This is a genomic window from Paenibacillus sp. FSL W8-0439, assembly GCF_038008995.1.
In the GTDB taxonomy this organism is placed as follows: domain Bacteria; phylum Bacillota; class Bacilli; order Paenibacillales; family Paenibacillaceae; genus Paenibacillus; species Paenibacillus polymyxa.
In genome coordinates, this window is sequence record NZ_JBBPAK010000001.1 from 5,492,552 (window position 1) to 5,607,894 (window position 115,343).

General features: G+C 46.8%; 101 protein-coding genes, 2 pseudogenes and 1 riboswitch (1 of these 104 cut by a window edge). Of the genes and pseudogenes, 36 read left to right on the forward strand and 67 right to left on the reverse strand.

Annotated elements, in window-relative coordinates:
• The first annotated feature begins 73 nt into the window (after positions 1-73).
• A complete protein-coding gene (locus tag MKX36_RS23685) occupies positions 74-667 on the forward strand; it encodes a hypothetical protein (RefSeq protein WP_017428635.1) in 594 nt (197 codons plus the stop codon).
• 76 nt (positions 668-743) lie between these two features.
• Here MKX36_RS23685 and MKX36_RS23690 read toward each other — a convergent pair whose 3' ends face one another.
• From MKX36_RS23690 to MKX36_RS23700, 3 genes are read right to left on the reverse strand one after another with little or no spacing between them, the layout of a single operon-like run.
• Positions 744-1,352 (reverse strand): pentapeptide repeat-containing protein, encoded by a 609-nt coding sequence (locus MKX36_RS23690; protein ID WP_123797767.1) that lies wholly within the window; start codon positions 1,350-1,352, stop codon positions 744-746.
• Between the two features lie 38 nt (positions 1,353-1,390).
• The gene (locus MKX36_RS23695) at positions 1,391-1,900 is read right to left on the reverse strand and encodes a MarR family winged helix-turn-helix transcriptional regulator (protein ID WP_016822737.1); all 510 of its coding nucleotides are present in this window, start codon (positions 1,898-1,900) and stop codon (positions 1,391-1,393) included.
• The gene (locus MKX36_RS23700; protein WP_123797768.1) at positions 1,890-4,262 is read right to left on the reverse strand and encodes an ATP-dependent DNA helicase; all 2,373 of its coding nucleotides are present in this window, start codon (positions 4,260-4,262) and stop codon (positions 1,890-1,892) included. Before MKX36_RS23700 ends, MKX36_RS23695 begins: the two co-directional genes overlap by 11 nt.
• 297 nt (positions 4,263-4,559) lie before the next feature.
• Here MKX36_RS23700 and MKX36_RS23705 point away from each other — a divergent pair.
• Positions 4,560-5,506, forward strand: a pseudogene (locus MKX36_RS23705) (GGDEF domain-containing protein).
• Positions 5,507-5,640: 134 nt separating this feature from the next.
• Positions 5,641-5,814, forward strand: a complete 174-nt coding sequence (locus MKX36_RS23710) for an aspartyl-phosphate phosphatase Spo0E family protein (protein ID WP_013373596.1) — start codon at positions 5,641-5,643, stop codon at positions 5,812-5,814.
• A 63-nt stretch (positions 5,815-5,877) separates the two neighbouring features.
• On the opposite strand, the gene cidR is transcribed toward MKX36_RS23710, so the two are convergent.
• On the reverse strand, positions 5,878-6,783 hold the full coding sequence (gene cidR / locus MKX36_RS23715; RefSeq protein ID WP_025366094.1) for a cidABC operon transcriptional activator CidR: 906 nt from the start codon (positions 6,781-6,783) through the stop codon (positions 5,878-5,880).
• Between the two features lie 131 nt (positions 6,784-6,914).
• Here cidR and MKX36_RS23720 point away from each other — a divergent pair, with 131 nt between their 5' ends.
• Entirely contained in the window at positions 6,915-7,286 is a 372-nt protein-coding gene (locus tag MKX36_RS23720; protein ID WP_016822733.1) for a CidA/LrgA family protein, read from the forward strand.
• On the forward strand, positions 7,283-7,960 hold the full coding sequence (locus MKX36_RS23725; RefSeq protein WP_340865876.1) for a CidB/LrgB family autolysis modulator: 678 nt from the start codon (positions 7,283-7,285) through the stop codon (positions 7,958-7,960). The genes MKX36_RS23720 and MKX36_RS23725 overlap by 4 nt, the downstream gene beginning before the upstream one ends.
• Positions 7,961-8,111: 151 nt before the next feature.
• On the opposite strand, the gene MKX36_RS23730 is transcribed toward MKX36_RS23725, so the two are convergent.
• The 3 genes from MKX36_RS23730 to MKX36_RS23740 all read right to left on the reverse strand — a co-directional run bounded on the left by MKX36_RS23730 (position 8,112) and on the right by MKX36_RS23740 (position 12,144).
• Positions 8,112-9,815, reverse strand: a complete 1,704-nt coding sequence (locus MKX36_RS23730) for a glycerol-3-phosphate dehydrogenase/oxidase (protein WP_340866140.1) — start codon at positions 9,813-9,815, stop codon at positions 8,112-8,114.
• Between the two features lie 227 nt (positions 9,816-10,042).
• Complete coding sequence (glpK, locus tag MKX36_RS23735; RefSeq protein WP_029514464.1) at positions 10,043-11,533, reverse strand: glycerol kinase GlpK; 1,491 nt, start codon at positions 11,531-11,533, stop codon at positions 10,043-10,045.
• Positions 11,534-11,586: 53 nt separating this feature from the next.
• Positions 11,587-12,144 (reverse strand): glycerol-3-phosphate responsive antiterminator, encoded by a 558-nt coding sequence (locus MKX36_RS23740; protein WP_016822729.1) that lies wholly within the window; start codon positions 12,142-12,144, stop codon positions 11,587-11,589.
• A gap of 247 nt (positions 12,145-12,391) precedes the next feature.
• Between MKX36_RS23740 and MKX36_RS23745 the strand changes: the two genes are divergently transcribed.
• Positions 12,392-12,889, forward strand: coding sequence for a DUF1036 domain-containing protein (locus MKX36_RS23745; RefSeq protein ID WP_340865877.1), 498 nt, complete (start codon positions 12,392-12,394; stop codon positions 12,887-12,889).
• Between the two features lie 96 nt (positions 12,890-12,985).
• On the opposite strand, the gene MKX36_RS23750 is transcribed toward MKX36_RS23745, so the two are convergent.
• Positions 12,986-13,939: an alpha/beta hydrolase gene (locus MKX36_RS23750; RefSeq protein ID WP_167440880.1), complete on the reverse strand. Its 954-nt coding sequence runs from the start codon at positions 13,937-13,939 to the stop codon at positions 12,986-12,988.
• A 259-nt stretch (positions 13,940-14,198) separates the two neighbouring features.
• Here MKX36_RS23750 and MKX36_RS23755 point away from each other — a divergent pair, with 259 nt between their 5' ends.
• Positions 14,199-14,834 (forward strand): NAD(P)-dependent oxidoreductase, encoded by a 636-nt coding sequence (locus MKX36_RS23755; RefSeq protein ID WP_016822726.1) that lies wholly within the window; start codon positions 14,199-14,201, stop codon positions 14,832-14,834.
• A 111-nt stretch (positions 14,835-14,945) separates the two neighbouring features.
• On the opposite strand, the gene MKX36_RS23760 is transcribed toward MKX36_RS23755, so the two are convergent.
• The 8 genes from MKX36_RS23760 to kduI all read right to left on the reverse strand — a co-directional run bounded on the left by MKX36_RS23760 (position 14,946) and on the right by kduI (position 23,532).
• Positions 14,946-16,106, reverse strand: coding sequence for a cation:proton antiporter (locus tag MKX36_RS23760; protein ID WP_019688912.1), 1,161 nt, complete (start codon positions 16,104-16,106; stop codon positions 14,946-14,948).
• Between the two features lie 315 nt (positions 16,107-16,421).
• Positions 16,422-17,012: a GNAT family N-acetyltransferase gene (locus MKX36_RS23765; protein ID WP_340865879.1), complete on the reverse strand. Its 591-nt coding sequence runs from the start codon at positions 17,010-17,012 to the stop codon at positions 16,422-16,424.
• 65 nt (positions 17,013-17,077) lie between these two features.
• On the reverse strand, positions 17,078-18,445 hold the full coding sequence (locus MKX36_RS23770; protein WP_340865880.1) for an MFS transporter: 1,368 nt from the start codon (positions 18,443-18,445) through the stop codon (positions 17,078-17,080).
• A gap of 91 nt (positions 18,446-18,536) precedes the next feature.
• Positions 18,537-19,688, reverse strand: a complete 1,152-nt coding sequence (locus tag MKX36_RS23775; RefSeq protein ID WP_340865882.1) for a winged helix-turn-helix domain-containing protein — start codon at positions 19,686-19,688, stop codon at positions 18,537-18,539.
• Positions 19,669-20,907: a CynX/NimT family MFS transporter gene (locus MKX36_RS23780; protein ID WP_340865883.1), complete on the reverse strand. Its 1,239-nt coding sequence runs from the start codon at positions 20,905-20,907 to the stop codon at positions 19,669-19,671. The genes MKX36_RS23775 and MKX36_RS23780 overlap by 20 nt, the downstream gene beginning before the upstream one ends.
• 249 nt (positions 20,908-21,156) lie before the next feature.
• Positions 21,157-21,933 (reverse strand): 2-dehydro-3-deoxy-D-gluconate 5-dehydrogenase KduD, encoded by a 777-nt coding sequence (kduD, locus tag MKX36_RS23785; protein ID WP_340865884.1) that lies wholly within the window; start codon positions 21,931-21,933, stop codon positions 21,157-21,159.
• Between the two features lie 49 nt (positions 21,934-21,982).
• Entirely contained in the window at positions 21,983-22,627 is a 645-nt protein-coding gene (locus MKX36_RS23790; RefSeq protein WP_013373614.1) for a bifunctional 2-keto-4-hydroxyglutarate aldolase/2-keto-3-deoxy-6-phosphogluconate aldolase, read from the reverse strand.
• Positions 22,628-22,701: 74 nt separating this feature from the next.
• Positions 22,702-23,532 (reverse strand): 5-dehydro-4-deoxy-D-glucuronate isomerase, encoded by an 831-nt coding sequence (gene kduI / locus MKX36_RS23795; protein ID WP_017428648.1) that lies wholly within the window; start codon positions 23,530-23,532, stop codon positions 22,702-22,704.
• 340 nt (positions 23,533-23,872) lie between these two features.
• On the opposite strand from kduI, the gene MKX36_RS23800 reads away from it, so the two are divergent.
• A complete protein-coding gene (locus MKX36_RS23800; protein WP_025366106.1) occupies positions 23,873-24,829 on the forward strand; it encodes a sugar kinase in 957 nt (318 codons plus the stop codon).
• Between the two features lie 182 nt (positions 24,830-25,011).
• On the opposite strand, the gene MKX36_RS23805 is transcribed toward MKX36_RS23800, so the two are convergent.
• Positions 25,012-26,025 (reverse strand): LacI family DNA-binding transcriptional regulator, encoded by a 1,014-nt coding sequence (locus MKX36_RS23805; RefSeq protein WP_016822717.1) that lies wholly within the window; start codon positions 26,023-26,025, stop codon positions 25,012-25,014.
• A gap of 285 nt (positions 26,026-26,310) precedes the next feature.
• Positions 26,311-27,720 carry an MATE family efflux transporter gene (locus tag MKX36_RS23810; protein WP_016822716.1) on the reverse strand — a complete coding sequence of 470 codons (1,410 nt, stop codon included), beginning with the start codon at positions 27,718-27,720 and terminating at the stop codon, positions 26,311-26,313.
• Between the two features lie 356 nt (positions 27,721-28,076).
• On the opposite strand from MKX36_RS23810, the gene MKX36_RS23815 reads away from it, so the two are divergent.
• The 3 genes and pseudogenes from MKX36_RS23815 (at position 28,077) to MKX36_RS23825 (ending at position 31,547) form a co-directional block, all read left to right on the forward strand.
• Positions 28,077-29,084, forward strand: coding sequence for an acrylyl-CoA reductase family protein (locus tag MKX36_RS23815; RefSeq protein ID WP_340865886.1), 1,008 nt, complete (start codon positions 28,077-28,079; stop codon positions 29,082-29,084).
• Positions 29,085-29,341: 257 nt separating this feature from the next.
• Positions 29,342-29,893 (forward strand): annotated as a pseudogene (locus MKX36_RS23820) (RNA polymerase sigma factor).
• On the forward strand, positions 29,862-31,547 hold the full coding sequence (locus tag MKX36_RS23825) for a DUF4179 domain-containing protein (RefSeq protein WP_340865887.1): 1,686 nt from the start codon (positions 29,862-29,864) through the stop codon (positions 31,545-31,547). Before MKX36_RS23820 ends, MKX36_RS23825 begins: the two are co-directional and overlap by 32 nt.
• A 111-nt stretch (positions 31,548-31,658) precedes the next feature.
• On the opposite strand, the gene MKX36_RS23830 is transcribed toward MKX36_RS23825, so the two are convergent.
• The 14 genes from MKX36_RS23830 to MKX36_RS23895 all read right to left on the reverse strand — a co-directional run bounded on the left by MKX36_RS23830 (position 31,659) and on the right by MKX36_RS23895 (position 46,421).
• The gene (locus MKX36_RS23830) at positions 31,659-32,483 is read right to left on the reverse strand and encodes a carbohydrate ABC transporter permease (RefSeq protein WP_340865888.1); all 825 of its coding nucleotides are present in this window, start codon (positions 32,481-32,483) and stop codon (positions 31,659-31,661) included.
• On the reverse strand, positions 32,483-33,349 hold the full coding sequence (locus MKX36_RS23835; RefSeq protein ID WP_016822711.1) for a carbohydrate ABC transporter permease: 867 nt from the start codon (positions 33,347-33,349) through the stop codon (positions 32,483-32,485). The genes MKX36_RS23830 and MKX36_RS23835 overlap by 1 nt, the downstream gene beginning before the upstream one ends.
• A 16-nt stretch (positions 33,350-33,365) precedes the next feature.
• Complete coding sequence (locus tag MKX36_RS23840; RefSeq protein ID WP_340866143.1) at positions 33,366-34,598, reverse strand: ABC transporter substrate-binding protein; 1,233 nt, start codon at positions 34,596-34,598, stop codon at positions 33,366-33,368.
• A gap of 202 nt (positions 34,599-34,800) precedes the next feature.
• The gene (locus MKX36_RS23845) at positions 34,801-35,568 is read right to left on the reverse strand and encodes an ABC transporter permease (protein ID WP_019688923.1); all 768 of its coding nucleotides are present in this window, start codon (positions 35,566-35,568) and stop codon (positions 34,801-34,803) included.
• Positions 35,569-35,580: 12 nt separating this feature from the next.
• Entirely contained in the window at positions 35,581-36,381 is an 801-nt protein-coding gene (locus MKX36_RS23850; RefSeq protein WP_026065365.1) for an ABC transporter permease, read from the reverse strand.
• Positions 36,378-37,106, reverse strand: coding sequence for an ABC transporter ATP-binding protein (locus MKX36_RS23855; protein ID WP_017426158.1), 729 nt, complete (start codon positions 37,104-37,106; stop codon positions 36,378-36,380). Before MKX36_RS23855 ends, MKX36_RS23850 begins: the two co-directional genes overlap by 4 nt.
• 331 nt (positions 37,107-37,437) lie before the next feature.
• Positions 37,438-39,522 (reverse strand): ribosomal protection-like ABC-F family protein, encoded by a 2,085-nt coding sequence (gene abc-f / locus MKX36_RS23860; protein WP_340865890.1) that lies wholly within the window; start codon positions 39,520-39,522, stop codon positions 37,438-37,440.
• Positions 39,523-39,625: 103 nt separating this feature from the next.
• The gene (locus MKX36_RS23865; protein ID WP_016822706.1) at positions 39,626-39,769 is read right to left on the reverse strand and encodes an RAxF-45 family protein; all 144 of its coding nucleotides are present in this window, start codon (positions 39,767-39,769) and stop codon (positions 39,626-39,628) included.
• A 79-nt stretch (positions 39,770-39,848) separates the two neighbouring features.
• Positions 39,849-41,027: an MFS transporter gene (locus MKX36_RS23870; RefSeq protein ID WP_285693558.1), complete on the reverse strand. Its 1,179-nt coding sequence runs from the start codon at positions 41,025-41,027 to the stop codon at positions 39,849-39,851.
• Between the two features lie 67 nt (positions 41,028-41,094).
• A riboswitch (purine riboswitch) is annotated at positions 41,095-41,194 on the reverse strand.
• A gap of 55 nt (positions 41,195-41,249) precedes the next feature.
• Complete coding sequence (locus MKX36_RS23875) at positions 41,250-42,209, reverse strand: acetylxylan esterase (RefSeq protein WP_340865895.1); 960 nt, start codon at positions 42,207-42,209, stop codon at positions 41,250-41,252.
• Positions 42,210-42,221: 12 nt separating this feature from the next.
• On the reverse strand, positions 42,222-43,271 hold the full coding sequence (locus MKX36_RS23880) for a glycoside hydrolase family 130 protein (RefSeq protein WP_045244715.1): 1,050 nt from the start codon (positions 43,269-43,271) through the stop codon (positions 42,222-42,224).
• Positions 43,272-43,313: 42 nt separating this feature from the next.
• Positions 43,314-44,147, reverse strand: coding sequence for a carbohydrate ABC transporter permease (locus tag MKX36_RS23885; RefSeq protein ID WP_164964397.1), 834 nt, complete (start codon positions 44,145-44,147; stop codon positions 43,314-43,316).
• A gap of 2 nt (positions 44,148-44,149) precedes the next feature.
• Positions 44,150-45,034 (reverse strand): carbohydrate ABC transporter permease, encoded by an 885-nt coding sequence (locus MKX36_RS23890; RefSeq protein ID WP_016822701.1) that lies wholly within the window; start codon positions 45,032-45,034, stop codon positions 44,150-44,152.
• A gap of 67 nt (positions 45,035-45,101) precedes the next feature.
• Positions 45,102-46,421, reverse strand: coding sequence for an ABC transporter substrate-binding protein (locus MKX36_RS23895; protein WP_340865899.1), 1,320 nt, complete (start codon positions 46,419-46,421; stop codon positions 45,102-45,104).
• A gap of 232 nt (positions 46,422-46,653) precedes the next feature.
• On the opposite strand from MKX36_RS23895, the gene MKX36_RS23900 reads away from it, so the two are divergent.
• The 3 genes from MKX36_RS23900 (at position 46,654) to MKX36_RS23910 (ending at position 50,287) form a co-directional block, all read left to right on the forward strand.
• Positions 46,654-47,829 carry an AGE family epimerase/isomerase gene (locus tag MKX36_RS23900; RefSeq protein WP_340865900.1) on the forward strand — a complete coding sequence of 392 codons (1,176 nt, stop codon included), beginning with the start codon at positions 46,654-46,656 and terminating at the stop codon, positions 47,827-47,829.
• Positions 47,826-49,025, forward strand: a complete 1,200-nt coding sequence (locus tag MKX36_RS23905; protein ID WP_290402491.1) for a glycoside hydrolase family 130 protein — start codon at positions 47,826-47,828, stop codon at positions 49,023-49,025. The genes MKX36_RS23900 and MKX36_RS23905 overlap by 4 nt, the downstream gene beginning before the upstream one ends.
• 248 nt (positions 49,026-49,273) lie before the next feature.
• Positions 49,274-50,287 carry a substrate-binding domain-containing protein gene (locus MKX36_RS23910; RefSeq protein ID WP_045244819.1) on the forward strand — a complete coding sequence of 338 codons (1,014 nt, stop codon included), beginning with the start codon at positions 49,274-49,276 and terminating at the stop codon, positions 50,285-50,287.
• A gap of 98 nt (positions 50,288-50,385) precedes the next feature.
• Here the strand turns inward: MKX36_RS23910 and MKX36_RS23915 are convergent, their stop codons facing one another.
• A complete protein-coding gene (locus MKX36_RS23915; protein WP_016822696.1) occupies positions 50,386-50,598 on the reverse strand; it encodes a cold-shock protein in 213 nt (70 codons plus the stop codon).
• Between the two features lie 119 nt (positions 50,599-50,717).
• Positions 50,718-51,233 (reverse strand): DUF2179 domain-containing protein, encoded by a 516-nt coding sequence (locus tag MKX36_RS23920; protein ID WP_013373641.1) that lies wholly within the window; start codon positions 51,231-51,233, stop codon positions 50,718-50,720.
• Between the two features lie 156 nt (positions 51,234-51,389).
• Here MKX36_RS23920 and MKX36_RS23925 point away from each other — a divergent pair, with 156 nt between their 5' ends.
• Both MKX36_RS23925 and MKX36_RS23930 read left to right on the forward strand, forming a co-directional pair.
• The gene (locus tag MKX36_RS23925; RefSeq protein WP_013373642.1) at positions 51,390-51,566 is read left to right on the forward strand and encodes a CsbD family protein; all 177 of its coding nucleotides are present in this window, start codon (positions 51,390-51,392) and stop codon (positions 51,564-51,566) included.
• A gap of 256 nt (positions 51,567-51,822) precedes the next feature.
• On the forward strand, positions 51,823-52,872 hold the full coding sequence (locus MKX36_RS23930) for a stalk domain-containing protein (protein WP_025676705.1): 1,050 nt from the start codon (positions 51,823-51,825) through the stop codon (positions 52,870-52,872).
• Between the two features lie 102 nt (positions 52,873-52,974).
• Here MKX36_RS23930 and MKX36_RS23935 read toward each other — a convergent pair whose 3' ends face one another.
• Both MKX36_RS23935 and MKX36_RS23940 read right to left on the reverse strand, forming a co-directional pair.
• A complete protein-coding gene (locus tag MKX36_RS23935) occupies positions 52,975-53,772 on the reverse strand; it encodes a copper amine oxidase N-terminal domain-containing protein (RefSeq protein WP_257126438.1) in 798 nt (265 codons plus the stop codon).
• Positions 53,773-53,956: 184 nt separating this feature from the next.
• Positions 53,957-55,063 (reverse strand): hypothetical protein, encoded by a 1,107-nt coding sequence (locus tag MKX36_RS23940; RefSeq protein ID WP_340865907.1) that lies wholly within the window; start codon positions 55,061-55,063, stop codon positions 53,957-53,959.
• 303 nt (positions 55,064-55,366) lie between these two features.
• On the opposite strand from MKX36_RS23940, the gene MKX36_RS23945 reads away from it, so the two are divergent.
• Positions 55,367-57,913 carry a LamG-like jellyroll fold domain-containing protein gene (locus MKX36_RS23945; RefSeq protein WP_340865908.1) on the forward strand — a complete coding sequence of 849 codons (2,547 nt, stop codon included), beginning with the start codon at positions 55,367-55,369 and terminating at the stop codon, positions 57,911-57,913.
• Between the two features lie 98 nt (positions 57,914-58,011).
• Here the strand turns inward: MKX36_RS23945 and MKX36_RS23950 are convergent, their stop codons facing one another.
• Both MKX36_RS23950 and MKX36_RS23955 read right to left on the reverse strand, forming a co-directional pair.
• Positions 58,012-59,193 (reverse strand): NAD(P)/FAD-dependent oxidoreductase, encoded by a 1,182-nt coding sequence (locus MKX36_RS23950; protein ID WP_013373647.1) that lies wholly within the window; start codon positions 59,191-59,193, stop codon positions 58,012-58,014.
• Positions 59,194-59,220: 27 nt separating this feature from the next.
• Positions 59,221-59,652, reverse strand: a complete 432-nt coding sequence (locus MKX36_RS23955) for a DUF1641 domain-containing protein (protein WP_017426146.1) — start codon at positions 59,650-59,652, stop codon at positions 59,221-59,223.
• A 500-nt stretch (positions 59,653-60,152) separates the two neighbouring features.
• Here MKX36_RS23955 and MKX36_RS23960 point away from each other — a divergent pair, with 500 nt between their 5' ends.
• A complete protein-coding gene (locus MKX36_RS23960) occupies positions 60,153-60,548 on the forward strand; it encodes a rhodanese-like domain-containing protein (RefSeq protein WP_290409728.1) in 396 nt (131 codons plus the stop codon).
• Between the two features lie 31 nt (positions 60,549-60,579).
• Here MKX36_RS23960 and MKX36_RS23965 read toward each other — a convergent pair whose 3' ends face one another.
• Complete coding sequence (locus tag MKX36_RS23965) at positions 60,580-61,413, reverse strand: HNH endonuclease (protein WP_340865911.1); 834 nt, start codon at positions 61,411-61,413, stop codon at positions 60,580-60,582.
• Between the two features lie 261 nt (positions 61,414-61,674).
• Here MKX36_RS23965 and MKX36_RS23970 point away from each other — a divergent pair, with 261 nt between their 5' ends.
• Entirely contained in the window at positions 61,675-63,168 is a 1,494-nt protein-coding gene (locus MKX36_RS23970) for an alpha-amylase (RefSeq protein WP_340865912.1), read from the forward strand.
• A 63-nt stretch (positions 63,169-63,231) separates the two neighbouring features.
• On the opposite strand, the gene gpmA is transcribed toward MKX36_RS23970, so the two are convergent.
• The 3 genes from gpmA to MKX36_RS23985 all read right to left on the reverse strand — a co-directional run bounded on the left by gpmA (position 63,232) and on the right by MKX36_RS23985 (position 65,319).
• Entirely contained in the window at positions 63,232-63,981 is a 750-nt protein-coding gene (gene gpmA / locus MKX36_RS23975) for a 2,3-diphosphoglycerate-dependent phosphoglycerate mutase (RefSeq protein ID WP_016822688.1), read from the reverse strand.
• 160 nt (positions 63,982-64,141) lie between these two features.
• Positions 64,142-64,882: a Bax inhibitor-1/YccA family protein gene (locus tag MKX36_RS23980; protein ID WP_019688938.1), complete on the reverse strand. Its 741-nt coding sequence runs from the start codon at positions 64,880-64,882 to the stop codon at positions 64,142-64,144.
• A 149-nt stretch (positions 64,883-65,031) separates the two neighbouring features.
• Positions 65,032-65,319: a hypothetical protein gene (locus MKX36_RS23985; protein WP_013312533.1), complete on the reverse strand. Its 288-nt coding sequence runs from the start codon at positions 65,317-65,319 to the stop codon at positions 65,032-65,034.
• 266 nt (positions 65,320-65,585) lie between these two features.
• Here MKX36_RS23985 and pepT point away from each other — a divergent pair, with 266 nt between their 5' ends.
• Both pepT and MKX36_RS23995 read left to right on the forward strand, forming a co-directional pair.
• Positions 65,586-66,821 carry a peptidase T gene (gene pepT, locus MKX36_RS23990; RefSeq protein WP_016822686.1) on the forward strand — a complete coding sequence of 412 codons (1,236 nt, stop codon included), beginning with the start codon at positions 65,586-65,588 and terminating at the stop codon, positions 66,819-66,821.
• 196 nt (positions 66,822-67,017) lie between these two features.
• Positions 67,018-67,854 (forward strand): methyl-accepting chemotaxis protein, encoded by an 837-nt coding sequence (locus tag MKX36_RS23995; RefSeq protein WP_016822685.1) that lies wholly within the window; start codon positions 67,018-67,020, stop codon positions 67,852-67,854.
• A 198-nt stretch (positions 67,855-68,052) separates the two neighbouring features.
• On the opposite strand, the gene MKX36_RS24000 is transcribed toward MKX36_RS23995, so the two are convergent.
• Positions 68,053-68,928: a DNA-binding protein gene (locus MKX36_RS24000; RefSeq protein WP_340865915.1), complete on the reverse strand. Its 876-nt coding sequence runs from the start codon at positions 68,926-68,928 to the stop codon at positions 68,053-68,055.
• A gap of 442 nt (positions 68,929-69,370) precedes the next feature.
• Here MKX36_RS24000 and hxlA point away from each other — a divergent pair, with 442 nt between their 5' ends.
• Together hxlA and hxlB are read left to right on the forward strand one after the other, a co-directional pair.
• Complete coding sequence (hxlA, locus tag MKX36_RS24005; RefSeq protein ID WP_013312540.1) at positions 69,371-70,006, forward strand: 3-hexulose-6-phosphate synthase; 636 nt, start codon at positions 69,371-69,373, stop codon at positions 70,004-70,006.
• Between the two features lie 5 nt (positions 70,007-70,011).
• Positions 70,012-70,569 carry a 6-phospho-3-hexuloisomerase gene (hxlB, locus tag MKX36_RS24010; protein WP_340865916.1) on the forward strand — a complete coding sequence of 186 codons (558 nt, stop codon included), beginning with the start codon at positions 70,012-70,014 and terminating at the stop codon, positions 70,567-70,569.
• 231 nt (positions 70,570-70,800) lie between these two features.
• Here the strand turns inward: hxlB and MKX36_RS24015 are convergent, their stop codons facing one another.
• From MKX36_RS24015 to MKX36_RS24045, 7 genes are all read right to left on the reverse strand, one after another.
• The gene (locus tag MKX36_RS24015; protein ID WP_340865917.1) at positions 70,801-72,924 is read right to left on the reverse strand and encodes an endo-1,4-beta-xylanase; all 2,124 of its coding nucleotides are present in this window, start codon (positions 72,922-72,924) and stop codon (positions 70,801-70,803) included.
• A 104-nt stretch (positions 72,925-73,028) separates the two neighbouring features.
• Positions 73,029-73,952, reverse strand: a complete 924-nt coding sequence (locus MKX36_RS24020; protein WP_044786959.1) for a carbohydrate ABC transporter permease — start codon at positions 73,950-73,952, stop codon at positions 73,029-73,031.
• 437 nt (positions 73,953-74,389) lie between these two features.
• A complete protein-coding gene (locus tag MKX36_RS24025; RefSeq protein ID WP_016822679.1) occupies positions 74,390-75,370 on the reverse strand; it encodes an ABC transporter permease in 981 nt (326 codons plus the stop codon).
• A 14-nt stretch (positions 75,371-75,384) separates the two neighbouring features.
• Complete coding sequence (locus MKX36_RS24030; protein ID WP_340865918.1) at positions 75,385-77,052, reverse strand: ABC transporter substrate-binding protein; 1,668 nt, start codon at positions 77,050-77,052, stop codon at positions 75,385-75,387.
• 124 nt (positions 77,053-77,176) lie between these two features.
• Complete coding sequence (locus tag MKX36_RS24035; RefSeq protein WP_016822677.1) at positions 77,177-78,943, reverse strand: sensor histidine kinase; 1,767 nt, start codon at positions 78,941-78,943, stop codon at positions 77,177-77,179.
• Positions 78,940-80,571: a response regulator transcription factor gene (locus tag MKX36_RS24040; protein ID WP_340865919.1), complete on the reverse strand. Its 1,632-nt coding sequence runs from the start codon at positions 80,569-80,571 to the stop codon at positions 78,940-78,942. The genes MKX36_RS24035 and MKX36_RS24040 overlap by 4 nt, the downstream gene beginning before the upstream one ends.
• 391 nt (positions 80,572-80,962) lie before the next feature.
• A complete protein-coding gene (locus MKX36_RS24045) occupies positions 80,963-81,304 on the reverse strand; it encodes a cupin domain-containing protein (RefSeq protein ID WP_019688945.1) in 342 nt (113 codons plus the stop codon).
• A gap of 215 nt (positions 81,305-81,519) precedes the next feature.
• Here MKX36_RS24045 and MKX36_RS24050 point away from each other — a divergent pair, with 215 nt between their 5' ends.
• The 4 genes from MKX36_RS24050 (at position 81,520) to MKX36_RS24065 (ending at position 84,922) form a co-directional block, all read left to right on the forward strand.
• A complete protein-coding gene (locus tag MKX36_RS24050; protein ID WP_025366136.1) occupies positions 81,520-82,755 on the forward strand; it encodes an FprA family A-type flavoprotein in 1,236 nt (411 codons plus the stop codon).
• Between the two features lie 34 nt (positions 82,756-82,789).
• Positions 82,790-83,983 carry an NAD(P)/FAD-dependent oxidoreductase gene (locus MKX36_RS24055; RefSeq protein WP_340865920.1) on the forward strand — a complete coding sequence of 398 codons (1,194 nt, stop codon included), beginning with the start codon at positions 82,790-82,792 and terminating at the stop codon, positions 83,981-83,983.
• 2 nt (positions 83,984-83,985) lie between these two features.
• Positions 83,986-84,156, forward strand: a complete 171-nt coding sequence (rd, locus tag MKX36_RS24060) for a rubredoxin (RefSeq protein WP_016822672.1) — start codon at positions 83,986-83,988, stop codon at positions 84,154-84,156.
• Between the two features lie 61 nt (positions 84,157-84,217).
• Positions 84,218-84,922 (forward strand): Crp/Fnr family transcriptional regulator, encoded by a 705-nt coding sequence (locus MKX36_RS24065; protein ID WP_044786998.1) that lies wholly within the window; start codon positions 84,218-84,220, stop codon positions 84,920-84,922.
• 98 nt (positions 84,923-85,020) lie between these two features.
• Here MKX36_RS24065 and MKX36_RS24070 read toward each other — a convergent pair whose 3' ends face one another.
• From MKX36_RS24070 to MKX36_RS24085, 4 genes are all read right to left on the reverse strand, one after another.
• Positions 85,021-86,748 (reverse strand): glycosyltransferase 87 family protein, encoded by a 1,728-nt coding sequence (locus MKX36_RS24070; protein WP_340866146.1) that lies wholly within the window; start codon positions 86,746-86,748, stop codon positions 85,021-85,023.
• A gap of 271 nt (positions 86,749-87,019) precedes the next feature.
• The gene (locus MKX36_RS24075) at positions 87,020-87,730 is read right to left on the reverse strand and encodes an MBL fold metallo-hydrolase (protein ID WP_340865921.1); all 711 of its coding nucleotides are present in this window, start codon (positions 87,728-87,730) and stop codon (positions 87,020-87,022) included.
• 225 nt (positions 87,731-87,955) lie between these two features.
• Positions 87,956-88,594 carry an SDR family oxidoreductase gene (locus MKX36_RS24080; protein ID WP_016822668.1) on the reverse strand — a complete coding sequence of 213 codons (639 nt, stop codon included), beginning with the start codon at positions 88,592-88,594 and terminating at the stop codon, positions 87,956-87,958.
• Positions 88,595-88,694: 100 nt separating this feature from the next.
• Positions 88,695-89,297 carry a TetR/AcrR family transcriptional regulator gene (locus tag MKX36_RS24085; protein ID WP_031462458.1) on the reverse strand — a complete coding sequence of 201 codons (603 nt, stop codon included), beginning with the start codon at positions 89,295-89,297 and terminating at the stop codon, positions 88,695-88,697.
• Positions 89,298-89,541: 244 nt separating this feature from the next.
• On the opposite strand from MKX36_RS24085, the gene MKX36_RS24090 reads away from it, so the two are divergent.
• The 4 genes from MKX36_RS24090 to MKX36_RS24105 all read left to right on the forward strand — a co-directional run bounded on the left by MKX36_RS24090 (position 89,542) and on the right by MKX36_RS24105 (position 92,986).
• A complete protein-coding gene (locus tag MKX36_RS24090) occupies positions 89,542-90,282 on the forward strand; it encodes an ABC transporter ATP-binding protein (protein WP_340865922.1) in 741 nt (246 codons plus the stop codon).
• Entirely contained in the window at positions 90,279-91,040 is a 762-nt protein-coding gene (locus MKX36_RS24095; protein WP_340865923.1) for an ABC transporter permease, read from the forward strand. Before MKX36_RS24090 ends, MKX36_RS24095 begins: the two co-directional genes overlap by 4 nt.
• 135 nt (positions 91,041-91,175) lie before the next feature.
• A complete protein-coding gene (locus MKX36_RS24100) occupies positions 91,176-91,523 on the forward strand; it encodes a KGG domain-containing protein (RefSeq protein WP_013373683.1) in 348 nt (115 codons plus the stop codon).
• Positions 91,524-92,083: 560 nt separating this feature from the next.
• On the forward strand, positions 92,084-92,986 hold the full coding sequence (locus MKX36_RS24105; RefSeq protein WP_340865924.1) for an AraC family transcriptional regulator: 903 nt from the start codon (positions 92,084-92,086) through the stop codon (positions 92,984-92,986).
• A 331-nt stretch (positions 92,987-93,317) separates the two neighbouring features.
• Here MKX36_RS24105 and MKX36_RS24110 read toward each other — a convergent pair whose 3' ends face one another.
• The 5 genes from MKX36_RS24110 to MKX36_RS24125 all read right to left on the reverse strand — a co-directional run bounded on the left by MKX36_RS24110 (position 93,318) and on the right by MKX36_RS24125 (position 96,417).
• Positions 93,318-93,821: a hypothetical protein gene (locus tag MKX36_RS24110; protein WP_340865925.1), complete on the reverse strand. Its 504-nt coding sequence runs from the start codon at positions 93,819-93,821 to the stop codon at positions 93,318-93,320.
• A 74-nt stretch (positions 93,822-93,895) separates the two neighbouring features.
• Entirely contained in the window at positions 93,896-94,372 is a 477-nt protein-coding gene (locus MKX36_RS24115) for a copper amine oxidase N-terminal domain-containing protein (protein ID WP_017426127.1), read from the reverse strand.
• 108 nt (positions 94,373-94,480) lie between these two features.
• Entirely contained in the window at positions 94,481-94,585 is a 105-nt protein-coding gene (locus MKX36_RS25440) for an AsnC family protein (RefSeq protein ID WP_016822657.1), read from the reverse strand.
• Between the two features lie 120 nt (positions 94,586-94,705).
• On the reverse strand, positions 94,706-95,413 hold the full coding sequence (locus MKX36_RS24120; protein ID WP_340865926.1) for an SDR family oxidoreductase: 708 nt from the start codon (positions 95,411-95,413) through the stop codon (positions 94,706-94,708).
• 59 nt (positions 95,414-95,472) lie between these two features.
• Entirely contained in the window at positions 95,473-96,417 is a 945-nt protein-coding gene (locus MKX36_RS24125; RefSeq protein ID WP_340865927.1) for an AraC family transcriptional regulator, read from the reverse strand.
• Positions 96,418-96,583: 166 nt separating this feature from the next.
• On the opposite strand from MKX36_RS24125, the gene MKX36_RS24130 reads away from it, so the two are divergent.
• The 3 genes from MKX36_RS24130 to MKX36_RS24140 all read left to right on the forward strand — a co-directional run bounded on the left by MKX36_RS24130 (position 96,584) and on the right by MKX36_RS24140 (position 104,956).
• Positions 96,584-98,782 (forward strand): glycoside hydrolase family 52 protein, encoded by a 2,199-nt coding sequence (locus MKX36_RS24130; RefSeq protein ID WP_340865928.1) that lies wholly within the window; start codon positions 96,584-96,586, stop codon positions 98,780-98,782.
• Positions 98,783-98,823: 41 nt separating this feature from the next.
• Positions 98,824-101,082: an alpha-glucuronidase family glycosyl hydrolase gene (locus MKX36_RS24135; protein ID WP_340865929.1), complete on the forward strand. Its 2,259-nt coding sequence runs from the start codon at positions 98,824-98,826 to the stop codon at positions 101,080-101,082.
• 283 nt (positions 101,083-101,365) lie between these two features.
• Positions 101,366-104,956, forward strand: a complete 3,591-nt coding sequence (locus tag MKX36_RS24140; protein ID WP_340865930.1) for a family 14 glycosylhydrolase — start codon at positions 101,366-101,368, stop codon at positions 104,954-104,956.
• Positions 104,957-105,135: 179 nt separating this feature from the next.
• Here the strand turns inward: MKX36_RS24140 and MKX36_RS24145 are convergent, their stop codons facing one another.
• The 8 genes from MKX36_RS24145 to MKX36_RS24180 form a co-directional block, all read right to left on the reverse strand.
• Positions 105,136-105,249 (reverse strand): putative holin-like toxin, encoded by a 114-nt coding sequence (locus MKX36_RS24145; protein ID WP_016822651.1) that lies wholly within the window; start codon positions 105,247-105,249, stop codon positions 105,136-105,138.
• Positions 105,250-105,411: 162 nt separating this feature from the next.
• Positions 105,412-106,149 (reverse strand): ABC transporter permease, encoded by a 738-nt coding sequence (locus tag MKX36_RS24150; protein WP_153794173.1) that lies wholly within the window; start codon positions 106,147-106,149, stop codon positions 105,412-105,414.
• A 30-nt stretch (positions 106,150-106,179) separates the two neighbouring features.
• A complete protein-coding gene (locus MKX36_RS24155) occupies positions 106,180-106,899 on the reverse strand; it encodes an ABC transporter permease (RefSeq protein ID WP_044786981.1) in 720 nt (239 codons plus the stop codon).
• Positions 106,883-107,809 (reverse strand): ABC transporter ATP-binding protein, encoded by a 927-nt coding sequence (locus MKX36_RS24160; protein ID WP_290409714.1) that lies wholly within the window; start codon positions 107,807-107,809, stop codon positions 106,883-106,885. The genes MKX36_RS24155 and MKX36_RS24160 overlap by 17 nt, the downstream gene beginning before the upstream one ends.
• Before the next feature lie 188 nt (positions 107,810-107,997).
• Positions 107,998-109,026, reverse strand: coding sequence for an NADH:flavin oxidoreductase/NADH oxidase (locus tag MKX36_RS24165; protein ID WP_340865931.1), 1,029 nt, complete (start codon positions 109,024-109,026; stop codon positions 107,998-108,000).
• 320 nt (positions 109,027-109,346) lie between these two features.
• Complete coding sequence (locus MKX36_RS24170) at positions 109,347-110,651, reverse strand: ABC transporter substrate-binding protein (protein ID WP_016822648.1); 1,305 nt, start codon at positions 110,649-110,651, stop codon at positions 109,347-109,349.
• A gap of 106 nt (positions 110,652-110,757) precedes the next feature.
• Positions 110,758-112,404 carry a response regulator transcription factor gene (locus MKX36_RS24175; RefSeq protein ID WP_340865933.1) on the reverse strand — a complete coding sequence of 549 codons (1,647 nt, stop codon included), beginning with the start codon at positions 112,402-112,404 and terminating at the stop codon, positions 110,758-110,760.
• Positions 112,397-114,256 carry a cache domain-containing sensor histidine kinase gene (locus tag MKX36_RS24180; protein WP_045244737.1) on the reverse strand — a complete coding sequence of 620 codons (1,860 nt, stop codon included), beginning with the start codon at positions 114,254-114,256 and terminating at the stop codon, positions 112,397-112,399. Before MKX36_RS24180 ends, MKX36_RS24175 begins: the two co-directional genes overlap by 8 nt.
• Before the next feature lie 122 nt (positions 114,257-114,378).
• Between MKX36_RS24180 and MKX36_RS24185 the strand changes: the two genes are divergently transcribed.
• The gene (locus MKX36_RS24185; protein WP_016822645.1) at positions 114,379-115,275 is read left to right on the forward strand and encodes a carbohydrate ABC transporter permease; all 897 of its coding nucleotides are present in this window, start codon (positions 114,379-114,381) and stop codon (positions 115,273-115,275) included.
• Positions 115,275-115,343, forward strand: partial view of a carbohydrate ABC transporter permease gene (locus MKX36_RS24190; protein ID WP_013373701.1) — the start only. The gene runs 762 nt beyond the window's last position; only the first 69 of its 831 coding nucleotides appear in the window; its start codon is at positions 115,275-115,277; its stop codon lies off the right edge, out of view. The genes MKX36_RS24185 and MKX36_RS24190 overlap by 1 nt, the downstream gene beginning before the upstream one ends.

Genomic DNA, 115,343 nt, shown 5'->3' on the forward strand with positions numbered 1-115,343 from the left:
AAAGGTAGAAATGTGTGTAATAACAGGGTAGAGGCATGGGTCCTAATCGGAAGCGTAGGAAGGAGAGATGCATATGACAGTCCGAACAATAGAAGAGTTGGAGCAGATCCGCAAAGAGTGTAAATCCATGGTGACGAAAAGGGCCGCAGCTTCAGGGGGAGCTGTATTGGTCCCCATTCCAGGGGCTGACGTTCTTGCTGATGTCGGCATTTTGATGCAGCTACTACCTGCCATTAATGAAAAATTCGGATTATCTGAGCAGCAGTTGGAGGGTCTGGATGCAGAAACAAAGTCGATGGTGTATGGCTTTATCACTTCAATTGGCAGCAAGCTAATCGGACGACTCATCACCCGAGAAGCCATCGTGAAGATTTTGCAGAAAATGGGCATTCGCATCGCCACCAAGCAGGTTAGCAAGTTTGTCCCTCTACTGGGGCAAGGACTAGCCGCAGCGATTGGCTTTACTGCAATGCGGACCATTGGCAACCGGCATATTGATGAGTGCTACGAAGTGGCCAAACGCCTGCTGGAGCAGCAAACTGCCGCAGATACGGCACGCAACTGGACAGTACCACAACAGCCTCTAGATCCCGTGGGAGTTGATCAGTTGCCAAATCAAAATCCGGCAGCAGCGATTCCGCTACTGCCGGCATCCCATAAAGAATAATTTTTCAGACTTAGTATTCTCCAATTCTCCAGCACGGGGTAACACAGGTCGAGACAGCCCCTGTATCTCCGTGCTTTTAACCATCTACCTTGGCTCCGTAGGAGCGCGCCACTGCTACGGCCTGCTCGATATCCAGCTTGGCTCCAGTTATGTCCAGATCTTTAAAATTCACGCCATCCATCTTCGCACCGCGCAGGTCTGTTCCTTGAAGGTGGGCTTTGTGCAGCCTTACCCGAGTAAGATCCGCCTCCCGCAAATCTGCCTTTTCCAGATGGCATTCGGATAAATCAGCTTCCTTGAAGCGTATTTTTCGCAAATCCTGTTTTCTTAAATCTGCATGACGTAAGTTCGTATAGGACCAGTCTCCGCCCGTAATCGTGATCCCATCCATATTTGCCCCTGCAAAGTCTGAACCTACCAGCTTACAGTTATCAAACCGGACTACAAACAGATTCGCGCTGGTGAATAGACAATTGGTAAAAGCGGACTCCTTGTAGTGAGATGCATTCAGGATGGCTCCGGTAAAATCACAGTCCACAAAGGTACAACCTTCTACAAGAGACTCACTCATCTCTACACCCCGAAAGCGACAACGGGTAAACTCGCAATTTCTCCACTCGCCTTCTCTGGCATCCATTGAGCCAAAATCACGGCCTTCATAGACCTCATCTGTATAAAAGAACATATTTCCCTCTCCTATTCCTTATCCCCGACATCAGGGATTCAGCTTTTCGGCAACGACCGCTCAAAACCGTTTTTCATTTTTCCAAGCAAACCCTTCATCATCTTATGATCCTGTGGCGTAAACTCAGACATGCATGACCGAATCAGCTTCGTATAATAAGGGACTATCTTACTTAATAGCTCTCGTCCTGCCTCTTTTAAGCCGACAGTCACCATCCGTCCGTCACTCTCATGAGCCACACGTTCAATCATGCCATCTCGCTCTAATCCGTCGATCAACCCCGTCATGGTTCCACGCGTGACATCCGCTTTTTCCGCTAACTCCGATGGTGTCATGCGATGCGGCGCATGACAATGCAACAGACTAAGAACAATAATCCGGCCCTGAGAAGCCCCCAACTTGGTCAAATCTGTATCCATTTCCCTGAAAATACCGTTAGCCAAGCGCGCAAATGTCACAAAAGTCTCTATATTATCTACTTCGGCATCCTCATGTCCAAAGCTACGCAGCACCCCGCGTATGGAGTCATTATGAAAATTAAAATTCATAGTCCATCCATTCCTTCCTTAAATCCGCTTGTTCCGTCAAACGGTAGCTTTTCCATTCGTCTGGCAGCAAAGAAGCATATGGCTCCTTGGCAAAACGATCATCTACCAGGACCAGCAGCCCTTCGTCATGCTCTGTGCGAATAAGTCTGCCACCTGCCTGAAGAACCTTGTTCATCCCTGGATATACATACGCATAGTTGAAACCATTTCGTCCCTGTTCCGAAAAATAATCCCGCAGCACATCCCGCTCCGCTCCAATTTGCGGCAAGCCGACGCCGACGACCACTACCCCGTTTAAGCGATCACCCGGTAAATCGACGCCTTCAGCAAACACCCCCCCCAGTACGGCAAACCCAAGCAGGGTACGCTCTTGCCCAGGCTGGAAGGTGTCCAGAAACCGATCACGCTCCGGTTCGGTCATACCTGGACTTTGTACCAACGTATCTGCAGACACGTCCCGAAGCATGAACTCCTCGTATACCTCACGCAGATACGGATAAGACGGGAAAAACACAAGGACGTTCTCTTTCCGCTCCGCAACTAATCCAGCCAGCATATCGGCAATCGCCCCTTTGGAACGCTCACGATCCCGATAACGGATGGAGAGCGGCAGCAGGCGTACATCCCATTGCTCCTGACGGAAAGGGGAAGGGACCTGTAACGTATAGTCTTCCTCGCTTGCTCCAAGCATGTCCCGGTAATAAGCAAGCGGTGTCAATGTCGCCGAAAAATATATAGTTGAGCGGTAGTTCTTTACAGCCTGTCCCAGCAAATGCGAAGGATCGAGGCAGAACAGCTTGATCCTCACCTCACTGCGCCCCGCTTCAATATAAGTAACGTAACGTTCATCGTATAGAGCAGCGATTCGCAGCATATTTTGAGCGGTAAAATACGTATCCAGAAGCAATGCGTAGGCCGTCCCCTCACTGCTTGCGCGGCTTGTACTGCTCCCCGTCACCAGTTCACGTTCAGCAGCTTCCACAAAAGGCACTAACAGCTCTAGCACCCCTTGCGGTGCTGATGTTTCCACTGCTTTTCCTGTATCTGCATGCAGCTTGCGCAGCGTAATCATATGTGCGTTCACTGCACTCGCAGCCGCAGCAATCTCAGGGCTAAGCAACTTAAATTCTCTCTTCAGTTCCAGAAAAGAAGATTTCAGGATTTCCGCCGAAAACATGTCCCGACCGCGTTCCACCAGATTATGCGCCTCATCCACCAGCACAACACCTTTTCGCTTGTGCTCCTCCAGCAATCTTTTCAGAGAAATCCGTGGATCAAAAACATAATTATAATCACTGATTATACCATCCGAGGCATACGCCACATCTAGCGAAAATTCAAAGGGACATACCTTATGCTTGCGCGCATAATGCTCAATCACCGCCCGCGTCATTAACGTCTCATTCGCCAAAATATCGGACACCGCACCGTTAATCCGGTCGTAATAGCCCTCGCACATGCTGCATGCTCCTGCATCGCAATCATTTTCATCCTTGAAGCAAATTTTATCCTTCGCCGTCAACGTTACCACATGCATGTGCAGCCCTCGGGCCTGCATTCGGGCATATGCCTCTTCAGCTGCTGCCCGAGTGGTGGTACGAGCCGTTACATAATATACTCGCCTAGCCAGTCCTTCGCCAATCGCCTTAATCGCAGGATACAAAGTGGATACCGTTTTACCAATACCTGTGGGTGCTTTGGCAAACAGGTTAACCCCTTCGGCAATCGTCTTATACACCGAACCCGCTAGAGTTCGTTGACCTGAGCGATACGTGTCAAAAGGAAACTCCAACATAGCAATACTGGTATCCCTCTTCTCCGCATGTGCTCTCAGCAGGAATGCATACGGTGCATAACCAGCAATCATTTCCTGAGCGAAAGCCTCCAGCTCTGCAAAAGCTAGCATCCGTCTGAAGCGGCGAATATTTTCACTGTGTGCTTGTACATAAGTAAGTTGAACTTGCATGGAATGATGCTGTTCCTCACGAGCAATCATATAGGCATACAGAAATGCTTGTGCCCAGTGCACCGGCTGGCCGTCCCCCTGAATATCTTCGAGGGGCTGAGAGATTGATTTAATTTCATCAACCGTCCATACGCCATCCAGCTCAATCAATCCGTCACAGCGGCCTTCAATGATAAACAATTCGCCCTCATACAAAATTTCTGTACGTAAATGCACCTCTTTGCGGTCATGCTCCTTGTAACCTTTCTGGATAACCTGATGCACGCGAGTTCCTTCCTGCATACTGCTATTCGAACGAAAGCCGCTCTGAATGCTGCCACTTCGATGCACATATTCCACAAGTGGACGCACCGAAATGTGAATTGGTTCCTTCATACGATCACCCGTTCCGGTCATAGTCCTTACACTGTACCACGTAGATCAACGAAACGTAAGGGACATAAGAATCGTTTGTGGTCGATTGGTATTCATTCATATCTACTTTTTACCGAAATATAGAAACGAGGCCTTTTACTTTATTCCCAACGATACTACAACTCACATTACAGCATAAAGGACAGGGATATGTTAAAAGAATTAATTAACAATTTTGCGTTATTAACGAGCTTCTTATTCTTTGGAAATTTATTTTCCCGGAAATATGAACGTTACCTGAAAAATCACGCACTCATTCATCGGGTAATGAACGGTTTAATGCTGGGTCTGTTTGGCATTCTGTTAATGATGACCGGTTTATGGATTCGTGGGCACTTTGTGGTTGATCTGCGCCAACTGGCGATTATCATATCTGTTTATATGGGGGGATCGGTATCTGGTCTGCTGACCACCCTGATCATAAGCCTGTACCGTATTTACATCACTGGAGGTTGGACGGATATTTCTTTGACTGCTACTGTCAATTGCTTCATGACATTAGTCGTTTCACTTATCTTTATTCGAGAAAAAAGACTAACACTCAGCAAATGGATGTCAGCCGTGCTTGGAGCTGTTGTTGTGTCGCTGTTATCTACTTTCTTTGTGGCTAATCCTCCGAATTCGGAAACTATTATAATAATCACAACCGTTAAGATGCTTGGCGGCTTGTTCACTTATTTTATGATGTCCCATATCAAAAAAACAGAACGGGCTATTCATCTGCTGGAAGAAGCTGCAAACCGGGATCATTTAACCGGGTTATACAGTCCGCGTGCTTTTGATGCGCTGTTCGAAGAGGTACTTCATGCTTCCAAGACTACAAAAAAACCCTTTGGACTCGTGATGCTAGATATTGACCACTTTAAAAAAATTAATGATACGTATGGCCATTTGAACGGAGACACCGTCTTAAGCCAACTGGGAATTCTGTTAAACCGGAATCTACAACAAGAGCATATCCCTCCCGTAAAGGCGGAGAGGAATTTGCAATTTTACTCGGAGATTGTGATACCGAAAAGGCGGCAAGCTTTGCTGAGAAGATTCGGAAAGCTGTGGAAAATGAATGTTTTCTCTTGAATGACGGAACCATAATCTCTTTAACCGTATCCATCGGAGCAGGCAGTTCTCCTGTCATTGCATCAAGGCACTTACTCGAAAAAGCAGACGAAGCATTATATGAAGCTAAACGTTCAGGGCGCAATCGGGTAAAGTTGGCAAAACCATAATTATTAGTCGCTAAATGTCAGGAAAGCTGGATTAATGTTAATAAAAAGTGGTAAAATGGAAATAACATCGTTATCAAAAAAACTTCTGCCGCTAGTGGAGACATGCCTTACAATCGACATGGGGGGTGGGCTTTGTGAACCTCGAACAATTGGAAAAACTCATGGAAAAAGAACGCCGTGAACTGAATCGCATGGCTGACTTACACGGATTAAGAGATGAACGTGTATTGGACAAATCCTCCAGGCTTGACCGTATTATGGACAAGTACCTTCACACCAAGCGCGCAATCAACCAAACACACTCATAAAAGCAAGCTACTTCGCTGCCCCTCAGGGCAGCTTTTTTATGATGTAATCCACTTCCGTCCTTCTCACCGACGACTTCCACCATATTCTGTCCGCAACAATCGCTGTGTGAAGGATATCCACTCTCTGGCAGCAAAGGACAGATACCGATCGTTCCGCCAAATCATCCCCAAATGCCAAGGAATGACAGGGTCCACCAGCGGAAGAACACGCAAACGTTCGGAATCCAAATCCCGGCATATCGCCTCCGGCAATAACGCTACTCCCAGGTTGGCAGCAACCATTTCGCTAATCAAATCCCATTGAGAGCTTTCGTAGACTACACGCGGCTGAAAGCCGGCACGAACACATTCGGCAATGATACGGTCATGCAGCGTAAAATCCTCACGGAACAGCACAAACGCCTCCTCTGCTAACGCAGATAGCGGCACCTCCTTGCACTCAGCCAATGCATGCGTAGGATGAACGAGCAGATTCAGCTTTTCCTCCACAAATAGAAATGTCTCGAACATATCGCCAACCGGTGGCAGCACAATCACCCCGATGTCCAGCGCGCCAGCTTCTACGTCCTGCTCCACTTTCTTCGCTCCATCCTCGAACAATTGAATCGTCACATCGGGAAAGGCCTTGTGAAATTCTCCAATGACACGCGGAAAAAAGCTCGATCCGACCATAGGAGGCAGACCAATGCGGATATGTCCTTTTTTCAGGTTCATCAAATCACTCAGTTCCGAGGACAGGCTCTGAAAGGACTTCACAATCGCTTGGGCCTGAAGCTCAATGACCTTGCCCGCATCCGTCAGTTCGATTTTTTTGCCAATCCGATCGAACAGAGTAACTCCCAATTCTTCTTCCAGGCTTTTAATCGTCTTACTGATCGTCGGCTGGGTAATAAACATGCTCTGTGCTGCCTTCGTAAAGCTGCGCAACCGCGCGACTTCCAGAAAATATTGCAAATGTCGGATATCCAAAGCTACACCTTCTTCCATAGACAAACGGAATGGACTTCATTCTTTATATGCATTTTACTCATGAAAGCTTGTGATGTAAAATTTCATTACAGTTTGAAAATAACGGATCTCGAAGATAGGAGACTTTATATATGAAAAGCTTCATACGCGGTGTCCTTCAGATCGCCGTCCTGATGGCCTTTTCGCTCATCCTGAACGCGGTGGTCTCCTGGCTCCACCTGCCTGTACCCGGTAGTATCATCGGTATGCTGATTCTCTTTATTCTGCTGCAAACGGGCGTGGTTCGACTAAGCTGGATCGAGGTTGGCGCTAACTGGTTGCTGGCCGAGCTGCTATTATTCTTTATTCCCTCCGCTGTTGGCGTTATGAATTATTGGCCGATGCTGGAACACGACGGCATGAGCATTATGCTGGTCGTGCTGCTCGGCACCTTCCTGGTGATGGCCTGCACAGGTATGATCGCCAGTCTGCTTGGCAAACGAAAGGAGCATAAATCATCATGACCGGTCTTCTATGTATTATATTAACACTTGCTATTTACTGGATGGCCAAACGCATGTACCGCGCATTGCCCAAGGTGTATTTGTCCCCATTGCTCATTACACCTGTGGTTATCATTTTGATTTTGACGCTGACGGGTGTGAACTACCGTTCTTATAATTCAGGCGCTCATTTTCTATCCATGCTGCTACAGCCAGCTACGATTGCATTTGCTGTCCCTTTGTACCGATATTTCCCTGTGTTAAAAAAACACGCGGCTCAAATCGTGCTTAGCGTGTTATCTGGATCTGTCGTAGCCGTGCTGTCCTCCATGGCGCTCGCCAAGTGGATGCACCTGGACTCCTCGCTGCTGAGCAGCCTGATTCCTCGCTCCATTACGACACCTATTGCGATGAATGTATCGCAAACGATTGGCGGTAATCCGACGGTCACGGCTGTATTCGTTATTCTGACCGGATTGAGCGGTCTTATTATCGGCCCGATGATTGTCAAACTATTTCGGATTGAAAATGAAGTTTCACGCGGGGTATTGCTTGGTACCGGTGCTCATGGTACGGGTACTTCCAAAGCGTTCGAGTTCAGTTCGTTGACAGGTACGATTTCCAGCATCTCGATGGTGCTCGCCGCTCTCTTTACCTTGGCGGCTGCCCCATTCCTGTTCCACCTGATGCTGTAAGCCATCTGTATACAATGAAGCAGCGATTCTCTTATGAATAGAGAATCGCTGCTTTTGTTTTGTAAGACCCTTTTTCGCTTAAAGTAGTGGTGAGAAACGAAACGATTGTAGAGAAGCGGAGCGGTAAAGGATACGCATCCCTCACGCTGTATCAGATAGCTTTAACAGCGCTGGCTTCCGCCTCTACCTCTACAGGTGTCACAGCTTCATACAGATAAGCATCCAGCTCAGTCGTATATTGGCGTTCTTGCTCGGCGCTCCAGCCTGCGTACTCGGACATCCATGCAATGACAGCCTGCTTCCAGCGCTTCACCTCGTCAATCTGAAAGAACAGTGCTCCAGTGCGACGTATGAAAAAATCAGACGGTGTCACCGTCATTTCCTGTTCCATCGCGTACAATAGCGGAACACGCACTTCTATAGGCAACGCCGCTTCCGTCTCGGTGGCGTTCTTCATGCTCCGTGTCGCTATGGCGAACAGTCGCTCCACATTTGAGCCATAGCGAGCAGCCCATGCTCTGGCGGTTTCTGGCGACAGACCGAGCGCGGCACCCGCTGCGGCTTGCTTGCTCACGAAAGCGTCCCAGCCCGCCGAGCCGCCTACATTGCCGCCCGAAATCGGGATATGCCTTGTGCGGCATGCCCGAAAGCTTTGCCCATGCAAGCGGCCCAGCTCCCGTACCGCGCGATCCACGACGAGTTCGGACATTTTCCGGTAGCCTGTCAGCTTGCCGCCTGCAATCGTGATCAGACCTGAACGGGATTCCCAAATTTCGTCCTTACGTGAAATTTCCGAAGGGCTTTTACCGTCTTCATAAATGAGCGGGCGTACTCCTGCCCAACTGGATTCCACATCTGCAACCGTCAGCTTCACATCCGGGAACATCCCGTTGATCGCTTGAAGCACATACGCCCGGTCTTCGGCGGTCATCCGGGGATGCGACGTATCCCCCTCATATACCGTATCGGTCGTACCTGCATAGGTTTTGCCATCACGCGGGATCGCGAATACCATGCGTCCATCCGGTGTATCGAAGTACACTGCCTGTTGAAGCGGGAAGCGCTCAGCATCGAATACCAGGTGGATACCCTTCGTCAGGCGAAGCACCTTTCCCTCTTTGGAGCGATCCATTTCCCGCAACGTATCTACCCATGGCCCGGCAGCGTTAATGACCAGCGAAGCCCTGATCTCGTATGGCTTTCCCGTTACCCGATCGGTTACACTGGCGCCGCTTATTCGTCCGCTGTCATACAGCAGCTTGTCAGCCTTGGCATAGTTCACGGCCAGCGCCCCTCGTGTAACGGCTTCCTTCATCACCTCAATCGTCAGGCGAGCATCGTCTGTGCGGTACTCCACATAACTCCCGCTTCCCTTCAGTCCTTCTCTCTTCAGCAAAGGCTCGCGCTCCAGCGTAGCCTGGATGTCCAGCATGCGGCGGCGCTCACTACGCTTCACGCCAGCGAGGAAGTCATACACCAGCAGACCAATCGAGGTGGTGAACGCATTAAATGTGCCACCCTGGTGAAAAGGAAGCAGCATACGCTCCGGAATGGTCACATGAGGGCCATTTTCAAATACGATAGCTCGTTCCTTCCCGACCTCGGCTACCATCTTAACCTCAAATTGCTTCAAATAACGAAGACCGCCATGCACCAGCTTGGTAGAACGACTGGATGTGCCTGCTGCAAAATCCTGCATTTCCACCAGAGCCGTCTTCAAACCACGATCCGCAGCGTCCAGCGCAATTCCCGCCCCTGTAATGCCGCCACCAATAATTAAAATATCAAAATGCTCACGCCCCATACGTTCCAAAACAGCCGTTCTCTCCTGTGCAGCAAATCCCTGTTCTCCCATCATCTATCCCTCCAATTTCGTACATGTCTGCTTTGCCATCTGACACCGAATCACCAAAAGATACAAAAAAAGACCACGAACATCGCTGCGGCGGATGCCGAGCGGTTCATGGTCTCTCCAAGTCTCCTGACGAGTATTAACTTATCTATATCGTAGCATACACAGTACACGATGAAAAGGGGAATCTGCCTGTTGTCAGCTGACTGCCTACTGTCGTAAAACCACCTTTACTTGAACGCCATCGCGGCATGGACCGCCTTTTTCCAGCCGCCATATCGTTCAGCCCGCACTTCTTCACTCATGGTCGGAGTGAAGGTTCGGTCACTCTGAGCATATCCCCGGACTTCATCCAAACTGTCCCAGAAGCCGACTGCCAGCCCTGCCAAATACGCCGCCCCCAGTGCCGTTGTCTCGTTCACAGCAGGTCGTTCCACAGGCAGATCGAGAATATCGCTCTGGAACTGCATCAGGAACTCGTTCATCACTGCGCCCCCATCTACACGCAATGAGCGCACAGGTACACCCGAGTCGCTCGCCATGGCGGTTAGAACATCTTTGGTCTGGTAGGCCAGCGATTCCAGTACCGCTCGTATAAAATGCTCCTTGGATGTTCCCCGTGTTAAGCCAAAGGTCGCGCCGCGCACATCACTGTCCCAATACGGGCTGCCAAGACCCACAAAGGCTGGGACAAAATATACACCCTCCGTTGAGGTCACCCGCGCCGCATACGCTTCACTGTCTTTGGCCTCGCGGAACATACGCAGCCCGTCACGCAGCCACTGAATAGCAGACCCGGCTACAAAAATGCTGCCCTCCAACGCATACTTCACCTGACCGTTCAACCCCCATGCAATGGTCGTAATCAGTCCATGCTTTGATTCACAGGGTTCATCTCCGGTATTCATCAGCATAAAGCAGCCCGTACCGTATGTATTTTTAATCATGCCTTTGTCAAAGCAGCCCTGACCGAACAAAGCTGCTTGCTGATCGCCCGCCGCTCCGGCAATGGGAATTTCCTGTCCAAAAAAATGATAATCCACCGTATTCGCATATATTTCGGAGGATGACCTCACCTCCGGCAGCATAGACGCAGGAACGCCGAGAATATCCAGCAGCTCCTCATCCCATTTCAGCTCATAAATGTTGTACATTAGCGTACGAGCAGCGTTGGAATAGTCCGTTACATGCGCTTTACCGCCAGACAGTCTCCAGATCAGCCAGGTATCGATTGTACCGAACAACAGCTCTCCGCGTTCCGCCTGGGCTCGCGCTCCTTCAACGTTGTCGAGTATCCATTTGACTTTGGTACCCGAAAAGTAGGGATCAATGAGCAGCCCTGTTTTGCTATGAAAAGTTTGATCAAGTCCACGGCCTTTCAAGTCCTCGCAAATCCCGGCCGTTTGCCGTGACTGCCATACCAGCGCATGATATACCGGCAGGCCTGTATGTTTATCCCACACCACCACAGTTTCCCGTTGATTGGTAATGCCAATTCCAGCAATTTGACCGGCTTTCACACCTGATTCCGACAGACAAGAGGCGATGACGGCCAAAATAGAGCTCCATATTTCATTCGCGTTGTGCTCTACCCATCCCGGCTGGGGAAAATACTGCGGAAACTCCCGTTGTGCCTTGTACACCACTTTCCCCTGCCGATCAAACAAGATGGCCCGCGAACTAGTTGTGCCCTGATCCAAGGCAAGAATGTACTGTTCCATCATTTTTCAGTCTCCTTGCTTTATGTATGTTGCCTACTTGATTCAAATAGAAGCTATCGCTTATAGTGCTCAAACAGTTGTTTATTGGAGGTGGTAACTGCTGTAGCTCCCGCTGCCAACGCCGCCTCCACATCCTCAGGGGTACGAATAAGTCCGCCAGCCAAAATGGGAATCCCTGTACGTTCACTGACCTCCGCAATCATCGGTGGCACAACACCAGGCAGCACCTCAATATAATCGGGGCGCGTTTTTTCCACCAGTGCGTAGCTTTTTTCCAGCGCAATCGTATCCAGCAGGAACACTCGCTGTACAGCAAAAATTCCCTTTTTTTTGGCGGTTGCAATCACCCCGGAACGGGTCGAGATAATCCCAAATGGCTTAATCTCCTGACACAAATACTCAGCGGCATACTCGTCATTCTTCAAACCCTGCACCAGGTCGGCATGCAGAAGCATCTGCTTGTTGCGGCTCCTTGCCATCTGGTACAAGTTGCGCAGCTGCGCTACATGCGTATCCAGAAAAACAGCATACTCATAAGAGCTGTCCAAAATATCCTCCAACTGCTTCATGTGCTTAGCTGCAGGTAAAATGCGTTGTCCCTGAAATGGCATGGATATCCTCCTTAGGCCGAATGGCGGTCAAATTCGTTCAAATTTTATATTATCACTCTGGTCGACGAACGTGAAGCGGTTCCATAAGAATATCCCTTTACACTCCATATATTCCTTTATTTACAAACCACATCCATGGATCATCTCATGTTCTTTTTTTGTACTTTTTGGTTGTCCGTATGTCTATTACTTTTTCAGAGAATTCGCATAGATTGATATTAATCTTTCAAAGAATGGAGTGAATAGAATGGGTTTTTATGTTCGTAACAGTACGTCTAACCCTATTTCAGTTGCCGTTGGATACTATGATTCTGGTTGTAGTCCTATCACCTATGCTAAGAGAGGGTGGTACCGTATAGAACCCGGTAGACGCGCATTTCTTGTAGCTGGATCAGCCGCAAACCAAACGTTTTATGTCTACGGACATGACAGTTTTGGTAATTCGTGGGGTGGTGATTTCTACACAGATGTTCCTAGAGAGGCTTTCACAAGATGCTGGATAGCAAGTTGCCAGGGCCAGGGCTGTAGAAGCGTGGGGTTCGAGGAGATCAATGTTGGCAATTTTGAAAACTACACTCTAAACCTTGTAGATAGTACCCAAAGTGCATCTAAGTCAAGACGTACTCTAGTGGCGAAAAAAAGAAAAACCAATTTTAGATTAGGGAAGTTCAGCTTTATAAAATCACCTGGAAAATTAGGTAAGTTAGGCAAGAATAGAAAACCGCTATATGGTAAACGCAAATAGAATTATATAAACAGAACCAAAAGAAGCACCTCCCGCCATGAGCTGGGAGGCGCTTCCTTACATACTAACTGTGTATTCCTTCACTCGTCTATACAATTAGCCCCCAAACCCTTGGCGCAGCCACGAGGTAGCAAGCGTGATCGCACCGCGCTTGGCCGCGGTTTCCGACAATGGGTTCAGCATCACAAAATCGTGTATGATGCCCTGAAAGCGTACAGCGGTTACATCTACCCCAGCTTCACGCAGCTTGTTCGCATAGGCCTCCCCTTCATCACGCAACACATCGGCCTCGCCTGTAATAACCAGCGCACGCGGTAGCCCTTTGAGCTGATCCGTGGTGGCACGTAACGGGGACGCCGTGATCTGCGCTCGTTCGTTAGGATCTGTCGTATATTGATCCCAGAACCATTGCATCCCTTCACGGCTCAGGAAATACCCTGTGGCGAACTCATGGTACGATTCCGTATCAAAAGAAGCGTCCGTCACCGGATAGAACAGCAACTGTTGCCGAATGGCAGGGCCACTGCGTTCTTTGGCCAGCAGAGTTACAGCTGCAGTCATGTTACCACCGACACTATCTCCAGCAATCGTCAGCGTATCGGGCTTCAGCCCATGCTCGCGCCCATGCTGTGCCACCCATTGAACGACCGCGTAAATTTCCTCAATCGCCGTCGGATATTTAGCTTCAGGTGACAAGCTGTATTCAGGGAATACAACAGCTGCCTGTGAGCCTACTGCCAATTCACGAATCAGACGGTCATGCGTATGAGCATTACCGAATACCCAGCCTGCTCCGTGGATATATACAATGACCGGGAGATCACCTGACACCTGTTGTGGACGAACAATTCTGACCTTCACCTCACCGCCAGGGCCACCTGGAATCGACAGATCCTCCAGATCTGCGGCAGGTTTATCTGCTGGACCGGATTGAACCTCATTGACCGTTTCACGTCCTTTTTCAGGACCCAAATCATACAGAAACGGAGGCTTGGCATTATCGTCTGCGAATTTTTGCGCTGCGGGCTCCAGCTGTACTTTTTTACTCATATCGTTTCACTCTTCCTTTCTTATTTGCGGTCTACATGTATTCAATATGGTTTACATTTATTCATTCAGTATCACCTTATATTTAAACGAGTTCCTCTCTTTCCAATCGGAGGACTCTATTTTGCCCAAAGAAGAGCTTGACTTTTATTTTATGTTGTAACTATAATGGTTACATATTAAAGTTCAAGTATGAACATCATACAACGCATGAATTAAGCCAATAAATCATCCAAATTATTTTTTAGGAGGCTATTCTATTATGAAAATTGCAGTTATTGGTGCAGGCGGTAAAGCAGGAAGTAATATCGTAAAAGAAGCATTAGACAGAGGGCATGAAGTAACCGCCATCGTCCGTGACCCAGCTAAAGTAACGGATAATCGTGCAGCTGTAGTACAAAAAGACGTTTTTGACCTGAAAACAGATGATCTGAAAGGTTTTGACGCCGTTGTTAATGCTTTTGCCGCTCCGTTCGGACAAGAGCATCTGCATGTAGATGCAGGTAACGTGCTAATTGAGGCTCTCCGCAATGTATCCGGTACTCGCCTGATTGTCGTAGGTGGTGCAGGCAGCTTGTTTACGGATGAATCCCAGACACTCTTGGTCAAGGATACTCCCGACTTCCCTGATTTTGTATATCCAACAGCTCATAACCAAGGAAAGAACCTGGACATTCTACGCGGTACCAGCGACCTGAACTGGACGTTTATTAGTCCTTCCGCGGAATTTGCTCTCGGCCAACGTACAGGCTCTTACCAAGTGGGCAAAGACACACTACTGGTTAATTCCAAAGGTGCAAGCTATGTCAGCTATGAAGATTATGCAGTTGCCGTAGTAGACGAAATTGAAAAACCACAACATTTGAATCAACGTTTCACCGTCGTATCCGAGTCCTAATTCTACGACCGAACCGAACATTCCAACATAAAAAGACCCTTCGATCACTTTCCATCCTGCTTGGAAAATGAATCAGAAGGGTCTTACTGTATGTCTGGTTCGTCCAATCTTCTACTGTTTAACTCGGCTTACAGTCTTCCTGTCACTAAAACTTAGCTTAAGAATTGGAGGTGCAGCCAAAGTCGTCAAAATAACGGCAATGATGACTGATGTAAAATACTGTTGTGCCAGCAGGCCTGTTTGCAGCCCGGTGGCTGCGATAATAAGCGCAACTTCTCCGCGAGATATCATGCCAGAACCAATCGCAAGCGAGGAACGGGTATTAAAACCTGTCAGCCGCGCGCCGATGCCTCCTCCGACCAACTTCGTCACCAGTGCTATCAGGGTCAAAACAACAACAAACCCAAGCTGCTGCCCCACTCCCTCAAAAGATACATTTAAGCCAATGCTGACAAAAAATACTGGCACAAAGATGGAATAAGCGATGGGCTCCACCTTTTCTTCTACGACAGCCTTAAAGCTTGTTTGCGAAATGGCAATCCCGGCAGCAAAAGCTCCGATAATGCCCGCCATACCCATCAAATCTGCAAAATACGCAAAACCGAAGCAAATGACCAACGCAGCAGTAATCACAGCTTCGGTCACTTTGAGGGGGGCAAGTATTTTCATAATCCATGGAACAACGAACCAGCCACCCAAAATAGCTACTACGAAGAAAACTAGCTTTTTGCCAACAAGAAGTCCCAGCGAAGTTTCTCCGCCCATACCGAATATACTCATCATGACCGCAAGCAGCACCACGACAAGCACATCATCCAGCACTGCCGCACCCAAAATGGTCGAGCCTTCTCGGGTATTCAGCTTGTTCATATCCTTGAGCACTTGCACTGTAATGCTTACGGAAGTAGCACTCAAGACAATCCCCAAAAACCATCCTTCATGCACGGAAAATCCAAAGGCTTCACCAACTCCAAAACCACAGAGTAACGGCAAAATAATACCCCCGACCGCCACTGCTACCGCAGGTTTCCAGTTGCGCCGAAGCTGATCCAGATCCGTCTCCAGCCCGGCAATGAACATCAACAGCAACACGCCGATTTCAGACATATCATGAATCAGCGAATCATTTTGTACCCATCCCAAAACTGCCGGGCCCAGCACGATACCAGCGATCAGCTTCCCCAATACCGCAGGTTGACCGAGCTTAACCGATAAATGGCCGGCTACTTTTGTAAACAATAGAATCAAAAGAAGATACAATATAAATTGCATAGGTTAATAACCTCCTTTTATTTAATCCTTGAACTCATTTGCGCATCATCTACAATTGAAGAAAACGGATAATCATAAAATGCAGAACAATCGTCCAAAATATGTGTCTGACCTTCAACAGACCACAACTCGCAAAATAAAAAGGGAAACCCTACATACAGCACAGGTTCCCCTAAAAAGACATAAAGGAGCCTTGGTGACAGGCTCCTCCGATAATTCATATATTCATTTGATGTTGTCGGTCATCCTTGCGCAAACAAGTAACTTTATCATTTAATTATATCTCTTCTTTAAACCCCTGTAAACGTCATTGAGTCAACTTTTTGTTTTTTCCACATACCGGGCACAGTATTCATGCTGCAGCATACTCATCAAAATCGAATCATGGTATTCATAATTGTAAAATAAAGCATCCCGCTGCACACCTTCACGTTGAAAGCCTACTTTTTCATAGCAACGGATGGCCTGTTCATTAAAATCAAATACATTCAGCTCAATCCGATGCAGGTTACAAATACCGAATCCATAGCCTAGCATGAGCACAAGCGCTTCGGTGCCGTAGCCTTTACCTTGATCCCCATGCTCATTGATCGCAATACGGATGTTGGCGATGCGATTCAGGCTATCCATATCCTGTAGCGCAATATCCCCGATGACACGATCATCTTCCTGAAGTGCAATGAGCAGCAGCAGGCTTGAGGAATCCTGTCCTTTAGCTTCTATATAACGAGCAATTTGCTCTTTGGTAAAGCTTCGCTGTGTGCCCGTCAGCCTCCGCACTTCCTGATGAAACAACGTATTATAATACAGCTCGGTGTCCTCCACGTTAATGGGACGCAAGTACACTCGTGATCCTTCAAGCAGTCGTGCCACTGGCGTTGCGGACGAATAATTTTCAGTCAACATGATCTCTCCTATGCTAAAAATATTGATGCTACAATAATATAAATTTCTTAAATGGAAGCAAACGATTACGCTAGATCGACATTTTGTTCAGTCGAAGGGGGAGGATCAGCAAGAGACTCGCGCCAAATTACAGATTGAAGCAGAAGTCCTGCCAAACCCAGGATTCCAACAGACATCCCGATCCAGACAAAAGCCGTTCCTGCCCCTGCTATTCGGATCAATACTCCCCCGGTAAGCGGCGAAATGACCATGATCGCTCCAATCACGGTACTTTGAATACCGAAGACACGCCCCACCATATCAGCAGGGGTTTTGGCTTGTAATATGTAATTCTGGGTGATAATGTACAGACCATTCCCTACACCTAGCATGGCCCCGATCGTAAGCAGTACGGGTAGTCCTGTCCCGGGCTGCGCCCAGCCTAAAGTGGCAATCGCTCCGCCAATCAGCACATAGCCTCCACCGAGTCCCCAGCCTGCGCTTATACGATTCAAGCGATTAAGCACAAGCATACAACCAACAGCGCCAGCACCTATGGCGGAAACCAGCCAGCCAAGCAGCGATTCGTTGCCCGGAGCGAGCACTCTCAGCAACGTAGGGAACTGGTAGTCGATCATAAGAATGGCGATCAAGCCGAACAGCCCGAATATGAGCGTATGCAAAAGCATTCGACTGCGCCAGAGGAACGCCCAACCCTCCCGCCACTGGCTGAAAAAACGGGATACATAAGCAGGCTCTCCCTGCATCTTGGCATCATCAGCCCCATGCGCTGTAACCGATGTCGACTTTCCGAGCTGCTCGTCAGCACCAGCAACCGCTTGCTGGTCTGTGCTGGCCAGCGCCGGACCGATTCCGCGCAGCGGCCATAGCAAGAGGCCGGAGCAGAGGCGCAGCAGTGCATTCAGGATAATGCATGCTTGCGGGGACAGCACAGTCAAGGTCATGGCGCCCAGCAATGGTCCCGCCACTTTGGAGGCCTGATTGACCAGGCCATTCAGTGAGGTTGCACGGAATAGGTCGCCACTGGCGACTACTGTACGAGTCAAACCTTGCTGTGACGGCATTTGGAATACGCCAGCCGCCGCGCGCAAGCCGAGCAAAGGCAACAGCCACACCGGACCAGGGACGGCGAGAATCGTCAGCGTCAATAAGGCGACAGCTACATCGCAGCCGATCATCAGTCGGGCCTTATGTACCCGGTCGGCTAACGTGCCTGCAATGGAACCGAGCAGCAGACCCGGTAGCGCCATAACTACCGGAATCAGCGCAATCAGCATCGGGTCAGCTTCCCAGCGGTAAGCAACAAGCACCTGAATGGCGATAGCATCAAACCAATCACCAAAGGAAGCAGCCGTATGTGCCGCAAACATCCGCCGAAAATGGCCATTACGCCAAATGCTAGGCGTGGACTGCAATTCTTTCTTTTCCTTCATTTCTACTCACCCTGCTCTCATTATCTGCTTCTTTAGCAATAAGAACATTCTAGCGGGCCTATATCAGAGGAAAATCAGACAGCTAAAAAAATCAGGCCACAAAAAGGATCTGCTCCAGCCAGCACCTCAGCGCCGAACGACGCAGTGTTAAGCTATTGTCCCGATCAAGTTGATCGTATTGAGCCGCATACTTCTCTTCCAGCATGGGATACGGGCCGCACAACTTTAAGAAACTGCGAATTTGACTAACCGCTTTGATCTTTAGCAGTTCCTGTTTTGCCATATCAAGGGTGACCAGCCCCTCATCCATGAGCCTCTCGGCCTGGTCCACATCTCCAGTACGCAACAGCATAAGTCCGCGCAGCAAGCGATAACGGCCCAGTTCGCGCAAATACGGAGCCTCTGACAGCATGCCTTCCAGACGATCAGACAGTTCGGCAGCCTTTTCCATATGATTGGCGACCAGATGCATGTACATTTCCATAAGCGCAACCGGCATCTCAAATTTATCAAGATCATCCCGCTCCATAACCTTGAAGGTCAGTGGTAGACCTTCCTGTGCGCGTTCAGGTTGTCCATTCTCCACGTAAGCCTCCAGAATATTGAGGATACGTAATTCCCGCTCCTGATCACTGGACAGCAATCCGCTGGCAAGCGCACGCTCACATAGGGCAAGCCCTTGATCCGTTACCCCTGCGGTGCACGTATAAAGCAGCAACATCCAATACAAACGGTCTGCGGGTGCAAAATCCTCTTGCTTCAAAAACCAAGCTACATCCGCCTGTACAAAACGGGTATACATTTGATAATAGGCAGACATTTGGAAACCCATCTGCTCCTGCTGTTCAGCCAGCGCTACGATGGAATCGCCTTGCCCCAGCAGGTGATACTTTCGAAAAAGTCCATGAACGGCGTCCTGTACTTCCTGATCGTGCAAAGAAGGATGATTTCGTGGTTGTATGCCAGTCAGGGTCAAGCTGTAGCCATATCCTCTGACCGTATGAATACGGAGTCCATTCCATGACTTAAGTTTTTTGCGCAATCTATAGATATGATCATCCACTGTACGCTCCACTGGATATTCCAGTGGCCACACACGATCCAGCAGTTGTTCCCGGGTGAACACCTGATTCCGGTTATCGTATAAAAAGCGCAACAATGCAAACTCTTTAGCCAACAACATAACACGATCTGCATTATAGACCACACTGTAGCCATCTGCATCAAATTGCAGCCTGATCATCCACCTCGCCTCCGACATATCGTTTCTTAGCTGCACCCAGCCCTGTAAACATAAGCAGAACACTCAGGCACAAGAGTAAAAGCAGCGGAATTGTCCAGCCTTGTGTCGCATCATGCAAATAGCCGAACAGCGTCGGCCCAGTCGCTGCTAGCAAATAACCAAAGGATTGCGCCATACCTGACAGCTCTGCTGCCTGCTGCGGTGTTCGCGTCCGCAAATTAAAGAACATCATAACTAGCGGAAAAGCAAAACCACCCGCTATACCCATACAAATGACCCAAATCACACTCCACTGTGTAGCCCCGAGCAGAAATCCACCCAGACCTATAAAATAGAGCGCAGCCATAATCAGAACCAATATCCGCTGATTCTTCACTCGCGCCGCCCAAATAGGCACAATAAAAGTAAATGGCATTTGCGAAAATTGCATCACAGACAGCATCCATCCCGCAGTCTCTGAATCCATTCCCTGTCCGCTCATCATTTCGGGAAACCAGGCAGCAGGAACATAGAACAGGGCAGATTGCAGCCCCATAAACAGCGTTACCTTCCAAGCCAAAGACGATTTATACACATTCACCGTTCGGGCAGATACTACCGCTTGACTAGCCGTTCGGCGCGCCTTAAGGAGCTGCGGCACCCAGAGTAAAATACCTAGGACACCGACAATCGCCCAAATCCCCAAAGCACCGCGCCAGCCCATTCCTCCATTCAGAGCCAGCGGTATACTCAGACCGGATGCTGTTGCAGCGACCACATTCATGGATACGGAATATACGCCGGTCATTAGTCCGCTGTTGCGTGGAAATTCCTCTTTGATCAAACTGGGCAGCAAAACATTGCACACAGCAATAGCCAGTCCCAGCATCGCAGTCCCGACAAATAATGCAGTCACCCCCAGCGTCGAGCGCACTACAATACCTGCGGTCAACAGCAGCAAGGCCGCAAAAATAATAAGGGAAGATCCGAAGCGCCGCGACAGTTTGGCTACAAAAGGCGACAACAGTGCAAAAGCAAGCAGTGGGAACGTCGTTAACAGACCACTTAGTGTATTCGAAATATGCAAAGAATCCTTAATCAAACCGATAAGAGGTCCTACCGAAGTAATCGAGGCGCGCAGATTGGCACCTACCAGGATGATCCCTGCGGCAAGCAGCCAAGGACCTGCATGCCACAACGATTTGTATACCAAAGCTCGTTGGTGTTGCTGTGAACTCATCTCTCCATTCTCCAATCCATTCTGTATTATGCTCAAAGGCTCCAACCAAGTGTAACGGCTGGAGCCTAGGCAATTTTTATCTCATTAAATTATAAAGGCATTCGTGCCATATGCATAGGATAGATCGGCGCAGCGCCCCAAATCTTCATATTCAGCTTACAGGTTCATCAAACAAATAAAAGCTGCCTGAAAGGACAAGTTCCTTTTGAGGCAGCTTTCAGTTCATAGCTTCGATGTGATTGGCGCTGATTAACGTACCAGCCAGCCGCCATCCACCGCCAAGATATGACCATTCATGTAGTCCGAACCCTGACTGGCGAGGAAAACAACAACCCCCATCAGGTCAGACGGATCACCCCAACGACCCGCAGGAATACGTGACAAAATCTCTTGATTGCGATTCTCATCCGCACGAATTGGAGCCGTGTTCGCCGTAGCAATATAACCAGGGGCAATCGCATTAATCTGAACGTTATGAACCGCCAGTTCGTTCGCAAATGCCTTGGTTATACCAGCTACTGCGTGCTTGCTTGCTGTATATGGCGGAACGAACTTGCCGCCCTGGAAAGCAAGCATAGAAGCGACATTAATAATCTTCCCGCTTTTTTGCTCTACCATTATCTTCGCCACTTCCTGGCTCAAATGGTATACAGCATTCAGGTTGATTTCCATAACAGCGTCCCAATCTTCATCTTTATACTCCAGCAAAGGAGCGCGGCGGATCGTACCCGCGTTATTGACAAGGATATCAATTTTGCCAAATTCCTTGACACACTCTTCTACAAGTTTTTTAATGGATTCTTTCTCAGTCAGGTCAGCCTGGTGAAAAGCAAACTTCACACCCGTTGGCTCCAGCAGACGTCTTGTTTCTTCATAATCATCATTGTTAGCTACAATGAACAGGTTTGCGCCTGCTTTGGCCAAAGCTACGGAATATCCTTGACCTAATCCACTGTTGCCCCCTGTTACAATCGCCGTTTTACCTTTTAGACTAAAAAAATCCAATGAAAAATCGTCCAGTCCCATGCCTACGCCTCCATCACAAATTAGTATAAAAACCTATATTTTCTGAAGCCTACAACGCTGCACGTACTTCTTTGTATTTAGCCACATAACGCGCTGCATTTTCTGTGATCAAGTCGTAGCGACCTTCCTTGGCTGGAGCCGTCAAATTGCCTCCAATTCCCACGGCAACACAGCCGTTACGCAGCCAGGTTTCCATATTATCCAGGTCAACGCCACCGGTTGGCATAATCTGCACGTGAGGCATTGGCCCTCTCACGGCCTTAACAAAGTCCGCCCCCATCGTATTGCCCGGGAACAACTTCACGACATCACTACCCAATTTCATGGCTTCCTTGATCTCATTCAGCGTCATGCAGCCAGGCATATAAGGAATAGCGTACAAATTGCATAGCTTCGCTGTTTCTTCTTCAAAAGAAGGACTCACAACAAACTCTGCTCCAGCCAGAATAGCGATTCTCGCCGTCAGTGACTCCAGTACAGTTCCTGCACCAATAACGGCCCGATCCTTAAATTCGTCTCTCAATCTTCGAATGACCTGATCCGCATCTGGCGTGGTAAACGTAAGCTCAATATTATCCAAGCCGCCTTCAATACAGGCTTTGGACATTTGATACGCTTCCTCCGCTGTGTTTCCCCGAATGACTGCGACAACACCAACCGAAGTAATATGTTCCAAAACTTTCTTTTTCGTCATGTTCCTGATCCTTTCCACGAATGGGATGACCATGGTTCCTCAGCCGCTTGCAGGTCTACGTTCCAATGCAATGATTAACGCAACTCGCTCATGGCTACCTGATCCATGTCCTTGTATGTTTTATTTTCACCGGCCATGCCCCAAATGAAGGTATAGCTGCCTGTAGCTGCACCGCAATGGATAGACCAAGGCGGAGAAATAACGGCTTCATCATTTTTCATGACCAGATGGCGTGTTTCGTTCGGCTCACCCATCAGGTGGAACATTCTGGCGTTTTCGTCCAGTTCAAAATAGAAATACACTTCCATGCGACGGTCATGAACATGTGTCGGCATGGAGTTCCACACACTGCCGTTCTCCAACGTGGTCATCCCCATAACCAGCTGGCAGCTTTGAATGCCTTCGTCATGGATAAAGCGACGTAACGTACGGTTATTGGCTGTTTCTTGCGAACCCAGACTTTCAGACGGCACATCGGCAAAAGACTGCTTCGTCGTTGGATACGTGGTATGAGCCAAGGCTGAAACGATATAAAATTTCGCAGGCTTTTCGCTGGAATCGCTTTCAAAGATCAACTTCTTAGCACCTTTACCTACGTAGAGACAGTCTTTTGTGGCCAGCTCGTAAGTTTCACCATCCACCTTGACCGTACCGCTGCCGCCGACATTAAAAACACCCAGTTCACGGCGTTCCAGGAAAGTTTCCGCTTTGATTTGATCGCTACCTTCCAGTGCAACAGATTTATTCACGGGATGAATGCCCCCGATAATGACACGATCTTCATGCGTATAGACCAGCTTTACTTCCTCAGGTACAAAAAGCTCCTGGATCAGATAGTGCTGACGCAACTCTTCAGTCGTAAAATGCTTGGCATGTTCGGGATGAGTTGAATAACGCATTTCCATAAAAACATTCCTCCTGTTTAGATAAACTTTTTTATCAACGGAATTGTTATAAAAGCGGTTTCTAACTCTACTTCTTAGCTAGAATTGTAATAATTATCTAAGAGTGTGTCAACCCAAAACTTCATCATTCCTAGAAAAAGCCTTAATATTCGCGGATTTTTATACGATTTTTACCTTTTGATAAACAAAATCATATTTTTTTATCTACATTGCCCAAAAAGTTTTTAGCAAATATATCAACTTACTCATTGTGAAAAACCGATTTATGTGATAATTTCATTTTATTCAAGCGGTGCATACGCTTACAGATTTAGTTTACTAAACACAAGGAGGAATTCAAATGACCGCAACATTGGATGCTGTTACCTTTGGAGAACCCATGGCTATGTTTTACGCCAATGAAGCAGGCTCTCTGGATGAGGTGCGTTCATTTACCAAAGCGCTGGCCGGGGCGGAGACGAATGTTTCGGCCGGTTTGTCGCGTTTGGGGCTACGAGCTGGACTCGTGACCAAGCTCGGCGAGGATACGTTCGGCAAGTTCATTGCCGATGCACTGCGTCAGGAGAAGATTGACACCCAAAATGTTATGTTTACCAAAGACCACTCTACTGGGATGCTGATTAAATCCAAAGTTACTAGCGGCGACCCTGAGGTCGAATATTTTCGCAGGCATTCCGCCGCTTCCACACTGAGCATTGCTGATTTTAACGAAGCTTACTTTGCTGGGGCTCGCCACCTGCACTTTACAGGTATTTCTGTCGCACTTTCCCCTGAATGCCGCGACTTCGCCCGACATGCGAAGCAGTTTATGAAAAAGGCAGGCAAAACCGTATCCTTCGATCCTAACCTCAGACCCAAGTTATGGCCTGACACACAAACGATGGTGGAGGCGATTAACGAAGCATCCGAGGGTTGCGATTGGCTGCTGCCAGGCATCCATGAGGGTAAAATACTAACAGGCTATACTTCGCCTGAAGACATCGCTTCGTTCTACCTCGATCGCGGCACCTCGCTGGTGATCATCAAGCTGGGAACCGAAGGCGCCTATTACAAATCCGCAGATGCAGAGGGATATGTCAAGCGTTTCCGCGTAGATCATGTCGTGGATACTGTCGGCGCAGGTGACGGCTTTGCCGCAGGTGTGATCAGCGCGCTGCTGGAGGGATTACCCCTGGCTGAAGCGGTCAAGCGTGGTAATGCACTTGGTGCGCTGGCTGTCATGTCCGCTGGAGACATGGACGGCTATCCGACACGAGCCGAATTGGAAGCTTTTTTGCTCAGCGCCAGCACGAATTAGTCTGGGCTCATTCCCCGCATAACCTTCATCGCTATGAGCGCAAGCTCAACAAGGCCGCATCCAAAGTCAGCCTTAACTTCCAATAGCCCGTATTCGCATTTGTGTGACCTGAGCAGCATGCGCATACTCAGGTCACACAAAGGAATACGGGCTATTTTTATAATATGTGGCATGGTGCTCATCTACAGCGTTTTGACGGATTCTCCTCGATTGATATCCGGCACAAATCGGTAAATAATCGGAACCGACTCGCCGCCTTCCTCAATGCTGGACAGCAACGTTTTTGCCGCCTGCTTCCCCATATCCGCAATCGGTTGTGTAATGGTCGTAATCGGCGGATTGTAAATATGAGCAAACTCCGCATCGTCAATCCCGATAATGGACAGCTCTGCCGGAATGCGTATACGGCGAGCATTCACATACTTTAACACCTCAGCCAACACGATATCATTCCCGGCCAACAGTGCAGTCGGCGGCTCCGGCAGTTGGAACAGCTCCTTCAGCGTCTGCTGGATTTCTTCTCTCGGCACGCTGTGCATATATTCTTCACGAAATGGCAAGCCATGCTCCTCCAGCGCCTTCTTATATCCGCTGAGCCGCTCCACTCGTGGAGTAATCCGATTCAAGCCAAGGGGCAAGGTAATCAGCGCAATTCGTTCATGCTTGTGAGCCACAAGTTCCTGAATCGCCAGCTTAATCGCCATTTCGTTATCCAACAGCAGGCTACGTGTATTGACACCGTCCACCAAGCGGTCCAAAAACACCAATGGATATTTTTCACGAATGAGCTGGTTGTAAATGTCTGCATGCTTTCCTGTCGGGAAGATGATTAGGCCGTCCACTTGACGGGCCTTGAGCATCTCAATATACTGACTTTCCTTGTCAGGGTTTTCATCGGCGTTGCAAATGATCACCTGAATGCCAAAGCGCTGCAATTCCTCCTCAATCGCACGGATAGACTGAATCGACAGCGTATAATCAATGTTGGCTACAATGACTCCCACCATAAACGTCCGGTTTTGCTTCAAGCTGCGGGCTAGCCCGTTAGGCTGATAGTTCAGCTCTTGAATAACCTCAGCGATCCGGTCTTTGGTTTGGTCGCTCATATATTTATATCGTTTGTTCAGAAATTGCGAGACTGTGCTTTTAGACACTCCCGCCTTCTGGGCAACATCTTCAATCGTCGGCTTCTTCATCGGTACACTCCTTGTCTTTCATGTACTGCGTTAGTGCAACAAAAGTATATCTTTCTTTTAGTAAATTTACCATACTTCTATTTATGAATGCCATTATGATATATTCTGAGCTTAAAACTTACCTGTGGCGCCACTGCGCGTTTTTTTCATATACAGTTCCTGGTTCTCTGCTATTTCCTCTCTATGCAGCAAAAAGAGGCAGCTCAAGATGTTCTCTTGAACTACCTCCACGTATACAACTCTATCGAAAAGCTAGATTCTAGCTAACCCGAATTATTACTTGGATTAGTGCGCCGGAACAGGCGTTGCAGGCTGATCTGGTGTATCGTGCTCGACCAGCGAATGCTTCTCCCATAACCGGCTTCTCCAGCGGGCATACATGATGACAGCACGAGTCCATTCATCAGCAGCAATCGCCAGCCACACACCAGCCAGTCCCATATCCAGCTTGAATACCAGCAGATAACCCAGCGGCAAGCTCATGCAGACCATGGAGATCAGGCCCATAAAGACCGGGAACTTGGCATCTCCAGCAGCACGCAACGAGTTAATAATGACGATATTCGTCGTCCGGCCAGTTTCCAGCAGAATGCTAAGTAAAATAACCTGTGCACCCAAACGAATAATTTCAGGGTTTTCCGTAAACAAACCGAGCAAGGGTACACGGAAAAAGATAACTATCGCATCAATGATCACAGTCACGAGCAGCGCCCATTTCACACTGCTCAATACACGTTTATAAGCCGTATCCTTCTCTCTGGCTCCCACGAGTCTTCCCACTACGATAGCTGTTCCCATACCAACTGCCATACTGAACAAATAAATATAGCTCGAAATATTATTGGCATATTGACGTGTCGCCATTGCTTCTGCGCCCAGATAGGTCACGTACAGTGTGAATATGAGCTGACACGACTGATACATGATGGACTCCAGCGCGGATGGTACACCAATACGCAATATTTTTGAGATAAATTTTTTGGATAAATGGACGTAATATTTCCACTCGACACGGACCTCAGTTACCCGGTACATCAGCCAGAAGAAGATCAAGAGACAAATAAAGCGGCTACCTACTGTAGAAATAGCAGCACCCTCTACACCGAGTGCAGGCATTCCCCAATGTCCCAAAATCAAAACATAGTTGCCGACCACGTGGATCACGTTCATAAAAACCGATACATACATCGTTTCTTTGGTAAAACCGTGCGTACGAATGGTCGCCGCCAGCGAGTTAATCAATGCCTGAAGGAAAATGGCCCCCCCGACGATACTCATATAGGATTCCGCGTAAGTCAGAATATCACCCTGGACATTCAGCCATTGCAACATATGAGTACCAAACACAAGAAAAATGACGCTTAGCAAAAGACCTACCATTAAATTCAGAGTAATGGCCGTACCCGTCACCTGGGCCGCTTCGACTAGTTTCTTAGAACCGATATATTGAGCTACGACGATAGCAGCGCCGTTGCCGATAACCTCCAGTACAAGGATAGCGATTGAAATAATTTGATTGGATGCGCCCACACCCGACACTGCATTATCAGATACAGAGCTGAGCATGAATGTATCGACGCTTCCCATTAGCATAAACAGGAACAATTCAAGGAAAATAGGCCATGTCAAACGGAACAAATTCAGTTCCTTGGCTTCGGACAATACCGAACCATTTTTTAGTGCTCTGGTTGTCATTCATTCACCTTTCTTCATAGAATATTTAACGATCAAAGGGTATGTTAGCACAGTCATTCTGAAAATACATCCCGTTTACGTAAAATGATTTGAAAAATGCGTAAGAATTCATTTATCACTCTCTTTATAATTGATTATCGAACTTTATTGAAATAGATTGTTGCAAGAATATATCCATAATCCGGTATTTTCGACGTAATTATAAGCTAAAGGGTATAATAGATTAAGAGCTTGTGAGCATTGCCGCTGACAGGCTGTGCAGATTGTTGTATGCTGCATAAGCATAATTTGTATATTAGAGATGGAATATATAGACCAATCATAAGCTTAAACGGTAATAAAGGAGGCTTTTACAGATGGCTCAGTCATTTCATGCCCTTGTCGTCGATCAGACGCAGGACGGTGAAGTTCAAGCAGAAGTGCGTTCTTTGGAAACTGACAGTTTACCTGCTGGAGAGGTATTGATTCGTGTCGCTTATTCCAGTATCAACTATAAAGACGGGCTTGCCGCCCGCAAGGATGGCAATATTGTCAAAGCCTATCCATTCGTACCCGGCATAGATTGCTCGGGAACTGTCGTCTCCTCGGAGGATAGCCGCTTTAGCGAGGGACAAGCGGTACTCGTTACAGGCTACGGGCTGGGTGTGTCTCAATTCGGAGGATTCAGCCAATACGCGCGTGTGCCTGCGGACTGGGTAGTTCCGCTTCCAGACAGACTCACGCTGAGAGAGGCGATGATTTTCGGGACAGCCGGATTTACCGCAGCCCTGTCGTTATATCGGCTAGAGCAAAACGGCGTTGCACCGGAGAAGGGCAAGGTACTCGTCACCGGAGCAACGGGTGGCGTAGGCGGTGCAGCCATTGCCTTGCTGCACAAGAGGGGCTACCATGTCGTAGCCAGCAGCGGCAAAGCCGAATCGCATGATTACCTCAAGGCGCTCGGAGCAGCCGAGGTTATTTCGCGTGAGGAGGTCTACGACGGTGCCGAGAGCATCCGACCGCTAGGCAAGCAGCTTTGGCAAGCGGCTGTAGACCCTGTAGGCGGAAAGCCGCTCGCTTCGCTGCTTAGCCAGATCGCCTACAACGGCTCTGTTGCCGTGAGCGGCCTGACAGCAGGCACCAAGCTGCCTACGACGGTGCTGCCGTTTATTTTGCGCGGTGTAAATCTGCTGGGCATAGACTCTGTCTTTTGCCCCTATGACACCCGCGTAGCGATCTGGAAGCAGCTCGGCAATGACTGGAAACCGGAGCAGCTGGAGCAGCTCGTTGAGCGCGAAATTGGCTTGGCTGACCTGCCAAGCGCGCTCGAAGACATCCTGGCAGCCCGCTCACAGGGTAGAACGATTGTACGGCTAGCTGATTAAGCGGGATTATGCCCGCAAGCTATCCGTTAGCGTGTTTTTGCCCCGAAGGAGTGCTCATCCCGTAGGGGCTAGCAATGAAACATATAAGAAGCCTGTAAATCTGCAGTTTTGAGATTTACAGGCTTCTTTTTTTGTGTGGTACATTGGAGAAAAAGTGGACACATCCGAAGCGGACGATCTATTTTTCACAACCAAATGAACCTTTTGAGGACTCCAGTTGTTATATAGGTAAATTGTACGAGAAAGGAGAGCCATCATTGCAAAGTAATCGAGAGTTGTTTGATCTATATCAACGGGATGTATACCGAACCTGCTATTACATGGTCCATAATGCCTCGGATGCAGAGGATTTAACGCAGGAAGTGTTTATTACTCTGTTTCGCAGTAATCGCGAGCACATCGAGCAACTAAAAGCCTGGATCATGAAAGTTACGGTCAATCATTGTCTGAACCATCTTAAACGCCAAAAAAGCCTGCATTTGAAGGTAGCGGCTAATCCCCATCTCTTTACTGGAACATAAGGCAAGCCTGTGGACAGGCAGGTGGAGGAACGCGAGTCGGCTGAGGAATGGGCCATTTACATGAACCGCCTTCCGGCCAAAATCCGTGCTGTGCTGACACTTCGCTATATGCATGATTTCACGCTAGCGGAAATATCGAAACTGCTGGAAATCCCGCTGGGAACCGTCAAATCCAGGACACACAAAGGACTAAAGTTAATGGAGCAAATACTGCGGGAGGCTGGTGCACAGATTCCCAAGCTGGAAGGAGAGAACTATGAACAACGTAGAAAAGGTATTGAAGCGTAAGCTAAATGAAGATTCGGAAATAGCCTATCCTGACTTCGATGAGATGTGGAACCGGATGGAACAGGCAGGATATACTGCCCCTACGCTAACCGATGCTTCCGATTCATTCACTCCACACCAACATAGAAATTGGCGCAAAATAGCCATCGCTGCCTCCCTGAGCGCACTTCTCGTTGCCGTTCCCGTCTATGCCGCCATTCATTATAATTGGGGCAATCTGCTGCACGGAAGAAGTGGAATTGAGACAGCATTAGCTCAAGACCTGGGACAGCCATTAGAACAGTCTGTAACCAAAGACGGAATAAAGCTGACGTTGCATACCGCTATTGTCGATGAGAACCGGACTGTAATTCTGTACAGCCTGGAGGTTGGAAAACGCGCAGACAACGAGTTTTGGAATGTCAAAGGGGTATCGCTTAAAAATGCTGCGGGAAAAAGTAGTGAAGGGGAATATAGCTTCCAACAATGGGATGAGAAAAACCAACGCTATAACGGCTACTTTGAAAGCGATTGGACACCGCAGCAAGAAACAGAAAACGTGCGGCTGACCGTGGATCATATTGAGCTTACCAGCGTTCAGGAATTGGATTTGCCGCTCGATATCACATCGCCTCAGAAACAGACTTTCAGGCTAGATCGTAACGGTCTACAAGATATGAAGGTACAGGTATTCGAACAAGGTAAGGACAAGCTGATGCTGTCATCAGCAATTACCTTCGATTCCTCCATACCAAAAGAATGGGACAATCCGCAAATTATTGCCTACAAAGATGGGAAGCCTGTGAACCCCCAATCTGGAGGGACATTTGGTACACCCGGTGAGAACGGAGAATACACAGCCCAGCAGTATTTTACTAAAGGGGATATACCAGAAGGGCAGACTACTTTTAAACTGCAATATGCACAAACGGAGAAAAGTATACATGAACCCCTAAACTTTGACCTGCAGCTAAGCAAGAAGAAAATGGAGAGCGGGACGATTAAAAGTGTGCTGAATACCCCCTTGGAGAACGGTAATCCGAATTTCATGCTGGAACAAATGATTGTCACACCGACACAAATCCGTGTCACGATCAGAAGCGAAAAGAAATTCGCCATGTTGCCTTATCAAAAATATTTTCTTTCTGTGAACGGCACAACGTTAGAGGGTAATCGTTGGTCTTCACCAGATCAGGACCACGATCTGAATACGATCCGTTTTGAACGGCCGGCCCATCTTGCGATTACCCGAGATACTCCCATTACTTTTACAGGCAAATACAAGGTTACGACTCATTCGGATGACAAAACGCCGCAGCATTTGACTGATATTTCTGAGCAAAAGCAGACGATAACGACGCAAATCGGCGGCTATCCTGTGAAGTGGACCTACTACAAACAAGGAGTAGATTTATTCGTAGAAACCGAAAGTGAGGATACTCACTTTGGAGGGATCAACCAGACGCATATGGGTCTGGGGAAAGAACGGATGATTGGCAAGCCGATCACAGCCAACTTCGCCGGAGACGGCAATAATAAGGCAGTCGATGTCTACAAGAACTTCAAGGGAAAGGAAGCTTCTATTTATATGTTCTACTATACAACAGACGACCCGAAAGCCGAGACGACCGTACCCTTGCAGCCTTTGACTAACAATAGCAAAACATCCAAATAGACAAAGCTATAAAAAGAAGGTTCTCTATACCTGTGTGATTAACGGTATAGGGAACCCCTTTTTATTGGTCTAATGAACCCCTGTCTGCGGCGAAGCTGTGATATCCCCACCTTACTTTACAGAGCCTTGCGTAACACCATTGATAATCCATTTTTGTGCAATCAGGTAGACAATAATCATTGGCAGCAAAGCCATCAGGTACGAGGCAAAGGCCAGATTAAAGTCAGTATTGAACTGTCCCTGGAACACATACTGGACGAGCGGTAATGTATATTGCTCCGCATCGCTGATAATAATGAGCGGCAGCAAAAAGTCATTATATGTGGACAAACAAGTGAGAATCCCCACTGTAGCACTAATCGGCGCCATCAGCGGAAATATAATACGCCAAAATGTCCCCCATGTCGTCGCACCATCTACCGTGGCTGCCTCTTCCAATGCCACTGGAATCGACCGAATATAACCGACATACACGAAGACATTAAACGCCAAGCCATACACCGTATGCAGCACAATGAGGCCCAACAGATTGGTCATATGTAGCCCCGAGGCCAGCTTTACAATCGGCAGCATGATGATCGGGAACGGAATAAACATGGCGCTGACAAAGTAAAAATATAATCCTTTGAAAAAACGCCGCTGCATATTGCGAGCAATGGCATAAGCAACCATCGAGTTGGTGAGCAAAGTGAGTATGACCGTCGATGTTGTCACCATCACACTATTCTGAAAAGCACTGAAAAAATGGGTCATTTCCACTGCACGACTAAAATTTTCCCAATGCAGCTCCGTCGGAAAGGCAAAGGCGGAATGCGCCATCTGCTCGGGATTTTTGAGTGCAATCGTCACCGTCATATAGAGGGGAAACAGGATAAATATTGTCCCCAACGCTACCAGAATCAGCACAGGCCAGTTGGTACGTCTGCTTGCTTTCATCAGTTATCCATCTCCCTTCTTTGGAGGAATCGCAGCTGTAAGATGGAAATGATCGCGATCACAATAAAGTAAATCACAGAGTTAGCTGACTGATAGGCAAATTCTCCTCCTCTAAAGCCTCCGGTGTATATCAGATGAGAAATCGACTGCGTGGCCCGTCCCGGTCCGCCGTTCGTCAAGGCCACGATCTGATCGAATACCATTAGGGAATTTTTCATCGCCAATACCATATTGATGGTAAAAAACGGAGCAATCAATGGAAAGGTAATGCTCCAGAATTCACGCCATTTACCTGCACCGTCCAGGTTGGATGCCTCATACAGACTGGTCGGAATCGTTTGTAATCCTGCCAGATAGAGAATTGTATTAAAGGCAATGCCCTGCCATACGGCTACAATGACCACCCCCACCCAAGCCAACTGCTCGCTACCCAGGATGTTGGTCGATAGTGAACTGATGCCCAGATTTTGTCCCCAAATCGTAAACACGTTCGAGAACAGGTAATTGAATATGTAACCTACGATCAACACGCTCAAAATATTAGGCAAAAAATAAATCCCACGAAAAAAGTTGCGAAACCGTATTTTAGCGTTCAGCCCCATGGCAATCAGCAAGCTGAGAATATTAATCGCAATGGTAACCACAATCGCAAATTTGAAAGTAAACCAGTAAGCATTGCCCACATTGTCGTCCTGAAACAAATTAATATAGTTCTTAAATCCGACAAAGTGATACTGATGCCCGAATCCGTTCCAATTGGTAAGCGAATAATAAAATCCCTGCAAGGCAGGTAAGGTCAAAAATACAAAAAACAATAGCACCGCCGGCACCGTCATCCAGTAAAAAGTCGTCAGTCGCTTATTCATGTCTCATCCTCCTCCCCTATCGGCGGTTAGCTACCTTATTCCACTCCCGATCGAGCTTGGCTAGATAGGCGTCGATATCTCCATTTTGCAGGAAAGCCTGCACAATAGAATTCAATTGGACTGCTTTGGGAATATAATGATCGGCAAAATCAATGACACGGCCTGATTTAAAATACGGCAACAACTCTGCCACACTCGGGTCATCCTGTGTGACTCCCTTCACCGCTGAAAACAACGTTTGTTCCGTAATGTATTGATTGCTGTTCTCTGGCTTCAATAGGAAGGCAATGAACTCTTCAGCTTCCTTTTTATGCGGGGTGCTTTCCGAAACAGCTAATAGCGTATCTATTCCAGACACTAGCTTGACCGCCTTTGCGTCATTCCCTGTAGGGAACGGGAAAAATCCGAGTTCCACTTCCGGGTTGGCTTTGCGAATTTCAGATATAGCCCACGAGCCCTGAATGTACATCAGTCCCTGCCCGTTAGCGAAAGCACGGTTCCCGTCAGCATAGTTTTTGCCGAAGTTATCACTATGTCCGTATTTCAGCAGCTCCAGCTGCTTTTCCGCAACCTCGCGGTACTTGTCCTGAAAGGTGACCTGATTCTCACGCCGTTGCAGGAAAAAATCAATACCCACCAGGTTCGGACCCAGTGCATTAAAAGGGAGGTTCGTCTGCCAATCATCTTTATATGTAAAATAGAATGGGATCTTGCCAGCGGCCTTGATTTTTTGCGCTGTTGCAATCAGTTCATCCCATGTTTTGGGCACCTGTAATCCCATTTCCTTAAAAAGCGTCTTGTTATACATCACACCATTCGCATTCGCAGCATAAGGAATTCCATACACAGGATCGACCCCGGTCACATCCTTAAGCATTTTGAGGTAAATCGGGTCCACCGTACGTGGTAATTCTGTATTTGCCAGATCCGTAAAAATACCGCTTTGCGCCAAAATGGAGTAGGTATCTGTGGCCCCAAGCCCCACAATGTCAGGTACATCGTTTTTGACAACCCGTGTCAATAGCACCGTTTCTGCCTCTGGCGGGTTAACCTGTGTCACTTCAATACCAGGATGCTCCTGATTGAATTGAGCGATCAGCTTATCGAATGAACCCTTAGCCTCCGGCTTATTTTGGAAAAACTCAATTTGCACCTTGCCTGAAGCGTCGCCCTTATTGCATGCGCTTACAACGATCGTTAGCAGCAGGATCGCCGCTAGTGCAGACAGCCTTTTGACCCCATTCCACATGCTCATACCTCCTTTTCCCCTATGTCAATCTATGCGGGACTAGACAATTAATACCCGTCCCTGGCGAAAAAGAAACGATACCGTAGAGGCAATCACCTTCCCGAAGTCCAACACCGTTCGTATTAAAAAAAGATCCAGCTAACCTTCAAACGGTCGCGTGGATCCCTTTCGCTTTTATAATGTTCGGGTTACAAACTTATTTCTAAACAATCTTCTTTTGCCATCGTGTAAAACTAATAATCATGCAGGCTATAATCATTCCTCCTGCACACATCCAAAATTCAAATGAGTTGTCAATCCTTAGAGCAAGCAATATTTCTCGAAATGGGTCCATTAACATAATGAGTGGCCTAAACAACTCGAAGAGAAATACGGATAAGATAAGAATCACTATATAAGCAAATAACGGCCGTGACACAAACAAACACACAACGCTACTCAACATGAGCTTTACCAGACAAACCAGCGTTAATACCAAATAAAACCCAAGTATGTAGGGTATAGCGTCCGACCGGAAAGAGGCAACGGATGACCCATATTTAAAAAAAGTAGAGCTGTGCGGAAAAAACAACCATCCAGCGATTACACCTATAAGCAAGCTTGTCCCCATAAAAATGACCGTTATGGCTGATAGTGCTAGCAACTTGGCAAGCCAAAACTGAAAACGTCGATACGGTCGTAACACATATAGCCTATAGGCTCCAGAATAGAGATCTCCGCTTAATTGGTCCACATACAGAATGGGCAGGATTGCTGTAATGAGAAATAAAGCAACCTCACTCATCATCAGCCACGGCAGATTGAGATTATTTACGACCACAGTTCCTTCACCAAAACGTAAGACCTTCGTACCCGTTACTTTATGGCTCCATATAATTGCGATCACGATTAATATATAGGCTATATATAATAAAAGACTGGATTTGCGATTCCAAATTCGTTCCATTTCACTTCGCCATATTCCTAGCACGAGGAAATCCCCCTAATACAGATAATCATCGGTCACAAACCGGCGGTAAGCCCCCCAAGTAAAAAAGATAAGATATAGACTAACAACGGTGATAATCGCTCCATTCACAGACAAATTCCCCATTAAGGACCTATCTAGTCCTGTATGCTGCATATATGGAACAATCATAAATGCAATCACATTGTATAAGTAGGGGATATGAGAAACCAAAGCGGCCAATTTTAAATACAATGAATCAAACAACAGTGAGCCCAGATTGTATACCATACAAAAACCGATTGCATACGTTACACTCTTACTGTACATCGCGACAAAGCAGTAAAAGGAGCTTATTGCCAATAATGAGGCAAGTGCCCAACCATAGTATTCAAGCATCTGTAGTCCCTGAGATCCAGACAGTCCCGCATCACTTATATCATATGAAAGAGTCCATACTTCAACGATCACCTGCGAGGATACTGCAAATGCCATGAGAAGAAGCAAGATAGAAGTATTCAAAACCAACAGCTTACCCCAGAAAATCTGACCGCGGGTAAATCGGCGCATAAACAACAAACGCAGTTGCCCGCTTCGAAATTCCTCTGTGTATACAGCAGCCGCTAAAACAGCCACAGCTATATTACATGCTAAAAACAAATTCTCACGCAGACCCGTAACGACAAAGTTTAGGGATAATACCTCTACAGGAATCTTCATCGTGCGCAAGAAGTATACTCCTGTCGAACAGGCTAGCATTGGTGTACATAATACCATGAGCCAGAACCACTTTCGTCTCCATAATCTCTCGAACTCGCTGTATACTAATAACTTCATAGTCCCATTAATCCCATAAAGGCATCCTCCAGACGTTGGCCTTCCTTTATCAGCTGATCAGCGGGCCCCTGCCAAACTAGCCTACCCTCTTTAATTACAATGAGTTCATCGCACATCTGTTGCAATTCATCCAGTAGATGACTGGAGATAAAAAAGGCATAATTCGCAGAATCACGCAGCTGAAGCACAATATCTCTCAGCTCTCTCATCCCCATGGGATCAAGACCGTTGGACGGTTCATCCAGCAGCAGAAGCTCAGGAGCGCCCAGCATGGACTGCGCAATACCTAGTCTTTGCTTCATTCCCAGCGAGTAGGTTTTCACCTTGTCATCCCCCCGCTTTTCCAGCCTCACCTTTGTAAGCAACTCTTCGATATGTATCTCCCGATCTGAGGGCGCAATTTCAGAATGTAGCCGTGACAAGTTGCGCAAAACCTGCCTACCTGTCATGTAATCAAAAAAGACTGGAGATTCAACAATGGCCCCTACCTTGCATAACGCCTTTTCCCGATCAGTGTGCACATCATATGAAGCTATCTTTACAGAACCGCTGGTTGGCTGCATTAATCCGGTCATGATTCGCATCATTGTAGTTTTACCGGCCCCATTAGGCCCAATAAATCCATATATCTTTCCTTTTTGAAGCTTAAAGGAAACACGATCTAACAAATACCTTTTTCCCATTTTTTTCGTCACCTGGCTGACCTCCAGCAAGGAGTCCGACATACTATTTCCCCCATTCATAACGAATCGTAAAATAGTTTCAACGCGGGCATTGGATATATAAGATTTCTATTGACGACACAAACTTCAGTTAACAATGATCCACATTAACCATACAGTTTAAAAAATACCACATGTTGCGAAATGTAAAAGGTTCGCTTTATATGTAAAATAAAATATAAATAATTTATAAATGTCATTTAATATAATAGATGGTTATTAATTTTGGTGATAATGTCTTCACCATACAAAATAGCCCTTCGGCAGACGCGCTACCTCAGGGCTATTCTTTATGCAAATATACGTTGCCTATCTTCAGCAACCAGCCTGTTGCCTACTCCAGTTCAACCCACTCGCCGAGCAACGTGTCCAGCTCCGCTTGCAGTCGCTCACGCACGTCCCACAGCTCCGCCATGCGTGCTGTGTCGCTGCTTGTGCCGAGCAGTTCCAGCTCGGCATCTGTTGCCGCCAATTCTGCTTCCTTGGCGGCAATCGCCCGCTCCAACCGCTCGCGGGACACAGCGGGTGAGCGGGATGGCTTCGCGACCTTCGCTCCGCGTGCCCCACTCCGGGCATCGGGCGCCCCCAATTGACCTGCCGCCCCGGAGCGAGCACGGCTCGCATCGGCTCCGGTGGTCGCCCCTGTCCGCGCAGCCGTTCCCGCATCATTGCTCGCTGCACTGGCGGGCGTAGCTAGGCCCGCGCCCGAGCCGCCACCAGATGCGGCTCTACCTGCAGATGCCGAGCGTACTCCTGCATCCGCTCCACGCTGCGAGTGGGCGTTTTCCAGCTCCCGCTTCTTCGCGCGGTATTCATCAAAGCCGCCCAGATAAAAGGACAGCTTTCCGTTTTCCAGCTCCCACACGCGTCCAGCCAGCTTATTCACAAAGTAGCGGTCATGGGAAATGGCTAGCACCGTTCCCGTGTAGGTGCCCAGCGCTTCTTCCAAGGCCTCGCGGGAATCGATGTCCAGATGGTTGGTCGGCTCATCCAGCACCAGTAAATTCGGCTTTTTCATAACCAGCAACGCCAGCCGCAGGCGAGACCACTCCCCACCGGACAGCATACTCACAGGTTTAAACACATCCGCACCATAAAATAAATACTTCGCCAGCTGCCCGCGTGCTTCGCCTTCTTCCAGCCCTGCTTCCTCCTTGAAGTAAGCAAGCACCGTCGCCCGGCTATCCCGTTCTCTCTCTTGCTGCGCCAAATATCCGTACTCGACGCGTGCGCCCCATTGGACCGTGCCTGCATCTACGCTTTCCTGACCAAGCAACAGCTTGAGCAGCGTCGTTTTGCCTGCACCGTTATCGCCTAGCAAGGCTACCTTTTCACCAAATTCCAGGCTGCCTGTTGCCCCGTTTAATATTTGACGTTCTCCATAGGCTTTGGTGATGTCCTCGAATTGAAGCACCCTGCGACCGGAACGATCCTCCAACTTTAGGTGAAACTCCGCACCTTGAGGGTCCAGTACAGGTCGCTTCACCAGCTCCATTCGTTCCAGCGCCTTGCGGATTGAGGCTGCTTTTTTGAAAAACTTTTCATTATCGCCATTGCGTCCCCACTCTTCCAAACGGCGAATGGTCTCTTTCATCTTTTTGATCCGCTTTTGCTGCTCCTTATAATCCTCAAATTGCAGCAGCAGACGTTCTTCCTTCTCCTTAACGTAGCCGCTGTAATTCGTATAGTACGTAAAGGCCTCGCCATCCTCCAGTTCGATCATCTTGCCGGCAACTCGATCCAGAAAATAGCGATCATGGGATACAACCACACACGCACCTGTGTATCCCTGCAAAAATTGCTCCAGCCATTCCAATCCTTTCAAATCCAAATGGTTGGTCGGCTCATCCAGCAACAGCAGATCTGGTCGTCCAATGAGCTGTGATGCCAGCGCTATTTTGGTTTTTTCTCCGCCTGAAAGTGACCCGAAGTTACGCGTATACATAGCTTTGGGAATACCTAGCCCATCCGCTATCTGATCCATACTGGCATCCATTTCATAGCCGCCGTTACGCTCAAACCGCTCTTGTAGAGAAGCATACGTTTGCAACAGCTTCTCTAACAGCTCGGGATTCGCTGCCACAACCGGATCTGACATTTCCCGTTCCAGTGTGGCCATCTGATTGCGGCAATCCTTCAGTTCACGATAGGCGTAAGCCAGCGTTTCGTATACGGTGAAGTTTTCAAACTCTGCCGGGATTTGCGGCAAGTAGCCGATTCTCGTATCTTTGGCGATGACGAGCTGCCCTTCATCTGGGCGGGACAAACGTGCAATTAGGCGTAATAGGGTGGTTTTGCCACTTCCGTTGCGACCGATAAGCCCCACCTTTTCTCCCTTATGGATATCAAACGTTGCACCATCTAAAATCAGATTGGCAGCGTGGTATTTTTTCAATTGTTGACCGTTTACAATATACATGTTCAGGCTCTCCTTTATATAGGAAGACCCTTACCCAGGTAACACAAAAAGAGCCGCAGGAGCAACCCCGCGACTCTTCGGAAGGTACAGCAATCCGTTCGAGTTAAGGTAGGCGTCTTCTCGCGATGTTTACAACCGTATGATTAAAATTGGACAGACTTCTCCCGTTGTATGGAAAAGCATGAACAATGCCAGCCATAGCAATCGGCAGCTGGCTAATACGGTTGTTCAGCATCTCGTGATTCACCTACCTCACCCCCTTCTTCATAATTAGAAGTAGTATAACATGTTTTCTCGTTTTATAAAAGAGGACAATGACCTCCCACCTAAGAAACAGAGTGGTGTCCTCTGACTGTCTGCGATGCCCCTGCTCTGGTAATCGAAAAAACGCCGCAGACAAAAGCAACAATCACAAATGCCCCGCCTACCCAAGCGTTTGTGGCAACAGACTCGCTATTCTCAATCACTACCCCTCCCAAGGCAGAACCGAGAGCGATCCCGACCTGGAGTGCGGAGAAATTAAAGCTTTGCTGAATACTACCCGATTCGGGTGCATTTTCAATAAGATAACTTTGCATCGGGGGCGACAAGGCCCAACTCAGAATCCCCCAGATGATCAGAAGCGGCGCAAACATATACACCGAGTGAATCGAGAACGGCAGCAGGAACATCACGGCGATAAACACACCCACGACGATGAGAATGCTTTTCGCTGTGCCGAATCGGTCTGCCAAAGAACCGCCAATAAAACCGCCACTCACTGCTGCTAGCCCAAAGACGAAATAGGCCACACTCACCCACGAGGCGTTCAACCCCATCAGGTTTTCCAAAAACGGAGTGAAATAAGCATATAACGTGTAGTGTCCCGCCAGTGTCAGCGTTGTTACCAGATGGGCGCTGATTACTTTAACATTTTTCAAGGACTTCAACTGCTCACGCATAGGCACAACATGCTCTGTTGGAATCCGCTCCATAAACAAGTGCATAATGATCATAGAAACTACGGTCAACAAGGCAATGATCAGGAATAGCACCCGCCAGCCAAACGCATTTCCAATCAGTACCCCGGCTGGAATGCCTAGCACAATGGAGGAACTGACCCCCATGGAGATTACACCGAGAACGCGGGCTTGATAAGCTTTGGACACCACTTTGACTGCAATGGTTAGCGACAATGTCACGATCAATGATCCACTGGCAGCAGTAATGATACGAGATATAAACAACACAGCATAGTTCGGACTCCAGAAAGCCAGCAGACTTCCCAGAATAAAGATAAACATCGACCACAAATACAGTCGCTTTCGTTCGATTTTGGCGGTCAACGCCAACAAAGTCGGCCCGGCAATAGCGTACACGAGCGCATAGATCATGATAAGCTGTCCTGCCGTGCTTACAGAGACATTCAAATCCTGTGCAATCTGGGGCAGCACGCCACCGATAATCAACTCCACCAGACCTACCGTAAAGGTCGCAATGGTTAAAATAACTACTTTGAAGTTCATTACATTAGCTCCTTTGCTGTCATGTAAATCCCTCGTATCACGCAAAAAAATCCTGACCACAAGAAATGTACAAGACGTACATTTTTGTAATCAGGATTTATCGGTTCCTGGTAGAGACCCTCAAACCATATTATTGAGGTTATACAAATGGGGCATTCATTTATTACGCTTCACGAAGGTTATAGCTATTACTATAAAGGAGCCTCTGGTTAAGTTCAACCCCTACAGCCGCAAAAATTCGCTCATGGCACGATCTGACAGATAGGGTAAATACTCATGACCGTATTCGTGATACACAAGCAATTCCTTGTTCGATACGATTTTATTGTACACCGCAAACTGTGTGGAAGGTGGACAGATGATGTCCGATAGTCCTGTCACGAATAGCACCCGTCCTCGAATACGGTCTGCTAAATGTTGAATGTCAATGTAGCCTAGACGGTGAAATACTTCGCTCTCCCGTACATGATTGGGATCAAACCAGCGAAAATAATAAACCAGTTCCTCATAGGCCGATGTCGTTGCATCCAACGCCCAGGCTCTTTTATAATCCGACAGGAACGGATATACCGGTACCGCCACACGGACACGAGGCTCCAATGCAGCGCAAGCAACCGTCAGCGCCCCGCCTTGGGAGCAGCCAAATGCACCGATCCGTTCAGGGTCAACCTGCTCCATAGACATTAGAATGCGCACCGTCTGTACCGTATCCAAAAATACGTTGCGGTAATACAACCGATCCGGGTCCGGGTCGTCAATTCCGCGAATAATATGGCCGCGAACCGTCGTTCCCTGAACCTGCAAATTGTCCTCAGACAGCCCACCTTGCCCTCGGCAGTCCATAGCTAGCACAGTGAATCCGTGTGCTGCATAACTCACCTTGTCGAACCAGTCGCCACTGTCGCAGGAATACCCATGAAACATAGCCAGGGCTGGACCTTGTTCCGTAAGATGCTTGGGACGAGCCAGCTTCCCATGAACCCTCGCTCCGCCCACTCCAGTAAAATACAGATGGTAACACTCCACCAGCGGAGAGACAAAATCGGCAGGCTCCAGTGTATATTCTAGCGACTGTCGTTCCAGCTCCTGTAGCGCCCGTTCCCAGTATATGTCAAAATCCTGCGGCTTTGGATTACTTCCAATGTATGACTGTAGCTGCTGTAAAGACATATCCTCCGGCATGTAAAATTCCTCCTACATCCGGCCTGACTCACGGTCATCTGCGACTACTTCATCCGTTGCGATGACATACTTTATAATGTCAGATACTGTCGTGTATGCGATACCTACATACGTATCAGCAGCTCCATAATAAATCGCAATTCTTCCGGTGTCCGCATCATGCAGTGTAGCACACGGGAACACCACATTTGGCACAAATCCCCGCTCTTCGTACCATTCCTCTGGGGTCAACACGAAGTTGGAGGAACGATATTTAACTTTGGAAGGATCATCCAGATCAAGAACAGCTACTCCCATGCTGTATACCAGTCCATTGCATGTGCCTGTCACCCCGTGATAGAACATCAGCCAGCCCTCTGTCGTCTCAATCGGTGCTGGTCCGCCACCAATCTTCACCGATTGCCACCAGCCCTGACCACCCTTGCTCATTACATGACGGTGCTTACCCCAATATACCAAGTCAGGGCTTTCACTCAGGAAAATATCACCAAACGGCGTATGACCACTGTCGCTCGGACGGGATAGCAACATAAAGTTTCCATTTAGCTTGCGAGGCAACAGCACTCCATTGCGATTAAACGGCAAGAACGGATTTTCCAAGCGCACAAAGCTTTTGAAATCCTTCGTTTGTGCGATTCCCAGCGCTGCACCATAGAAATCTGTACACCAGATGATATAATACGTGTCTTCCACTCGAACCAGACGCGGATCGTAAGCATAATTAGGCTGATATTCATTTCCTTCCTCATCGACCATATGCAGACGCTCTGTCTCAATGTCCCAAGCCAGCCCGTCGTCACTCCAGCCGAGATGCAAATGCGGGCGTCCATTAATCGTTTCAGCACGGAATATCCCTACAAACCGTCCTTCATACGGAGCTACGGCACTGTTGAAAATACGGGCAATGCCAGGCACCGGATTTCGTCCAATGACCGGATTCTCAGTATGCCTCCATACTGGAGCCTCACTGCCTTCCGGCTTATCCTGCCAAGGCATTTTCGACAAGCTGTCTCCTACAATTCGTACGTTACCTACATCCAAATCCACATTCAATTTACTCATACTTAACTCTCCTCTCACCTAGACACTTCATTTTATTTTTTTCTATTTCACTGAACCCTGTGCAAATCCGTTATAGATATATTTTTGTAATGATAAAAATGCAACCAGCGTCGGAATAATCGCAATGATGATGCCTGCGCTAATGACTTCCCATTGCGAACCGTATGGCCCTTTAAACTTAAACAGTGCCGTCGATATCACCTGAAGGCTTGTTTTGGGCATATACAGGAACGGGGTGTAAAAATCGTTGTAAATATTAACACCCTTGATGATAATTACCGTCACAATAGCAGGCTTCAGCAGCGGCAAAATAATGCGCCAGTAGATGGTCAGATAGGAGGCCCCATCCAACATGGCTGACTCATCCAGCGCCACCGCGATGGAATCCAGAAACTGAAGGAAAATATACACCGCGATAATATCGGTTCCCAAATACAGTAAAATGGCTGCCCAAGGTGTGTTAAACAGTTCCAGCTTGTTAATGATCTGGAATGTCGATACCTGTGTTGTCACCCCCGGAATGAGCGTGGCGAGCAAGAACGCACCCAGCATGAGACTTTTACCTTTAAATTTAAAGCGATTCAAAATATACGCGATCATGGAACCGGTCAACGTAGCCCCGATGATGGAAATCAGCAAAATAAAGGCTGTGTTCAAAAATCCGGTTAGCATATTTCCATCCACAAAGGCCTTGGCGTAGTTCGCCCAGTTCAGCCAGTTCACCGGGGGAGTCAGAGGACTGGTTGCCGCATATTCAGCCTTTGTCTTCAAAGATGCAAACAAAATCACAACAATCGGTAGTAGAGCAATGAATGCACCCAGTAATAGCGCGGCGTATTTGATGCTGTTTGCCAGTATTCTTTTCAGCTTATACATAGTTAGTCCTCCTCCCCCCGAATCAGCAACCGCTGAAGCAGCGTAACAGCAACTACGATCAGTAGCAGAACAACCGCCATCGCTGAGGCTAAACCAACCTTGCTGTATTTGAATGCGACATCAATCGTTTGAATGACGAACGTCTTACTGCCGTTGGAGCCACCAGTCATAATGTAAGGAATATCGAAGGCACTGATCGCGCCACTAATCGCCAAGATCAGATTCAGCTGCAAAATTCGCTTAATGGTCGGCAAAATGATAGAGCGGAACTGATGCCAGCGGTTGGCTCCGTCGATATCGGCTGCTTCGTACAGATCACTGGATATGGAAGAAATCGCACCTAGAAACACAATAAAGTTAAAGCCCATGTATCTCCAGATCGACGTACCCGCCAGCGAAATATTAATAATCTCCGGGTTGCCCAGCCACAGCTTGACATACGAACCCAATCCCATTGCCTGAAGCAGTGTATCAAGGGTACCGTCTGGCTTAAAAAAGAATAGAAAAATAAAACCAATCGCCACCCCGTTCATCAGGGAGGGAAAGAACAAAATGCCTTTAAAGAAATTTTTAAACCAGGTTTGAAAGCTGAGAATGGTTGCAAAATAAAGGGCCAAACCCATCTGTACAAACGTAGCTACAAAGTAATACAAACTGACCTTAAACACCGAGAAATACTCGGGGTCGGTAAAGATTTTGATATAGTTTTCAAAGCCCACATATTCCAGACGCTTACTATAACCATTCCAGTCCGAAAAGCTGTATTTAAACATATTGATCACCGGCAAGTACGCAAAAGTGACCAGCAGCGCCAGCGGAATAAATGAAAAGGCAACAATAATCGCTAATCTTTGTTTGGAGTAGCTGAGATTCGAAAATTTAAACATGCTGCACCTCCTGGCTATCCGTCCATCAACTGCCACTTCAATCTCTTCTTATGGTCAGTTCAGATGGCTATTTGGCTTCTTTGGCTGCCACTTCAGCACGCGCCTTCACCCATGCATCGTTCAGATCCTTCATAATGGTGTCATACGATTCCGGGCGGTTACCCACCGCTGCCTCAATAATGCGTTTCTTGAAATCAGGTTGCCACAAGCCGATTTCTCCCATCTTGTCGATTTTATCGACAATTCCTTCCTGCCCCTTCGGTGACGGAGTGAGCGCTTCAAAAACAACTCCCTCTTTCTCATACTGCTTCAAAATGGTAGGCATTGCGGCACCCTTCAGCGGACTAATGCTGCCTGCCTGCTCTACGGCATAGTTGGATTTTTCGGTAAACCAGTCCACCCAGGCACGGGCCGCCTCTTTATTTTCACTGTTTACGTTAATAGCGAGGTTAAAGTCACCTGCCAGCGGTACAAGTACCTTGGAGGCATTCGTCGGGAAAGGCATAAAACCGATATCATCCTTGTTAGAAGCTACGCTTTTGATCTGATCAATCGCCCAAGAGCCAAGCACCATCGTACCGATTTTGCCTTGCGCAAGATCCGCCTTGGAAGTCTCCCAATCGGTAGTCGTTGGATCTTTTTCAATCAGACCATTTTTAGCCGCATCGTACAGGACTTTGTACAGCTCATAGTGAGGCTGACCCTTCGTGAAATTGTCATCTGAATTCGGTTGTGTGACATTCACGTATTCCTTCGTACCCGCTACTGTTGCCAGGCTAGACTCCCACTGGGTCAATGCCCAACCAGAGGCATAGTTCGTAAACAGCGGCACTGCCTTGGTTTTGTCCTTAATTTGCTGTAACGCTTTCAGGAATTGATCCGGTGTTTTAGGAATTTGTGTGATTCCTGCTTCCTTGAACACCTTTTTGTTATAAATCACACCCGAGTAAACCATCGCAATCGGAATACCATAGCTGTTACCATCCACTGTACGTTCTTCAATGCCGGTATACTTGTTTTTCATCTCTTCATAAGTACCTAGAGGCTCGAAAAAATTGGGTAACTCTTCAATTGGAATGCTGCCAGGAATTAGCAAGACATCTCCGTAATCCCGAGTCCCCATCCGAATTTTAATTTGACCATCATAATCGGCCAATGCCTGAAAATTGACCTTCACGTTCGGATAAATTTTGTTAAATTCCTTGGCGTAATCCTGAAATACGGTATCCACAATATCTGTCCGCTGTGTGATCACCGTAATTTCCCCTTCCGGTCCCTTCGGATCAGAGCTGGTAGCTGGCGCATCCTTCTTTGAGGTACAGCCAGTAAACAGTCCCGCTAACAAAAGCACGGATAGTAATGACATTAAAACCTTGGACAACTTCATGAGACGACCCCTCCTGTTGTTTTGAATAAGGTTATCGTTAAACTAACAAAATCATTTTATTATGTTAGCGCTTACCGTGTCAATTACTATATTTTTTTGTAATAACAACACCCGAATGTTATGCAGAAACACAAATTAAGTATAGTTGACAGTTTATAAATACATAGATAAGATACCTTTTGTAAGGTTAACGATAAGCTAATAATTCATTTTCCGAAGGAGGCTTTGTCTCTTGGAAACACTAGTACACGAAATTAGACAGGAATGGGAGGAACATATACTCCCATTCTGGCTAGGCTTGAAAGATGAAGCGCATGGCGGATTTTATGGCGAGGTAGACGCGGATCTGCACATCCATAAACAAGCGGACAAAGGTGGCATCGCCACTGCGCGGCTACTCTGGTCTTTCTCAGCAGCAGCCCGTGTAACAGGGGAACGTGCCTATGCAGATGCGGCACGACATGCTTTCATATTCCTGCGAGATCACCTGCTTGACCCATTACATGGAGGAATGTACTGGATGGTGGACTACACCGGGCAACCTGTGGATACGTGCAAGCACGTATATGCGCAGGCATTTGCCATCTATGCGTTGGCAGAATATGCACGAGCTACGGGTGACCCAAATGCATTGCCACTGGCAATGAAACTGTTTCACCTCGTGGAGCAAAAAGGGTATGATCCTGCTCTCCAAGCATACGGAGAACAATATGATCGATCGTGGAACGAGCAGCCTAATGAGCTACTCAGCGAAAATGGAGTTACCGCGCATATTACCATGAATACGCATATTCATGTTTTGGAAGCGTATACCCAATTGCTGCGCGCCTACCCAAACGAAGAGGTTCGGGACGCACTGAAGAACGTGCTGGACATTTTATACCAGCGTGTTTACGATGCTTCCGCCCGGCGGTTGGGAGTATTCTTCGACCGCGAATGGCACTCTCTGCTTGATTTGACCTCATATGGTCACGATATCGAAGCCAGCTGGTTGATGGAGGACGCCATGAATGTGCTGGGTTATCATCCATCCGAGTATGTGAATATGGTGATGGATATTGCCAGCGCGGTAGCTGAGCGGGCTATTCAGCCAGACGGATCGCTCATCAACGAGCGGGAGGGAGAGCGGGTAGATACTTCACGTATCTGGTGGGTACAGGCCGAGGCAATGGTTGGTTTTTACAATGCGTTTCAGCGGACACAGGATGAACGATTTTTGAAAATTGTGCGAAATCTATGGACCTATACCCGGCAGTACATCATCGATCCGCGCACCGGAGGCGAATGGTTCTGGTCGGTTCAAGCGGACGGTAAGCCTGACGCGAGAGAGATTGCAGGCCCTTGGAAGTGCCCATATCATAACAGCCGATTTTGCATTGAAATGCTGGAAAGGATGGATAAACAATGATTCATAACAAATACGATGAGCTGCTAGCGCAGCAAGAAGAACTGATTACGCGCCCCAATGAGGTTAAAACCTCCTTTTACAATGGTATCTATGAACGCTACCTCTATCCGGTGCTCACACGCCATCATGTTCCCATTCACTGGCGGTTTGATCTGGATGCACAAACCAATCCCTTTTTCATGGAACGACTGGGTGTCAATGCAGCACTGAATCCTGGAGCGATCTATCATGAAGGAAAATACATTCTTGTTTCGCGCACCGAGGGACTGGACCGAAAGTCATTTTTTGCCTTAGCAGAGAGCGATAACGGCATTGATCAGTTTCGATTCGTTGACGCTCCCTTAGTATGGGATGATATCGACCCGGAAGAAACCAATATGTACGATATGCGGCTGGTGAAGCATGAGGACGGCTGGATTTACGGTATTTATTGCTCGGAGAAAAAGGACCCTGACGCGCCATCCCACGATACCTCCAGCGCTGTCGCTCAGGCTGGACTGGTCCGCACTCGTGATCTCCGCACATGGACCCGGCTCCCCAACATCACTACCCAGTCCCCGCAGCAACGTAACGTTGTCCTGCACCCCGAACTTGTGGACGGCCAATATGCCTTCTATACTCGTCCCCAAGATGGGTTTATTTCGACCGGCTCAGGCGGAGGCATCGCGTTCGGTCTCTGCAAAGATATTACACAGCCCGTGATTGAACATGAGACAGTCATTGACGAGCGCTACTATCATACGGTATACGAAGTTAAGAACGGCCAAGGTCCTGCTCCGATCAAAACGAGTCGAGGCTGGATTCATATCGCTCACGGGGTACGCAATACAGCCGCCGGGCTGCGATATGTGCTGTATACCTTTGCCACCAGTCTGGAAGACCCTACGCGCGTCATCGCCAAGCCCGGTGGGCATTTTCTGGCTCCTTATGATGAGGAACGCGTGGGTGATGTTTCGAATGTTATTTTCTGCAATGGAGCAGTCGTTAATGAACGGGATGAAGTCTTCATATACTATGCGTCCAGTGATACCCGTATCCACGTGGCGACGACCACGATTGCCCGTCTGGAGGACTACACCTTCAATACACCATCCGATCCATTGCGTTCTCTCGGCAGCGCCGCTGTCCGCCGTGAGCTGATCCATCGCAATGAAGCGCTATTGCAAGCAAGCAACCGTCCTTCCCAGCGGATCTAAGCCGTAAGCTTTATCATGCTTGCGGAACCATGTATACTATCCATAGAACAATTGTTACCCGCAGGCTAATCGTTGTTCTATGGGCAGCTATGCTGCCAATCCTTGTATCTTTACAGAGCAGCTGCACCGCTAAGCTAATTGAATTTCTACAAGCGGATAAGCTATTCATATTCACCCCAGCATTTTGCAATCGTTATCTGAATGTAGGCAAAATGCTTATCTTTTTAAAATTGGAAGGCGGAACAGGAATGAAGAGCAACGTAACGATGCGGGATATTGCAGATAAGCTGGGAATAAGCAGCGTGACCGTGTCGAAGGCGCTCAATGACAAGGATGGGGTTAGCGAGGAACTCAAAGAACGTATTAAAACACTCGCGGGCGAAATGGGTTATCGTTTTAATACCGTTGCCAAGTCCATGAAAGAGGGGCTCACCTATAACATTGGTGTTGTCATCCCTGAACGTTTTACTGGTCCTGGCCAATCGTTTTATTTGCATATTTACCAGCAAATTTCACGGGCACTGGAGCCATACGGCTACTACGGTATCCTTCACATCCTCCATCGCGAGGACGAAGAGCAGCTTAATCTGCCACGTATCTATTACGACCGTAAGGTGGACGGCTTCATTCTTCTGGGCCAAGTGAGCAAGCCATATATTGAGCTGGTACAAACCATGGACCAACCTAAAATGTTTCTCGACTTTTATGATGAGCATGCCGATATCGACTCTGTGGTGACGGATAATTTTTACGGAGCCTACGAGCTAACCAATTATTTGATCGCCCAGGGGCACCGGGATATTGCTTATGTGGGAAATATCTATTCCACCAGTAGTATTCAGGATCGTTTCCTCGGCTACTATAAATCCTTGCTGGAGCACAGGTTGCCCCTCCGTAACGAGTGGGTACTCAGCGACCGGGACGACGAAGGGTCCTATGTTGAAATGGATCTGCCTCAGCCACTACCGACCGCCTTTGTATGCAACTGCGATCAGGTCGCTCACAATCTGGTGCACCAGCTGATTGGTCTGGGATACCGCGTACCCGAGGACTGCTCTGTGGTCGGCTTTGATAACGATGTATACGCCACGCTTATTGTTCCGCAACTGACCACGGTCGGAGTAGACATAGAGCAAATGGCACGTACGGCGGTGGATTCAATAATGAAAAAAATAAGCCATCCCGGCAGTCGTTTTGGTCGAGTCCTTGTACAGGGTCATATTGTATATCGTGATTCCGTGCAGCCCCTTGAGAGGTCATGATCCGTGAATATTCCACAACCAAAAGCCGCTCAGCATGTCGCTGGAGCGGCCTTTGACGTTTATAAACTTTGCAGCGTAATCATGGGCTTACCCCTCAATTAAGAGCGCTGGGCGACAAAGGAATTGCCCGTCCGATTGAGAATCGGCAGCATTCGCATTTCCTGTCCCATCGTGGCTTGGCAAAGTGGACAAGCCGGCTCGCTCAAAAAGGTAAAATCCGTTCTCATCCATCCGTTGCAACCCTCGTTGGTACACGACCAAATAGCCGTATTTTCCTCTGGAATGATTTCCGGGGCCTGGCGTCTGTACATCTATATCCCCCCTTGGTTGTTATAGGGGAACATCCCCTGTCGGCATACTGTTAATTCCGTCCTGTGCGGGTATTAATATGCTCCAACCTACGGAAAATATGCGTATTTTACCAAAATTCTTATTTGCGGATAGCCTTGGTCCAGAAACCACCATGAAATTGCTTTGGCTCCACCGTAATGACAAAAGCCTTGGGATCCAGCTCCAGGATAGACTGATACAGCTTATTCTGGTTTTTACGCTTGGCCAAAATCTCCATTACGAGGCGTTCTCCATCACGTCCACTGCCCAGCCAGGCTGTAACGCCGTACCCTTTGTCTCGCAGCGCATTGGCAATTCCTCCATTGATCTCATTGCTGATCACCTTCACGGTGACATAACCGAGCGCTATTTTTTCCTCAATCCACGCTCCAATAAGAATCCCCACTGCGTAGCCTATAGCGTATACCGCAAGACTTGCCACTTGATCCAGATACTTAAGCACGACATTCAAACCCAACACATAAACTGTAACTTCCACGGTGCTGATGAGTGCAGCAATGTACTTCTGTCCTTTCAGCGTCAAAATCATGCGCAGTGTGTACGCCGATACATAAATAAGTTGAATAACGAGAATAAACAATAAAATTTTGAGCATACGCTCACCCCTTATTTCACGATCTAGTTGACCCCGTCCCCAACATTATGCCCCTGTCTGTGAACTACAGCCTCACGTTTCGTATTACCCTCGCTCGGGTAATGACTAACTACAGCATGCTGAATGAAAGTTTGATTATATGAGGAGGGCTATACCATGAAGGATAACGGAATTAGCGATAAAATCAAAGGTAATGTAAATAAAGCTAAAGGTGAAATCAAGGACCAAATCGGGAACGCCACGGATAATAAGTCCCTTCAAGCTGAAGGTAAATTGGATAAAGCCAAAGGTCACCTTCAGGAAACAGCAGGAAAACTGAAGGATCACAAATAGTCCAACTTTTGATACCCTAACGCACTGTACTCCAAACAAGTCTTGCTGTCTTGTACAGCGGACTTGTTTTATTTTGTTCGGTTACTTTTGGAAAAATATTTACGCAAACAGGGCAACTTTTACAGTCGCTTTTGCGTCTAACTAATATAAGCACAACCAATAACAACCCTTCCAACCTGTTGGATTTTGTATGTATTAATGTTACTCTAGTCTATGTATCAAGCTATAATTCTTAAATAAAGGGGTAGACCAACGAATGAAATCATTGAAGTCCATGAAGAAACCTGTCATCATCACTGCCGTGTCGGCCTTGGCCATCTCCGGGGCTCTGTTCAGCCAATCTACATATGCTGCACAAGTAACTAAGCCGATCCAAGCAGTATATAACAATATTAAAATTATCTATAACGGAACCGAAGTTGCCTCGGATGCTAAAACAGAACCATTTCTGCTGGATGGCGTGACGTATATCCCGCTGAAGCTGGCAGGTACAGCTTTGGATAAAAAAGTAACATGGGATGGCACAAACAAACGCGTAGTCATTGCTGATAACGGCGTTCCTATTGATCAGTCTACGGTTACAGCACTGAACAACCAGATTACGACGCTGACTCAGGAACTGAACACAGCCAAAGCAGCGAACACGACGAAAGACGCTACCATTGCTCAGTTGCAAAAAGACAATCAGACGCTGAAAGATACAGCTAGCAAAAGTAGCACCGATACTTTGAAAGATCTTGAACGTCAATTGAACAGAGACTATCGCGACACAAATAACGCCAATGCAGATATTACTCTGAAAGGTGATAAAAACGATATTACTGTGACTATTGAGTTGACAGAAAGTAGATGGAACGATATTTCGAGTAGCAGACAAAAATCCTACCTAGAAGATATTTCGGAGGATATTTTAAAGACCTTTAAAGATGCTGATATTGAAGGAACCGTTAAAAACTCAAGTAACGGAAACAAACTTGCAACCTTTGACTCCGATAGTAAAGGGAATGTGGATATAGAAAAACTATCCTCCAAAATTGATCTGAGCGAGATCAAAAGGGTCTTGCTCAACGACTTTGATCGTAAATATAACAATGTTTCCATAGACTTTAGCGTAAAGGGCGACTCTAGTGAAGTCACAGTGGATGCGTATGTTAAAACAGATGATTGGAACAGTCTAACCTACTACCAAAAGAATAGAATCCAAGAAGATATTATTTCAGACATTAGAAATAAAAATGTATCACGTGTAAAAGGTGTTGTTCATTCAAACGAAAACAATAGCACACTGGCGACATTCAATTACTAAGTTGAATAAATACTAGAAAATAAGAGATCTTCTAAAAAATAAGACAGGGAAAATAACTCCCCTGTCTTATTTTCATTGTTTCATCTTTAAAAATCTGAACAATTATTGAATCAGCCTGCCCACAGAAGTAATGTATTTTATATAATCACTATCTGCATTAGTTGTACCGATATTTTTTGTATAAATCAAATGACCTGCACTGGTTATTTTGACTTTGTGAAATGAACCGGGTTTAGAATAAGGATCTACACTATAAGTCCCTTTGCTATACACAATCATAGGATTAAAGTCAATTTGTTTGAAGACAGGCGATAAGTCACTCTTATAAGTAGCATAAATATTCAATACACCCTGCTTTTGATCCCAGTCAAAGGAAGTAAGGTCAAACGCATTCGCGTCAATGACTCGGGCTAAGTCTTGTCCCATAAATCGCATAAGAACTGGACTTTCCGTAAAGCTATCATGTCTTAGCTTCAATAAACCACGCTTCGAGTCCCACTCCATCTGCGCATCTGTATCTTTCAACAAAATGGAAACCGGCAAAAACATCGCGTTGCTTTTCATGATGGGGACTGTGTCCATTGTCACCGGCTCACCGTTAACCGATATTTCGGGTGAGCCGATCGTAGCCGTTACATTACGCCCCAACAAATCAACAGCAGCGGTTTTGCTCGCTGCGTTGTAAGTTACTTTACCACCCAGTATATCCCCAGCTACTTGGAGCGGTATAAGCAGTCTCCCCTTTGTATCCACAAAAGGCGAGGCAGGATAGGTGTATAAAACGTAATGATCATTGACCTTCAGGTGTATGGGGGTCTTGGCCTGAGCCGATGTTGAATTGGAGAATGCGGTAGCAAAACTTAGTGCAATCATAATACTGATTAATAACCTGATTTTCATAACGCCCTCCTAGTGATTTTGTTTAGGTTCAAAACCAAAATTACAGCGAAGGAGTCCAGTTGAGTAAGCATAACATGGAAAAATATCTGCCAAACCACATTGTTGTAAGTTCCACCCAACAATAAAGGAAATGACAGATGCTATTCAACATATTTTAGCCTGAGCCATCGTTTAACTATTGTTCTTATCGGTTTGGATTCCTGATCCACACACTTGTATCAAAATGAGTAATATAATCGGTAGGCCAATCAATCGTACCTAACCACTGACTTCCATCCCAAAAAGAGTAATCACTATAATTATCCCATGGATAATAATAATCCGAATTGAATTTCGAGACTACCAAATCTGAAAACTCTCCACCGATAGCACTTCCATAGATATTGCTGCCATCAAAGTTATCTTTCGCTATTGCTGTCACTCTCTTGACAGACATAGATGAGAGGTCCGAGGAGTTAAAAGAGGTTTGCATAACGACGATTTGATTGTAGTAGGCTAACAGATAAGCGTTATAGGTACTATTATCAATATAAAATTTAACTGAATTATACCCCTCCCCATTTACCCACGTCTCTATAGAATATTCATAGCCTCCATTTTTAATGAAGCCTTTGTATCTTTTTTGGCCCGTTTGAAAGGAAAATCCCCCCTCAACCTTTTTCCCATTCTTCGCATCAAAACCATAATATACCCATGGCTGTTCGTTTACTCCTAGATCCCTAACCGTTGGCAAGATCACACGTGCATTAACCCCATCAAAACCGTCATAATCCAATTGAACCCTTGAAAAAGCTCCAGTCGTTCCTCCACTCACTTCCCATGGATTGGGGTTTCTTTTACTTGATATGGATATATCATGTTTGTTCCCTGATTCGCTTATAGAACTTGCTTCTGTATAAGTAGCATCCGTTACACTATCCTCTTTTGATTCAACTTTATCCGCCATACCTACATAACCTTTTTCTGAGCTGTATACTTCTCCATCGAGCGTAAGATATATGTATTCCGATTTGTTAAGCTTCTCCAGATTTTGTTGTAGATCACTATTACTTTTACTCTTTAGTGATGTACTATCCGCTGTATTCAGTAGTTCAGCAATAGATGCTTTTGGATTAACGGCAATCTGGTGTTCTTGAAGTTCATGGACAATGGCCCGCTGTTTGAGATTTTCAAAAAATGCAGCATCGTACTTAGTTGCCTTAGGCTCCGCATAGGCGAGGCTTCCCGAGAATGCGGAACACATGAGGATAGTTGCTAACCCCACGCCAAAAAACTTATTTTTCCTAAACATACACAAACCTCCTAGTTATTTTTCGAAACTAGCATACTCCCACAAATATATAACGTCAACCATAATTTATAATTTTTTCCTAAAAAGATAACATGTCATTTTACATATCATAGTGTATAGAAGATCAACTACGTATCAAAAAAGAAAGTGTGAAATAGCGCAACTGCTTTTGGATGCCGAGACCTTTCCTACAGCTATGTAATTCATAAATACATTAATAATATTTATAAATATAAAGGAATTTTAGCGATGAAAGCAGAATATATCACTGTATTCCACTTTAGAAAGGTGTAAATGTATACGATGAAAAGATTGCTTAAACGTAGAGCCAGGTCGAGCATTGCATTAACAATGACTTTATTATTGGCAATTGCAGCCGTACCATTAGGTACACTGGACGCCGCAGCAGCGGAGCCGAACCAAAACAAGAAGCAGGATGTGCCGACCTTCTCTAATGTATCGGTTCACGATCCTTCGATTGTCAAAGACGGTGACACTTATTATGTGTTTGGGTCGCATATCGCCGCAGCGAAATCAAAAGATCTCACAAACTGGACTTCTTTTGCAAACGGTTACACTACGCCTGGGAATACCCTTTACGGGGATTTATCGAAGAATCTGGCCGGATCTTTCGCTTGGGCGGGTGAGAATGATGCGGACAGCAAAGGAGGATTCTCGGTATGGGCACCCGATGTATTTTGGAATGAGCATTATGTCAATAAGGATGGCACAAAAGGGGCCTACATGATTTATTATAGTGCCTCCTCCACCTATATACGCTCCGCGATCGGCATTGCCGTTGCCCCCAACATTGAGGGACCCTATCAATATGTGGATACCATTGTGAACACTGGTTTTACAAAGGAGACTGCATTCGATAAAAATAGCAAAGTAGATAAAAAGTGGACAAATACGCCGATTCCACAACTCATTAATGAAGGCAAGCTGAAGGGTCCCAGAGCAGGATGGTTTAATGCCGACGGTTCTTATGCGAATCGGGTGTTCCCGAATGCAATAGATGCAGCAGTCTTTTATGATACAGACGGGCGCTTATGGATGACGTATGGGTCATGGTCCGGAGGCATTTTTTTGCTGGAGCTGGATAAAGCAACTGGCAAACCGATCTATCCAGGCCAAGATGGAACGACGGAGGATGGCCGGTTGATTGATCGTTATTTTGGCACCAAGATTGCAGGTGGATACGGTGAGTCCGGGGAAGGTCCGTATATTGAATACAACTCAAAAACGGGTTACTACTATCTGTATGTAACCTATGGCGGACTTGCAGCTGACGGTGGATATAACATGAGATTATTCCGTTCCAAGAGTCCGACAGGACCTTATAAGGATGCCAAAGGGCAGAATGCTGTTCTGCCAGCAAACACCAAAAATGCAGCCTATGGCAACAAATTAATGGGTAACTTCTTGTTCGATAGCCAAATAGGCGATCCAGGTACAGGTGTGGGCTACGGCTATGTATCTCCTGGGCATAACTCGGTGTACACCGATCCTGCTACCGGACAAATGTTTGTTGTCTTTCATACCCGATTCCCTCAGCAGGGGGAGACTCACGAGCTGCGTGTACATCAAATGTTCATGAATCAGGATGACTGGCCTGTGGTAGCTCCTTACCGTTACGGTGGCGAGACGCTTACAAAGCTGGATGAGAAACAATTCATTGGCGATTATCAATATATTAACCATGGTAGTGATTCTTCGGCGACGATCAAAAATACGCAGTTCATTCAGCTGAAAGCAGATCACACTATTAAAGGCGATGTGCAAGGAACATGGCACAAGTCGGGGGATGCGAATATCCAACTAACACTGGATGGCACTGTGTTTGATGGAGTATTCCTGAGACAATGGGACCAGGTAACGAATCAATATATTTTGGCGTTTACAGTTCTATCGAATAAAGGCGAAATGGCCTGGGGCAGTAAGTTCCCTGATATGCCGGATATGACAGTCGTTGACAGTGTGTATCGTGAATTAGATCTTGGCGATACGAGCCGGGTGACGGCTAATCTGACGCTTCCGAAGGAAGGCAGTCGCCAATCCGCGATTATCTGGAAAACTTCAAACCCAAGCGTCATTTCTGATACTGGTGAAGTCAAGCGCCCCGGGATCGGTGAAAAGGCTGTATCCGCTACTTTGACGGCTTCCATCACCAAAGGAGACAGCAGTCGGGATAAAACTTTTAACATTACGGTAGCTCCTTATGAGAAGGCAACATTGACCGCTTCATACCCATTTGAAAATAACCTAAAGGATCAGAATGATGCTTTTGCCAATGGTAAGGTTACTGGTGACCGGATCGATCGTCAGGGAGGAAGTGTATCCTACGCTGAAGGAGTAAGGGGCCAAGCTGTAGTCCTTGATGGACAGTCAGGTATTGCTCTGCCTGAAGGACTCATATCCAGCTCAGCCTATTCTGTGTCACTGTGGGTGAAGCCCAGCGAGTTGACTGTCCATACACCAACTTTTTTTGGAGCTATGGATAGCAACCACTGGGTTAGCCTTCTGCCCAGAGGACCCGAGAAGGATAACACTATGGTCTGGTCCGGCAGCTCAACTTGGTATACTGGCAGTACGGGCCTGAAGATCAAAGCCAATGAATGGACACATCTGGCCTTCACTGTAGATCGTGGGGTATTAGAGGTGTATGTGAATGGCAAAATTCAATTTACCGGCTCAAAGTTCCCGGATGTCTTTACCTCTAAATCTGGAACATTCAGCCTAGGGGTCAATTGGTGGGACCCTGCGTTCAAAGGATCTATAGATGAGCTGAGTATATTTGAAGGCGCGCTCCCTCCTGCACAGGTGGAAGAGTTAGCCATGATGAAGTGAATTAAGACTATTTGTGAAATATGTAAGCATTGCTAGTGTCGAAGAATGAAAAAAAGAGAGCGCTGAACAGCGCTCTCTTTTAATAAACCATATCAATATTAATAGGCCAATGCAAAAAGTCCTTTGATGTGGGACAAGTAACGGATGTTACTGCCTTCCTTCATCAAGGTGGCTACAGCGCCTTTCAGTTGGGTGCCATTCGCACCTACAGTACCGATCGCGTCTGTTCTGCCCAAGCTGCCCAGTGTACCGGAGAACACTGGCGTAAAGCGTTCCATTTTCGCTCCGTTGAAATAAGCGAAGATGTTGTAACCAACTAATTCACCCATTTGCCAAGCCAACTGTGCAGTTGGAGGGTACGGACGCTCGCCTTCACCTGGGAACACTACTGCGCTGTCGCCAGCGAGGAAGATGTCTTCGTGGGAAGTCGATTGCAGTGCGCCATTCACAGTTGCGCGACCGCGGTTTACTTCAATACCAGATGCGCCAACCAGTGCATTACCTTGTACGCCGCCTGTCCAGATCAGTGTGTTCGTTTTGATCGAACGTCCGTCTTTCAAGAGAACTTCGTCAGCTTTCATTTCTGTAATCGGAACACCCGCTACGATTTGAACGCCACGTTTTTCAAGACTTGTTACTGCACGATCAACCAATGGTTGAGGGAAGCCTGCCAAAATAGATGGTCCAGCTTCTACGCAATACAAGTTGATATCTTCGTAGTTGATGCCTTTTTCACGGCAAACTGCAGGCAGTTTGTCAGCATATTCGCCCACCAGCTCAACGCCAGTCAGACCGCCGCCACCGATAACAATGGTAGCGTCCGCTTTGTTACCGGATTGCTTGTAAGCATCCAGACGAGCTTCCACATGTGCACGGATGCGATTAGCTTCTGCCACTGATTTCAGTGTGAAGCTATGCTCTTGCAGCCCCGGAATACCGAAGTATGCCGTTTCACTGCCCAGGGAAATAACGAGAGCGTCATAGCTCAACGTAGCACCACTGGCCAGAGTTACTTTCTTATCGTCCGGTTTGATTTCGGAAACAGTATCCACTTTCAGGATAATATCTTTGTTACGCAACAGTTTTTCCAAAGGAAGCGCCACAGCTTTTTCGGCAATCGTACCTGCCGCCAAACGGTGCAGTTCCGTAATAATTTGGTGCGACGCAAAGCGGTTTACCACTGTAATGGTTGCTTGGCTAGCGTCCATATGCTGGCGTGCTGTAAGAGCGGCCAGCAATCCGCCGTATCCGCCGCCCAAGATCAAAATTTGCTTCGACATGTCCATCCTCCGTTCTCGATCAGGTAATTATTTGCTTTCGCGTTGGCGCTCATTCAGAATATCCAGGAAAGCCTGGCTGAAACGCAGCGTTTTTTGTACATTAGGATCTTTAAGCATTTTGAGCAGGCCAAACAGACCTACACTGCCGTCCGTAGTTTGTACACGGTCATTTGCTTCAATTGCAGCAGAAGCCAATCCTTTAGCCGAATCTGTAACAGGCTTCACAAACTCTCCCATGGAGTTTTTCATATCTCCGATAAAGACAGGGTCAGTTGCCAGACTGCGGGCTACATCATAAGCATCGGTCATCAAAGTAACCATCTCAGTCAACTTTGGCAGATTCTCTACCAGTACGGTCAGCGATTGCTGAACCTCCGGTTTCATCAATTGGTCCAATACATCCCGAGACTCTTTGGTAGCTTCTTGTGTTACGGCCACCTCTTGTTGGTTTTCAGACATGCGTGAACGTCCTCCTTTACTGTGAAAATAGAAGTCCATTCCTTTCTCGTAACCTGCATCATAAACTCTAGCAATAAAACGTTCAATGAATTCGCCCTTAAACATGCAAGAAGCACAGCTTAAACCGGCCTATACCCTAAAGGGCAAGACTGATGATCGCAGATGCCAATTGTATATTGCTTGGACGTTATTCTGTTGTTGTTACTGCTGCGGAATATCTCACGAAGCGCTCCCTCGTGACTACAACAGGCCGAAACGGAACCCTATACCTCTATATTACACCTTTCACAACCCAATCGTCGAAGAAATTTTAAATTTGCACAAATTTCTGCAAATTTTTTATTGTTATTTTAGATAAAAATTAGAATAAGCACGATTTTTGTCTAATTTTACCTTAAAAAAAGGGGCATTTTATACTAGAGATGGGTAATAGAGAGGGTGAGTTTCTGTTTATTAATATGAAAACCAATACAAAACATATTCCTACGGAGGGTTGAACGATGGCTAAAACATTTGCAGATATGGTTCAAGAAGCGAGGCAGCACGTTCAGGGCATTACTTCACAGGAGGCACGTCAGCGAATTGAATCCAATCCAGATACATTCGTTATCGACGTACAGGATTCTCATGATGCAGGTGCTTGCGGCCTAATTCGCGGTAGCGCCAATATTTCACTGGGCATGCTACCCATCCGCGCTGACCTGGACGTTCCACAAGATTTGCGTGATGAACGCTTACGTGACCGCAACCGCTCAATTATCACCACCTGTGGGGCAGGCGGACAAGCTGCATTGGCAGCTTATATACTGCAACAGATGGGCTTTACCAATGTGGCCTTTATTGAAGGCGGAACAACAGCCTGGAAGGAATCTGGCTTTGAAGTAGAACTGTATTAAGGAAATGTAGCCGATTCCCCAGCAAATCGTCCTAGGTGCGTAAGGTGTCCTCAGAAGCATCGGAAGCACCAGAAGGTTCAAAATCATCCGGAATCGGCAGTGGCACGCCAGACTCGATAAATTCCTCTACATCACGGGCTGCTTTAACTTGATTGCACTCGTTGCAGGCGCATACGCAATTTACTGGCGTGGTGTGTCCACCTTTAGCCCGAGGAAGTAAATGGTCAATCGTGTCGCCATAGCCACCGCAAAAAAAGCACGTATAACGGTCACGTTTAAGCACATATTGGCGGAATTCCTTGTTGCTATAAAGTCTGCGGACCGTGTACGGATTTACAATCACCGCCATGCGTTCTCTGACCAGAGTCATCGCCAAATCAAGCTCAATCTCCTGATGCCAGCGTCTCCCTTGGTCGGTTTTGCCTCTTAGTCGAATCATGCCATTGCGATTAAGCCGCAACGCACGGGTATCCGCAGGCTTCAGCCTGCTAAGCAAATGACGAACCCGTTGCCGATGGCGCTCACGCGCTTTGTCCGTGACGGGCTTCCTACGGGGGCGTTGAGAATCATTAGAAGGCTGCGCGGACGCTTCCAGACCGTACGCAGTCGTATCTGCTTCGGAGCTATGCCGTTCCACAGGAGCAGCCAAGGGCTTCATTTCCTCATGGGAAGGAGCGGACTCAACCGCCCGTTCTTTCGGGGCTAACCCCCGACAGGAACGACAAGGACCACGCCGGGAATAAGGCCCCGCCCGGCGACCGGTTCTGCGCTGAAAGTCTGTTAATGGTTTTATCTCCTGACAATACGTACATTTTTTCATCAGCGGTTCTCCCGCTTCATCCTTATTCTGCTGCGGATCTGTCACGTTCATCCCTCCTTCCCTTTCTTGTTCGAGCTTATGGTTTGCCCGAAATCCGAACTATAGCTAAGTTAGATTCATTTTACCGTTTTCACGTTTCCTTTTCTAGCCATCGAGTCGTTGTCATCACTCAAGGTATAACAAATTTTAATGATTTAGCATACGTTATATAGCGATCCATGTTCTTCATCAACATCATATTGACCATCAGACGTTTAGCCCCCCTCACTTGGTGGGTAACTTGTTATATATGAAGGAGGGACGCACATGAAAAGGAACCATACGATGATGCAATTTTTCGAGTGGAATGTCGCAGCTGACGGTTCTCACTGGAAAAAGCTTGCCCGCCTGGCACCGGAACTAAAAGCCAAAGGAATTGACGCGATATGGATTCCACCTGTCACCAAAGGCCAATCTCCTGAGGATACGGGTTACGGCGTCTATGACCTTTACGATCTGGGCGAATTTGACCAAAAAGGTGCAGTACGCACCAAATACGGAACCAGGGAAGATCTGCTGGAAGCTGTCGCATCCTGCGTTCGCCACGGCGTAGCCGTCTATGTCGATCTGGTCATGAACCATAAGGCAGGTGCAGATGAAACCGAAGTATTCAAGGTCGTCGAGGTCAACCCGGATAATCGTAATGAGGTCATTTCCGAGCCCTTTGATATCGAAGGCTGGACTAAATTTACATTCCCCGGCCGGCAAGGGAAGTATTCCACATTTCAATGGAACTTCGAACATTTTAACGGAACGGATTACGATGCAAGTCAGGACCGGACAGGAATCTATCGTATTTTAGGTAAAAATAAAAACTGGAGCGATAATGTAGATGATGAATTCGGCAATTATGATTATTTAATGTTCGCCAATATTGACTATAATCATCAGGATGTGCGTAAGGAAATGATCCGCTGGGGCAAGTGGCTGGTGGATACTCTACAATGCAACGGATTCCGTCTGGATGCAATCAAGCATATTAATCATGAATTTGTACGAGAGTTTGCTACAGAAATGATTAAAAAGCGTGGGCAGGATTTTTATATGGTAGGCGAGTTTTGGAAACCGGATCTGGAATCGTGTCAAAAGTTTCTGGATACCATCGATTATAAAATCGACCTGTTTGACGTATCCCTCCACTACAAACTACATAGCGCTTCCTTGGGTGGTAAGGATTTCGATTTAAGCACCATTTTCGAGGATACGCTGGTTCATACCCATCCCCTGAACTCGGTTACTTTTGTCGATAATCATGATTCCCAGCCGCATGAAGCGCTCGAATCCTGGGTGGAGGACTGGTTTAAGCCCAGTGCCTATGCACTCATCCTACTGCGCAAAGATGGTTATCCCTGCGTATTCTACGGGGATTACTACGGTATCCAGGGACAAACGCCTGTGAAAGGCAAGCAAGCTGAGCTAGACCCGCTCCTATATGCTCGGTACCACAAAGCTTATGGTGAGCAAAAAGATTATTTTGATGATCCCCATACGATTGGATGGGTTCGTCAGGGCATTCCTGAGCTGCACGGCTCTGGATGTGCTGTGGTGATCACCAACGCAAATGACGGGGAAAAGCGCATGTTCGTGGGTAAACAACATGCAGGAGAAAAATGGACCGATTTGACTGGGCATCACGATCATGCCGTGAAGATCGAACAGGATGGCTACGGCGTATTTCCCGTTCGTGCTGGCAGTGTATCGGTATGGGCACTTCCTACCGAGGAAGACAGCCTGGAAACAGAGGATACCGCGAACACTTGATGTATATCAACTCAAAGAGGACAGGATGCAAGGAAGCACCCTGTCCTCTTTGTATATAGAAAATCACTCCGTCACCTTGCTTTGGTTGGCCACAGCCTGTTTTTTTGCCTCTACATGACTCGGATCCCCAAGATAGAAGCGTCGTATAGGATCGATATGCTCATCCAGCTCATACACCAGTGGGATACCTGTCGGGATGTTCAAATCCAGCAGTGCAGTTTCGTCCAAATTCTCCATGTACTTGATCAAGGCTCGTAAAGTATTACCGTGTGCGGAAATGATAACCCGGTCCTTTTTGAGAATCAACGGCACGATCCGTTGCTTCCAAAACTCACCAACCCGATGCACAGTGTCTTCTAGGCTTTCCCCGAGCGGCAGCTCCTCCGGCTTAATATGGCGATAACGCTCTTCCCGATGTGGACTCCGTTCATCCTGCTCATCCAACATGGGTGGTCGCACCGTCAAACTACGCCGCCAAATATGAACCTGTTCCTCGCCGTATTGCACGGCGGAATCCAGCTTGCTGAGCCCCTGAAGAGCACCATAGTGGCGTTCATTCAGCTTCCATGACTTCTGCACGGGTATCCACAGATGATCCAGCTCATCCAAGATATGATACAACGTGCGGATAGAACGTTTTAGCACAGAAGCAAATGCCAAATCAAACGTATACCCAGCCTCCTTGAGGATACGTCCTGCCTCGATGGCCTCATGAGTTCCCTGTTCAGTCAGATCGACATCCGTCCAGCCTGTGAACAAGTTTTGTCGGTTATACACGCTTTCTCCATGCCTCACCAGCACCACTTGATACATATACCTCACTCCTCACCTATCTATCCTCTATGTTTTACCCAACTTCTATGTATTTAACGTAAAATGCATTTTTTAAACCGCCTCTTTCATACAAAAAAGGACGACATTCAGCCGCCCTTCTCTTCTCATCCTACTTGAACATATGCAATAGTCGCAGACCTTAGTCCCTATTGCTAAGCTTAGCTAACAGATCCAATATTCGTACATATAGCCACACTAACGTTACCAGCAATGCAAAAGCGCCATACCATTCCATATATTTGGGTGCACCTTGATCAGCTTGTTCCTCAATGAAATTAAAATCTACGAGCAGATTCAAAGCGGCAATGATGACGATAAATAAACTAATGCCAATACCCACCCAGCCCGTTTCATGGATATACGGAACATTCATACCGAAAAAATTCAAAATAAAATCAACCAACGTCACCAGAAAAATCGCCATCGTACATAGGACAACAAATGAGATAAAGCCACGTGTCACCTTGATGATTCGTTGTGTATACATAAAGAGCATCAAGAACAAGATACCCACAGTCAGCAAAATGGCATTAACTACAATTCCAGGGTACTCATACTCCATAAAAGCGGAAACGCCACCCAAAGCAAAGCCACTCAGAATCGCATATACAGGAGAAAGCAATGGAGCCGTTTTTGGAAAAAAGGATATCGCAAGTGCTACGCCTGCCATCCCAATAAAGCCTGCCGTCAGCAATGATAGCACCTCTACGGTTCCTTGGTAGGTCATATACCAGGTAATACTGCTAGAAACGATAAGTAGGACCAGCAGAAGTAACGTTTTGTTCACCGTTCCTCCGATGGTCATACGTTGTTCGCTAGCTTCTCTTTCATCTTCACGTAAAAAGATGTCATCACGTAAAACCGGATTGCTAAAGCTCATACAGGGTACTCCTTTTCGATGTGTTATTTACGATGTCATATGTATATATCGGCACAACCTGAAAAAAGTTTCAGAAAATTTCAAACAATAAAAAAACTCTAACCTTGCCTTTCGGCAAAGCTAGAGTTAGAGGGTCAAGTCGTTACAGATTAAAAATCAGCGGTAGCAATTTGGATAGTACCTGTTACTGCTCCAACTGGAGTCGCCTGAAGAGCAGCTACCAGCAGCAAAGCAACTTCTAACGTAAGGCTGTTGCCCGCTGGGATTACATAAGTGATCACAGGAGCATTGACACGGGTAACCACAAGATCAACCGGATTGGCACCTGTATTATTCACAGTAATCGTAGCATTATTACCGCCTCTCAGATTTTCAAAGAAGGACTTACCCACACCAGCAGCAAGATTGTAGAATTGCGAAGGTAAAAGAATCGCCATAGTCTTCACCTCCCTTGCGTTTGATAATGTATTCTATGCTCCCAATCTATCAACGTAACGTTAAGTGTCTCAGTAATAAGACACAATTTAAAAGACTTATAGATTAACGTACTCTCTATATATTAAAAGGAGTTGCCCTCTCAGATCCTTTGCCTAATCTGCGGACAACCTGTCATTTTGAAAGGTTAAACCATTTTTTTCATATTATAAGCCTAATCATGATAAAATACGTACCATAATGAAAAAGACCCAAGGAGGATAACCACATGAAACAGGAACTGATTGACCGCCTGACTACATATGTTCAGGTGGATACCCAATCCGACGAAAGCAGCCACACTTGCCCCACCACACCCGGACAGCTCACATTGGGCAACCTCCTGGTAGACGAACTGAAATCCATCGGTATGACAGACGTAACCATTGATGGTCATGGTTATGTAATGGCAACCCTTCCCTCCAATACGGATAAAGAAGTGCCCGTCATTGGTTTTCTGGCACACCTTGATACGGCTACTGAGCTAACCGGCGCAGGAGTGAAGCCACAGTTGACGGAGAATTACGATGGAGGCGATATCACGCTGAATGCCTCGCTGGGTGTAGTACTTTCTCCACGTGAGTTTCCCGAATTGACTCAATATAAAGGCCATACCCTAATCACAACAGATGGTACCACCCTGCTCGGTGCAGACAACAAAGCTGGCATCGCAGAAATCATGACAGCAATCCACTATCTGATTGATCATCCAGAAATTCAACATGGCAAAATTCGCGTTGCTTTTACACCGGACGAAGAGATTGGAAGAGGACCTGAACGCTTTGATGTAGCCGCTTTTGGTGCTGAATATGCTTATACAGTAGACGGCGGACCGCTCGGAGAACTGGAGTATGAGAGCTTCAATGCCGCAGCTGCTCATATTACCATTCATGGTGTGAATGTACATCCTGGTACGGCTAAAAACAAAATGATCCACGCTGCCAAAATCGCTATGGAACTGCACAGTAGATTACCTGCGAATGAAGCCCCGGAATATACAGACGGGTATGATGGCTTCTATCATCTGTTGGAGTCTACAGGCACAGCAGAACAAGCCAAACTGTACTATATTATCCGCGATTTTGATCGCGAGAGCTTCGAAAACCGGAAAGCTTATTTGACAAATATCGTAAAAGAGCTCCAGGCTGCCTATGGAGATAACCGCATCACGCTGGAGCTGAGAGATCAGTATTACAACATGAAAGAGAAAATCGAGCCTGTCAAACATATCGTCGATATCGCACATGAAGCAATGACAAAGCTGAATATTGAGCCCATTATCAAGCCGATTCGTGGAGGCACAGACGGTTCACAGCTGTCTTACATGGGACTGCCTACACCGAATATTTTCACAGGTGGGGAGAACTATCACGGTAAGTATGAGTATGTGTCAGTGGACAACATGGTGCTTGCCACCAAGGTTATTGTGGAAATCGCACAGTTGTTCGAGCAACGCGGCAAGTGAACCACTTATACACACTGACACGTTTAGATTAAATATGAAGGCACATCGTTTCGTAATGGAAACGATATGCCTTTTTTATTGAAGCTCTCATATCCCCTTAAATTTTCGATACCTTTATAACTTTTATCCGTCTTCAGACCGACAATTATATAAGACTATAAAAAATATATTTAGTAAAGAAAGGTAGGCAGTCCACTTGAATACAATAGATGCATTAATTGTAGCCATTCCCTACATACAACAGGTTATGCGTGAGAAAGTAACCCTTGCTCTCTTCGACCGCACTCACGTTCTTGCTTACACCCAATCAGAGGGTATGGACCTCGGCTTTGAAACAGGCTCGGAGCTGCTGGAGGACTACAAAAATTTTGCCATGCTTAAAAATGGACATGAGGCCAGCTTGACCCACATTCCGGCTGAAGTCCTGGGATATCCTCTTGATATGATCAGTATTCCTGTGTTTGACGATAAAGGGGACGTCATCGCAGCGTTTGCCGCCTCCTATAATTTGACCAACAAAAATCAACTGGATCAAATCGTATCCGAAAACCTCTCCATTACCGAGCAACTCATTGAGATGGTGCAGCATGTAACAGCGCATTCGGAGGAGCTACAGGCTACCAGTGAACACATTTTGAAGAACACCCAAATTGCCGTACAAAACTCGGGTAAAATTAATCAGGTTGCTGTATTTATCAAGGAAATTTCCGATCAAACCAACCTGCTTGGATTGAATGCTGCGATCGAAGCCGCACGTGTCGGAGAAGCAGGAGCAGGCTTCGGTATCGTTGCTCAAGAAGTACGCAAGCTGTCCGTAGAGTCCAAAAAAGCGACGGTCGATATCGAGGGAGCCCTTAAGGATGTACAGAACTCCATTCGTCAGATGGAGCAGGAAATAGAGCAAATTGTTTCTTCTTCTCAAGAGCAGGCGACTCTGGTAGGCTCTTTCACCGAAGTCATGGAGCGTATGCAAAAGGCGAGCGAAACGATGCAACATCTGGCCGATAACCTGACTTCCTATATTGTAAAATAAATAACATCGTTTCTTGGCATGAGAAAGGGGAGCGCACTGATCCGCAAATGGCGAAAAAGTGCGCTCCCCTTATTTACACAATCCCTACTGGGTATGACGATCGAAGTCTGAAATCAAGCAGTAAAAGAAAAAACACCATGATTCGAAGGATGCACGGAGTCTAAATCTCCCAATGTATTTCCTATCGGAAGAGCAACACTAAGAAACGCTAAGACCATAGTTATCGAGCTTAATGCCTTTTTCATTATGAAGCCCCCTTAATAAAATGGTTTGGTATTGCTCTTGCTGGGACGGTGTTGCCAAATCTCGGTAAGTTTCGAATAGTGCAACCAATGTTCTAAAATCGGCATCGGCTTCTACCCCAATAGAGAATTGCAGAGAAACAAGGATATAATTCAAGGCAACGATATACTGTTTCTTTTTCAAATAGTAAATAGCTAATTGGTTGACCAATTTTAAATAATATACGCGGTTGGCTCTATCTTCATAACCTTCAAATATCTCAATATCATCGGCAAACTCGTTCAGCAGTTCATCAATATCCCAATTGTTCAAGTTAGCTGCTTCAGTAATACTAACCAATCCTGGTAGTAGCTCCTCGTCATTGCTGTGAAGAAACTGAACATATTCCGGTAAAAGTGCCTTCTTCCCCGAAAGTAAATCAATCATATATAAATTGGCCTTGGCGAGAAAACGGAATCTCTCTACTTCTTCGTGACCGCTTTGATCCAGCCCCATAAACCAGCCCATTTCGCTATACTTCATAATATAATCTCTGGCTTCCTCATACTGGCCTATATTCTGATAATAAATCGATTTCGCTAGATAACTGTAAGCATAATAAAACACCAGCGGGTGTTTGGTGTCCAATGTCTCATACTTGCCGTCCGCAGCATTTCTCAGTTGGGTGTGATACAGGCTTTCAGCCAACGAATGCAAATAATCCGCAACCTTGTTCGCTTCATCCCAATCATTATGCGTGTAGCTGATTCTAAATAACTCGCAAGCTTTATCAAGCGCGTGGCTGTCCGACAACAAATAAATAGCTCCCCTTTGATTCAGGACCTCTTCCACTAAACCCCGCCTCCCTATCCTGAAAATTACGGTCACCCCTAGCCTTGTGGCTATTCTTCAGGGTAGTTATGCTATTAGCCCCATTTTTACATGCCAGTATATTACAAATATAGTCAAAGCCTAACTTGAAGTCAATTTAATCATCGGTACATTCATATTTTTGCAATCTGACATGGATATGTATATTTACGAGTCACGAATAGAGGATTTTCATTATTGAAATAATGCTAAAGAAGACAAAAGATTGGCTCTCTTATGAGTGGTTTTTATGATCTATAGTATCGTCAGGGTAACTACGTTACGAATTAGTGCGTACTTTTCAACCGAATACCGGGGCCTTACAATCAAACCTGTGCACGAAAGCAAAGTATAGAGTACGACTCAACAAAGCATGTACCTATTCACCAAAATACAAATTCACTTAAGGAGTGAAGTTAATAACATGGAACTTCAATTGGCTTTAGACTTGGTAGATATCCCACAAGGTATTGCATTGGTAAAAGAAGTCGAATCGTATATTGATATCGTAGAAATCGGTACGCCGATTGTCATCAATGAAGGACTTCACGCTGTAAAAGCAATGAAAGAAGCATTTCCCAATCTAAAAGTGCTGGCTGACCTGAAAGTTATGGACGCAGGGGGATATGAAGTGCTGAAAGCTTCCGAGGCTGGTGCCGATATTGTGACGATTTTGGCTGTAGCTGAAGATGCAACGATCAAAGGTGCTGTAGAAGAAGCTAAGAAACAAGGCGGCAAAAAAATCCTGGTGGACATGATCGGTGTTAAAAACCTGGAGCAACGTGCGAAAGAAATTGATGCTTTAGGCGTTGACTACATCTGTGTGCATACAGGCTACGATCTGCAAGCGGAAGGACAAAGTCCGTTCGAAGCATTGCAAACCGTCAAAAAAGTCGTAAAAAACTCCAAAACAGCCGTAGCTGGCGGCATCAAGCTGAGTACATTGGCTGAAGTGGTAAAAGCTCAACCGGATCTGGTTATCGTAGGCGGCGGTATCACTGGCGAAGACGACAAAAAGGCTGTAGCCTCGCAAATGCAGCAGCTCATTAAACAAGGTTAATCCCAATGGAGACCTCTCTATATTTATCCGAGGTAATCAAGGAGCTGCAATTCGTTCCACAGCTAATCAGCGATACCGAATCGGAACAGCTGATCCACTCCATCGCTGCTGCGAATAAGGTATTCGTAGCAGGAGCGGGGCGCTCAGGGTTCATGATTCGCTCGCTGGCCATGCGGCTGATGCATATGGGAATTCAAGCTTACGTCGTTGGGGAAACCGTAACCCCTGGTTTGGGCGAGGGTGATCTGCTGATTATCGGTTCAGGCTCTGGTGAAACCAAAAGCCTAGCCTCCATGGCAGACAAAGCGAAAAAACTCGGGGCCTCACTGGCGCTCCTTACCACCTCCCCCGAGTCCACCATCGGCAAACTGGCCGATATCATCGTTAAGCTGCCCGGCGCACCCAAGGACCCATCCAACAAGAATTACCAAACCATTCAGCCCATGGGCTCACTGTTTGAACAAACCCTGCTGCTGTATGGCGATGCGTTGGTACTCAGAACGATGAAGCTGCGCAAGCTGACTTCCGAATCCATGTATGGTCAACACGCCAATTTGGAATAAAACTGCTTTTTCCTTTACGATAACAAAGCAGGCTGTCCCTACATGACCGAGCATGTAAGAACAGCCTGCTTTGTTTGTGTTACATGAGATAACTCTCTTACCTGCAAAGGCCCGAATCTTGGCGAGTGGTACCCAGTTGCCCGGACGTACTGCATAGGATAAGGCAAAATGAAAGGTAGCCATAGCTCCAGCTCTCCTTTTGAACAACTCTACTCCTCTGTCTCAAATCATTTATTCATTACTCCCTACTGGCAGCGGCGGCACTTTGGATGGATCAACCAGCGCCCAATACGCATATTTGGCCTTTAACCGTTCATCGAACAGCAGCGGCTTATCCAGCCGGGCAATCGGGAACGTAGTAAGCCACGTATTGCCATCATCTGTTCCCCAAATGGTCACATTGCTGAGATGCTCCTGCTGTCTTGTAAACATATCGAACAGCGCCTGATAACGATGAGCCTGCCGGATCAGTAGAGCTTCAGGAATCGTTTCGTAGCGATCCGTATCATTAGAGTAGAGGCCCATATCCAGCTCTGTGATCTGATTATCCAGCCCGAGTGAAGCAAACTTTTCGATGGATTGCTCGATTTCGGCAATAGTAGGGAACTCCAGGCGGATATGCGATTGGTGACCTACGCCATCAATCGGTACACCTTTGGCAAGCAAATCACGCACCAGATTGTACAGAAAATCCCGTTTCTTCGGTTCATGGGTATTGTAATCGTTAATGAACAACCGCGCGTTTGGCCCCGCCACTTCCCTCGTGACACGGAACGCTTTTTCAATATAATCGGTTCCTGTAATCTGATACCACTTGCTACGGCGCATGCCGTCTGGCTGATCAGGATCAATGACCTCATTCACCACATCCCAATCGGTAATAACATTTTTATAACGAGCGGCAACAGCACGAATATGCGTCTCCAGGCGATCCAGCAAAAGCTTTTTATTCTCAGCAGTCGGTGTCATCGGCTGTCCATTTTTGTCCTTAAACATCCAATCCCCGGTTTGGTTATGCCACACTAAGGTATGGAAACGAATTTCCAATCCGTGCTGTTTTGCAAATTGCACAATTTGGTCTGCTTCCTCCCAATGGAACTGCCCCTCGGATGGTTGCAAGGAGACAGGCTTCATCGCATTCCCTGCAACAACACTGTTAAAATGCTTCTGTACCAGTTCTCCGTAAGCCCCTTCGGTCTGGAAAGCCTCAATCGCTGTGCCGATGCTGAACTGTCCCTGATATAATCCATGCAAAGAAGGTATGTCCTTCTCAATCGCCAGCGGCGGCACCAGGGACAATTCGAAATCATCCATATAAAAGGAAGACGTCCCTTCTGGCGATTCCAGGTACATAGAAACGGCATCTGTATCATGTGCTAAGGTATACGTGCCAGACAAATGCATCCATCCTCCTGTCGTAATCGCCGTATCGCCTACAACCGTTTCATATGCACTTTGACCTTGGTAATCACGCTGTACGCTGAGCCTCACCTTGGCAGGCTGCTCACCCGGCGCCAGCTTCACCCAGGTGCTGACCGTATAACGGTTGCCCTTTTGCATCGTGGCCGTCACGTCCAGCTTGGGACCGGCATATGCCCTTTGTCTGCCTGTTGTCAGCAGACTGTATGAGCCGGTCCGTGCATCGGCATTCGAGACCTGCACAGTCTCGGCTCCTAAGCGGGATACCCAACCTTGGGCTGTGCCATCTTCAAACCCAGATACAATCCCACTTGTAGGATTCGTTGGTGTTACTGATACCTGTCTAATTTCCACCTCATCCACATAGTAGGCCTGAGCGGGATTCGAGTTCTCCACATATAGCTTCAATGCATTCATCTCCCCGGTAAACGTATATCTCCCCCGAAGCTTGATCCACGAAGTATCTGCTGTTTCCGTCTGTGCTACAGTCTTCCATGCTGTAGTCCCCCCTGTCGGCTGCTGCTCCACCGTAAGCTTAATCACGCTTGGAATTGCCGCATTGCCGTCCAGTTTCACATACCCGCTAATTTCATACTCCACACCCGGCAGCAGTAGCGGCTTCACATCCAGCTCTGCTCCGTTCCAAGCCGCCGTACGAGCGGTTGCCTTCAGACTGTGCGTGCCGCCATAGGCCGCTTCCGTGACGGATGCAATTTGGGTATAAGCTCCCCGGGGCTTCCAGCCGTCACTGTTTCCTTGCTCAAATCCATACGCTCCAATGATCTTCCCTGCCGATAGCACCTTGTCCGAAACCGACGGAGAATGTTCCATAGACGAAGCTGCCTTCGCTACAGACGTTCCCCACCATCCGATAGGTGATAACAACAGCACTCCAGCCAGCACTAGACAAAAAGGCGTATACCAACATGACCGCACAGCAATCCCTCCTGCACTCAAATTTTTGAATTCATATTTGGCACTCTTGGATTATAGTTATCTGCGGATTGGAAACGGCTCTTAGAATGAATGTAAAATATTCACTATCCTTTGACGCCTCCCAAGGTCATACCCTTCACAAAATATTTTTGTAAAAACGGATAGACTAAAATAATAGGCACTGAAGCAACAATCGTCATCGTGGCACGAATAGAGGTAGGCGTAACCGCCTTCGCCAAATTTTCCGACCCTGCAAATTGGCTGGCATAGTCCTGAGCGTTAACGGACGTATTGGAATTTTGCAGAATTTTCATTAGCTCATATTGGAGAGTGCTCCATTGCTCATACGACGAATTGTACAAAAATACATCGAACCAGGAATTCCATTGCGAGACCGCCGTGAACAGGGATACTGTTGCCAGCACTGGCACACACAGCGGCAAAACAATGCGCATAAAAGTAGCAAACTCCCCAGCCCCATCAATACGCGCCGACTCCAAAATCCCCTCTGGCAATCCCTCAATAAAGGAGCGAATGACTATGACATTAAACACCCCGATCAAGCCCGGCACGATGTACACCCAAAAGGTTCCCAGCATCCCAAGCTCACGAATCAAGAGAAAATTGGGGATCAATCCACCGCTAAAATACATCGTCAAAATAAAAGCAATCGAAACAAATTTGCGCAGCACATATTCCGGTCGGCTGATCGTATACGCCACCATTGCGCAGCAAAACACCGAGGTCACTGTACCTGCGACCGTACGTAATACAGAAATTAACGTAGCATGGAAAATCGTCGCTTCCTTGAATACAAATTCATAATTACTCCACGTGAATTCACGCGGCCACAAATAAATCCCGCCCCGAATCGAGTCATTCGCTTCATTTAATGAAACCGCCAACGTATTTAAAAATGGATACAGCGTGAACACCATTAGGCATAGCATAAACACAACATTGCACGCATCAAAAATCCGATCCGAGGGCGCCCGAAATCGCCCGTGTACGGCCTTCCCTTTGCCCATGACTTCCTCTCCTTTCTAAAAAATAGCCTAGTCCTGCACTTAAATCCGATTGATTATTCTTAGAGTTTGTTGGTACTGTTACTTGGAACTATCATTTTGAGTGGTTATATCTAGTGGCAATTGGAGTGAATTATGTGGATTATTTTTGGGACTATAAGAAGTCGTGTTGTAGTTAGTTGGTAAGGTCTTGATGAGGTCCGCGAAGCGGCCTGTTAAAAATCCACTGACCTTCCCTGTAGAATGGATGAGCAAGTTCCCCTGCTACAACCCTCAGTTCTTAAAAAAGTGACTTTACGGAGGATAGCAGCGGAGCGTTCACCTTTATTCCCGGATTTTAACCTATGTTTTTTATTCCAATAAGAAAATCCGGGGATAACAGTGATCGGAAGAACAATCCGCACGCGAAGCGACCTTCTCCCCCGTAACTCACTCTTTTTTTAGAACAACCGCTCCTCCCCTAACCGCTTCGCAATATGATTGGCGCTAAACAACAGAATGAAGCTAACCACCGTTTTGAACATTCCAGCAGCAATGGAAAGCGAAAAGTTCCCCATCTGGATACCATATTTCAGGACGAAAATATCTAAGTTTTCCGAGTAATCCACGTTCATGCCGTTGCCCAGTAAATATTGCGGTTCAAAGCCTGATTCCAGCAGGTTGCCAATGTTCATAATGAGCAGGATGATAAATACAGGCTTTAATCCCGGCAAGGTCACATGCCAAATCCGCTGAAACCGCCCTGCTCCGTCCATCTCGGCCGCTTCATACTGCGAGGGGTCAATCGTGGTCATCGCGGCCAAATAAATGATGGTATTCCAGCCGACATTTTTCCATACCTCCGACGCTCCGAGAATCCCCCAAAAGTAGCTTCCCTCACCCAACCACAGAATAGGTTCCTTAATGAGTCCAAGCCACATCAGCACCTCATTGACAATGCCGCCATCTGCTGATAGCGCCGTACTAATAATGCTGGCCGCAACTACCCACGAAATAAAATGTGGCAAGTAGCTGATCGTCTGCACCACTCGCTTAAATACAATCTGACGAAGCTCATTCAGCAAAATTGCTAGTGTTATAGCGGTAACAAATCCCAGCACCAGATTAATAAAGCTCATCGCCAGCGTATTGCGCATCACCCGCAGAAAGTGTTCATCCTGAAATAGAAAACGGAAATGCTTCAATCCAACCCATTGCTGATCAAGCAGCTTGCGGGCAGGCTTAAAATCCTGGAAGGCAATCGTCCAGCCCCAAAGAGGCAAATATTTAAAAATAAGCAGCCAGATTAAAAAAGGGACGGACATCCATACGAGTGCACGCTGCTGATTCAGCTTGTGTATAAATCCCCTAAAGCCGGTTCGCCGTGAGAGCGGCAAATGGCCCGAGGAGGTCGTAACAGGTGGCGGTGACGTGTAGCTCATAGCTGCTTCCTCCTTTATTTTTTCCCGACCGTCTTGATTTTTTTGGCAACCTCCTTCGTGATCAGCTCCTCAAAGGCCTTCACATCCAGCTTGTTAAACTCGGTGGTGTATTCCTTCCAAATGGCATCAAACTGTGCCGGTGCAGACAGTACCAAGCGCGGGAAATATTTGCGCTGCAGGTCTCCTTTCTTTTGCTGGAAAATCTGCGCAGGCGAGCCTTGATCAACCTGAATGCTCCAGGCTGGGAACCATGGACGCTCGTCAGGTGCGGAAAACATCTGCGAGAAGGACTCTACACCGTTCGCTTTAAGCAGCTTTTTATCACCTTCGGTATACGACATCCGCGCAACCTCAGGCTGCCGTCCGGGGCTAGCCGAGTTGCCGTCGGGCAAGGAAGAACCGTTACCGTACCGCGGCCAGCTGTATTCAAAATATTTGAACCCAAATGAGTCACGGAACGCATCCTCACCCGTCTTCTTAATTTGCTCCTTGGTCCGATAAAAGCGCCCATTTTTATCTACATCATAGGTTTCACCTTTGATCCCCCAGTTGGATAATACCTGGTTTTCGTCGGTCAGCAGATTGTTGAAAAATTTGATGATACGTACCGGGTCCTTGGCACTGACTGTAATTCCGATGCCTCGGTTATTAACAAATGACGACGGATCAAGATACTGATCCTTTATATTCCGGTCGTATACAACAGGCAGCCCTACATATTCCAGATCATCATTACCCGAACGCTTGGAAGCCTCCTGCAGGTTATTTAGAGACTGCCCTGCCTGCCAGCGATAATCGAAAAAGCCCAGCACCTTACCCGAGGTTAGCTTCGCCAAATATTGATCGTAATTGTCTACAAAGGAGGATTTATCGAATAGGCCCTCTGCGTTAAGCTGATTCAGTTCCTGGAGATACCGCTTTGTGATTTCCTCATCTCCATAATCCGTCGCCTGGTGTGTTTTCATATCAATAATCGTGCCGCCATCATTGGGATAGCCTGCCAGATGCATCGGCGCATTCGTAAGCGCATAAAACCTATCCTGCGTGGTTAACGCCAAGTACCCGGTTAATCCCTCGTCTGCATGCTTTTTCGCATAGTTCCGAATCAGAGCCAAGTACTCATCTAACGTTTTTATTTTTGGGTATCCCGCCTCCTTCAACACTCTACGCTGTATCCAAAAAGCTCCCTGCTCTATATTAGGAGCAGACAAATAATCACCGACCACCGCACTGAACGGCAGGAAATAGATATTCCCATCCTCCGCTTTCATCAGATTGTAGTACGGTCCATATACACGCTTGATATTTGGCCCATATTTATCGATCAAATCATTCAGGGGAATAAAAGCCCCGGCATCCAGCAGTTTATCAATCGTGCCATCAGGTACAATCACGTCTGGATAGTCATTACTGGCAATAAACGTGCCGATTTTCGTATTCGAATCCCCTACCAAATGCTCCAGCTTCCAGTTCACGCCGGTCTGATCTTCCAGTATTTTTCCGATCCGCGTTTCATTGGTATTAATGTCTCTTCCCGCCGTGGCATTAAAATACGTGAATGTGACCTTCTCCTTGCTATCTCCCGACGCAGGCTCCTTACCCGAGCTCCCTGAGCAAGCAGCGATCATAGATGCCATCATAATCATTACCAGACTGATGATTCCGAACCTTTTGCTTGTCATGCCAGACCTTCCCCTTTCGGCCTCTTTTGTCGATTGTGTGTGAATACCAAATTGTAAGCACTTTCATTTTATAAAATGCCGTTCATTTTGTTCACCTGTCAATCTATAGGTGTTACTTAGGAAACTATAGGTCCCGATCCGCCGGAATCATTATACGAATTTCTGTACCCTCGCCGGGTGCGCTGCGAATGACCAGCTTAAAGCGGTTGCCATAGTAAAGTTTTAGACGATAAATGACATTTTGCAGGCCTATACGCTCACCCATTTCTTCCTGCCTTTGCATGTAGCCATATAAGCGCTGCACCTGTTCCGCAGACATGCCCACCCCATCATCCCGAACCGTTAGCATCAGTCGTTCTTCCTCATGCTCAAAAAGAATCTCAATGCGTCCCCCATGCTTTAGCGGCTCAATGCCGTGGATACTTGCATTTTCAACCAGCGTCAGTACGACCATTTTGGGAATCAAATTGTCCAAGTCTTCGGAGCGTGCCTGTACATCGTACTGTATTCGCTCACCAAAGCGATATTGTTGGATTTCCAGGAAACAACGGATCAACTCCAACTCGTCCCGCAAAGTAACCCGATCCTTGTTCCACACCAGCGAGTTGCGAAAAATCCGTGCCATATTATGAATAATGCGGGCTGTCTCATCCTCATGCTTCATCAGGCTTCGCATACGAATCGTCTCCAGCGCATTGAACAGAAAATGGGGGTTGATTTGGCTGTGAAGTGCATTCAGCTGGGCGTGCCTACGCTGAATCTCCAGATTTTTCCGCTGAATATCGGCCATATAGACATCGTTAATCAGTCGTTTGATTCTCAGCGTCATCCGGTTAAATTCACCTGTGAGCTGTCCGATTTCATCACTCGACTCCATACCTGGAATGAGTTCAAAATGCTGATTTTTCACCTTCTTCACATGTTTCAGAATGCGATGAAGCCGCACGTTCAGCGAACGTGTAATCCAGATAATGATCAAGGTGGGCAGCAGCATATTCACACAGGTTAACAAGAGCGCAAAATTGCGAGGTTCCTGCATTTCATACAACACTTCATCTCTGGATACCGCAGCCACAATGCTCCAGCCGTTCAGATTATTCGTAAGCACATAATGAGTCTTGAATTCCATGGTGTCATTGGGTAGCTTGAGGGTGCTATAGGCCACGCTCTTATGGTTTATATCAACCTTGGGGTCATTTGTATATTCGACTTCTCCCCGTTCGTTAAGCAGAAAGAGACTCCCCTGCAAGTTCAAGTTATTGAAAATCTCCCGAATGGATGACATTCGCAGCTCTATTTTCAGTATTTTTTCACGACCATTTTGGGAATAAAAATAGTTCATCCGTCGAATCAGGCTGAAGGGGTGTAGCTGCTCAGCGGTACTGTCGTCAGTACGGACAAATATAGGCTTGGACTGGCGTCCAGGCGGGATTTGGGTATACCAGGGGAAGCTTTTGACCCTCTCATCTATAAAGCTGATTCCCCCGGAATCCATTAGTGTTGGATTATCGGTATAAATCGTAATTCCACCCACGGATTGGTACACAGGACTGTAAGTATTGTTTAAAATACGACGTAAATAAGAGTCATAAACAGCAATATAATCAGCAGGGTGGGGATATGTTTCTTCCAACACCTCATTGAGTCGATAATCGGTATAAAAGATAGACGAGATTTCCATCGCATCTTCAAATTCCCGGTAAAATTCAATTTTAATTTGTTCCAGTGCGCGCGTAATATCCTGAATACGCTGTTCTTTCACATTTTGCGAGGTAACATGGTAAAAGATCAGATTGGTCAGCACGATAGGTGTAAAAACACAGAGGAAATAAAGCAGCAGCATTTTATCTCGCAGCCGTATATGATCCAGGATAGTTCTCAGCCTCTTCATTCGCCGGACCTCTCTGGCTCGTACCCAGCACTTAGGCTATTGCGGTATTCACTTGGCGTGACGTGCGCCAGCTTTTCAAACTGAGTCACAAAATAGTCTGAACTGCCGAAGCCCACTCGCTCCGCAATTTCATAAATACGCAGGTCCGTCTGCCGCAGCAGGCGTTTCGCCTCCTGAATGCGCAATTTCAGCAGAAATTCGTTAAAGTACACCCCGTATGTTTTTCTGAACAATTGACCGAGGTATACCGGATTCATGTAAAAGTGAGCCGCAATACTTTTCAGGCTTATATTCTCGGCAGCATGCTGCTCAATATAAGCACGGATGTGCTGGATTCCTCCCTGCTGACATTCCTTGCGCAACGTCCCAATATATTTTCCACTTTCTTCGGCAAAGGCTGTAAACAATCGTTGGAGTTCACCCAACGACAGATTCATATCCTGCCAGTTTATCATCGGTTCCAGTGACTGAAGTGAGCGCTCATTTCCCTGCATGTTTTGAATGACCCGCACGATACTAAGAACGCATTGATGCAGACTCATTTTCATAGCCTCAGGAGCATAATACTCTTCCCGAAAGCTGCTAAATAAATAACCTACGGTCGCGCGTAGCTCTTCCAATTGGAGTTCCTCGATCTGCTCTGTCAAGCTATCCAGTACGTCCTGACGAATGGTCCTATAGTGGAGGGATGGCATTTCATCCTGTAAATAGACAACAATACCGCTAGGGTCATGAATGTATTTATGAAGCACTGCTTCCTTTGCACTGGCATAGGACTGCTGGATATCCCGCAACCGATTCACAGGACTTCCCGCATAAACGAATACCCGAATTCCCAACTGGTTTTTTAGTGACTCCATCCCCTCTATCTCCTGTTGTAGCGCTTTCATAAACAATTCTACTTTGGCTCCAAAACCCTCTAAAAAGAAGTCCGGTACGATAAGACCAACCCGGTTACGATGCTCATGGACATAGAGAGGGTACTTGCCGTCCATTAAACGATGAAGCGCTTGCTCTATAAGCTCCCTGAACTGGAAAAGCGATAGCATGACACCATCGTCACCAGAGCGCCAAGGATGCTGATCATTCAGCTCAACAAGTACATAGTACATACACGTGGCTTCTCCAAGTCGCAGCTGCTGCTCCCAATGTGTCACCACTGCATCATCCACTGGGTTCATCATCATCGTCTCTAACAGCCCGCCTGTAAGGTGGTGTTGATATCGCTGCGCGTTCTGTTGCTCACGGTGCAATCTTTCACTCAGCTTGCGCAGTGTAGCCGAAAAGTCCTCATCATCAACCGGCTTGAGTATAAAATCATGCACTCCATAGCGGAGTGCCTGCTGTGCATAAGTAAAATCACTGTAACCACTCATGATAATAAAAGCAGGATGTTGGGTACCCCGTTCGAGTACGGATCGAATCAGCTCTAATCCATCCAGCACAGGCATACGAATATCGGTAATGATCAGATCCGGGTGAAGACGACTGATTAGCTCCAGCGCATCCTCACCATTATCAGCTTCTCCCACGATTTCAAAGCCACAGGTTTCCCAATCCACAAGTTGAATTAGCCCTTTGCGGGTGAATATTTCATCATCCACCACAATGGCTCGATGCAGCTTCATAACCTGCCTCCTCCTTTCAATGAAACGTTATTTTATTGGGGTTGACTACTTCGCGGGCCTTGCACGATATCCCAGCTGGAGAAATATGGCCTTTGCAACGTATTGTGGCACTTCGAGAGCAGTTTGTACAGACGGGATTTCATCATAAGGTCGCTCCAAAGCGTGAAAACTATTGCCCCCAGCTGCTTCCTCGCCGAACACAACCGTGACCTACAGTGGCTTGTTGATGAACAGACATCCAGCGTTGTCACAGATACAGTCATCCAGCTCAGAGGGGAATGTATAGTCTATTTCGGGGTGTGGCTCTCCAATAAGAAAGCCGCTTGGTCATTTAAACCAAGCGGCTTTCTTATATTTGGATTGCGTTTTCTCTTCTTGTTATTTCTATACTTTATACATTTTGTGCGTAGCTTTCACTTGGCGTTTTGGTCAACACCACATGCAGGCTGGAGTTCGCTCCCGCACCACCACGATAGGAAAAGTGCTCATCTCCGGTAATATGGATCATATCCCCTTGGACAACTTCCGTTTCTTCACCATTTACAGTTACAGTACCGCTTCCTTCAAGAACGAGCAAATATACATTCGCTCCTGGATGATTATGTGTTGGCAGCTCAGCATGAGGGGTGAAGTTGAGAATAAAAATAACATTGTCGGCTTCCTTATGCACAATTCGTTTTGTAAATGCAGCTTCTTTATATTCTTGAAATTGAATAAGGTTTGATTTTTTCATGTGGATTCACTCTCCTGTTTGTAATTGGATTGGGCCTATATAGTCTTATTGTATTTAATTATTACGCTCGTCTTGTGATTGCGATCACAAACATAAATTTAAGTCATAAATACTTTGAAATATTCAAAAATTTGATTTCAATCATCTTTTTCATCATCACATCTAGCTAGAATCAAATTGTGTTAGACAAACCAAAACAACAGGAGGTTATTCCTATGAAACCAGGATTTAAGCTGGCAAAGAATATATATTGGGTAGGAAAAATCGATAATCGTGAGGTACCCTTTCATCGGCTTACCCTATCTAAGGGTACAACCTATAATGCATACTTACTAAAAACCGGAAAACCAACCATTATAGATACCGTAGATATGGCGTTCGGTAGAGAATTTGCCGAAGCTGTAGCGGAATTGATCGACCCGTTGGATATTCAATATATAATCGTCAATCACACGGAACCGGACCACTCCGGCGGGTTGGCGGCCCTTGCTTCCAAGGCAGCAAACGCCACCATTGTCTGCACTGAGATTGCCGTTCCAGAAATTCAGCAGATGTACAAGCTCCAGCATCGGAACTTCCTCGTAATCAAAGACGGGGATCAACTCGATATTGGAGGCAAGACACTGCTATTTAAGGAAACACCTTACCTCCATACGGAGGAAACCATGATTACGTATTGCGTGGAAGATAAAATCTTGTTCCCTTGCGATATTTTCAGCACACACGTAGCTGTAGAGCATCTATTTGCCGATGAGGCCGGTTTTGATATTACCGAGGATTTTATCGGATACTACCAGGCTATTATTCATCCACATCGCAGATATGTGCGTACATTAATCGAAGCTGTATCTGACTTGGATATTGAGATGATTGCTCCTTCCCACGGCTTCGCGATCCGACATGATATTGCCAAATTTATTGATTTGTACGCATCGATGAGCACCGAAACCAAGGATGATAAAAAAGTAGCGATTGTTTATGCCACCTTAAAAAATAATACTAAAAAAATGGCAAACATCCTGAGAGATTGCTTTTTGGAGAACCAAATCAAGGTGGAGCTATGGGATGTAGATAAGGCGGATGAAACCGAGATATTAAATAGTATTGCCTCAGCGGATGCTGTTTTCGTCGGTAGCTCTACCAAATATGCCGACATGACAGGCAAATTGGAAGACCTGCTGCAACAAATGCAAAAGATGAATTTGGAAGGCAAGCTTGCTGCCGCCTTTGGCTCCTATGGCTGGAGCGGTGAAGCCATTGAGGTCGTACAAGATTACTTGAACGGTACTAATATGAAAGTCCAAAGTACTTCAGATGTAATCAAGTCAACGGGTATGACGCATGTGGAATTTCCGGTACGCATTCGCTTCTCTCCTACAGAAGATGAAAAAGTGAAAAAAATAAAAAATGCTGCTGAATTTGTCTCAGATCTGCTGCTTAGTGTTATTTAGCACAGAAAGCTAGAGGAAGTAGGAGAGATGCCGAATGGATAACCAACATTACGTTATAATCGGAGGCGGCGTGGCCGCTATCAACGCGGCAAAAGCGATTAGAGATCATGATGAGCTAGCCGAAATTTCGATTTACGGGGAAGAATCCTCTCTTCCGTACAACAGAGTCAAGCTTTCCAAGGCGCTATTTACTGACTTGCACAGCGACAAAATCCTGATCAAAAAGGAAAAATGGTTTGCCAATCAGCGGATTAACGTTTATTCCGGCATAAAGGTCACCGCGATACACGCAGAGGACTGCACCATCGAAACAATAAATGGACAAACCGTTGCTTATGACAAGCTGTTGCTGTGTACAGGAGCCCATAACCGTAAGCTGGTGCTGGACGGGGCTTCACTAAGGAACGTTCACAACATTCGGTTTCGACAAGATGCAGACAGACTTAAAGCGGAATTGCGAGAGGGAGACCGGATATGTATCGTCGGGGGCGGTATTCAGGGTGTAGAAACCGCCTGGTCCTTCCAGCAAGCCGGATATGCCGTCACCATTCTGGAAGCTTCGCAACGGCTGATGCCCCGTCAGCTAGATGAAAAGGCATCCCCTATTTTGACCCGCCGAGTAATCGAACAGGGCACCCAGGTATGCCTTGGACAAGGCGTAAAGCGTATTACAGGCATGGAGCATGTAGAGGGCGTAGAACTGCAGGACGGCACTGTTATTCCCTGTGAACATGTCGTGTATTCTATCGGCATTGTACCTAATACGGAGCTTGCTCGCCAAATCGGTCTTGATATCAGACAAGGCATTCAGGTGAATGCGCAGATGGAGACCAGCTTCCCCAATATATACGCAGCAGGTGATGTAGCCGAGTTCCACAATAGAGTAGATGGATTATGGGAAAGTGCTATGGAACAAGGGAAAATAGCAGGCACTAATATGGCGGGCGCCTCCGCAGCTTACCAGCGTCCCATTCCTGCCACCCTGTCCAACAGCTATGAATGCCCCTTGTTTTCCATCGGTCTGGTAGATGAACAGGCCTGCGACAACAGCCTGACCCGTGAAAATCAAGTTTCTTATACACGTATGTTCATACAAAACGGCTCTATCTGTGGCGCGATTGGCTTCGGAGATGCTCTTGCTTCACTTCCATATAAAGCAGCCATTACCCAAGGACTCAGTCCGGACGCACCAGAGCTTACAAAAATTTTAGATGACAAGGAGAATTAACAATGAAAAAATATGTATGTCAGCCCTGTGGATACGTTTATGATCCTGCTATAGGTGACCCTGATGAAGACGTGATGCCAGGTACAGCGTTCGAAGACCTTCCAGAGGACTGGGTTTGTCCAGTCTGCGGTGAGGATCAAAGCCATTTTGCCCCTATAGATGATACAAAATAACAAGAACACACTATACTTTTTAGTTTCCCGTTGATGAATGGAGTGAATGAATGTGAATGAAATGTCCTGCCCCTGCCAGTGCGAACAGGAGCCATGTGCCCGCAAAGTGCCTATCTTTTCCTCTTTGTCCTGCGAAGATTTATGCAAGGTTAGCTCCATGATCCGGCATCGAAAATATCAGAAAGGCGAGGCCTTGATTGTCGAGGAACAGGCATCGGATACGCTATACATTATTAAAAGCGGGCATGTCAAGCTGCTGAAGATGACACCTCAGGGGAAAGAGCAAATTCTACACATTCTGACTACTGGCGATTTTTTTGGTGAGTTGAACATATTTAATAACGACGAGCTGAGTAATTTTAGTGCTTACGCCTTAAAGGACACTGATATTTGTATGCTCACCAAGGATGATATGGAGGAGTTGATCCGCAACAATCCCGATATCTCTTTGAGGTTGCTCAAAACCATTACCAAACGCTTGGCACATACTGAAAACCTGGCTCAAAGTCTGGCTACCAAAGACCCGGAAATCCGTATTGCCTACATGATTCTCGAACTTGGACATAAATACGGCAAGCCAGACGGCTCCAATATTAAAATAAATCTCCCCCTTTCACGCGAAGAGATGGCTAATTATGTGGGTGTGACACGTGAAACCATCAGCCGCAAGTTCGGAAAATTTGAACAACTGGGGATTATTCATATCAAAGGTACACGAGAGATTACCATCTGCGATGTACAGAAACTGAACGAATATATGGATTAAATAAAAAACCGCTTCTTTGAGCTTATGGCTTGTGGCGACTTGGCCACTTCCCATTTGCCAAAGAGCGGTTTCTTTTGTTCTTTACATTTTGCTATCAGCTATTTCTCCATCGTTGTGTTCACACCTTGGGATGACGCTCCCCATGTTAATTGCTCCGATGGAAGCTCCGGGAGAACCATGTCCTTGGCAGGCGCAGCCTGAACTGTAGCCGGCCTGGAGCAATCCCACACTACCTTGACCAAATACACAAACAACAACACGTTTAGCAATGATGTTACACACAAAATAATACCGTAATGATCCTGAGAATTGGAGCTATAGAAAATATCAAAGGTGTTCAGGAAAATCGTAAGACTGAATCCACCCGCAAGCCACAAAAATCTGCGATCTCGCAAATACAGGTACGCCAGTACAGCTAACGCGGCCGCAGGGAACAGGTACCGTTCATGCATGCTGGAAGCGAAGGTAAATACACCTGCAATGAGTACCAGTGCAGCTGCTGCTGCGAACTGTGGTTTCCGACTGCGGATATACATCCACCATGTAAACAAAGTCACCAGCACAATGCAGATCATACCCCATGTATGGTAACTGAACAGGAACAGCGTTGTAGTGTCCTGCGTATAATTGCCACCAATGAGTGCGAAGAAGTTATACGCGTTCACCGAAGCATATGGATATTCGCCAACTGTCCCCTTGTATAAATCAAGCAGCCATAATGGCTCCTGCCCCCATGAAAATGGCAATATGACCAGAATGGTTGTCACAACGGCACCACCAATGGACAACAGCCAAGGCTGTATTTTGCGCTGTCTCAGCAGCTCGAAGAACAGAACCGGCCCATAAATAATCCCCTGTGGCTTCATTAATACCGCTATCGTAAACAGTACAGCGGACCAGCCAATTCGGTTTTCCACCAGCAGCACAATCATGCCTACAATCAGCATGGTAAAGAATGAATCTACCTGCCCCCAGAAGGTCGAATTGATAAATACAGCCGGGTTAAACACGTAGAATATAGCCAATCCGAGGCTCACTCCATAGCCGACCCGTTTGCTTGCCAACCGGTACAGCATGTACGCTGTCACGATATCCGCTAATATATTCGGAAGCCGCAGCAGTACGGACATATAAGGAATGAAGGCATCCGTAGAGCCGATTTTACCGATCACATATAAAATATAAATATAGAATGGTGGATAATCACTGGAACCATTCATGTAAAAGCCTGACAAGCTATTCGCTGCTGTCGTAGCCCAGTTTCGGAATAGCATTAAGTCCATGTGACCCGAGATCCATGGGGCGATCGCCATTCTTAAAAAGAACCCCACACCCAGCACAGTCCATAGCATCAGTCCCCGGTTACGTTCCCCGAGCTTCCATTCTTGAGCCCGAAAACGGTACGCAATAAATACGAACGCGCCGAAGAATAAAGCGGCGAAAATCGCCGTCGGAGTAGCATAAGCAGATGAAGAATTTCCATTCCTTCCACCACCCATACCACCGCCTGGACCGCCCATGCCCATTCCAGATCCGTTACCAGACATGCCACCCGGACCTCTGTTGTGCTGTCCGTCTCTAGCAATACCACTGCCGCCCGATGCAGGCGTATCATTCCCGGCCGTTGTGCCTTTGTCACCTGATATCGATGGGTTCTCAGTAGTGGAGTTTGTCGTCTGACCTGTCGTCCCCTGATTCTTGCCGTCAGAGCTGTTCGTCGCATCCGTAGATGCTGAGGACGAATTCTGCTGGTCCTGTCCTACATTTCCTGTTCCACGGTTCCCCGCAGTCTGACCGTCAGAGGAACGTTGCCCCGGCCCTCCCATGCCTCCGCCTGGTCCTCCTCCGAACCCGCCGGATGGGCCTTGCCTAACGGCCGCAGACTGAGACGCGGAACTACCTGAGTAACTCCATAACGACACGATACTAACGGCAGCACACAATATGAGACTAAATAGAAGCATATATTTCAGACCGTTCGCCTTCCAAACGTTCAAATCCGATGCACCTCTCTCTGTTTCTATTTTCCTCATATTGTATCTGCCTTAGCTTAGGACTTTGTGAGTTCTGGCTGAATGTTGGCTGAATACGTAATCATCACACTGAACATTGCTGTTCCATCTCCATAATCGCTTTTTCCAGCTGAGATTGTGGATGCTTCAGCATGTTGCCATGACCGGCTGCTAATAGAGACGGATTGCAAGACGCCAGTTTTTTGGCGCTTGCCAGCGAAATTTCCTTGTTCCAGGTAGCTAGTGCCGGAAAAGGAAACAGCGGCTTGAGCCTTCCCGCCACCGCAACACCACCCCGAGTCTGAAAGGCATCACCTGCAATCAACGCACGTGTACGGGTATCCAAAAATCCCATCGAGCCCGGCGTATGTCCCGGTGCGCTGATCGCCAGCAGCGAGCCCACGTTATCCCCATCCTCCAGTAAAACGTCAGGCTGGGTAAGGATATTCTTTGGCACGCTGCCCCGAATAGGAGTGTTCGGTTCGCCTGTCTCCAACGATACATCACCCTTCAGCAGCCGAGCATCCCGCCTTGAAATGAATACTTGTGCCTCAGGATACTTTTCCTTCAGCTTATCCAACGCACCTACATGATCCCCATGCGCATGGGTAAGTACAATTCGTACAATCGGCTGTCCAATGCGCGCCGCAGCTTGTTCAATACCCTGAGCACTGTATGGCATTCCGGCATCAATCAGGGTAAGCCCCACGTTCTCCTCCACCAAATAACAGTTCACCGGGAACAGCCGGGGCATAAACGTCAATTGATACACATGCTGCACCTGAACGATACGCATTTTATCTCATCTCCTTTTCTTGACCGTAAACTAATTATATTAGTATTATAATTAATACAATTAGTTTTAAGCAAATTTTTTCGTAATATGCCCATCGGAACGTTGGTTTTTTGGTCATACGTAGCGTTAAAGGAAAGGATTATACAAAGCAAAAAGCAGACCCGGAGTCCTGCCTCTGGGTCTGCCTTTGTCCTTATTATGCACATATCTTTCAATTCATCAGCTCTACCGGATGGCCTCAGCAATAGGCGTACTGCCCGACACCAAATCAATCGCACGATGATACGTCTGTTTTTCCTCCAGTGCTGCTACCACCGTTGCCGCTACATCTTCACGTGAGATGGTATGGCTGGTAAGATCTTCACCAGTAGCAACCTTGCCAGTACCCTCATCATCTGTTAGCCCGCCGGGACGAAGAATCGTGTAATCCAGATTGCTCGCTTCCAGCAAGCGATCTGCATAATGCTTTGCCACATAGTACGGCTTAATCGATTCGGGCCACTGCTCCCGGTTCTCCGCATGTAGAGCGCTGACCATAATAAAGCGCCGGATACCCGCTTGCTCAGCGGCCTCCATCGCCTTGACTGCTCCATCAAGGTCGATGAGCAGTGTTTTATCCGCTCCTGTTTTGCCGCCGGAGCCTGCCGTGAACACGACAGCATCGCTGCCTTTTATAGCTGCAGCAATTTCATCAACTGTCCCTTCAAGGTCAGCTACTACCGTTTCTGCTCCCAAACGTTCAAGCGCTTCGGCCTGATCCGGTTTGCGAATTAACGCCTTTACGCGATGCAATTCATGTTGCCCCAGTAGGCGAACGAGATGTCTGCCTACTTTTCCATTGGCACCAATCACCAATACGTTCACTCTTATCCCTCCTGTATTCACGGTCTGTCATCTACTTTATACTGATATATTTTACCCTTTGAGTCTAGGACGCAATCATATGGGCTATATCAGATTGAACTCAGTTTTTTTCTGAATGCTCCACATCTCGCTTATGCTGTAACACGCGAAGACCTGCCCAAAAGGTGTCCATCATCACTTCGATACTCCGATCCACATCCACAGGTAAACCAAAACCACCCTTTTGTTCAAGCGAGGCAAAACCATGCAGAAGACTACGGAATCCCCTCGCTGCATGAATGCAATCTGCTTCGTTGAAACCGTAGCCACTGGATAGCACGGTAATGACAAGTTCCGCTACGCGATCCGCTGCATGTCTTAGCTCGGTATCATTTCGGTCAGTTGCATACAGCATCGCTTCATACAAACCAGGTCGCTCGCGCGCATACTGCATATACGCTCTCCCCATAGCAGTCAGCGCATCTTCGCCTGCTCTGCCTACGGCTGCGCTCACCAATGCCTCCTCTAACTTTTCGAGGCTATGTAATGCTAGCACATGACGCAATCCGTTCAACCCGTCCACATGGTTGTACAAAGATGGAGGACGAATATGCAGCTTTTGCGCCAGCGTAGTGAGCGTGACATCTCCCATCCCACGTTCATTGGCAATATCCTCAGCAGCCTTCAGGATATCTTGTAGCTTTACTCCATTTCTAGGTGACATCATCCTGTCCCCTTTCGTTGAATTCCTATGTAAGGTGATTTTCATATGGATATACAGACTAAGTTCTTATTTTGTCTTAACTAATCCTGTTAGTTTATACAAAGAGGGTCCCGTTTGCAACAGTTCCATCCCCCGGATCTTTTTTAGAAGAAGAGCCAGTAGGATATTACTGATATAATACAAAGAGATTATAGAGCGGATCTGATATCTTTTCCGATTCCCTGCAAAGGAGCTAACTATATCTATGGAATCCAAGCCACTATCAGCTATTGAATTCAATCACGTCACCAAATATTTCACTGGATCGGGGCAGCAACGCGCTGTCCTGAACGGGATTACAGCAAAGGTCCCTCGCGGAAAAATCACGACACTGGTTGGTCCGTCAGGCTCTGGTAAAAGCACACTGCTTTCATTGTGCAATCTCTTGCTAACATCGGATGAAGGAGAAATCAGCGTCCTCGGCAAGCCTATAACCGAGTGGGAGATCCCTGAACTGAGACGAAAGGTAGCATTGGTTTTTCAAGATGCTCCCATGCTTCAGGGGACGGTCCTCTACAATCTCCAGACGGTAGAGCGGCTGCATGGTATGGTACTGGAAGATCCGGTTGGCCTGTTAGAGCGTGTAGGGCTTACCCGTGACCTGCTAGAACAGAAGGCGCAGGAGTTGTCCGGTGGACAAAGACAGCGCTTGGCCTTGGCACGGACGCTCGCGAACCGTCCGGATATTTTACTACTGGATGAGATTACTTCTGCACTGGACCCCGCCTCAGTCAAAGAAGTTGAGGAACTGCTGCTTCAAATGAACAAAGAAGAGGTAACAACAATGATCTGGATTACACATCATATGGAACAAGCCCGCAGGGTAGGCCACGAAACATGGCTGATGATCAACGGAAGACTGGTAGAGCAAGCGGATACGGAGACATTTTTTAATGCTCCACAGCATAGTGAAACCCGCAAATTTGTAGCAGGAGAATGGGTATGACGATTGTTGCCTTGATTCTCTCTCTTGGTTTTGTATTTATCGCCATCGTCATGTCCAAGTCCTTCAAACTCGGTTTGGACCGAGACATTATTATTGCCACGATCAGAGCATCCGTTCAGCTACTGGCGATTGGATATGTATTGCATTTGATTTTCGGGATGCAAAGCTACGCATTTATCGTATTATTCATTCTGCTCATGATCACTGTAGCTTCTCAAAATGTTGCACGCAAAGGACGGTTTATCCCTCGTCTCATGTGGAAGTCATTCCTGACGTTGCTGTGTGTGGAAATCGTTACACAGGCATTCCTGATTGGCCTGCATATCATTCCGGCGACAGCCCGGTACATGATTCCGATTAGCGGCATGATCATTGGCAGCTCCATGATTTTGTCCAGCCTGCTGGTATCACGGCTCAAGTCGGAAGTCCTGCTGCGCAAGCCTGAAATCATGCTCATTCTCGCACTGGGGGGAACCCCGAGACAAGCCATCTTCCCTATACTGAAGAATTGCATACGTTCCAGTATGATTCCAACCATTGAGGGGCAGAAAACACTCGGGCTTGTTCAGCTCCCCGGTATGATGACCGGACAAATCATTGCAGGTGCCAATCCGATTGTCGCCGTGCGTTTGCAATTGCTCATCGTATTCACTACCATGACCTCTGCCATTTTGACCAGCGTGCTGCTCAGCCTGTTCATTTATCCGACATTATTTACCCGCCAGCAACAACTGCGCACAGAGTCTTGGGAGGTCTGATAGAGACGGATACACCTAGTTATTTACCAGTAATTTTCCATATATCAAAATAAAATAAACATGTTTAATTCCTGACACGAAGGTTAATAGATACACGTAGACGCTTTACTAAAATTCGATGAGGAGTGATTGAACATGGCGAACAACAACCAAAATGGCAAAATGAGTCGCGAAGAGGCAGGACGTTTAGGTGGAGAAGCTACTGCTAAAAATCACGACAAAGAATTTTACCAAGAGATCGGCGAAAAAGGTGGCGAGGCCACATCCAAAAGTCATGGCAAGGACTTCTATCAGGAAATTGGTGAAAAAGGCGGCGAAGCCACTTCCAAAAACCATGGCAAGGAGTTCTATCAGGAAATTGGCCGCAAGGGCGGTGAAGCCCGTGGCAATTCGGACCAAAGTGATAGCGACGGGAAAATGAGCAGGGAAGAAGCAGGCCGCAAAGGCGGCGAAGCTCGCGCCCGTCAACGCAAAAATAACTAAGATTGATTAGGATACGTTGTCGGTGCAGTTGCAATGCAAAGGCACAGACTGCATAGAATGCGAAGTAAGTGAATGTTTATGTTATAAAAGCCTACCTGCCGGTGTTCCGGTAGGTAGGCTTTTTGTGTGAATAGTTACTTTTATCAAAAGACCACTTTCAACATCCGATCATACGTCATACAATATACATATTCAGGTTAAATAACCATCTTACATATATTATTACAAATGAAAGAATGGAATAGTCAGATTCTTTTCTCTTGTCGTCTTACTTATTACGTGGATTATGGGGTGGTGCGCGAATGTTGATTACTTAGTCATACAGAGTGAGGCTTCTAACGGAGGTAATATAAAGAATTATATAATTCCTCAAAGTCTATAGTCCCTCCGCTGGTTGTAGGAGAACAATATTATTTCGTATCTGATCAAAGGTACTTTCAACACCCATATATCCGTTATGTAGAGAAGTAAATTGGAACGAGCCAAAAGTGAGCATGCAACTCAAGTCAAATACTCCTGCATTCCGGCTGTTAAGATGGAGTCGAAAGGAGGGAACCCTCGTGTACGAATGGAACGAAATGGTCCAGCTTATGATTGATTGGATTGATAATAATCTTACTTCAGCACCATCATTGTTGAAAATGTCCAATCAGTTAGGCTACTCCCCTTACTACTGTACAAAACAGTTTCATTCTCTGACAGGAATGACGTTAAGGGATTACGTGTGGATGCGCAGGATTAGCCGAGCAGCTCTTGAACTCCGGGACAGCAATGTCCGCATCCTCGATGTTGCCATAAAGTATGGGTTTTCTTCACAGGAAGCTTTTACACGAGCATTTGTAAAAGCGTTCGAGGTAACTCCGGCTGTATACCGGAAGGAACCCCGTCCTATTCCTTTAGCCACTCGCGCCGAGGTGTTCTCTCCTTATCATTACCATTTGAAGGAGCGGGATAAGATGGTTAAGGAGCATTTACAAGAAGCCGAAGTCAAAATTGAGCATATACCAGCACACAAATTTATTGGAATCTGGGATACCTCTTCTCGAAACTACGGCGATTTCTGGAGAAACGGCCATAATTGTGATGAAATTTGCGGAACCCTGGAAAGTATGTCTCACCTCAAGCTTCCCGGACAATTAGGTCAAACTGCAGGCTGGTTCTATCAGAATGGTCAGAAGGGCTATCTGTATGGAATACCGGTTGCTGCTGACTACAATGGAGAGATTCCAGCAGGTATGGAGTGCCGAAACATCCCCGAATCAGATTACCTGGTGTTTTTCCACCCGCCCTTTAACTATTTAAAAAACAATGGAGATGTTATGAGAGTGGTGGAGGAAAAAGCTTGGAATTTTGACCCAGGCAGTATGGGGTATGCATGGGATGAAGAAACGAAGCAGGATTATCAACGGCATTTCCCTGAGGGATACGGCTACGCAGTGTTACGTCCTGTAAAAGAAGTGTAGTAAAAAATCCCTAGAAGCCGCCACGATCTCAGGCTGCTGATAATCGTCTCGCGGCTTCTTTTTTTAAAGGAATGGAGGTATAGGCTATGAAATCCTTTCGTTTTTGGCTGGTCCTAGTCTCTTGTATAGTTATTGCTGTAAATCTTACAGGGTACGACGACTATAATATACTATTGGCTATGATTAGCCCGTTGGTTTGGCTGTATGAATCTTTTCAATTTGTGCGAAAAGCGCATATCCCCATAGCCATTGTTTACCTCACTACAGTGGGTTTCTGGTATCTCATTGGATACGTTGTCGATCGTTTGATTAGAAAATCAAAAAATTAAAATCAATTGAAATTATTTTCTAAATCATCATCTACCTTCTCAGGCTCGTACTCGACTGTTTTATAGTCAGGTGAAGAAGGAATCATATTGACCACAACATTCCTCATTTGTAGCTTGTACTTTCCTTCTTCAAAAGCAAGAATATGCTTGATAGGAGGTAACTCCATATCCTTATACTTCGTTATCGAAGAAACAACAATCTTGGAAGGGTCAGAATCATCCACAGACATGATACGATAATCTATCGGTGTCCCTTGGGCTTTTAGAAAATTAAGTCGTGCCCTCTCTGTTTTAAAACGATAATCATCAGACAGTGAAAGCATCTTATCGTAGTCACGACTCATAGAAGCGTTCATATATTCTGAAAATGTAGAGACAGCAGCCTCTTTGGGCTTATCGGGAAGTTTATAAGGTTCCTTATCCCCTCCAAAACCAGTAGCAACTACGGTCAAAATCCCTCCAAGAACAATCAAACAAGCCAACTTCTTATGTAGCGCAATCTTCAATGAAGAAAACCTCCCTCGCTAAAATTCAACCATATATTTGCAACATATACAGAGTTGTCGCCTTTCATAATAAGTCAACTTTTACTTAGATGCGGCTTGATAATGTTTACATGTATAGTCTTATTTATTAGGGTACTATTTACAGTCGCGCCCATAACCTCTGAAACCCATCTGAGAGGCACCATCACACGATTGGGTGATACTGGCATAACAGGCGCATTAGGCATTATTTTTTCTATATCATTTACATAAGCTACTTTACTGCCAATAGTCAGACGTACGATTTCGCCATGCTCAGAAAAGATTGTAACCTCCTGCTTCTCTCTATTCCAGCTTACACTCTCGCCCAAACTCTCTGATACAAATCGAATAGGGACATACGTTGTATTGGTTGCTCGTTCGATATAAGGATTTGCATCAGATGTGACTTCAACATTGTTTACTGTAAGGACAAAATTGTACAGATATTTAGGAAGTGCAGCATTTGCTTGATCTACGGTTACAAAGCAAATCACCGCAAATAGTATAGTATTAACTGCTCTCTTCAACATGTGATATCTCCTTTTTCAGGTAGAACCGAATTTATGAAACTCATTGAAACTTGAAATTCTACGGAATATGACTATGCAAATAGCTTGCATATCACAAGAATGTATACCTCAACTAAAAGCATACCACATTACCCAATTTCCCCCAATATTAGTCGTAGGCATGCGGGCCTGATTTTGCAGTATCTGTAGAATTTTATAATCTACTTGATCCATTCACTATATCTCCTTAAACACAAGATCTTAATTGATTTATAGAGTAAAAAGAAAACCAGTCCAACACATTGTAAGCGTGTATTGGACTGGTGGACGTGTACACGTTGGCTTCCAGACAAATTAGATCAGCGTATAACCGCCATCCGGGAATAGCACGCTTCCGGTGGTGAACTTGTTAGTCATCAGGTACAACACCGTATGTGCGATTTCCTCATTATACCCCACTCGCCGTAGCAAGGTTACTTCCTTGTATTCCTCAAAAGCCTGCGCCCGCTGCTCCCCCTCGGGGCCGTCCCGCCAGATCGTGCCGGGAGACACCACATTGACCCGTACTGGAGCCAACTCCACCGCCAACGCCTTGCCCAAACTTTCAATCGCGCCGTTAGCCGCTCCATATGTAGCACCAAATCCCATCGGCCGTTGACTGAAGGCTCCAGACATGAGAACGATTGAGCCATCCTTGGAGATATGCGGTACCGCATGCTTGGCAGCAAAATACTGCGGCCAGAATTTTCCCTCGAATGGAGTCTTCGCCTTTTCCGTATCTATGGTGATCGGACCACGTGTATAGCTCGCACCCGGAGTAAACAAATGATCGAATGCGCCGACCTTTTCAAAAAACGCCTGTACTTCCTCTTCCTTTTGATTGTTCAATTGAAAGGTCTCCACCGCTTCTGTAGGAATGACCTTCTTCGCCTGCTCCAGCTTTTCTGCAGAACGGCCAGCGATTACGATACTCGCTCCTTGCTTTGCTGCTTCTATGGCTGTTACCAGCCCTATCCCTGCACTGCCGCCAATCACGACAACACGTTGATTATGTAAATTCATACTATTGTCATCTCCTTTATAAGGATTGTATCATAACTATTTTATAAGCATATATATTTTTATTCGGGTGAACTTTCAAGGGCTATATTCTTGCGATAGGATGTCGGCGACTGACCGGACCAGCGTTTGAATTGCCTGCTAAAATGTGCAATATCCCCATAGCCGAGCAAATCAGCAATTTGCTGCACTGACCATTGCGGATCAGCCAGCAGCAGCTTGGCCTCATGCAAGACAAGCTCGGATAGATACACCCGCGGAGATACGCCAAAAACGCTACGGAATACACGATTACAATGAGATACGCTAATACCCAGTTCGGATGAAATACCCTCGATCCCATCCTGTTTTTCCAACGAGCCGGCCTGTCTATAAGGCTGATTGACCCTGCCCTGAAGACGACTTGCAATCTGATGGGCAAGCTCTGCCTGCACATATCCACGCCCTGGCAGATGAGCGGCTTCACTGGATACAGCCTCCCACAACGTTGCGAACAGTTCGAACACAGCAGATTGAATCCGCATACGCTTTGCCACTGAATCACCATCTATACCTTTGTCTTCAAGCGCAGAAAGACCGAGCAGCTTGCCTAGCGCTGGTCCCATCTGCTTCGCTACTGTGCCATCCGCTGGAAAAAGTACTTGCTCCAAACGACTCAGGAGCGAAAGAAACAATTTATCATCAATGTCGAAATGCATGCAAAAATACGTAAACCCCTCCCCGTTACTACGGCTGGAGTGGACAATTCCTGGGCGCAAAAGTATCAGATCACCTTGTCGCTGGATGAAGCTGCGACCATCCACAACCATGATCTGTTCTCCCGCAAGCACGATGTTAATTTCATATTGCGGATGTTCATGTGGCGGATAGCTCCAGTCTCTTCCGACACTTCGCGTATGAATGGCAAACAGATTGACCGTAGTCCGCACATCGGGAAAAAAGAATTCCTCTGCGGCGACCGTAAGGTTTGGATCATGGGGATGCTTTAGTAAACGTGGTGACGACATGTTTTCCCTCCTAGCTTACTTACATCGATATACTTCAGTATATCGTTTCCAGCGCGATTTGGATAAATAGTTGAGCGATTTGACAATGGTTCCTCGGCACATGTCATGCTAGGCTCTAATTGAAGTTAGTCAATGTTAAATTTTATTATGAAAGGGGTTTCATTATATGTCGAAAAATATATTTTATAACACGCAGCATGCACCTATCGGTTCATTCTCCAGCTTTACACTTGGGTTTAAGGGTAATCGCGGCGGACTCGGCCTGGAACTGGGCAAGCCTGCTGATGAAAATGTATACATCGGGCTGCAATCCAGGGATGGAGGATCGTATGAGGCGCTTCCCTTTTTTGCATCCATACAGGATGAAAGTACCCGCTATGATGTGGAGAAAAAGGATAAAAAAACGGAGCCTCTGCTCGTTGCCTTTGCCGATCAGGACATCACCCGTGAGCTAAAAGCAGGAACCGATACATGGCAGGCAGGCGATTTGACATTCCGGCTGTACTCCCCCGTTCGCCCGGTGCCCGAGCCGGGAATTGCGGGCATAGATGAGCTGCGGGCAGCGTTGGTTCCGGCTGTATTTGCCGAGCTGACGATCGATAATACACAGGGTGCTGCTGCACGGAGAGCCTTTTTCGGCTACCAGGGCAGTGACCCGTATAGCGGCATACGCATTATAGGAGAAGATCCACGCAGGGACGCTATGGATTCTACCCGATTGAAGGAAAGACTCACAGGCATCGGCCAAGGACGAAGCACTGCTATTGTGACCAACAGCAGCGAAGCGGTACCTGCCAGCGGATTTGCGATGGAGAAGCTACTTGGGGAGACCATGGCTGATAACTTATCCTTTGGCTTAGGTGCAACGGGTGCGCTCCTGATGGACGTTCCCGCAGGGGAGAAGCGCACGTACGCCTTCGCTATATGCTTTTATCGCGGCGGCATTGTGACAACAGGTATCGAAGCATCATATTACTATACCCGACTGTTCAAGGATATCGAAGACGTGGGATGCTATGCGTTGAAGCATTTTACCAACCTAACCGCAGCCTGTGTTCAGGCGAACGACTGGATCGAATCGGCGAGCTTGAGTCTGGATCAGGAATTTATGCTCGCTCAGGCCATTCACAGCTATTACGGCAGCACTCAATTGCTCAGTCAGCAAGAGGATGGCGAACCGATCTGGATTGTGAACGAAGGCGAGTACCGAATGATGAATACACTCGATCTGACGGCAGATCAGCTTTATTATGAATTGATTTTGAATCCATGGACGGTGCGCAACGAGCTGGAGTGGTTTGTCCAAAGGTACAGCTATCGGGATGAAGTACGCTTCCCGGGGGAGGAACAGGCCTATCCCGGTGGGATCACGTTTACACATGATATGGGCGTGGCCAATGTGTTCTCCCGGCAAGGGTATTCCTGTTATGAGCTGGCAGGGATTGACGACTGCTTCTCTTACATGAGCCACGAGGAACTGGTGAACTGGCTTTGCTGCGCCACGGTATATATCGAGCAGACACAGGATCAGTCATTTACGACACGTATGCTGCCTGTCTTGTGCGACTGCTTTGAAAGCATGCTACGGCGGGATCATCCAGACCCGGCGCAACGAAACGGCTTAATGGGTCTAGACAGCTCAAGAACCCAGGGAGGGGCAGAAATTACGACTTACGATAGTCTGGATGTATCCCTGGGTCAATCCCGCAATAACATTTATTTAGGCAGCAAATGCTGGGCGGTATATGTTGCGCTGGAAAAGATATTTGCCTCAAAGGGGCTTAACTCCCTTTCACAGGAAGCTGGCTTACAGGCAGACAAATGCGCAGCTTCAATCACCACTCACATGACTGACAAGGGCTATATTCCTGCAGTCATTAAAGAAGGCAACGACTCGCAAATCATTCCTGCCATTGAAGGGCTGATCTTCCCCTATTTTACAGGATGTGAAGATGCGCTTAAGAGTGATGGGCGGTTCGGTGGATATATCCAGGCACTTCGACGCCATTTGCAAACCGTACTGGTACCAGGAGTTTGTCTATTTGAAGACGGAGGCTGGAAGCTATCCTCGACCAGTAACAACTCCTGGTTAAGCAAAATCTATCTGTCACAGTTTATTGCTCGTGAGCTACTGGAGCTGCCTTGGCAGGAAACGGGGCAGGCGGCTGACGCAGCCCATGTCTCATGGCTCCTCCATCCTGAAGAATCCTATTGGTGCTGGAGCGACCAAATGCTCTCCGGTATTGCCCACGGCAGCAAATATTACCCACGCGGGGTTACCGCTATTTTGTGGCTGTATGAAGGCAAAGGGAATCGCCTGACCCTCCCTCAGCATATGAGTCAAGATGAGAAGCAGCATGCCTGAGACGAACGAACCCTCACTCGTCCAAAGGAGGCCCAGATAATATGAGCAAGCGTATGGATATGCCCAAAGGGAGCGGCTATGACGCTTGGCTGCACTATCACCGCGACCAATTTGTAGAAAAGATGCCTGCTTGGTGCAGAGTCATCGTAGTTCATGAAACAGATGATGAAGTGCTTCAGACGGCTGCGAGTGAGCTTCGGCAAGGATTGGCTGCCATGTTCGGACAGCAGCCGAAGATAAGTACCGCTCCTGTCCATGTACCATTCGTTGCGCTGGGTACGCTCCAAGACCATTCATGTATTGCAGAACGATTCAGTGCAGAGGAACAGGCAGAAGTGAGCGCAGAAGGATATCGAATTCGCGGGGTAGAGGCTAAGCAACTGGCTGGTTCAACTGGTCAAGATCACGATGATATCAAAGGACAGTGCGTTATAATTGCGGGTCAGACCTCCAAAGGGGTATTATATGGAGTCTTTCACTTGCTGCGCTACCTGCAAGGAGGACTAGACGGCAAGCTGAAGCCCACTGCCAAGGAATCATTGCATGCTCCCAGTTTAGACCTATTGTCCAATCCAGCTAATCCGATACGCATGATCAATCACTGGGATAACATGGATGGTAGTGTTGAACGTGGATATGCCGGGGCATCTATTTTCTACAACCATAATACCTTTACTACAAATATGGAGCGCCTTCGAGACTATGCCCGTCTACTCGCTTCTGTAGGCATTCAGGCGTTATCCATTAACAATGTGAATGTCCATCAGGTAGAAACTGAGCTGATCACAGATCGGTTTTTACCTGATGTAGCCAAAGTAGCAGCCGTATTTCGCGCCTATGGTATCCAAATCTACTTGAGCATTAACTATGCCAGCCCGATTCAGCTCGGTGGATTAACCACAGCCGATCCTCTGGACCCCGGTGTAGCTGAATGGTGGCAGACCAAAGCACAGGAGGTTTACGCAGCCGTTCCTGATCTGGGTGGTTTTGTGGTCAAGGCCGATTCTGAAAATCGGCCCGGGCCCTTCAGCTATGGGCGCCATCACGCCGATGGAGCCAACATGCTGGCGGATGCGCTACGGCCCTATGGCGGGCGTGTGATTTGGCGCTGCTTTGTCTACGACTGCAAACAGGACTGGCGTGATCGCAAGACGGATCGGGCTCGCGCGGCCTTTGACCATTTTAAACCGCTGGATGGGCTGTTCCGGGAAAATGTCATTTTACAGATCAAAAATGGCCCGATGGATTTTCAAGTGCGGGAGCCTGTATCCCCCCTATTCGGCGCGCTGGAAGCCACTCAGGTACTGCTGGAATTTCAAATTGCGCAGGAGTATACCGGACAACAAAAACATCTATGTTATCTGGTTCCGCAATGGAAGGAAGTGCTCGATTTTGATACCTACTCACAGGGAAAAGGCTCCACCATCAAGCGTATCGTGAGTGGCGTTTTGCATAGCAACAGCGGTTCTGATTCTCCTCGCAGGGAGACTATGGTCCATGCAAACAGCGGTAGTTTCCAGGAGGAGCCAACACATCATGTTCCCAAGCACAACAACTTTGGAATAGCCGCTGTTTCCAATATTGGTGCAGACACCAATTGGACCGGGCATTTGCTCGCCCAGTCCAATCTTTACGGCTACGGCCGGTTGGCATGGAACCCGGATCTATCCGCAGATGAAATCGCAGATGAATGGGTTCGGCTTACATTTAACAATAAAGGTAAGGATGACGATGATACCGAGTTGATTTCTACCATTAAACAGATGCTACTCGATTCATGGAATATTTACGAATCTTACACCGCCCCCCTTGGGGTCGGTTGGATGGTCAGTCCCAATCACCACTATGGGCCCGATGTAGACGGGTACGAATATTCGATGTGGGGCACCTACCATTTTGCCGATTGCCAGGGGATCGGAGTAGATCGGACAACCGCAACCGGAACGGGCTATGCAGGACAATATTTTCCTCCTGTTGCCGAGATCTACGAATCTACAGACACCTGTCCGGATGAACTGCTCTTATTCTTTCACCACGTCCCTTATACGCACATGCTCCACTCTGGCCAAACGGTCATACAGCATATTTATGATACTCATTTTGAAGGTGCAGAACGTGCGGCCCATCTCCGAGACACATGGGTTAGCCTGCATGAGCAACTAAATGAAAGGGTGTATGAACAGGTGCTGGCGCGACTAGAGCATCAGGCTGAGCACGCCAAGGAATGGCGGGATCGAATCAATACGTATTTTTATCGCAAAAGTGGTATTCCCGACGAAAAAAATCGTCCTATCTATTAAGAAGGTTGTCTCATGCAATAGTTGCATACACACTGGGGTTTTCTTTCCCTTATTTTATTGCGGGAATTTACTATCTATAAAAGACACGCGTCTTATTCAGACCTGTGTCTTTTTTTTGCCTGGTCTAATTTAAGCACACGGTTGCTAACGTAAAATGTCATATTTGTCCACCTTGAGTGTGCAATAAATTCTTCTTTTTATGCAACCGCTTGCTCTATACTATTTTTGTAGACGTTTACAAAATGTTGTCGAATTAGACTATGCTTTGGGGAGGATGATCGGTTTGACCTTGTATCGAAGTCTATGGAAAAAAGGGTGTATGCTTCTACTAAGCCTTGTGCTGTCTCTGACCGCCTTCATTGGCTCACCCTCTAATACGGCGAGCGCCGCGGTTGCAGATGATTTTCAGGCTTCCGTTATGGGACCACTGGCGAAAATAAACGACTGGGGTTCCTTCAAAAAGCAACTGCAAACGTTGAAAAACAATGGCGTGTATGCCATCACTACCGACGTCTGGTGGGGCTATGTAGAAAGTGCAGGAGATAACCAGTTCGATTGGAGCTACTACAAAACCTATGCAGATGCCGTGAAAGAAGCGGGACTGAAGTGGGTTCCTATTATCTCTACGCATAAGTGTGGAGGAAATGTGGGAGATGATTGCAACATCCCACTGCCAAGCTGGCTGTCAAGCAAGGGTAGTGCAGATGAAATGCAGTTCAAGGACGAAAGCGGCTATGCCAATAACGAAGCCCTTTCCCCATTGTGGAGCGGGACTGGCAAACAATATGACGAGTTGTATGCCTCATTCGCTCAAAACTTTGCCGGGTATAAAAGTATCATTCCCAAAATTTATTTAAGCGGCGGTCCTTCCGGGGAATTGCGCTATCCGTCCTACTACCCGGCAGCGGGCTGGAGTTACCCGGGACGGGGCAAGTTCCAAGCCTATACTGAAACAGCCAAAAATGCATTCCGTACAGCTATGAATGACAAGTACGGATCATTGGACAAGATTAATACTGCTTGGGGCACCAAGCTTACCAACCTTAGCCAAATCAATCCACCGACCGACGGGGATGGATTTTACACGAACGGCGGGTATAATTCCGCGTATGGAAAGGATTTTCTGTCGTGGTACCAAAGTGTGCTTGAGAAGCATCTAGGTGTCATCGGAGCAGCTGCCCACAAGAACTTCGATTCTGTGTTTGGTGTCCGGATTGGGGCCAAAATTTCCGGTCTGCACTGGCAGATGAACAATCCTGCCATGCCGCACAGCACAGAACAAGCAGGTGGATATTATGATTACAACCGTCTCATTCAGAAGTTCAAGGATGCCGATCTAGACTTGACATTTACTTGCCTGGAGATGAGTGACAGTGGCACAGCACCGAATTATTCGTTGCCGTCCACCTTGGTTGATACCGTTTCCTCCATCGCGAATGCCAAGGGTGTTCGCCTGAATGGTGAAAATGCACTCCCGACAGGCGGCAGCGGCTTCCAAAAAATCGAGGAGAAAATCACGAAGTTCGGTTATCACGGGTTTACGTTATTGCGCATCAACAATCTCGTCAACAATGACGGCTCACCAACCGGTGAGTTGAGTGGATTCAAACAATATATCATCAGCAAAGCCAAGCCTGACAATAATGGCGGTACAGGCAACAAAGTAACGATATACTACAAAAAAGGCTTCAACTCGCCTTACATTCACTACCGCCCGGCTGGCGGAAGCTGGACTGCTGCTCCTGGTGTGAAAATGCAGGCTGCCGAAATTAGCGGCTATGCTAAAATTACCGTCGATATCGGTTCTGCCTCGCAATTGGAAGCCGCCTTTAACGACGGCAATAACAACTGGGACAGCAACAACACCAAAAACTACTCGTTCAGTACAGGCACTTCTACCTACACGCCTGGTAACAGCGGCAATGCAGGAACGATTACATCAGGCGCTCCAGCGGGCACGAATCCCGGGGATGGCGGCGGTACAGCTAACAAAGTAACGGTATACTACAAAAAAGGCTTCAACTCACCTTACATTCACTACCGTCCGGCTGGCGGTAACTGGACTGCTGTGCCTGGCGTGAAAATGCAGGACACCGAGATTAGCGGCTATGCTAAAATTACCGTCGATATCGGTTCTGCCTCCCAATTGGAAGCTGCTTTTAATGACGGCAATAACAACTGGGACAGCAACAACACTAAAAACTACCTTTTCAGCACTGGCACTTCTACCTACACACCCGGCTCTAACGGAGCCGCAGGAACTATCCGAACAGGGGCACCTTCAGGGAGTGTCCTCAGCGTAGTGACTTCCACCTACGCAACCGACCTCAACGAAGTTACAGGACCTATCCAAACAGAAAAACTTTCAGGTGTATCCTTAAACGTAAGCACTTCTACCTACGCACCCAACTCTAACGGAGTTGAAGTAACAGCTCAAACGGAGGCGCCTTCGGGCGTCTTCATCCCTATGGATCTGGGTACCCTCTCCAAGCCCACCTCCCTCAGCACAGACTGGAGCAAACAGAGCATTTATTTTATCATGACAGATCGTTTCAGCAACGGTGATCCATCCAATGATAACTACGGTGGCTTCAATTCCAACAACAGTGATCAGCGCAAGTGGCATGGTGGCGATTTTCAAGGTATTATTAACAAACTCGACTACATTAAAAATATGGGGTTTACCGCGATCTGGATTACCCCAGTAACGATGCAAAAGAGTGAATACGCTTACCACGGCTATCATACGTATGATTTTTATGCAGTAGATGGGCATCTCGGAACAATGGACAAGCTCCAAGAGCTGGTTCGCAAGGCACATGACAAGAATATTGCTGTGATGCTGGACGTAGTTGTGAATCACACAGGTGATTTCCAGCCGGGGAACGGATTCGCCAAGGCTCCTTTTGACAAAGCAGACTGGTATCATCACAATGGTGACATTACAGGCGGGGACTACAACTCCAACAATCAATGGAAAATCGAAAATGGTGACGTGGCTGGACTGGATGACCTAAATCATGAAAACCCCGCTACCGCAAACGAGCTTAAAAACTGGATCAAATGGCTGCTTAATGAGACAGGCATCGACGGGCTGCGGGTGGATACCGCCAAGCATGTACCGAAGGGTTTTCTAAAGGATTTTGACCAAGCTGCCAATACCTTCACCATGGGCGAAATTTTCCATGGCGACCCTGCTTATGTGGGCGATTACACCCGGTATCTTGATGCTGCACTAGATTTTCCGATGTATTATACAATCAAGGACGTGTTCGGACACGATCAATCCATGAGAAAAATCAAGGATCGCTACTCCGATGATCGTTACTATCGCGATGCTCAGACCAACGGTGTATTCATCGACAATCATGATGTAAAACGTTTCCTGAATGACGCATCTGGCAAGCCGGGTGCTAACTATGACAAATGGCCACAGCTCAAGGCCGCTTTGGGCTTTACTCTGACATCTCGCGGGATTCCAATTATCTACCAAGGCACTGAGCAAGGCTATAGTGGCGGAGATGATCCCGCCAATCGGGAGAATATGAATTTCAACGCCAACCATGACCTGTATCAGTACATCGCTAAGCTGAACTATGTGCGCAACAACCACCCTGCTCTGCAAAACGGTAGCCAAAGGGAAAAATGGGTGGACGACTCCTTTTACAGTTTCCAGCGCTCTAAAAATGGCGACGAGGCCATTGTATTTATCAACAACTCCTGGAATAGTCAAACCCGCACAATTGGCAACTTCGATAATCTGTCCAACGGAACCCGCCTGACTAACCAGCTGAGTAACGACTCCGTTCAGATTAACAACGGCTCGATCACCGTAACTCTCGCTCCAAAGGAAGTTAAAGTTTTCACCAAGTAACAGCCACATTCAGTTACATTGATTATTCAGATGTGCTAAAATAAGTTATAGAAGGATATGCTAAAAAAGAGCAAGGATGCTGGTAACATCCCTACTCTTGGCAACAGCCGCTTTGAAGAGCGGTCGGCTGAAAAGGGCTAGCTATTAGAAATAGACCGTGTTTCCCTCTCCAGGGCGGTCTATTTCTTTTTGTTTTGGTTCAGTGCAATAACAATCGTAACGATTAATCCAATCAACGCTATTAATAGCGTGCCGAACATCATCATTAATGTCAGAGCATCCTTAACCTCCACAGGCATCACCTCCCTTCCGGGAGACTTAGCCGACCGCCCACCTAAGCCATTCTGTTGTTACTGGAATTATAGCACGTAAATCCATCCTTTTGCGACAACGTTTTACAGCTTTATCAAACTAATCTCATGTGAACACTCATCGTCCTTTGTTGCTTACACATTCTACTTTGTCTCTATACGGATATAGCTTCTTAACGCCAATAAGAGCCCCAACACAAAAATGAAACAAATACTGATGACTCCTCCAGGGACATTCGTAAATGTTCTGCCCAGTGTGCCGTGCGGAGAAAACAATAGCGGCACGGTCCATGGATAAAAGGTATTTCCAGGTGTATTAACCAAAACAAAATTCAAACACATAACCGTACACATCCCCATAATGGCGGGCACAAATTTTCTCCAGCGAATGGCGAAGAACGTGATGATCGGGATGAGCATAGCGTGCATAAGAATCATTTTGGCGAAGATCCCCAGCTGATATATAACGATTTCAAAGGTTAGCGGTCTGGTCGTAATTAACATACCCAACAGCGCAGATAGCCCAAATGCCAACAGAAGACTGACAGCGATGTACATATAAATAACAAGCAGCTTGCTGAAGTAAAGACGACTCCGACGAACCGGGCTTGTGAACAAGGCCATATGGGTCCTCTCTTGATACTCCCTCGCATAGATATAGCAAGTCAAAATATAGTAGCTCATATACCCAGTCAAAAAGTTAATAAGAATAACAACACTCATAAAGTAGTCATTCCAACCATCACGGTCAATGGAATATTTGGTACTTCCCGTATAACTATAGAATTCCAAAGCAATGGTTAATGCTAAAATAATAATGCTTAACCAAAGAATTTTAGTACCTTTCAGTTTCAAGCACTCTACTTTGAACAGGGCAAGCATAGTAAACCTCCTTTGAAAAATACTCTCCCTCTAATTTCTTCTTTGATATGCCCATAAGGATAAAAACAATCCAAGAAGAAAAGTTATGGATAAACTCAACCACGCTATGAGAGTATTGACGTATATGATCGCACTTCCTTCATTGGGAGACAAAAGATAGGGTACAATCCACGGATACCATTCACTTTTGTACATAAAATTCAAAAATATAACAGTACAAACTGCGAGTACAACCACCATAATGCTTTTCCAGCGTATAGCAAAAAAAGAGGCGACCGGGATGAGCATCGCATGCATCACGCACATTTTGGCAAATACCTGGATTTGATATACCCAGATAGCCATCGTTAAAGGCCGATTTGTAATGAACATGCCTAATACTGCAGACAGAAACAGAACGATAAATAGCGACACAATAATAAACCCATAAATAATGATCAATTTACTAAAATAAAATTTAGCCCTGGTGACAGGCGTGGTAAACATAAAGATGTGCGTGTTTTCCTGGTACTCTCTCGCAAAAATATGACCCGTTAAAATGTAATAACTGACAAATCCGGCTGCAACATTAACGAAAAGGACTATGCCTTCAAAATAGTAGGTCCAACCCCGTTTATCAATTGAATATCTATAAAAAATAGCGCTCAAAGCGAATTCCAGCAGTACAACAGCCAGCAATATAATATAGCTTAACAGGAAGGCTTTAGAGCCTTTAAGCTTAATAAGTTCTGCTCTAATCACGTCGCCCATCCTCTCCTGAAATGAGAGTCAGAAAGTACTCCTCTAGCGTCTGTTTTGAGGTGTGTATCTCATAAACTGAAAACTGACGATCTATTAACTGTCTATTTAACATAGCTGTATTTTCAATTGGACTAAAAATTCTTAGTTGTTGTGGGGATATCAAATCAGATTTAAGTTGCTTCATGTTCTCATACAGAAACGCTTGTACTGCTTTTGCATCGTCTACCTTTACATCTGTATATTGCTCAAAACCTTCCTCTAACCGACTCAAACGATCCTCCGCTAACAGTTTTCCATTATGTATAATCCCGATGTGTGTAGCTAATTGTTGAATTTCGCTTAGAATATGGCTAGAAATAAGAATTGTTTTCCCTTGTTCCTCGCACAACTTCTTTAATAGCTGACGAATTTCCTTAATTCCTGACGGGTCTAACCCGTTCGTTGGCTCATCTAATATAAGCAACTCAGGATCATGAACAAGGGCCCTGGCAATCCCTAATCGCTGTTTCATTCCCAGGGAAAAATCTTTGAACTTCTTTTTTCCAGTATGCTCTAACCCCACCGTAGTTAGGGTTCGTTCAATTCTCCCATCATCCTGTACCCCCATGTACGTACAGCAGATTCTCAGATTATCGCGTGCACTCAAGTTTTCATATAGACCGGGTGTTTCAATAATTGTGCCAATCTTGGAAAAGATGGACGGGTAGTTTTTCTCCAACCGCTCGCCAAATAAAAAAACCTCCCCACTTGTAGGCTCAATCAGCCTCATCAGCATGCGGATGGTAGTTGTTTTGCCAGCTCCATTTTCACCTAGAAAACCGTAGATGCTGCCCCGTTCTACATGTAAGGAAATATCGTCTACAGCTATCGACATCCCAAACTGTTTGCGGAGTTCCTTCGTTTCAATAACATACTGCATTTCTTTCATCCTCCTATACACACTAAATACAACTATTATACAGATTTATCTATCCACAAAATGTAAAAGTAATCACTATTATTCATTTACGATCATTATCCCCATAAAAACAAAACAGGCACCCGACGAAGCGTACACTTCGTTCCAGGTGCCTGTTTATATATAAACAACGTGGGAATACTTAGGCCTCAGTAGCCACGTTGATATTGTTCAGGTACGGAGGGCTTTTCGCCGCGCAGCGCCACCGCTGCATGAATCGCCCAATAAGGGTCGCGCAGCAATCCGCGTCCTACAGCGACCAGATCGGCATCCTCATTGCCGATTACAGACTGCGCTAAGGCTGGGTCATCCAGTATGCCGACGGCGATTACTGGGATGTTCAGCGCCTCGCGGATTTGGCGAGCAAACGGCACTTGATAGCCCGGGTAGTTGCCTGGTTTTCTGGCTCCAGCCGGGCCTTCTCCGCCCGAGCTGACATGGATCATATCTACGCCTGCAGCCTGATATGCGCGGCACAGCTCAATAGCATGATCCACATCGTATCCACCATCTACGTATTCCACCGCGCTGATGCGGAAGATTAACGGCATACCCGCAGGCATTTGCTTACGCACAGCCTGAACGACTTCTACGCCGAAACGGGATAAATCCTTACCATACTCGTCATCTCGTTTGTTCGTAACTGGCGAGTGGAATTGGTGAATCAGATAACCGTGTGCACCGTGAAGCTCGATTGTATCCACGCCTGCTTGAACCGCCCGGCGAGCAGCGTCTCCGAATTTTTGTACCATACCACGGACTTCCTCTGTGGTCAGTGCGCGCGGCTGTTTATAATCTGCATCCGGGTATGCAATCGCTGAAGGAGCAACTGGCTCAGCTGCATCCTCAGCTTTACGGCCTGCATGAGCAATCTGTATGCCAACCTTGGCCCCGTGCGCATGAATACCGTCGACCAGCTTCTTATACGCCGGAATATGTTCATCTGACCAAAGACCCAGATCGTTATCCGTAATCCGTCCATCCGGTTCCACGTCCGTCATTTCTATAATAATCAGACCCGTGCCTCCAATAGCCCGGCTTAGGTAGTGGACATGATGCCAATCATTCGGAATTCCGTCCTTGGCTGTCACCGAGTATTGGCACATTGGGGCCATGACCACACGATTTTTTAACTTCAAATCTCTGAGTGTGTACGGTGTAAACAACGAAGTCTTCAAAACGCTCATCTCCTTTTTATCTCTACCACATAACTAAAAATGCGTTCCAAATTACACGGTCTATTATAAGCATAATCGGCACAGTCCAAACGAAACAAAGAGATTCCCCCAACCAGGGTATCCCTTCGTATTTGCACCTTGCAGTCATTATGTATATCGTAAGATTGTAGATATATTGCACACAATCTATTATCCACAACTTAATAACTTTTTGCAAGTAAATATTTAAATATTATTAAATATTTTTTTGTCTACATTTTTCCCGGCTCTTAGCCATAACACAAAAAGACGCCCTTACGGGCGCCTCTGCGAAACCAATTTTATTGCGCTGAGCCTAATTGGACCCATGCCTTCTCAATCTCTGCAACCGCCTGATCCTTGTTCATGTTACCACTGATATAAGCCTGCATCAGCTCACCAAATTTTTGGTGGAATGTATCCAGCGAGTAGTTGACAGACAGATCACCGGACTTGGATGTTTTCAAAATGCTATCCATTTCCTTAGGCATTTCCAGATCAGGAAGCGGTGCATCCTTAATTGGAGGAATCACCTTCGCTACCTGGGAGAACCAGTTCTTACCGTATTCCGAAGTGTACAGCCAGTTGAAGAATTCAATCGTTTCTTTGGATACTTCGGAGTCCTTGTTGATACGTAGCGCCTGATCCGCACCGGTAATGATGACCGATTGGTCCGCTTTGTCACTCACCGGATATCCCATGATGCCAATCTTGAGATCAGGGTTAATTTTCTTGATCGCTTCCTCATCCCACGCACCTTTACCCGTCATAAATGCAGCTTTTCCAGATGCAAAATCACTTACTCCCGCATTGCTGTCCCGTTCTAGCGGCTTATCTGTACCATGTTTCACCGTCAGATCAATGAAGCTAAAGAAGTTGTTGTACAGCACTGGATAGTCCTTGATTTTTGCTTTACCTGCAATAAAATCATCAACGAGCTGCTTTGGCTCTACCCCGGCATCCTGCGCAGCAGCATCTACATAGTGTTGGAAGATATGCTTCCATACCCACCACTCTTTATATGCATTAGCAAATGGAGTAATGCCCTTCGCCTCTAGCTTGGTAACAGCATCCTGCATCTCGGCAATCGTCTTCGGCGGAGAGGTTATTCCAGCCTTGGTAAGCAAATCTTTATTGTAAATCAAAGCAAACAGGTTCCCCTTGACTGGTAATCCCAGCACTTTGCCGTCACTGGAACTCATATTGGCCCGGACGGCATCCGTCATGGCTGCTGCCAGCGGTTCATTGGTCAGATCGGCGCTATAATCAGCATAGGTGTCGATGTCGCCCCCGGCCGTGGTCTGGAACACATCCGGTGTACTGCCTGAAGCTATTTTTGACTTGAGAATGGTGTTGTAGTCTGCCTGCATGATCTCCAGATTGATCTTTACATTAGGCTTGACCTTTTTATACTCCTCGATGTACGCGTTAAAAGCATCGGTATACTCCGGTGAGGCTGTAAACATGTTTATTGTAACCGTTTTCAAATCATCTTTGCCGCCAGTGCTTTCTTTAGCCGCATCTGTGCCACCACTACTTCCACATCCGCTTAACAAACCGACCGTCAAAAGCAAACTGCCGGATAACGCCATCATCTTCTTTAACATGGATACTCCCCCATCTGTTTGTGATCAACGTTCATGCGCTCATTCTAAAAAATATTGCCTCATTTAAAAAGGCAGATTAGTGAAGCGTTAAGGGTAAAAAAGTGGTTTATTGCAGGCTCACGCGATACTCCGAAGGTGACACCTGATAATAATTGCGAAAAGCCTTGCTGAAATAGTTTTTATCCTTGTAACCGAGCATATCGGAAATTTCCTGAATTTTCAGGCTGGAATCACCCAGGAGCTCCTTCGCCTTGTCCATTCTGACCTTCTGTACATATTCGTGAATACCGTAACCAAATTGCTGCTTGAACAACTTCATCAGATATTCCCGGCTCAAAAAATAGGTTTCGGCAAAAAACGAGATTTTGATATCTTCAAAATAGTATCGCTCGATGTATTTTTTGATCTCTGTAATATCAAAGGGTTGGTTACCCGCCTGTGCATGTTGGACCCCGGCAATGTAGAGCTCCAGTATTTGGTATAGTCTCTGGCTGTAGTCGGCAAAGCTCACAAAATCAGCAGATAGCTCGCCTTCAATCACACGACCCAATTCCCCCAAAGTTCCCTCCTGATTAGACGCAGACATAGGCGTACCCAGCTCAATCGCTGCTTCTCTCAATAAAAAATGGAACTCCCGCAGCAATCGATCCGCATCCTGTAAACGGAAAACAGGACCTGTTGCCAATTGTTTCAGTAGATCGCCCAGGAGTACCTTTGCTCGGTTGGCCTGACCGGTCTGAGCATCCTTTTGGATCGACAACAGCCGATCCGTCCATGGCATTTCCTCTGACGTCCCCATTTGCCGCGGTACCGTATGGAGAATAGATTCCCCTTCCAGCTTCAACACATCTGTATTGTGAATGAACCTCTTGGCATCCCTATACGCAGAAGCCAGCTCCACTACGTCTGAACAGAGCTTGCCCACTCCGGCTGCTACCACCATACTGAACAGCCCATGCAGGTTCGCAACCGCCTTCTGTGCCACTTGTGCCAGTAGGAGGGACATATGTTCTTCTTGTCCTGGGGCCAGGGTACAGATCGAAACGACCTCACGCTCTCTTCGCGGATGGGGGAAGCTAAAACAACGCAACCGTTCATCTGATGTCTGCGCTAATACATTAGTTACGGCAAAATCCATCAGATCGACATCGCCATGAAAACGAGTCCTACGAATCTCATCCCTGTTCAGCAGCCGCAGCACAATCACCCCAAAGCGGTTCCCTAGCTGATCCGCTCCGATTAGTGGAAGCAACGCCGTATTGGCCTGCCTTTTAAAGCTGCCATCCAAAATGGATACATACAGCTTCTCTTTCAGCTTCGGCAAAGACATATTTAGCGTAATGTTTTGGTTAATGAACTCGTCTTGGCTTTGCTTGCGGGTTTCCAGAATGTCCACCGCCTTGCGCAGTGCCTGATTCAGATCCTGGCGATTGATAGGTTTGAGCAGATAATCTACCACCCGTGATTGAATCGCTTGTCGCGTGAACTCAAAGTCGTTGTAGCCACTAATGACAATGGTCAGCAGATGAGGATATGCCTTTTCGATCACACGAAGAAATTCAATGCCGTTCATCTCCGGCATTTTCATATCCACCATCACCACATCGATAGGGTGCTGACCGAGCAGTTCCATCCCCAACCTTCCATTCGTCGCCTCATAAATATGTTCGATGCCCAGACGATCCCAGTCTCCAACAATACGAATGGCCTCTCGTAACGGTTCTTCATCGTCAATAATCAATACGTTATACATGGTCGACTCCTCCCCGGGGAATTTGCATTCTCATTTCCGTTCCCGTTTCATCCGTAAGTATGAATAATCCTGCCTGATCTCCATACAAAAGCTTCAACCGTGTGTTCAAATTCTTCAAGCCAATATGCTCGCTCTCCCGCTCTTCCCATTTTTCGTGGAACGAATCCAACACTATTTTCAGCTTGTCCTCTGAAATTCCAGGTCCGTTGTCCCTGACTGCAATTGTAGCGTCTGTAGCACCCGATTCGGCTGAAATGACGATCAGAATGTCACTTGATACTTTTTCTAGTGCATGCTTGATAGAGTTTTCTACCAACGTTTGCACGGATAATCTCGGAATTGGCAGCTCCATCAGCGTGTCCTCCCATACCACTTCGACCTGAAGTCTCGCCCCGAATCTTGCCTTTTGCAGACCTATATATCGTTCAATATGCTTGAGCTCCTCGCGGGCAGCTACGATATCCTTGCCGTTGATGGAATACCGCAAAGTTTGGGCCAATGCATCCACCATATCCGCCATATCGAACATCTTCCGCTTTAATGCCTGTGTAGATATGGCTTGTAAGGCATTGTACAGAAAATGAGGATTAATCTCAGCCTCCAGCGCCTTGAGTATGGCATTCTTTTCGACCAGCTTCATGCGATAGCGCTCATTAATAAGTTCTTCGGTTCTTTGGACCATTTCGTTAAAGTGCAGCGACAAATATGCAATCTCGTCATGCCCCTTCACAGGAGCCCTTGCCTCAAAATCTCCGGTGCTGAACCGTTTCATCTGGGTAGATAGCTTATGTAAAGGTCGGGTAATTGCGTTCGAGGTCAGGGTCACCAAAATAATAGACACACCTAAAAATAAAGCCCCGATGACATAACTCCAATTCCGTGTGGTCGTAGCTGCCTCATAAATTTGGCGATATGGAATCGGCTTGATGAGCTGCCACCCGTCCTTTTCACCTGCATCATACACGACTAAATACTCCTGGTTGCTGTTGCTGTCTGACCACGTTACTTGTCCGCTTCCTCCCTCTCCGATCTGGGCCAATACTCCAGAATCACGCATTCGTTCATACAGCGGAAGGCTGTTCACATAAAAGGGAACCCGCTTGGGGCTGATTAGCATCAGTTGATCCCCTTTACCCAGTGGAATATTCCGCATGATTTCATCTACGGCGCTCGTGTTGTAATAAAAGGACAACACTGCCTGCGGGTGACGGGATGCAATCGATCTCAGCACTCGATGGTAAGCCATAAAGCTGGCTTGTGGCGCCACATAGCCCATATCAGAGCGAGACTCCACAAAGGATTGAAAAGATTCGTTAGCAGTGCTAGCCATCGCCTCTTTATACCAGGGAAGCTTGGGAATATCCGTGTTTATTCCTTTGCGTACTGTAATATTGTACGTTTCTCTAGTCACCACGTAGTATTGATGCCGATCCGCCACATACAGATAAATCGCTTCCAGATCATTGCGGGAATAGAACATGTTGCGCAAGTAATTTTCAATGACCATTCGTGCAGCGTAGTCCCGGTTCTCATTGGCAATCGCGTTCATGATATCGTTATAACGAAGCTGTGGAAGGGCCAACTGCTGCATTCCCTCCAAGTAATCCTCCAAATTCTGATTGACCAGCAGCAGATTATTCGTCGTGCTGGCGATGCTATGATTGACCGACTCCTTTTCAATCATCTGATAGGAAATAATCGTGAGTGAGCCCACCACCAGAATAATCACCGAGGTAAAAAGTAGAATGAGCTTGTTCACTAATTTTTGCGTAATCCGCCTCCACATGGATCGAAGGATTGTTCCTACATGCCCTGACATCATGATAACCGCCCCTTTTGAAAGCGTACACATTTTTACCCTCAACTGTTTTCTTAAATCCATTGGTCCGGCCCTAGGGGCTATCCTATACTTTCATTATATCTTAAACAGCTTGGAGCGAAAGACCGGAAAATGCTGAGAAAAAGAGGTGCGTTATGCTGAAAAAAAGGGGAACATGGGGCGACAAGGGCAGTAAGCTGGAATTTGGTTTGTTCACACTGCCCGTAATTTTGTGCATTACAATTGCATTTTATATTCCGTTTTTGATGACGATACGCTATTCCCTGACTAAGTGGAACGGCATATCCAAACATCCGAAATTCGTAGGTCTGGATAACTTCAAGCAAATCCTGCTCGGAGACGCTAACTTTGCACATGCAGCCTGGTTTACGATCAAATATGCCATTTTGTACATTGTACTGGTAAACGTGCTAGCCATTTTGCTGGCGCTCGTCCTCGACATGAAGCTCAAAAGCTCGGCCTGGCTGCGCGCGGCTTTCTTCATTCCTTATATCCTCAGCCTCGTCATTGTCGGCTTTATATGGAAATTCATCTTTATGCAAGGCTTTGAGTCACTGGGACACAGTACAGGCTGGGGCATCTTCCAGCTCAGTTGGCTAGGCGAGGAAGGGCTCGCGTTTATTTCCATTTTGGCGGTATCCATCTGGCAATCCATTGGCTTTTACATGGTCATTTATATTGCAGGCTTGCAATCTGTACCTGAGGATCTAAAAGAGGCTGCCATCGTGGATGGGGCAGGGCCGATTCGGAGATTTTTCAGTATTATTTTACCGATGCTTGCACCCTCGATTACGATCTCGGTCTTCATGGCACTGACCAACTCGATCAAGGTGTTCGACGTTATTTTATCGCTGACTGGCGGTGGGCCAGGAGGTACGACATACAGCATTGCGTATGATATTTACCGAGATACGTTCCAGAACAATCTGTATGGCTACGGAACAGCCAAAGCCTTGATTTTATTCGTTGCAGTGCTGGTCATTACGATTATTCAATTGTCTATTTTCAAACGCAGGGAGGTTGAAGCCTGATGCAACGCAGCCGTACGGGACGTATTTTGCTGGAAGCGGGCATGATTGTATTGTCGCTGTTATTCTTG

Bases quoted from the DNA above. Each gene is read 5' to 3' on its own strand.
- MKX36_RS23685 (WP_017428635.1), top strand. From the start codon at position 74: ATGACAGTCCGAACAATAGAAGAGTTGGAGCAGATCCGCAAAGAGTGT.
- MKX36_RS23690 (WP_123797767.1), bottom strand. From the start codon at position 1,352: ATGTTCTTTTATACAGATGAGGTCTATGAAGGCCGTGATTTTGGCTCA.
- MKX36_RS23695 (WP_016822737.1), bottom strand. From the start codon at position 1,900: ATGAATTTTAATTTTCATAATGACTCCATACGCGGGGTGCTGCGTAGC.
- MKX36_RS23700 (WP_123797768.1), bottom strand. From the start codon at position 4,262: ATGACCGGAACGGGTGATCGTATGAAGGAACCAATTCACATTTCGGTG.
- MKX36_RS23720 (WP_016822733.1), top strand. From the start codon at position 6,915: ATGAAAAGCTTCATACGCGGTGTCCTTCAGATCGCCGTCCTGATGGCC.
- MKX36_RS23725 (WP_340865876.1), top strand. From the start codon at position 7,283: ATGACCGGTCTTCTATGTATTATATTAACACTTGCTATTTACTGGATG.
- MKX36_RS23730 (WP_340866140.1), bottom strand. From the start codon at position 9,815: ATGGGAGAACAGGGATTTGCTGCACAGGAGAGAACGGCTGTTTTGGAA.
- glpK (WP_029514464.1), bottom strand. From the start codon at position 11,533: ATGGAACAGTACATTCTTGCCTTGGATCAGGGCACAACTAGTTCGCGG.
- MKX36_RS23740 (WP_016822729.1), bottom strand. From the start codon at position 12,144: ATGCCATTTCAGGGACAACGCATTTTACCTGCAGCTAAGCACATGAAG.
- MKX36_RS23745 (WP_340865877.1), top strand. From the start codon at position 12,392: ATGGGTTTTTATGTTCGTAACAGTACGTCTAACCCTATTTCAGTTGCC.
- MKX36_RS23750 (WP_167440880.1), bottom strand. From the start codon at position 13,939: ATGAGTAAAAAAGTACAGCTGGAGCCCGCAGCGCAAAAATTCGCAGAC.
- MKX36_RS23755 (WP_016822726.1), top strand. From the start codon at position 14,199: ATGAAAATTGCAGTTATTGGTGCAGGCGGTAAAGCAGGAAGTAATATC.
- MKX36_RS23760 (WP_019688912.1), bottom strand. From the start codon at position 16,106: ATGCAATTTATATTGTATCTTCTTTTGATTCTATTGTTTACAAAAGTA.
- MKX36_RS23765 (WP_340865879.1), bottom strand. From the start codon at position 17,012: ATGTTGACTGAAAATTATTCGTCCGCAACGCCAGTGGCACGACTGCTT.
- MKX36_RS23770 (WP_340865880.1), bottom strand. From the start codon at position 18,445: ATGAAGGAAAAGAAAGAATTGCAGTCCACGCCTAGCATTTGGCGTAAT.
- MKX36_RS23775 (WP_340865882.1), bottom strand. From the start codon at position 19,688: ATGATCAGGCTGCAATTTGATGCAGATGGCTACAGTGTGGTCTATAAT.
- MKX36_RS23780 (WP_340865883.1), bottom strand. From the start codon at position 20,907: ATGAGTTCACAGCAACACCAACGAGCTTTGGTATACAAATCGTTGTGG.
- kduD (WP_340865884.1), bottom strand. From the start codon at position 21,933: ATGGGACTGGACGATTTTTCATTGGATTTTTTTAGTCTAAAAGGTAAA.
- MKX36_RS23790 (WP_013373614.1), bottom strand. From the start codon at position 22,627: ATGACGAAAAAGAAAGTTTTGGAACATATTACTTCGGTTGGTGTTGTC.
- kduI (WP_017428648.1), bottom strand. From the start codon at position 23,532: ATGGAAATGCGTTATTCAACTCATCCCGAACATGCCAAGCATTTTACG.
- MKX36_RS23800 (WP_025366106.1), top strand. From the start codon at position 23,873: ATGACCGCAACATTGGATGCTGTTACCTTTGGAGAACCCATGGCTATG.
- MKX36_RS23805 (WP_016822717.1), bottom strand. From the start codon at position 26,025: ATGAAGAAGCCGACGATTGAAGATGTTGCCCAGAAGGCGGGAGTGTCT.
- MKX36_RS23810 (WP_016822716.1), bottom strand. From the start codon at position 27,720: ATGACAACCAGAGCACTAAAAAATGGTTCGGTATTGTCCGAAGCCAAG.
- MKX36_RS23815 (WP_340865886.1), top strand. From the start codon at position 28,077: ATGGCTCAGTCATTTCATGCCCTTGTCGTCGATCAGACGCAGGACGGT.
- MKX36_RS23825 (WP_340865887.1), top strand. From the start codon at position 29,862: ATGAACAACGTAGAAAAGGTATTGAAGCGTAAGCTAAATGAAGATTCG.
- MKX36_RS23830 (WP_340865888.1), bottom strand. From the start codon at position 32,483: ATGAAAGCAAGCAGACGTACCAACTGGCCTGTGCTGATTCTGGTAGCG.
- MKX36_RS23835 (WP_016822711.1), bottom strand. From the start codon at position 33,349: ATGAATAAGCGACTGACGACTTTTTACTGGATGACGGTGCCGGCGGTG.
- MKX36_RS23840 (WP_340866143.1), bottom strand. From the start codon at position 34,598: ATGTGGAATGGGGTCAAAAGGCTGTCTGCACTAGCGGCGATCCTGCTG.
- MKX36_RS23850 (WP_026065365.1), bottom strand. From the start codon at position 36,381: ATGAAGTTATTAGTATACAGCGAGTTCGAGAGATTATGGAGACGAAAG.
- MKX36_RS23855 (WP_017426158.1), bottom strand. From the start codon at position 37,106: ATGTCGGACTCCTTGCTGGAGGTCAGCCAGGTGACGAAAAAAATGGGA.
- abc-f (WP_340865890.1), bottom strand. From the start codon at position 39,522: ATGTATATTGTAAACGGTCAACAATTGAAAAAATACCACGCTGCCAAT.
- MKX36_RS23870 (WP_285693558.1), bottom strand. From the start codon at position 41,027: ATGAACTTCAAAGTAGTTATTTTAACCATTGCGACCTTTACGGTAGGT.
- MKX36_RS23875 (WP_340865895.1), bottom strand. From the start codon at position 42,209: ATGCCGGAGGATATGTCTTTACAGCAGCTACAGTCATACATTGGAAGT.
- MKX36_RS23880 (WP_045244715.1), bottom strand. From the start codon at position 43,271: ATGAGTAAATTGAATGTGGATTTGGATGTAGGTAACGTACGAATTGTA.
- MKX36_RS23885 (WP_164964397.1), bottom strand. From the start codon at position 44,147: ATGTATAAGCTGAAAAGAATACTGGCAAACAGCATCAAATACGCCGCG.
- MKX36_RS23890 (WP_016822701.1), bottom strand. From the start codon at position 45,034: ATGTTTAAATTTTCGAATCTCAGCTACTCCAAACAAAGATTAGCGATT.
- MKX36_RS23895 (WP_340865899.1), bottom strand. From the start codon at position 46,421: ATGAAGTTGTCCAAGGTTTTAATGTCATTACTATCCGTGCTTTTGTTA.
- MKX36_RS23905 (WP_290402491.1), top strand. From the start codon at position 47,826: ATGATTCATAACAAATACGATGAGCTGCTAGCGCAGCAAGAAGAACTG.
- MKX36_RS23910 (WP_045244819.1), top strand. From the start codon at position 49,274: ATGAAGAGCAACGTAACGATGCGGGATATTGCAGATAAGCTGGGAATA.
- MKX36_RS23915 (WP_016822696.1), bottom strand. From the start codon at position 50,598: ATGTACAGACGCCAGGCCCCGGAAATCATTCCAGAGGAAAATACGGCT.
- MKX36_RS23920 (WP_013373641.1), bottom strand. From the start codon at position 51,233: ATGCTCAAAATTTTATTGTTTATTCTCGTTATTCAACTTATTTATGTA.
- MKX36_RS23925 (WP_013373642.1), top strand. From the start codon at position 51,390: ATGAAGGATAACGGAATTAGCGATAAAATCAAAGGTAATGTAAATAAA.
- MKX36_RS23930 (WP_025676705.1), top strand. From the start codon at position 51,823: ATGAAATCATTGAAGTCCATGAAGAAACCTGTCATCATCACTGCCGTG.
- MKX36_RS23935 (WP_257126438.1), bottom strand. From the start codon at position 53,772: ATGAAAATCAGGTTATTAATCAGTATTATGATTGCACTAAGTTTTGCT.
- MKX36_RS23940 (WP_340865907.1), bottom strand. From the start codon at position 55,063: ATGTTTAGGAAAAATAAGTTTTTTGGCGTGGGGTTAGCAACTATCCTC.
- MKX36_RS23945 (WP_340865908.1), top strand. From the start codon at position 55,367: ATGAAAAGATTGCTTAAACGTAGAGCCAGGTCGAGCATTGCATTAACA.
- MKX36_RS23950 (WP_013373647.1), bottom strand. From the start codon at position 59,193: ATGTCGAAGCAAATTTTGATCTTGGGCGGCGGATACGGCGGATTGCTG.
- MKX36_RS23955 (WP_017426146.1), bottom strand. From the start codon at position 59,652: ATGTCTGAAAACCAACAAGAGGTGGCCGTAACACAAGAAGCTACCAAA.
- MKX36_RS23960 (WP_290409728.1), top strand. From the start codon at position 60,153: ATGGCTAAAACATTTGCAGATATGGTTCAAGAAGCGAGGCAGCACGTT.
- MKX36_RS23970 (WP_340865912.1), top strand. From the start codon at position 61,675: ATGAAAAGGAACCATACGATGATGCAATTTTTCGAGTGGAATGTCGCA.
- gpmA (WP_016822688.1), bottom strand. From the start codon at position 63,981: ATGTATCAAGTGGTGCTGGTGAGGCATGGAGAAAGCGTGTATAACCGA.
- MKX36_RS23980 (WP_019688938.1), bottom strand. From the start codon at position 64,882: ATGAGCTTTAGCAATCCGGTTTTACGTGATGACATCTTTTTACGTGAA.
- MKX36_RS23985 (WP_013312533.1), bottom strand. From the start codon at position 65,319: ATGGCGATTCTTTTACCTTCGCAATTCTACAATCTTGCTGCTGGTGTG.
- pepT (WP_016822686.1), top strand. From the start codon at position 65,586: ATGAAACAGGAACTGATTGACCGCCTGACTACATATGTTCAGGTGGAT.
- hxlA (WP_013312540.1), top strand. From the start codon at position 69,371: ATGGAACTTCAATTGGCTTTAGACTTGGTAGATATCCCACAAGGTATT.
- hxlB (WP_340865916.1), top strand. From the start codon at position 70,012: ATGGAGACCTCTCTATATTTATCCGAGGTAATCAAGGAGCTGCAATTC.
- MKX36_RS24020 (WP_044786959.1), bottom strand. From the start codon at position 73,952: ATGGGCAAAGGGAAGGCCGTACACGGGCGATTTCGGGCGCCCTCGGAT.
- MKX36_RS24025 (WP_016822679.1), bottom strand. From the start codon at position 75,370: ATGAGCTACACGTCACCGCCACCTGTTACGACCTCCTCGGGCCATTTG.
- MKX36_RS24030 (WP_340865918.1), bottom strand. From the start codon at position 77,052: ATGACAAGCAAAAGGTTCGGAATCATCAGTCTGGTAATGATTATGATG.
- MKX36_RS24035 (WP_016822677.1), bottom strand. From the start codon at position 78,943: ATGAAGAGGCTGAGAACTATCCTGGATCATATACGGCTGCGAGATAAA.
- MKX36_RS24040 (WP_340865919.1), bottom strand. From the start codon at position 80,571: ATGAAGCTGCATCGAGCCATTGTGGTGGATGATGAAATATTCACCCGC.
- MKX36_RS24045 (WP_019688945.1), bottom strand. From the start codon at position 81,304: ATGAAAAAATCAAACCTTATTCAATTTCAAGAATATAAAGAAGCTGCA.
- MKX36_RS24050 (WP_025366136.1), top strand. From the start codon at position 81,520: ATGAAACCAGGATTTAAGCTGGCAAAGAATATATATTGGGTAGGAAAA.
- MKX36_RS24055 (WP_340865920.1), top strand. From the start codon at position 82,790: ATGGATAACCAACATTACGTTATAATCGGAGGCGGCGTGGCCGCTATC.
- rd (WP_016822672.1), top strand. From the start codon at position 83,986: ATGAAAAAATATGTATGTCAGCCCTGTGGATACGTTTATGATCCTGCT.
- MKX36_RS24065 (WP_044786998.1), top strand. From the start codon at position 84,218: ATGTCCTGCCCCTGCCAGTGCGAACAGGAGCCATGTGCCCGCAAAGTG.
- MKX36_RS24070 (WP_340866146.1), bottom strand. From the start codon at position 86,748: ATGGGAGGGCCGGGGCAACGTTCCTCTGACGGTCAGACTGCGGGGAAC.
- MKX36_RS24075 (WP_340865921.1), bottom strand. From the start codon at position 87,730: ATGCGTATCGTTCAGGTGCAGCATGTGTATCAATTGACGTTTATGCCC.
- MKX36_RS24085 (WP_031462458.1), bottom strand. From the start codon at position 89,297: ATGTCACCTAGAAATGGAGTAAAGCTACAAGATATCCTGAAGGCTGCT.
- MKX36_RS24090 (WP_340865922.1), top strand. From the start codon at position 89,542: ATGGAATCCAAGCCACTATCAGCTATTGAATTCAATCACGTCACCAAA.
- MKX36_RS24095 (WP_340865923.1), top strand. From the start codon at position 90,279: ATGACGATTGTTGCCTTGATTCTCTCTCTTGGTTTTGTATTTATCGCC.
- MKX36_RS24100 (WP_013373683.1), top strand. From the start codon at position 91,176: ATGGCGAACAACAACCAAAATGGCAAAATGAGTCGCGAAGAGGCAGGA.
- MKX36_RS24115 (WP_017426127.1), bottom strand. From the start codon at position 94,372: ATGTTGAAGAGAGCAGTTAATACTATACTATTTGCGGTGATTTGCTTT.
- MKX36_RS25440 (WP_016822657.1), bottom strand. From the start codon at position 94,585: ATGGATCAAGTAGATTATAAAATTCTACAGATACTGCAAAATCAGGCC.
- MKX36_RS24120 (WP_340865926.1), bottom strand. From the start codon at position 95,413: ATGAATTTACATAATCAACGTGTTGTCGTGATTGGCGGCAGTGCAGGG.
- MKX36_RS24125 (WP_340865927.1), bottom strand. From the start codon at position 96,417: ATGTCGTCACCACGTTTACTAAAGCATCCCCATGATCCAAACCTTACG.
- MKX36_RS24130 (WP_340865928.1), top strand. From the start codon at position 96,584: ATGTCGAAAAATATATTTTATAACACGCAGCATGCACCTATCGGTTCA.
- MKX36_RS24135 (WP_340865929.1), top strand. From the start codon at position 98,824: ATGAGCAAGCGTATGGATATGCCCAAAGGGAGCGGCTATGACGCTTGG.
- MKX36_RS24150 (WP_153794173.1), bottom strand. From the start codon at position 106,149: ATGCTTGCCCTGTTCAAAGTAGAGTGCTTGAAACTGAAAGGTACTAAA.
- MKX36_RS24155 (WP_044786981.1), bottom strand. From the start codon at position 106,899: ATGGGCGACGTGATTAGAGCAGAACTTATTAAGCTTAAAGGCTCTAAA.
- MKX36_RS24160 (WP_290409714.1), bottom strand. From the start codon at position 107,809: ATGCAGTATGTTATTGAAACGAAGGAACTCCGCAAACAGTTTGGGATG.
- MKX36_RS24170 (WP_016822648.1), bottom strand. From the start codon at position 110,651: ATGTTAAAGAAGATGATGGCGTTATCCGGCAGTTTGCTTTTGACGGTC.
- MKX36_RS24175 (WP_340865933.1), bottom strand. From the start codon at position 112,404: ATGTATAACGTATTGATTATTGACGATGAAGAACCGTTACGAGAGGCC.
- MKX36_RS24180 (WP_045244737.1), bottom strand. From the start codon at position 114,256: ATGTGTACGCTTTCAAAAGGGGCGGTTATCATGATGTCAGGGCATGTA.
- MKX36_RS24185 (WP_016822645.1), top strand. From the start codon at position 114,379: ATGCTGAAAAAAAGGGGAACATGGGGCGACAAGGGCAGTAAGCTGGAA.